The organism is Flavobacterium frigoris, assembly GCF_900111075.1.
Taxonomy (GTDB): Bacteria; Bacteroidota; Bacteroidia; order Flavobacteriales; family Flavobacteriaceae; genus Flavobacterium; species Flavobacterium frigoris.
Map to the genome: position 1 here is coordinate 1 of NZ_FOFZ01000004.1, position 115,343 is coordinate 115,343.

The 115,343-nt window shown below is 34.5% G+C and carries 106 protein-coding genes and 2 pseudogenes (1 of these 108 running past the window's edge); 76 read left to right on the forward strand and 32 right to left on the reverse strand.

What is annotated here, in order from left to right; translation table 11 throughout:
- Positions 1-80: 80 nt before the first annotated feature.
- The 5 genes and pseudogenes from BMW63_RS07125 to BMW63_RS07145 form a co-directional block, all read right to left on the reverse strand.
- On the reverse strand, positions 81-533 hold the full coding sequence (locus BMW63_RS07125; protein ID WP_139174215.1) for a hypothetical protein: 453 nt from the start codon (positions 531-533) through the stop codon (positions 81-83).
- 10 nt (positions 534-543) lie between these two features.
- Entirely contained in the window at positions 544-861 is a 318-nt protein-coding gene (locus BMW63_RS07130) for a hypothetical protein (RefSeq protein WP_074722716.1), read from the reverse strand.
- Positions 858-1,131: pseudogene (locus BMW63_RS18390) on the reverse strand (hypothetical protein); the annotation flags it as partial. The gene BMW63_RS07130 and the pseudogene BMW63_RS18390, both read right to left, overlap by 4 nt.
- A gap of 230 nt (positions 1,132-1,361) precedes the next feature.
- Positions 1,362-1,499, reverse strand: a complete 138-nt coding sequence (locus BMW63_RS18665) for a hypothetical protein (protein WP_394333761.1) — start codon at positions 1,497-1,499, stop codon at positions 1,362-1,364.
- Positions 1,500-1,610: 111 nt separating this feature from the next.
- Positions 1,611-2,081, reverse strand: coding sequence for an OsmC family protein (locus BMW63_RS07145; protein ID WP_074722720.1), 471 nt, complete (start codon positions 2,079-2,081; stop codon positions 1,611-1,613).
- 120 nt (positions 2,082-2,201) lie between these two features.
- On the opposite strand from BMW63_RS07145, the gene BMW63_RS07150 reads away from it, so the two are divergent.
- Positions 2,202-3,053 carry an EamA family transporter gene (locus tag BMW63_RS07150; RefSeq protein WP_074722722.1) on the forward strand — a complete coding sequence of 284 codons (852 nt, stop codon included), beginning with the start codon at positions 2,202-2,204 and terminating at the stop codon, positions 3,051-3,053.
- Between the two features lie 53 nt (positions 3,054-3,106).
- Here BMW63_RS07150 and BMW63_RS07155 read toward each other — a convergent pair whose 3' ends face one another.
- Complete coding sequence (locus tag BMW63_RS07155) at positions 3,107-3,874, reverse strand: XRE family transcriptional regulator (protein WP_074722724.1); 768 nt, start codon at positions 3,872-3,874, stop codon at positions 3,107-3,109.
- Between the two features lie 134 nt (positions 3,875-4,008).
- Here BMW63_RS07155 and dinB point away from each other — a divergent pair, with 134 nt between their 5' ends.
- Together dinB and BMW63_RS07165 are read left to right on the forward strand one after the other, a co-directional pair.
- Entirely contained in the window at positions 4,009-5,166 is a 1,158-nt protein-coding gene (gene dinB / locus BMW63_RS07160; RefSeq protein WP_139174216.1) for a DNA polymerase IV, read from the forward strand.
- The gene (locus tag BMW63_RS07165) at positions 5,166-8,213 is read left to right on the forward strand and encodes a DNA polymerase III subunit alpha (protein ID WP_074722728.1); all 3,048 of its coding nucleotides are present in this window, start codon (positions 5,166-5,168) and stop codon (positions 8,211-8,213) included. Before dinB ends, BMW63_RS07165 begins: the two co-directional genes overlap by 1 nt.
- Before the next feature lie 208 nt (positions 8,214-8,421).
- On the opposite strand, the gene BMW63_RS07170 is transcribed toward BMW63_RS07165, so the two are convergent.
- The 4 genes from BMW63_RS07170 to BMW63_RS07185 all read right to left on the reverse strand — a co-directional run bounded on the left by BMW63_RS07170 (position 8,422) and on the right by BMW63_RS07185 (position 12,043).
- Entirely contained in the window at positions 8,422-8,718 is a 297-nt protein-coding gene (locus BMW63_RS07170; protein ID WP_083380385.1) for a type II toxin-antitoxin system RelE/ParE family toxin, read from the reverse strand.
- The gene (locus BMW63_RS07175) at positions 8,718-8,963 is read right to left on the reverse strand and encodes a hypothetical protein (protein WP_074722732.1); all 246 of its coding nucleotides are present in this window, start codon (positions 8,961-8,963) and stop codon (positions 8,718-8,720) included. Before BMW63_RS07175 ends, BMW63_RS07170 begins: the two co-directional genes overlap by 1 nt.
- A gap of 211 nt (positions 8,964-9,174) precedes the next feature.
- Entirely contained in the window at positions 9,175-10,065 is an 891-nt protein-coding gene (locus tag BMW63_RS07180) for an NmrA family NAD(P)-binding protein (RefSeq protein ID WP_074722734.1), read from the reverse strand.
- Positions 10,066-10,357: 292 nt separating this feature from the next.
- Positions 10,358-12,043, reverse strand: a complete 1,686-nt coding sequence (locus BMW63_RS07185) for a tetratricopeptide repeat-containing sensor histidine kinase (RefSeq protein ID WP_245744912.1) — start codon at positions 12,041-12,043, stop codon at positions 10,358-10,360.
- A gap of 974 nt (positions 12,044-13,017) precedes the next feature.
- Here BMW63_RS07185 and BMW63_RS07190 point away from each other — a divergent pair.
- The 3 genes from BMW63_RS07190 (at position 13,018) to BMW63_RS07200 (ending at position 16,661) form a co-directional block, all read left to right on the forward strand.
- Complete coding sequence (locus BMW63_RS07190; RefSeq protein WP_074722738.1) at positions 13,018-13,923, forward strand: DUF6268 family outer membrane beta-barrel protein; 906 nt, start codon at positions 13,018-13,020, stop codon at positions 13,921-13,923.
- Positions 13,924-14,627: 704 nt separating this feature from the next.
- Entirely contained in the window at positions 14,628-16,247 is a 1,620-nt protein-coding gene (locus BMW63_RS07195; RefSeq protein WP_083380387.1) for a sensor histidine kinase, read from the forward strand.
- A gap of 9 nt (positions 16,248-16,256) precedes the next feature.
- Positions 16,257-16,661 (forward strand): response regulator, encoded by a 405-nt coding sequence (locus BMW63_RS07200; protein WP_074722742.1) that lies wholly within the window; start codon positions 16,257-16,259, stop codon positions 16,659-16,661.
- Between the two features lie 104 nt (positions 16,662-16,765).
- On the opposite strand, the gene BMW63_RS07205 is transcribed toward BMW63_RS07200, so the two are convergent.
- The 4 genes from BMW63_RS07205 to BMW63_RS07225 all read right to left on the reverse strand — a co-directional run bounded on the left by BMW63_RS07205 (position 16,766) and on the right by BMW63_RS07225 (position 21,714).
- The gene (locus BMW63_RS07205; RefSeq protein WP_074722744.1) at positions 16,766-17,482 is read right to left on the reverse strand and encodes a hypothetical protein; all 717 of its coding nucleotides are present in this window, start codon (positions 17,480-17,482) and stop codon (positions 16,766-16,768) included.
- Between the two features lie 217 nt (positions 17,483-17,699).
- Positions 17,700-19,583, reverse strand: a complete 1,884-nt coding sequence (locus tag BMW63_RS07210) for a M1 family metallopeptidase (protein ID WP_074722746.1) — start codon at positions 19,581-19,583, stop codon at positions 17,700-17,702.
- Positions 19,584-19,758: 175 nt separating this feature from the next.
- The gene (locus BMW63_RS07220; protein WP_074722750.1) at positions 19,759-21,339 is read right to left on the reverse strand and encodes an NADP-dependent glyceraldehyde-3-phosphate dehydrogenase; all 1,581 of its coding nucleotides are present in this window, start codon (positions 21,337-21,339) and stop codon (positions 19,759-19,761) included.
- A gap of 63 nt (positions 21,340-21,402) precedes the next feature.
- A complete protein-coding gene (locus BMW63_RS07225; protein WP_074722752.1) occupies positions 21,403-21,714 on the reverse strand; it encodes a rhodanese-like domain-containing protein in 312 nt (103 codons plus the stop codon).
- Positions 21,715-22,012: 298 nt separating this feature from the next.
- On the opposite strand from BMW63_RS07225, the gene BMW63_RS07230 reads away from it, so the two are divergent.
- From BMW63_RS07230 to BMW63_RS07240, 3 genes are all read left to right on the forward strand, one after another.
- Positions 22,013-22,639: a Crp/Fnr family transcriptional regulator gene (locus tag BMW63_RS07230; RefSeq protein ID WP_074722754.1), complete on the forward strand. Its 627-nt coding sequence runs from the start codon at positions 22,013-22,015 to the stop codon at positions 22,637-22,639.
- A 74-nt stretch (positions 22,640-22,713) separates the two neighbouring features.
- Positions 22,714-23,502, forward strand: a complete 789-nt coding sequence (locus BMW63_RS07235) for a sulfite exporter TauE/SafE family protein (protein WP_074722756.1) — start codon at positions 22,714-22,716, stop codon at positions 23,500-23,502.
- A gap of 75 nt (positions 23,503-23,577) precedes the next feature.
- Positions 23,578-24,852, forward strand: coding sequence for an NAD(P)/FAD-dependent oxidoreductase (locus BMW63_RS07240; protein WP_074722758.1), 1,275 nt, complete (start codon positions 23,578-23,580; stop codon positions 24,850-24,852).
- A gap of 77 nt (positions 24,853-24,929) precedes the next feature.
- On the opposite strand, the gene cydB is transcribed toward BMW63_RS07240, so the two are convergent.
- Both cydB and BMW63_RS07250 read right to left on the reverse strand, forming a co-directional pair.
- Entirely contained in the window at positions 24,930-26,006 is a 1,077-nt protein-coding gene (gene cydB / locus BMW63_RS07245) for a cytochrome d ubiquinol oxidase subunit II (protein ID WP_074723023.1), read from the reverse strand.
- A gap of 6 nt (positions 26,007-26,012) precedes the next feature.
- Positions 26,013-27,344: a cytochrome ubiquinol oxidase subunit I gene (locus BMW63_RS07250; RefSeq protein ID WP_074722760.1), complete on the reverse strand. Its 1,332-nt coding sequence runs from the start codon at positions 27,342-27,344 to the stop codon at positions 26,013-26,015.
- A 227-nt stretch (positions 27,345-27,571) separates the two neighbouring features.
- Between BMW63_RS07250 and BMW63_RS07255 the strand changes: the two genes are divergently transcribed.
- From BMW63_RS07255 to BMW63_RS07335, 16 genes are all read left to right on the forward strand, one after another.
- Positions 27,572-28,990, forward strand: a complete 1,419-nt coding sequence (locus tag BMW63_RS07255) for an MBL fold metallo-hydrolase (RefSeq protein ID WP_074722762.1) — start codon at positions 27,572-27,574, stop codon at positions 28,988-28,990.
- A gap of 105 nt (positions 28,991-29,095) precedes the next feature.
- Positions 29,096-29,311, forward strand: coding sequence for a YgaP family membrane protein (locus BMW63_RS07260; protein WP_074722764.1), 216 nt, complete (start codon positions 29,096-29,098; stop codon positions 29,309-29,311).
- Positions 29,312-29,319: 8 nt separating this feature from the next.
- Positions 29,320-29,619, forward strand: a complete 300-nt coding sequence (locus BMW63_RS07265; RefSeq protein ID WP_074722766.1) for a DUF202 domain-containing protein — start codon at positions 29,320-29,322, stop codon at positions 29,617-29,619.
- On the forward strand, positions 29,612-30,448 hold the full coding sequence (locus BMW63_RS07270) for a methyltransferase domain-containing protein (protein WP_074722768.1): 837 nt from the start codon (positions 29,612-29,614) through the stop codon (positions 30,446-30,448). Before BMW63_RS07265 ends, BMW63_RS07270 begins: the two co-directional genes overlap by 8 nt.
- A gap of 195 nt (positions 30,449-30,643) precedes the next feature.
- Positions 30,644-30,949: a thioredoxin gene (trxA, locus tag BMW63_RS07280; protein ID WP_074722772.1), complete on the forward strand. Its 306-nt coding sequence runs from the start codon at positions 30,644-30,646 to the stop codon at positions 30,947-30,949.
- Positions 30,946-31,140: a DUF6132 family protein gene (locus tag BMW63_RS07285; protein WP_074722774.1), complete on the forward strand. Its 195-nt coding sequence runs from the start codon at positions 30,946-30,948 to the stop codon at positions 31,138-31,140. The genes trxA and BMW63_RS07285 overlap by 4 nt, the downstream gene beginning before the upstream one ends.
- A gap of 62 nt (positions 31,141-31,202) precedes the next feature.
- Positions 31,203-31,796: a TetR/AcrR family transcriptional regulator gene (locus BMW63_RS07290; RefSeq protein WP_074722776.1), complete on the forward strand. Its 594-nt coding sequence runs from the start codon at positions 31,203-31,205 to the stop codon at positions 31,794-31,796.
- Complete coding sequence (locus BMW63_RS07295) at positions 31,793-33,049, forward strand: TolC family protein (RefSeq protein ID WP_074722778.1); 1,257 nt, start codon at positions 31,793-31,795, stop codon at positions 33,047-33,049. Before BMW63_RS07290 ends, BMW63_RS07295 begins: the two co-directional genes overlap by 4 nt.
- A gap of 42 nt (positions 33,050-33,091) precedes the next feature.
- Positions 33,092-33,967 carry an HlyD family secretion protein gene (locus tag BMW63_RS07300; protein ID WP_074722780.1) on the forward strand — a complete coding sequence of 292 codons (876 nt, stop codon included), beginning with the start codon at positions 33,092-33,094 and terminating at the stop codon, positions 33,965-33,967.
- An 86-nt stretch (positions 33,968-34,053) separates the two neighbouring features.
- The gene (locus tag BMW63_RS07305; protein WP_074722782.1) at positions 34,054-34,659 is read left to right on the forward strand and encodes a DUF2202 domain-containing protein; all 606 of its coding nucleotides are present in this window, start codon (positions 34,054-34,056) and stop codon (positions 34,657-34,659) included.
- Positions 34,660-34,670: 11 nt separating this feature from the next.
- Positions 34,671-35,171 (forward strand): c-type cytochrome, encoded by a 501-nt coding sequence (locus tag BMW63_RS07310; RefSeq protein ID WP_074722784.1) that lies wholly within the window; start codon positions 34,671-34,673, stop codon positions 35,169-35,171.
- A complete protein-coding gene (locus BMW63_RS07315) occupies positions 35,171-35,458 on the forward strand; it encodes a cupin domain-containing protein (protein WP_074722786.1) in 288 nt (95 codons plus the stop codon). Before BMW63_RS07310 ends, BMW63_RS07315 begins: the two co-directional genes overlap by 1 nt.
- Positions 35,458-36,369 carry an ABC transporter ATP-binding protein gene (locus BMW63_RS07320; protein WP_175460269.1) on the forward strand — a complete coding sequence of 304 codons (912 nt, stop codon included), beginning with the start codon at positions 35,458-35,460 and terminating at the stop codon, positions 36,367-36,369. The genes BMW63_RS07315 and BMW63_RS07320 overlap by 1 nt, the downstream gene beginning before the upstream one ends.
- Before the next feature lie 3 nt (positions 36,370-36,372).
- Positions 36,373-37,107: an ABC transporter ATP-binding protein gene (locus BMW63_RS07325; RefSeq protein ID WP_074722790.1), complete on the forward strand. Its 735-nt coding sequence runs from the start codon at positions 36,373-36,375 to the stop codon at positions 37,105-37,107.
- Between the two features lie 79 nt (positions 37,108-37,186).
- Complete coding sequence (locus BMW63_RS07330) at positions 37,187-38,293, forward strand: ABC transporter permease (RefSeq protein ID WP_074722792.1); 1,107 nt, start codon at positions 37,187-37,189, stop codon at positions 38,291-38,293.
- Between the two features lie 121 nt (positions 38,294-38,414).
- Positions 38,415-39,539, forward strand: coding sequence for an ABC transporter permease (locus BMW63_RS07335; RefSeq protein WP_074722794.1), 1,125 nt, complete (start codon positions 38,415-38,417; stop codon positions 39,537-39,539).
- Between the two features lie 28 nt (positions 39,540-39,567).
- Here the strand turns inward: BMW63_RS07335 and BMW63_RS07340 are convergent, their stop codons facing one another.
- The 5 genes from BMW63_RS07340 to BMW63_RS07360 form a co-directional block, all read right to left on the reverse strand.
- Positions 39,568-41,715, reverse strand: coding sequence for a PAS domain-containing hybrid sensor histidine kinase/response regulator (locus BMW63_RS07340; protein ID WP_074722796.1), 2,148 nt, complete (start codon positions 41,713-41,715; stop codon positions 39,568-39,570).
- Positions 41,716-41,797: 82 nt separating this feature from the next.
- A complete protein-coding gene (locus BMW63_RS07345; protein ID WP_074722798.1) occupies positions 41,798-44,572 on the reverse strand; it encodes a CheR family methyltransferase in 2,775 nt (924 codons plus the stop codon).
- 4 nt (positions 44,573-44,576) lie between these two features.
- Positions 44,577-45,137 (reverse strand): chemotaxis protein CheB, encoded by a 561-nt coding sequence (locus tag BMW63_RS18395; RefSeq protein WP_074722800.1) that lies wholly within the window; start codon positions 45,135-45,137, stop codon positions 44,577-44,579.
- 375 nt (positions 45,138-45,512) lie between these two features.
- Complete coding sequence (locus BMW63_RS07355; RefSeq protein ID WP_074722802.1) at positions 45,513-47,246, reverse strand: response regulator; 1,734 nt, start codon at positions 47,244-47,246, stop codon at positions 45,513-45,515.
- Between the two features lie 120 nt (positions 47,247-47,366).
- Positions 47,367-53,699, reverse strand: a complete 6,333-nt coding sequence (locus BMW63_RS07360; RefSeq protein ID WP_074722804.1) for a PAS domain S-box protein — start codon at positions 53,697-53,699, stop codon at positions 47,367-47,369.
- A gap of 167 nt (positions 53,700-53,866) precedes the next feature.
- Here BMW63_RS07360 and BMW63_RS07365 point away from each other — a divergent pair, with 167 nt between their 5' ends.
- The 21 genes from BMW63_RS07365 (at position 53,867) to trpA (ending at position 74,674) form a co-directional block, all read left to right on the forward strand.
- On the forward strand, positions 53,867-55,180 hold the full coding sequence (locus BMW63_RS07365; protein ID WP_074722806.1) for a TolC family protein: 1,314 nt from the start codon (positions 53,867-53,869) through the stop codon (positions 55,178-55,180).
- Between the two features lie 54 nt (positions 55,181-55,234).
- Complete coding sequence (locus tag BMW63_RS07370; RefSeq protein WP_074723024.1) at positions 55,235-56,323, forward strand: efflux RND transporter periplasmic adaptor subunit; 1,089 nt, start codon at positions 55,235-55,237, stop codon at positions 56,321-56,323.
- A gap of 214 nt (positions 56,324-56,537) precedes the next feature.
- Positions 56,538-59,783 carry an efflux RND transporter permease subunit gene (locus BMW63_RS07375; protein WP_074722808.1) on the forward strand — a complete coding sequence of 1,082 codons (3,246 nt, stop codon included), beginning with the start codon at positions 56,538-56,540 and terminating at the stop codon, positions 59,781-59,783.
- 61 nt (positions 59,784-59,844) lie between these two features.
- On the forward strand, positions 59,845-60,150 hold the full coding sequence (locus BMW63_RS07380; protein ID WP_074722810.1) for a hypothetical protein: 306 nt from the start codon (positions 59,845-59,847) through the stop codon (positions 60,148-60,150).
- Between the two features lie 14 nt (positions 60,151-60,164).
- Entirely contained in the window at positions 60,165-60,350 is a 186-nt protein-coding gene (locus BMW63_RS07385) for a YgaP family membrane protein (RefSeq protein WP_074722811.1), read from the forward strand.
- A 387-nt stretch (positions 60,351-60,737) separates the two neighbouring features.
- Complete coding sequence (locus BMW63_RS07390; protein ID WP_074722813.1) at positions 60,738-61,169, forward strand: DoxX family protein; 432 nt, start codon at positions 60,738-60,740, stop codon at positions 61,167-61,169.
- 1 nt (position 61,170) lies between these two features.
- Positions 61,171-61,629, forward strand: coding sequence for a MarR family winged helix-turn-helix transcriptional regulator (locus BMW63_RS07395; RefSeq protein ID WP_074722815.1), 459 nt, complete (start codon positions 61,171-61,173; stop codon positions 61,627-61,629).
- 23 nt (positions 61,630-61,652) lie between these two features.
- Positions 61,653-62,285, forward strand: a complete 633-nt coding sequence (locus tag BMW63_RS07400) for an NAD(P)H-dependent oxidoreductase (RefSeq protein ID WP_074722817.1) — start codon at positions 61,653-61,655, stop codon at positions 62,283-62,285.
- A gap of 251 nt (positions 62,286-62,536) precedes the next feature.
- Positions 62,537-63,076 carry a GNAT family N-acetyltransferase gene (locus BMW63_RS07405; RefSeq protein WP_074722819.1) on the forward strand — a complete coding sequence of 180 codons (540 nt, stop codon included), beginning with the start codon at positions 62,537-62,539 and terminating at the stop codon, positions 63,074-63,076.
- Between the two features lie 438 nt (positions 63,077-63,514).
- Positions 63,515-63,970 (forward strand): MarR family winged helix-turn-helix transcriptional regulator, encoded by a 456-nt coding sequence (locus BMW63_RS07410; protein WP_074722821.1) that lies wholly within the window; start codon positions 63,515-63,517, stop codon positions 63,968-63,970.
- Positions 63,971-63,980: 10 nt separating this feature from the next.
- The gene (locus BMW63_RS07415) at positions 63,981-64,613 is read left to right on the forward strand and encodes an NAD(P)H-dependent oxidoreductase (protein ID WP_074722823.1); all 633 of its coding nucleotides are present in this window, start codon (positions 63,981-63,983) and stop codon (positions 64,611-64,613) included.
- Between the two features lie 26 nt (positions 64,614-64,639).
- The gene (locus BMW63_RS07420; RefSeq protein WP_074722825.1) at positions 64,640-65,206 is read left to right on the forward strand and encodes a YceI family protein; all 567 of its coding nucleotides are present in this window, start codon (positions 64,640-64,642) and stop codon (positions 65,204-65,206) included.
- Between the two features lie 288 nt (positions 65,207-65,494).
- Positions 65,495-66,775: a hypothetical protein gene (locus BMW63_RS07425; RefSeq protein ID WP_074722827.1), complete on the forward strand. Its 1,281-nt coding sequence runs from the start codon at positions 65,495-65,497 to the stop codon at positions 66,773-66,775.
- Between the two features lie 410 nt (positions 66,776-67,185).
- A complete protein-coding gene (locus BMW63_RS07430) occupies positions 67,186-68,586 on the forward strand; it encodes an anthranilate synthase component I family protein (RefSeq protein WP_074722829.1) in 1,401 nt (466 codons plus the stop codon).
- A gap of 86 nt (positions 68,587-68,672) precedes the next feature.
- Complete coding sequence (locus BMW63_RS07435; protein WP_074722831.1) at positions 68,673-69,239, forward strand: anthranilate synthase component II; 567 nt, start codon at positions 68,673-68,675, stop codon at positions 69,237-69,239.
- Positions 69,240-69,442: 203 nt separating this feature from the next.
- Entirely contained in the window at positions 69,443-70,435 is a 993-nt protein-coding gene (gene trpD / locus BMW63_RS07440; RefSeq protein ID WP_074722833.1) for an anthranilate phosphoribosyltransferase, read from the forward strand.
- A gap of 133 nt (positions 70,436-70,568) precedes the next feature.
- A complete protein-coding gene (trpC, locus tag BMW63_RS07445; protein ID WP_074722835.1) occupies positions 70,569-71,354 on the forward strand; it encodes an indole-3-glycerol phosphate synthase TrpC in 786 nt (261 codons plus the stop codon).
- A 159-nt stretch (positions 71,355-71,513) separates the two neighbouring features.
- The gene (locus tag BMW63_RS07450) at positions 71,514-72,137 is read left to right on the forward strand and encodes a phosphoribosylanthranilate isomerase (protein WP_449403943.1); all 624 of its coding nucleotides are present in this window, start codon (positions 71,514-71,516) and stop codon (positions 72,135-72,137) included.
- Positions 72,138-72,149: 12 nt separating this feature from the next.
- Positions 72,150-73,331, forward strand: a complete 1,182-nt coding sequence (gene trpB / locus BMW63_RS07455) for a tryptophan synthase subunit beta (RefSeq protein WP_074722837.1) — start codon at positions 72,150-72,152, stop codon at positions 73,329-73,331.
- Between the two features lie 207 nt (positions 73,332-73,538).
- The gene (locus tag BMW63_RS07460; RefSeq protein WP_074722839.1) at positions 73,539-73,859 is read left to right on the forward strand and encodes a gamma-glutamylcyclotransferase family protein; all 321 of its coding nucleotides are present in this window, start codon (positions 73,539-73,541) and stop codon (positions 73,857-73,859) included.
- A 53-nt stretch (positions 73,860-73,912) separates the two neighbouring features.
- Complete coding sequence (gene trpA, locus BMW63_RS07465) at positions 73,913-74,674, forward strand: tryptophan synthase subunit alpha (RefSeq protein WP_074722841.1); 762 nt, start codon at positions 73,913-73,915, stop codon at positions 74,672-74,674.
- 374 nt (positions 74,675-75,048) lie between these two features.
- On the opposite strand, the gene BMW63_RS18110 is transcribed toward trpA, so the two are convergent.
- On the reverse strand, positions 75,049-75,207 hold the full coding sequence (locus tag BMW63_RS18110) for a hypothetical protein (protein WP_175460270.1): 159 nt from the start codon (positions 75,205-75,207) through the stop codon (positions 75,049-75,051).
- A 557-nt stretch (positions 75,208-75,764) separates the two neighbouring features.
- Here BMW63_RS18110 and BMW63_RS07470 point away from each other — a divergent pair.
- Positions 75,765-76,661 (forward strand): metalloprotease, encoded by an 897-nt coding sequence (locus tag BMW63_RS07470; RefSeq protein ID WP_074723026.1) that lies wholly within the window; start codon positions 75,765-75,767, stop codon positions 76,659-76,661.
- A gap of 154 nt (positions 76,662-76,815) precedes the next feature.
- On the opposite strand, the gene BMW63_RS07475 is transcribed toward BMW63_RS07470, so the two are convergent.
- Positions 76,816-77,367 carry a DUF4494 domain-containing protein gene (locus BMW63_RS07475; protein WP_074722842.1) on the reverse strand — a complete coding sequence of 184 codons (552 nt, stop codon included), beginning with the start codon at positions 77,365-77,367 and terminating at the stop codon, positions 76,816-76,818.
- Positions 77,368-77,543: 176 nt separating this feature from the next.
- A complete protein-coding gene (locus BMW63_RS07480) occupies positions 77,544-78,113 on the reverse strand; it encodes a C40 family peptidase (protein ID WP_083380391.1) in 570 nt (189 codons plus the stop codon).
- A 349-nt stretch (positions 78,114-78,462) separates the two neighbouring features.
- Between BMW63_RS07480 and BMW63_RS07485 the strand changes: the two genes are divergently transcribed.
- From BMW63_RS07485 to BMW63_RS07500, 4 genes are all read left to right on the forward strand, one after another.
- Entirely contained in the window at positions 78,463-79,095 is a 633-nt protein-coding gene (locus BMW63_RS07485) for a TetR/AcrR family transcriptional regulator (protein WP_074722843.1), read from the forward strand.
- On the forward strand, positions 79,085-80,410 hold the full coding sequence (locus tag BMW63_RS07490; RefSeq protein ID WP_074722844.1) for a TolC family protein: 1,326 nt from the start codon (positions 79,085-79,087) through the stop codon (positions 80,408-80,410). The genes BMW63_RS07485 and BMW63_RS07490 overlap by 11 nt, the downstream gene beginning before the upstream one ends.
- Positions 80,411-80,422: 12 nt before the next feature.
- Positions 80,423-81,502, forward strand: coding sequence for an HlyD family secretion protein (locus tag BMW63_RS07495; protein ID WP_074722845.1), 1,080 nt, complete (start codon positions 80,423-80,425; stop codon positions 81,500-81,502).
- A 143-nt stretch (positions 81,503-81,645) separates the two neighbouring features.
- The gene (locus BMW63_RS07500; protein WP_074722846.1) at positions 81,646-83,232 is read left to right on the forward strand and encodes an MDR family MFS transporter; all 1,587 of its coding nucleotides are present in this window, start codon (positions 81,646-81,648) and stop codon (positions 83,230-83,232) included.
- A 59-nt stretch (positions 83,233-83,291) separates the two neighbouring features.
- Here BMW63_RS07500 and yaaA read toward each other — a convergent pair whose 3' ends face one another.
- On the reverse strand, positions 83,292-84,050 hold the full coding sequence (gene yaaA, locus BMW63_RS07505) for a peroxide stress protein YaaA (protein WP_074722847.1): 759 nt from the start codon (positions 84,048-84,050) through the stop codon (positions 83,292-83,294).
- 180 nt (positions 84,051-84,230) lie between these two features.
- Between yaaA and BMW63_RS07510 the strand changes: the two genes are divergently transcribed.
- The 4 genes from BMW63_RS07510 to BMW63_RS07525 all read left to right on the forward strand — a co-directional run bounded on the left by BMW63_RS07510 (position 84,231) and on the right by BMW63_RS07525 (position 89,142).
- Positions 84,231-84,755: a GNAT family N-acetyltransferase gene (locus BMW63_RS07510; RefSeq protein ID WP_074722848.1), complete on the forward strand. Its 525-nt coding sequence runs from the start codon at positions 84,231-84,233 to the stop codon at positions 84,753-84,755.
- Positions 84,756-85,376: 621 nt separating this feature from the next.
- The gene (gene nhaA, locus BMW63_RS07515; protein WP_074722849.1) at positions 85,377-86,567 is read left to right on the forward strand and encodes a Na+/H+ antiporter NhaA; all 1,191 of its coding nucleotides are present in this window, start codon (positions 85,377-85,379) and stop codon (positions 86,565-86,567) included.
- Positions 86,548-87,900 (forward strand): TIGR00341 family protein, encoded by a 1,353-nt coding sequence (locus BMW63_RS07520; protein ID WP_074722850.1) that lies wholly within the window; start codon positions 86,548-86,550, stop codon positions 87,898-87,900. The genes nhaA and BMW63_RS07520 overlap by 20 nt, the downstream gene beginning before the upstream one ends.
- Positions 87,901-88,476: 576 nt before the next feature.
- Positions 88,477-89,142: a hypothetical protein gene (locus BMW63_RS07525; RefSeq protein WP_245744914.1), complete on the forward strand. Its 666-nt coding sequence runs from the start codon at positions 88,477-88,479 to the stop codon at positions 89,140-89,142.
- A gap of 45 nt (positions 89,143-89,187) precedes the next feature.
- On the opposite strand, the gene BMW63_RS07530 is transcribed toward BMW63_RS07525, so the two are convergent.
- The gene (locus tag BMW63_RS07530; protein WP_074722852.1) at positions 89,188-91,668 is read right to left on the reverse strand and encodes a zinc-dependent metalloprotease; all 2,481 of its coding nucleotides are present in this window, start codon (positions 91,666-91,668) and stop codon (positions 89,188-89,190) included.
- Between the two features lie 275 nt (positions 91,669-91,943).
- Between BMW63_RS07530 and BMW63_RS07535 the strand changes: the two are divergent.
- The 4 genes and pseudogenes from BMW63_RS07535 to BMW63_RS07550 all read left to right on the forward strand — a co-directional run.
- Positions 91,944-92,120 (forward strand): annotated as a pseudogene (locus BMW63_RS07535) (Ada metal-binding domain-containing protein); the annotation flags it as partial.
- Entirely contained in the window at positions 92,096-92,707 is a 612-nt protein-coding gene (locus tag BMW63_RS07540) for an alpha-ketoglutarate-dependent dioxygenase AlkB family protein (RefSeq protein WP_074722853.1), read from the forward strand. The pseudogene BMW63_RS07535 and the gene BMW63_RS07540, both read left to right, overlap by 25 nt.
- A 175-nt stretch (positions 92,708-92,882) precedes the next feature.
- Positions 92,883-93,143 (forward strand): hypothetical protein, encoded by a 261-nt coding sequence (locus BMW63_RS07545; protein WP_074722854.1) that lies wholly within the window; start codon positions 92,883-92,885, stop codon positions 93,141-93,143.
- Positions 93,144-93,232: 89 nt separating this feature from the next.
- A complete protein-coding gene (locus BMW63_RS07550; protein ID WP_074722855.1) occupies positions 93,233-94,111 on the forward strand; it encodes a CPBP family intramembrane glutamic endopeptidase in 879 nt (292 codons plus the stop codon).
- A 116-nt stretch (positions 94,112-94,227) separates the two neighbouring features.
- On the opposite strand, the gene BMW63_RS07555 is transcribed toward BMW63_RS07550, so the two are convergent.
- Positions 94,228-95,268 carry an RluA family pseudouridine synthase gene (locus tag BMW63_RS07555; RefSeq protein WP_074722856.1) on the reverse strand — a complete coding sequence of 347 codons (1,041 nt, stop codon included), beginning with the start codon at positions 95,266-95,268 and terminating at the stop codon, positions 94,228-94,230.
- Positions 95,258-95,875, reverse strand: a complete 618-nt coding sequence (locus tag BMW63_RS07560) for a PASTA domain-containing protein (RefSeq protein ID WP_074722857.1) — start codon at positions 95,873-95,875, stop codon at positions 95,258-95,260. The genes BMW63_RS07555 and BMW63_RS07560 overlap by 11 nt, the downstream gene beginning before the upstream one ends.
- A gap of 366 nt (positions 95,876-96,241) precedes the next feature.
- On the opposite strand from BMW63_RS07560, the gene BMW63_RS07570 reads away from it, so the two are divergent.
- From BMW63_RS07570 to BMW63_RS07580, 3 genes are all read left to right on the forward strand, one after another.
- A complete protein-coding gene (locus tag BMW63_RS07570; RefSeq protein ID WP_074722859.1) occupies positions 96,242-97,213 on the forward strand; it encodes a D-alanine--D-alanine ligase in 972 nt (323 codons plus the stop codon).
- A gap of 120 nt (positions 97,214-97,333) precedes the next feature.
- Positions 97,334-97,789 (forward strand): pantetheine-phosphate adenylyltransferase, encoded by a 456-nt coding sequence (gene coaD / locus BMW63_RS07575; protein ID WP_074722860.1) that lies wholly within the window; start codon positions 97,334-97,336, stop codon positions 97,787-97,789.
- Between the two features lie 192 nt (positions 97,790-97,981).
- The gene (locus BMW63_RS07580; protein ID WP_074722861.1) at positions 97,982-98,560 is read left to right on the forward strand and encodes a PhnA domain-containing protein; all 579 of its coding nucleotides are present in this window, start codon (positions 97,982-97,984) and stop codon (positions 98,558-98,560) included.
- Positions 98,561-98,778: 218 nt separating this feature from the next.
- Here the strand turns inward: BMW63_RS07580 and BMW63_RS07585 are convergent, their stop codons facing one another.
- A complete protein-coding gene (locus BMW63_RS07585) occupies positions 98,779-100,128 on the reverse strand; it encodes a DEAD/DEAH box helicase (protein WP_074722862.1) in 1,350 nt (449 codons plus the stop codon).
- Positions 100,129-100,265: 137 nt separating this feature from the next.
- Between BMW63_RS07585 and BMW63_RS07590 the strand changes: the two genes are divergently transcribed.
- Positions 100,266-101,993, forward strand: coding sequence for a M14 family metallopeptidase (locus tag BMW63_RS07590; RefSeq protein ID WP_074722863.1), 1,728 nt, complete (start codon positions 100,266-100,268; stop codon positions 101,991-101,993).
- 7 nt (positions 101,994-102,000) lie between these two features.
- On the opposite strand, the gene BMW63_RS07595 is transcribed toward BMW63_RS07590, so the two are convergent.
- Positions 102,001-102,603: an NUDIX hydrolase gene (locus tag BMW63_RS07595; protein ID WP_074722864.1), complete on the reverse strand. Its 603-nt coding sequence runs from the start codon at positions 102,601-102,603 to the stop codon at positions 102,001-102,003.
- Positions 102,604-102,610: 7 nt separating this feature from the next.
- Between BMW63_RS07595 and pyrE the strand changes: the two genes are divergently transcribed.
- From pyrE to BMW63_RS18405, 4 genes are all read left to right on the forward strand, one after another.
- Positions 102,611-103,261, forward strand: coding sequence for an orotate phosphoribosyltransferase (gene pyrE / locus BMW63_RS07600; RefSeq protein WP_074722865.1), 651 nt, complete (start codon positions 102,611-102,613; stop codon positions 103,259-103,261).
- 12 nt (positions 103,262-103,273) lie between these two features.
- The gene (locus BMW63_RS07605; RefSeq protein ID WP_074722866.1) at positions 103,274-103,666 is read left to right on the forward strand and encodes an orotate phosphoribosyltransferase; all 393 of its coding nucleotides are present in this window, start codon (positions 103,274-103,276) and stop codon (positions 103,664-103,666) included.
- A 295-nt stretch (positions 103,667-103,961) separates the two neighbouring features.
- Positions 103,962-104,291, forward strand: a complete 330-nt coding sequence (locus tag BMW63_RS18400; protein ID WP_245744917.1) for a hypothetical protein — start codon at positions 103,962-103,964, stop codon at positions 104,289-104,291.
- Positions 104,292-104,342: 51 nt separating this feature from the next.
- Complete coding sequence (locus BMW63_RS18405; RefSeq protein WP_245744919.1) at positions 104,343-104,516, forward strand: hypothetical protein; 174 nt, start codon at positions 104,343-104,345, stop codon at positions 104,514-104,516.
- Between the two features lie 42 nt (positions 104,517-104,558).
- On the opposite strand, the gene BMW63_RS07615 is transcribed toward BMW63_RS18405, so the two are convergent.
- A complete protein-coding gene (locus BMW63_RS07615; RefSeq protein ID WP_074722867.1) occupies positions 104,559-105,287 on the reverse strand; it encodes a biotin--[acetyl-CoA-carboxylase] ligase in 729 nt (242 codons plus the stop codon).
- A gap of 96 nt (positions 105,288-105,383) precedes the next feature.
- Between BMW63_RS07615 and rsfS the strand changes: the two genes are divergently transcribed.
- The 7 genes from rsfS to BMW63_RS07650 all read left to right on the forward strand — a co-directional run bounded on the left by rsfS (position 105,384) and on the right by BMW63_RS07650 (position 110,962).
- Positions 105,384-105,755 carry a ribosome silencing factor gene (gene rsfS, locus BMW63_RS07620; protein ID WP_074722868.1) on the forward strand — a complete coding sequence of 124 codons (372 nt, stop codon included), beginning with the start codon at positions 105,384-105,386 and terminating at the stop codon, positions 105,753-105,755.
- Positions 105,756-105,773: 18 nt separating this feature from the next.
- Positions 105,774-107,699, forward strand: a complete 1,926-nt coding sequence (gene ftsH, locus BMW63_RS07625) for an ATP-dependent zinc metalloprotease FtsH (RefSeq protein ID WP_074722869.1) — start codon at positions 105,774-105,776, stop codon at positions 107,697-107,699.
- A gap of 113 nt (positions 107,700-107,812) precedes the next feature.
- Positions 107,813-108,418 carry a lactate utilization protein B/C gene (locus BMW63_RS07630; RefSeq protein ID WP_074722870.1) on the forward strand — a complete coding sequence of 202 codons (606 nt, stop codon included), beginning with the start codon at positions 107,813-107,815 and terminating at the stop codon, positions 108,416-108,418.
- A gap of 1 nt (position 108,419) precedes the next feature.
- On the forward strand, positions 108,420-109,265 hold the full coding sequence (locus BMW63_RS07635; protein WP_074722871.1) for a phosphatidate cytidylyltransferase: 846 nt from the start codon (positions 108,420-108,422) through the stop codon (positions 109,263-109,265).
- Positions 109,255-109,908: a phosphatidylserine decarboxylase family protein gene (locus BMW63_RS07640; RefSeq protein ID WP_074722872.1), complete on the forward strand. Its 654-nt coding sequence runs from the start codon at positions 109,255-109,257 to the stop codon at positions 109,906-109,908. Before BMW63_RS07635 ends, BMW63_RS07640 begins: the two co-directional genes overlap by 11 nt.
- Positions 109,908-110,177: an acyl-CoA-binding protein gene (locus tag BMW63_RS07645; RefSeq protein ID WP_074722873.1), complete on the forward strand. Its 270-nt coding sequence runs from the start codon at positions 109,908-109,910 to the stop codon at positions 110,175-110,177. The genes BMW63_RS07640 and BMW63_RS07645 overlap by 1 nt, the downstream gene beginning before the upstream one ends.
- Positions 110,178-110,185: 8 nt before the next feature.
- Positions 110,186-110,962, forward strand: a complete 777-nt coding sequence (locus BMW63_RS07650) for a superoxide dismutase (protein ID WP_074722874.1) — start codon at positions 110,186-110,188, stop codon at positions 110,960-110,962.
- Positions 110,963-111,068: 106 nt separating this feature from the next.
- Here BMW63_RS07650 and BMW63_RS07655 read toward each other — a convergent pair whose 3' ends face one another.
- Complete coding sequence (locus BMW63_RS07655; protein WP_074722875.1) at positions 111,069-112,937, reverse strand: alpha-amylase family protein; 1,869 nt, start codon at positions 112,935-112,937, stop codon at positions 111,069-111,071.
- A 289-nt stretch (positions 112,938-113,226) separates the two neighbouring features.
- Here BMW63_RS07655 and BMW63_RS07660 point away from each other — a divergent pair, with 289 nt between their 5' ends.
- Together BMW63_RS07660 and lgt are read left to right on the forward strand one after the other, a co-directional pair.
- Positions 113,227-114,888, forward strand: coding sequence for an OstA-like protein (locus tag BMW63_RS07660; RefSeq protein WP_074722876.1), 1,662 nt, complete (start codon positions 113,227-113,229; stop codon positions 114,886-114,888).
- 52 nt (positions 114,889-114,940) lie between these two features.
- Positions 114,941-115,343, forward strand: partial view of a prolipoprotein diacylglyceryl transferase gene (gene lgt, locus BMW63_RS07665; protein WP_074722877.1) — the start only. 434 nt of this gene lie beyond the right edge of the window; only the first 403 of its 837 coding nucleotides appear in the window; it begins with the start codon at positions 114,941-114,943; its stop codon lies off the right edge, out of view.

Here is a 115,343-nt window from a genome sequence, read left to right on the forward strand (position 1 = left end):
CAAATTTATATTTTGTACTCATTTAATTAATATTGTGTTTACTTTGTGGGCACGAGCGAGACGCTCGCGCTAGCATACGCTCAAGCCAGCGGGGGGGTATAATATTGTAAAACGTGTTCTACAGTTCCCTCCAATGTCCCTAATAATTTCTTTTCTATGATACCATTAAACCAAGAATCAAACCCAATTCCTATCCATTTTCTTTTACCTTTTTTATCAAACTTATTACCAAAATTTATTAATTGTGGAGTTCCTTCACAGTAATCACTTTTTGGCGCAATTCTTAATTCTCCTCCTAATTTTTCCGTTAATAATTTTGCGAAAAAAGCCCAAAAAGAGAGTCGTAATTTATTTTGTACAATTTCATCATAAATAAAATATTTCGTTTCATAAAATTCTTGAATATCATTTATTCTATTGTCAAAATCTCTAATGTTTTCTCCCTCAAACCCATTATCATTAAGAATTGATATTAAAAAATTAATATGACTATCTATACTTTCTACGAAATCTGTAAATTCTTTTTTATTCATTTTCATATCATTAATATTTTACTATTTTAAAAAGCCCTTTATCTTTTAACTCTTTTCTTAAATTTGCATTAATAAATTTATTTATCTCATCTGTATCAACTCCATCAAAACAGTGCCATTCAATTTTAGATATTTGATTATTTGTCAGGTTTTGATTTAAAATTTCAATGTCCTTCAAAATTTGATCTTTATATTTTGACAACGTAACTGGACCTGATTTTACTTCTCTTGCTGTTTCATCTAAAACATTGTCAAAATAACGTTTCCCATCTGATGTACTAATCCCCGCTAGCGCGAGCGTCCCGCTCGTGCCCACATTATAAATCAATTCACGTCTATCTCTAAAAGTGTTTGGTCATTATTTCCATAATTTCTAGCACTGCTGTATTTCCAATCTATTGGATCAGTTACAAAACCTGATTCAACAGGATTTTGATGAATATAGTTAAGTTTTTGCTCAAAAACCTTTAGCGACCAAATCTCTATTGGATGATTATCTTGTTGCCACCCGAGCCTGAAAGTGCGAACTGGCGAAGCAAAATTGTCTATGCTTTACATTGCTATTTTTTTTACCTGCTCGTTCCATCATCCAAAGCACCCCCGATAGCGCAATTGTATTGTTAGTTCTTGGTTGAAAAGTAGGAGACTCAAATTTGAATTCGTAACTTTGAGTAAATCAAAAAAACTAATGAAAAAACCAACCAATAAATTACCGCATTTTGAACTAAGTGGTAGCTCTTATTTTCGCGTAATTCATCAATTTTTAGACTTTACTCTTTTAGCAAGCCAGCATCTAAATAAAAACTTCGGTTTTTCAAGATTTATGGCTTATGTAGAATCTCTTAAATTGTTTTTATTAGCACGAAGAAAAATTGTTTCAATATTTCTTTTCTTAGCCATTTTGTTTATTGCTACTTCCTCGTATGCTGTTTCTTCCCTAGCTGTATTCATAATTACCTCTTTCACTTTTAGTTGGACTCTTTTTCTTTCTTCATCTAAAAAATAGAACCCGAAGAGCAATTATAGGTAAATAAATTATCCGAAACCTTACAAACTCTTTATTTAACTTCTACGAAATTATCCTATTTCACAACTTGCTTCATGAATAATCGGGAAATTACAGGAATTAGCAATAAAACAAAGTTCATTTGCTTTTTTATGTAAAGTGATCGCTTCTGCTACTTTATCTTTTTGTGTTATGGTCACTTTTGGATACAAGCGAACTTCAATAAAGCGTCCGCTTCCGTTATCTAAAACTTCAAGTGTAGCCTCAGCATTATCAGTGTATGAAAGCACTTCGATTCCGTTTTGAGCACATACATATAAGTACGACATCATATGGCAGGAAACCACACTACTTAGGAGCAAATCTTCTGGATTATACAAATTTGGATCTCCTTTTAACGCTTTGGCGGCTGAAACATTCAAAATCGGCTTCCCTTCAATGGTAACGGTATGGCTTTTACTGTAAATTTTAGAAGTTGAAACCTCCTTCTCTTTGGTAGAAAACCAATTCAATTTTGCTTTAAATAAATGTTTGAAACCCATTGTTTTCTTTTTATTCCAAAAGTAATCAAAAACCGTAACAACGATTACTTTAATTAAAAAATGCCCCCCTTTTCAAATTATAAATTTTGTAGTTTTGTCTTTCTACATCTCTATAATAAAGTGAAAAACAAACTATCCAACATACCTCCAATACCAGCCGTACTTTTCGCAATAATAAGTGTTCAGTCTGGTGCAGCAATTGCAAAAACTCTTTTCCCTGCCATCGGAGCAGCTGGAACTGCCTCCCTGAGAATAGGTATTTCGGCTATCATACTCTTCGCAGTTTATAGACCAAACCTTTTCAAGATTACCCCTAAACAATGGAAAGTTGTAATTCCTTATGGTTTGTGCCTTGGAGCGATGAATTTAATTTTTTACATGGCAATAGAGCGTATTCCCATTGGACTAGCGGTAACACTAGAATTTATTGGTCCGTTACTGGTTGCTGTTTTTGGATCAAAACGTTTCATTGATTATTTGTGGGTACTTCTGGCAGCAGCAGGAATTGTTTTGATTGCTCCGTGGACAAATAACGGAATAAACGTTTTAGGTGTTTTATTTGCTTTATTGGCAGGAGCCTTTTGGGCTTTTTATATTGTTTTGGGCGGGAAAGTTTCAAAAGTAATGAAAGATGGAGAAGCAGTTGCGACCGGAATGCTCTTTGCTTCACTATTGATTGTGCCTTTTGGAATTATGGGAAACGGATTCAGTAATCTCACCCCTACATTTCTTTCTTTAGGAGTAGCGCTTGCTCTTTTGTCTAGTGCCATTCCTTTTACATTAGAAATGAAAGCACTTGGCCAACTTCCAGCTCGTACATTTAGTATTTTAATGAGTTTAGAGCCGGCGGCAGCTTCTATTTGCGCGCTGATTTTCTTGCAGGAATACCTTGCTCTTAACGAGGTGGTAGCTGTTGTTTTTGTAGTAGTCGCTTCCGTTGGATCAACACTTACTGCCAAATCGCAAACCTAATGTTAATTTTAAAATTGCCATAAGCCAAAGCGATATTACAGCGGTTCTGTTCTTTAATTAATTTTATTCCCTACTTCTCGAATTTCTCTTCGCAATTCCCTAAACATATCCTTTAAACTCTCTGAACTCAAATCATCTGGTGTAAACTCATTAGTAGCGATACTGCAGGCATACTGCCAAATTTCCAGAATCTCCGAAGCTTTAATTTCATACGGCAAATAAATCGTATTGTCAGAATGTAGCATCAATGCGTTTTTTCCGTTTTTGTTCAGTCGTTTGTACACTATTCCCTGACTTTTAGTGATCACGATATACGTTTTTCCGTCCATTACATCACCCAATCGTTCTACATATTGCCCTACGATAAACGAACCTTTCTTATGTGGCGGCATCGAATCTCCATCTACAGGAAAGGCTCGGAATTTTCCGTTTCGTAAAAACGGAAGCGAAATATGTTGTAAACTTTCTATAAATTCCGGATCGGCATAACCGCTTAGATATCCTGCCTGCGCTTTATGAGGAACAATTTCTATAATATTTTCCCCTTGCTGGTCAACGGTTATGGGTAACAATATCCTGTTGTCTCCCAGTTTTAGCAAGTCTTCAATGGGTATTTTATGTACGTCAACCGAGAGTAAAATATCAATACTGACATGAAAATAATACGATATTCTCTTCAAAATATCATACGGAGGTTCAGAGCTACCGTCTTCATATTTGACATACCTTCCTCTTGTAATCAAAAGATTTTGAGCTAGTTTTTCCTGAGAAATACCCTTTTTAATTCTTAGCTGTCTGATGTTGTCGGAAAATAAAGACATAGTGATTTTGTTATAATTTGTAACAGCAAATATACTGTATTTTGTTATAATCTGTACTAATTTTGCAGTTCAAATTTGCCGGAAAAAATTTTAGATGAAATGGATAGATGTACAATTTGAAAAACAAAATCAATATGGCAAGGTCAATAGTACACATGGATATGGACACTTTTTTTGTGTCCTGCGAAAGGTTAACCAACTCAAAACTAATTGGTTTACCGCTCATCATTGGCGGTGGAGACAGAGGTGTAGTCGCTTCTTGTTCCTATGAAGCCCGAACGTTTGGTGTTCGCGCTGCAATGCCTATAAAAATGGCGCTGCGCCTTTGTCCACAGGCAAAAGTAATGAAAGGCGATATGGAATTATACTCTAAATTATCCCATGATATTACGCAAGTCATTGAAGAGAAAGCGCCTATTGTCGAGAAAGCAAGCATCGATGAATTTTACTTGGACATTACAGGAATGGATCGGTTTCATGGTTGTTACCAATGGACTAACGAACTCTCACAATCAATTACAAAAGAAACGGGATTGCCTTTAAGCTTTGCATTATCGGTTAACAAGACGGTTTCAAAAATTGGAACCGGAGAATCAAAACCAACAGGGAAATTAGAAATTCCAGAAACTATGGTGAAGTCTTTTTTGAATCCGTTGTCCATCCAAAAAATTCCCATGGTTGGCGACGTTACCTTTCAATTACTGTCGCGCATTGGCATTCGAACCATACAAACACTTTCAGAAATGCCCGCAGAAGTGCTGCAGCAAATGATAGGTAAAAATGGTATCGATATTTGGAAAAAAGCAAACGGTATTGACAATAATCCGGTGGAGCCTTATACGGAAAGGAAATCAATTTCGACGGAACACACCTTTGGACAAGACACTATCGACATTCAAAAATTAAAATCAATACTGGTAGGCATGGTCGAAAAACTGGCTTTTCAGTTGCGTTCTGAGGAATGGCTGACCTCAACGGTCGTAATAAAAATACGCTATTCTAATTTTGATACCGAAACAAAGCAATGCCGAATCCCATACACTTCGGCTGACCATACTTTGACAAGAAGTGTCACCGAATTGTTCGACAAGTTGTATCAGCGTCGCATGCGGTTGCGGCTAATTGGTATTCGCTTTAGCGGATTAGTTCGCGGAACCTACCAAATCAATATGTTTGAAGATACCGAGGAAATGCTGTCGCTGTATCAAGCGATGGATCGAATGAAAAAACGCTACGGTTTTGATGCTGTAGCCCGTTGTGCCGGCGCCACTCTCAAAGTAAAAAATAAATAATGTACCTCAACTGCCACTCTTATCACAGCCTGCGTTATGGCACTATTCCCTTAACCGAATTAGTGCAAATGGCCGCCGCATGCGGTGTAAAAGCCATGGCGTTAACTGACGTAAACACGGTTACCGGGATTTATGATTTCATCAAAGAATGTCAGACTGTTGCTATAAAACCCATCGTTGGAATCGAATTTAGGTATAATAATAAACTGCTTTACATTGGCTTAGCCAAAAACGCAGCAGGTCTTGCCGAAATGAATCGTTTTCTGACCAAACATAATTTCGATAAAACGCCACTACCTGCTCAAGCACCCCAATTTCATAATGTAAGTATTATATATCCAATCGAGAATGCCCCTGATGTTTTTAGAGATTTTGAATTTTTGGGTATGCGTCCAGAGCAGCTTCCTATGCTATTTCATAATCAATGGAAAAGCAAGCTGGATAAAATGGTGGTTTTACAGCCGGTGACTTTCCGGACTAAGAGAGAATTTAACCTGCATAAAATCCTTCGGGCAATTGATACCAATGTCATTTTATCAAAACTTACCGAAGCTGATTATTGCCGAACATCAGAAACGATGGTTCCATTGGAAAACCTATTGGAAAAATTTAGTGATTACCCCCAAATTATTGAAAATACAGAAAGCATCATTGCCGAATGTAATTTTGAATTCGAATTCAAAACACCCAAAAACAAAACCAATTATACAGAAAGCGGGGAAAACGATATCCAACTCCTGACAAGCCTTGCCAACCAAGGATTAATAAAGAAATACGGCAACAATAATCTTCCGGCACGCGCTAGAGTAGAAAAAGAATTGAAAGTCATCCATGAGTTGAAATTTAGCGGTTATTTTTTAATCACCTGGGATATTATTCGGTACAGCAACAGCATGGGATTTATGCATATTGGTCGAGGAAGCGGTGCCAACAGTATTGTGAGTTATTGTCTCGGTATTACAGCTATTTGCCCGCTTGAACTAGACTTGTACTTTGAACGTTTTTTAAACCTGAATCGCAAAAGCCCCCCCGATTTTGATATTGACTGGAGTTGGAAAGAACGGGATATTATTCTCGAATACATTTTTAATCGGTACGGTCGAGATCATGTGGCTTTTTGTGGTACGAATGTAGAATTCAAATACCGCTCGATATTCCGCGAAGTGGGTAAAGTTTTTGGTTTACCCAAAGAAGAGTTGGACGCACTGGCTAAAAATCCAATGCAGTTACACGATAACAATTCGGTAGTTGCATTGGTACAGAAATACGGTATGCTGCTCGAAAAATACCCCAATCAACGGAGCATGCATTCCTGTGGAGTATTAATTTCAGAAGAACCTATTACAAATTATACGGTTTTAGAAATGCCGCCGAAAGGCTTTCCCATTGTGTTGTTTGACATGCACATTGCCGAAGATATTGGTTTTGAAAAGTTTGATATTCTAAGCCAGCGTGGTATTGGTCATATTGATGACACGGTAAAATTGGTAAAAAAAAACCGTGGTATCGAAGTCAATATTAGAGATACGACATTATCTAAAAACGAAGCAAAATGCAATGCATTTTTAAGTACTGGAAAAACTATTGGCTGTTTTTATATCGAAAGTCCCGCCATGCGTGGCTTATTGCGAAGACTTAAATGTGAAGATTATAAAATATTAGTCGCTGCATCCTCGATTATTCGTCCGGGTGTGGCGCAAAGCGGTATGATGAAAGAGTACATCTTTAGACACAACCACCCCGATCAATTCGAATATTTCCACGAAACATTCAAAGAACATCTGGGAGAAACTTATGGCGTAATGGTGTATCAGGAAGATGTGATCAAAATTGCGCTACACTTTGCAGGAGTCCCCGCCTCCGATGGAGATATTCTGCGTCGGGCGATGAGTGGCAAAGGACGCTCCACTGCTGCATTACAAAAAGTAAAAGACAATTTCTTTGCGTGCTGTGCTCAAAAAGGACATCCTTTAGCGCTCAGTCAGGAAATATACCGACAGATAGAATCCTTTGCGGGTTACTCTTTTTGCAAGGCACACTCGGCCTCTTATGCGGTCGAAAGTTATCAAAGTTTGTACTTGAAAGTGTATTATCCCGTAGAATTTATGGTAGCGGTTATCAACAACCAAGGCGGTTTTTACAGAACGGAAGTGTATGTGCATGAGGCAAAAATGTCCGGCGGCATCATTAATACTCCCTGTGTGAATAAAAGCGAGTATGAAGCTACCGTTTATGGCGTTGACGTTTATCTCGGTTTGATGCAACTCGAAGGACTCGAATCTAAAACAGCGCATCGCATCATTGCAGAGCGCAATACGAACGGTGAATATCAATCGCTCGAAGATTTCATCAATCGCATTCCGATTGGTATAGAGGGAATCCAGATCTTGATTTTCATTGGTGCCTTCCGTTTTACATCCAAAACAAAAAATCAATTGCTTGTCATTGCCAGATTGATTCTAGTGAATTTCAAACCGGAAAATCGGAATTTAATGTTGCTTCAAGAACCGGTTAAGGAATACATGCTTCCGGTACTGGAACGTTCTCCTTTTGAAGACGCCTTCGACGAAATAGAATTACTCAGTTTTCCGGTTTCCTGTTCCCCATTTGATTTGTTGCAAACAAAATACCGCGGTGATGTACTGGCCAAAGATTTATTGCAGTATCATAAAAGAACGGTAAAAATGCTGGCGTATCTTATTTCGAGGAAACACGTGCCTACTAAAAGAGGGACAATGTATTTTGGAACTTGGATTGATACCGAAGGAGAATTCTTTGACACAGCTCATTTTGCTGATAGTTTACAGAAATATCCTTTTCAGGGTGGAGGTTGTTATTTGTTATTGGGAACTGTGGAAGTCGATTACCACTTCCCTACTATTACCATAAGCAAAATGGCCAAAATGCCGTTCATCCCAGACCCTCGATATTCTAATTCCAAAGACAGACAGTACAAAGCGCATCAGCAAATTAAAGAAGATGTGAGCATGACCCACCGAGCGCCTTATCCGCAGGAAGTCAATCTGCCACGGTATAAGATGTCTTAGTGATTTAACAGCATACCATTTAAGGCCAACGCTAATCAAATACAATCATGTTAAGGAAATTGTTGTGAATTGGAACGGATACAAAGTCAGGAGATATTTGCCCACTTAAGTGAATTTAGGAACTCTTCAGGAAGCTGCCAAGTGATAGCGAAATTTTAGAAACTTAATTTTTAAACATAAAAAAACCGCTAATTTTGAGCGGTAAATTCTATTTCTCAGTTACTTGACTTTTAGGATCTTTTCTACAGTCAAAAATCCGTAAAATCCAAATTGTATCTTCTTCTACAGTGTAAATCAACTTGTAATGACTGACAATAATCCTCCTACATTCTAGTTCTATTTCATCTTGTTGGTATTGTTCGGTAAAAACCAACTCTCTTCCTGCCTTTAAAATAGCATCTTTAATATTTTTTGCTCCTTGTGGCGAGACTACTTTGTAGTGGTTGTGAATTATTTTTAATTGCTCTTTCGACTTATTCGTCCAAATTACTTTTAATCTACCCATTACCAGTTTTCTGATTCTTTTTCTAAATCTTCTTGAGTAGTAAACTCACCTCTTTTTATTTCGGCTATTGCTTCTTTCAATTCCTCTTTGTAAGCAATTTTTGTTAGTGGTTTTCCATCGACTGAATAAGCCACAACTTCCTCTTCCCAGTAACTTTCCATTACCGCTTTTACTACTTTCAAAAGACGTTCATCGGCTTGATTGATGTATTGTAACAGACTGTCTCTTAATTCTAAAGCTCCCATGATTACTCCTTTTTTATATATTCCAAAGATAGCTGTTTTATTTTGTATTCCTTTTTAGTCTTTTGTTATTTTATTTAATCGGAGTTCGAATAAACGAAACAACGGGATCCTAACAGTAACTCTAAAATAATTGCCACAGATTCACAGATTAAAAAATTATTTTTATCATCTGTGAATCTGTGGCCAAAAAAAACACATGAAATAAGGCAATTTAATATACTAATTCCTCTTTATGTTTTTTAATAAAATCAGCCCATCTTGTTGGCTCTTTTCCTGTGATTTCAAAAAAGTTATCGAAAGTATCACTGGCTCCAGGAATAGTTCCGTTTGCATGTTGTTTCCAATGATCATATACACAGTTCATATAAGCCATATCTGCTACAGCATCTTTCATTTTTTGTAAAAAAATCTCAGGCGAAAGTGGCTCGTATCGAAAAGGCTTCCCTAGAATTGATGTCATTAATTCTGCAATTTCATCAAAGGTTTTTGCGTCATAACTAAGTCTGTACGTTTTGCCACTATGCAATTCCGGATGAGCTAGAGCTAATGCCGCAACTTGTGCCACATCATCAACGTCGACCCAACTCAAACAGGCACCGTCAACATAGGCATTAAGGACTCCTTTGTTTGTTGCTTTTTCGCTTCCATAGCTTAATAAATTTTGCATAAAATCCTGAGGGCGTAGATGCGTAAAGGAAAAACCACCCCACTCAACATATCTTTCTACCAACTGATGCCACACCCAATGCCCTACAGTTGCATCATCAGGTCCACAAGCTCCTAAATGCACAACATGTTTAATCCCTGCTTTCTTAGCATTGTCTAATAAAACCTTACTTTGGCGTAACATGTCAACAGTATAACCCGTTACCATAAATAGACGATCTATGCCTTCAAACGCAGGCAAGTGTGTACTGTCGTCATCAAAATCAAGAATGACCGTGGCTATTCCTCTATTTGTAAATGGAACTGCTTTTTCTTTAGATCGTACTGCTGCAACTATTTCTATTTCATTATTAGATAAAAGAAATTCAATAGTTTTACCACCAACCTGTCCCGTTGCTCCAGTGATAAGTATTTTTGGGAGTTTTGTATTCTTCATTATCTATATGTTTGTTTGTCTTTTATAAATTATATCCAAAGTTACAAATTAACTATGACTATGTGCTGCAGCTTTGATACTCATCGTTATAAGATATAGGCTAAATAGTCCGAAAATTAAGTCGAAAAGGCTCTATCGGTAGTGGCAAGCTCAAACAAACATTCGAAAAGTAAAGTTAGAAAGCTACATACTAAAAAGAGCAATAAAAACCTTTTCAAAGAACGGTTGCTGATTTACCTTCACTCTATCATCAATAGAACTGGAATCAAAACTATCGCAAAAACACTTTATGCTATTTTGGAACTACAATTTTTGCTTTGAAACCTTTATTAATTTGAGAGTCAAAAGTAATTATTCCGTTGACTGCCTGAATACGGTTTTCTGCATTTTGGAGCCCATTTTTCAACACTAGTTTTTCCGAGAATCCTATTCCGTTATCTGAATAGTCAATTTTTAGATTTTTTTGATCGCAATCAAACCCAATTACCACAAAACTAGCTTGGCTGTACTTCTTCATATTGACCATGAGTTCTTGTAATACTCTTTGCAACGCTATCTTTTTTTCAGTTTGAACTTTTGACCAATCTATTGGATTTCCGTTTTTAATAATGACTTCGGCACTGTCGCTTTTATAGCTACTTAGCATTTGTTTTAAATTCTGTTCAAAACTTTCTCCTGTCTCTATAGTACTATTCTCCCTAGAGAAATTTCGTGTTCTAATATATATTTTATCAAGACTATATATAAGTGTTTCCTTTTTTACCGGATTTTGTAAATCTTGAGTTTCGGCAAAAGTCATCGCATAAAAAACATCATTGGCGAGTTCATCATGGAGTTCTTTAGAAATTCGGGTTTCGGTATTATAACTCGCTTCTAAGCGTACTTGTCTGTTTCTATTTCTATAATAATTAATCAAATACGCTATAGTTCCAAGTAAAAGCAAGAATCCAAATACTAAGAGATACTTCTGACTTTTTTGTGTTTCCAGTTGGAGTAAAGTTTCTGCTCTTAGTCCCTTGTATTTGATATTTTCTAAAGTCGTTTTTCTCGAATCATACTTAATTTTAGCAAACTGATTTTTGGCGTTGTTGCGTACTGTTTTAATACTATCGTTAAGATTTATGAACATAGTAGCATAATCATTTACTCCTTTTTCCAGATTGTAAGACATTAAGAATTCTAATGCCTCTAGTCGTTCATCAATACTTTGATGTTTTGTAGCTACTTTATAAGCCTGTAATGCAATCTCCTTCGATTTTTGATGATCTCTATTTTTATAAAAATCGGCCAAATGCAAATAGCTTTCAATACTCCCATAGGAATCATTAATTTTAGTCCTGATCGTTAAAGCCTGATTCATTAAGCTTAGTCCCTCTGGAATATGATTGTTTTTATAATAAGCAAATCCCAGATTATCAATAATCCTGGCTTTTCTATTCGGTAACGTATCTAAAATATCAGATTTTAAAATGGGCTGTAAAAGAGCAACAGCCTTTCCGTACTTTTTTTGTTCCATATAAACCGTGGCGATATTATTTAACGCTGTTGCTTTAGATACGGAATCGATTGCTGTTTTTAAAATTGTGGTAAAGTAGACAATAGCGTCATCGTAATTCATCAATTCTTCTGCTGCAATGCCAAATAAATTATTTACGGCCATTTGATATTGCAAATCATTATTTATATAAGGTAAAGCCTCCGTCAAGGTTTCTTCACTACTATAATAATCTCCATAGGTCTGCTGGATTTGAGCCATTACAATAACATTATAGGTAATATAAGGACTGCTCCCCTCAATTTCAAATAATTCTTTGGACTTATTATAATAATAGAAAGCACTATCGACTTTATTATTGCTATTAAACGAATCGCCTAGTTCAGAGTATTTTTGGGCTTGGATGCTACGTTTACTTTTATTGTTTTTAGCACTAGCAGCAACTGCTTTAGTGTCTTTTTGGCAAGATACAATCGAAAACAAAAGCAATAAAATATAAATCGGGGGACGCAGCATATAAAGTAACTTTCCCCGAAAGTAGTATTTAATTGTAGATTAATACTTATAATTATTGATTTTTTGACGGTGTGGTAAAAATTATATCATCCCTTATCCGCCTTATTCTATTTCCACAGACCGACGGTACAACGCATATCAGTAAATTAAAAAAAAGTGAGCATGACGCATCGAAACCCTTATCCACAGAAGGGAAATCCACCACGGCATAAAGTGACCAAGAGATGTTTTACGATGAAATTTTTAAAGTGAAATTTGTAATTAATTTAAATGATAAAATTTATTAATCAAATATTTCAAAACAAAATAAAGCACACTTACAACCACTGCTAAAGAAAGCAGGAAGCTAATCAGGTTTACCACAATATTAGGGATAAACTTCAATCTAGGATGCGTAAAGTAAGGTTCACGATGGAGTCTCTCGTGGATGTTTTCTTTTACTATTTTTATTTTTTTCTTGATAATATTATTTTTTTACAAGCTACGCTTACCGCAATTATTTGAAAGAACACCCTATCGATGTAGCTGGATTACTATTTACAAAATCCTTTTTAACCCTACTAAATTAAACAATTAATTTAATATACCGTAAACACGAAATAGAAAGAAGATCACATTTACATCTTCATTCCATCATTTAATCGCATTCTCTGTCCTTTCGAGCTATTGTTTTACTGGAAAATGGAACTTGAGCCACCACTCTTTCGGCAATTACAGTAATCGATCACTCCCTATTATTCTTAATTATACTATTTTTTAATTCTTTTTTGTTTTGTCCTTATGTAACTATATCAACAGGATTTAGTGGGGAATTCCCAAACTGTATCACACTGTTTATTTAAACATAACTACTTAATATTAAATATCCTAAAATAAAGCAAAAACACTAGCAGACTATAAAAATAAACTTTTCGTGTATTAAAAAAAGGTAGATTTATAAAATGGTAAATAAATTACTTCTTTTCCTATTTCTGATTTCTCCGTTACTAAGTAATTCACAACAATATGTGGATCTCTTAAATATAAGCTATTATAAATCGGGAGATACTAATTTTACAAACAGTTCTAAAAGTACTTCTATTTCTATTTTTGACTCTAAAATAACTTTGCCAATTGTTTTAAATGAAAAAACTGCCCTTATCACTGGGTTTGATTTCAATATTAAAAAACTACAATTATTTCCTAATTCTAATTTCAGTAATCTATACTATACTCGTCTTAAATTAGGTTTTGCCACAGACCACTCGGATAAATGGATCGGTACTTATGTCTTATTACCAATATTATCTTCGGATTATAAAAATATAAGTTCAGACGATATTTATCTCGGCGGTATTGCGGTATGGACTTATAAAAAGCGCAAGAACTTCAATTATAAATTTGGACTATATACTGGAAATGAAGCCTTTGGTTTTTACATTACTCCCTTAGTAGGTATTTACTACATCAGCCCTAATTCTGGTTTTGAAATTAGTGCATTAATACCGGGGCTCTTTGATGTGAATTTTGGTGTTTCCAATAAAACGAGACTCGGAATCGACTACAAAGGAAACTCTGAAACATTCAAAATTCAAAACGACAAAGCGCTAACAACTTATTTAGAAAATAATTCTTTAGAGTTTTCATCCTACCTCCAAAATAATTCGTTGGACAAAAATCTTCTTTTACGTTTAAAAATTGGGTATTCAACAAACAGTTATGATGTATACGCTGTTGACGATAAAATTAATTTATCAATTACTCCTTTTAAGTTTGGAAACAACAGAACTAAATTAAATTCTGAATTAGACTATAGTGCATTTTTAAAGGTCGAAGCTATATATCGATTCCCTATTTCTTCGAAATAGAATTGTTATTACATAAATTCTATTCGATAAAAAAACCGCCCTGTTCCTTTTAAACAAAACGACTTTGAATCTATTTTAGCGTGACTCCTAATCTAATAACTTATAATAGAACATTTCAGGAATGCCTTCTACTCCGACTTCGATCATCAATTTTCTCTGTGCTTCTGAATTGATTATTGCTTTAACCTTATCAATATCTGAGATTTAAAATATTAGTATTATCAAACCCTCAGAATATTGAGTCATTAATGGAACCATCTTACTGCTATACCTCTATCATCATACATCTTATGTAATGGATCAATGCCTTCTACATAACGAGTATCTTTTAATCTGTATTTCAAAGTTTTTTAGGCGCAACAAATTCATTTTATTAATTACGATCTACATTCAGATTCTAATAAAATACTTCGACAACTAAAAACCTATATTCTAAAATTTAATACGATAGTGTGCAATTATTTCTCCGTATTTTTACAAGCCTACAACTGTATTAATTGATTTATATATTTAATAAACGAATTTTTAGATTTTGTTTGATGTCACAATTTATTTTACTGACTACAATCTAAATTCTGAGTATACCAACATTAAACAAGTCCTAAAATTTGATAATATAAAATTTAAAAACATTCTAAGGAATAATTTTAAAGTACCTTTAACAATTAACAAGTGTTTTCTTTTCTTGTAAAATAGATGAACAAATGAATTTAATGAAATTCCATTTACTAATGAATCTACAAAATAGAAAAAAACTAGAAATTCTAAGTGTCATAATTGTGCTCATTTCCATAATTAGTTTTCTAGGCTATCTATCCAAATTCAGTTTTTATTCAATTTTACCTTATCCATGGTCCTTACCGATTCAAATAAATTCTTCAATAAACTTAGTCTTATTTTGTATTTTGTTACATTTTATAGTTAACAAAAAAAATAATCTTTTTATTAAATATTGCTCAATAGTAATAATTGTAAATGGTCTTCTAAATTTACTCTACATTATACACCTTAACTCTGGCATTCTTAATTCAATATTTGCTAATCCTATTTTAGATGGTGTATTAATTGCCAGGTACACTAATGGCCGACCTTGCGTCGCAAGCATCCTTAGCTTTACATTAATGGGGTTCTCGTTTTTGGGGATACATTCAAAAAATAAAATTTTTAATCAAATAGCACAAGCTACTTTGCATCTAGTTACACTAATTTCAATTCTTACAATCTTAGGCTTATCAGATCACATCCCAAGTTTAGATCAACTCTACTTCTTTAGTAATTTTTCGATATATGGTGCTTTTATGCTCATGTTATTATCTATAATGGCCGCAGCTGTTCAGCCCAATTTAGGTTTTGCAGCAACATTTATTGGTTCTAAAATAGGACACGAAATTAGCCGTTCTTTATTTCCGAAAATATTATTCTCGGTTTTAATCGTAGGATATTTAAAAATTTTAATCGCAAGATCAGCTTTAATAAATGAAGCTTCCGCAAATGCATTATTACAAACCTCATATATTTTAATCGCCTTATTTATAATCTACTTTACAAAAGAGAGTTTAAATAAAATTGATGATAAAAGAAAAGAAGCTGAACGTAAAATTGTCTTAGCAAACAACAGTCTTGAAAAAAGGATTATGGAACGTACAAACCATCTAACGCAACAAAATAAGCAGTTAGAGGAATTTGCATATGTAGTCTCTCATAATTTTAGAGCACCTGTTAGTAATTTACAATCTCTTATAGATATTTATAAAGAGGAAAAAGACATCAAAATTAAAGACCTATTATTAGAGAAATTTGAAATAACAATAAATAATCTTGATACGACACTAAATGATCTATTAAGCGGCATTTCCGTTAAAAATGATTTGAAAAAGAAAAAAGAAAACTTATTATTCCAAAACTGCTTTTTAAATGTAGTTGACTCTTTACAAGGAGATATTATTAAATACGGAGCTCTAATTACTAGTGATTTTTCGAAGGTGGCAGCTATAGAATATTCAGCTATATACTTAGAAAGCATAATTCAAAATCTTCTGAGCAATGCCTTGAAATATAGTTCTCCTCTACGAACTATCACAATTCATTTTCAAACCCACATCATTAACGATGGAGTAGTACTTACGGTTTCTGATAATGGAATAGGAATCGACTTAAAGGAACATGGAAACGATATCTTTGGGTTTAACAAAATTTTCCATAAACATCCTGATGCCAAAGGAGTTGGACTTTTTCTCATTAAAGCCCAAGTTGAAGGAATGGGCGGTAGTATAAGCGTAGAGAGCACAGTTGATATTGGAACAAAATTTGAAATTATATTTTAAAACTATCTTATGGACAAAAAATTAATTATTGCAGTTATTGATGACGATTCTATTTTCCAATTTATCGCTAAAAGACTGATCGAATCAATTAATTCTGAACACAAAACTATTATATTCTCAGATGGAAAAGATGCCATCGATTTTATCCATCATAACCTCGATGAAATCGACACTCTTCCTGATATTATATTTCTTGATATTAATATGCCAGTTATGAATGGTTGGCAATTCTTAAATAAATATATTGAACTCAAGTCGAAAATTGAAAAAGAAATAACGATTTATATCGTTAGTTCTTCAAAAAATCCGGATGACTTTATTAAAGCAGAAAACATACATGAAGTGACAGAATATATAGTCAAACCTATCAACCGCGAAAAATATACAAACATCCTAAATTCCTTTTGCAAATAAAACCTCCATTATTGTTTTGTCTCATTAAAAGTTAAAAAAAAATATAATAGATATTAAAAAAACGCAAGAAGGTATGTTTTTACGGTTCTATAAATATCGTGAATTTATTCTACCAACTTATAATAGAACATTTCAGGAATGCCTTCTACTCCGGCTTCGATCATCAATTTTTTCTGTGCTTCTGAATTGATCATTGCTTTAGCCTTATCAATATCTGAGATTGCAAATACTAAAGTCACCACATTAGGATCATCCAAACTTCTTGCCATCCCTCTGTCAATTAAGCCTCCTTCCATTCTTTTGATTGTTCCTTCTTCATCATACACTTTGAGCCAAGCGTCAAAATCTTTTACACGATGGGTTACCATTAGTCTGTCTTTTAGGTTTATTTTTGAGTCATCATTTCGAATTACTTCATAAAAGCCGAATTTAGGAGTACTCATTACACCCGCTTTCTTCATAGCATCCTTCAGGCTGGGCAACATGCTAAAATCTTTTGCTTTATTGACATCGTTCATTTTATCAATTACCATGATGGTATTAGGATTATCCATCCCTCTACCAATAACAAAATGCGAAATTCCATAGGTCATTCGGATTGAATCGTGCGCATCATACGCTGCCCTCCATTTATCGTAATCAGCAACATCGTGTTTAATTACAATAACCTTAAAAGGCATGAATGCTATACTGGTAGTATCAACCTCTTCCATTTTACTCATTTCCGCTACTTTTTCAGTTTTATTATTTTTACATGAAAAGAATGCAACAGTAGAAACTATTACTAAAATTGACATCAACAATTGTTTACTATTTTTCATCTTATTATTTTTAAAGTTAATTACGCTAAGTAAATATAACAATAAATACTGAAAATCAGATACTTACATTTTTTTTTGATTCAAAAAAACAAGAGTAGAATTTATATTACTTTCTCTCCCGTAGCGATTTCAGGACGGCACATATTTCCATAAAAAAAAGTCTCGTTACTGATAACGAGACTTTTCTAACCTTTTAAAAGCTATTAATTTAGAATTATTACTTAGATGTCCAAGTATTATCCTGTGGTGTAGCATCCATAAAAAGTCCGCCATCTAGTGTTACTGACTTCATCTTTTTAGTTCCTTTAAAACTAATCGTTGCTGTTTTTTGGTTGGCTTCCCAAATAGCTGGTGTTTCATGAACTGTTTCTTTAGTCCCATCTGCATAGACAATATTTACATCAAACGGAATCGCAAATCCACCTTCGTTTTTGATTAAAATTGTTTGTGTTTTACTATTCGAATTCACATTTGCAACAGCGACATCAATATAATTATTAGTAAAAAACCAGTTATTAAAGAACCAATTTAAATTTTTACCTGAACTCGTATTTACCGAATTGAAATAATCCCAAGGAATAGGATGTTTACCATTCCAGTCTTCCATATAATTGTGTAACACTTTTTTAAATAAATCATCGCCCAATAAATCTTTTAAAGCCAAATAAGAAAGTGATGCTTTACCGTATGAATTATTACCATACCCCGCACCTGAGAGTTGAGTTGACATCGAAATTATAGGCTGATCTTCTTCGGCAGATTTATCATTTATATAGCGATTTACTCTAAATTGCTTGTAAAATTTATCTGCCGCATCTTTACCATGCTCTGCAATTCCGATAAGATATTCTAATGTTGTTGCCCAACCCTCATCCATAAATGCATAGCGGCTTTCATTAATTCCCATATAAAAAGGGAAATAGGTATGAGCGATTTCGTGATCTTGTACCAACTGAGCAAAAACAGCATCTCCCATTTGAGAATCGTTTACCATCATTGGATATTCCATATCAGCAAAACCTTGAAAGGCAGTCATTTTAGAATAAGGATAAGGAATTCCAGGCCAATTATTAGAAAACCAAGCCAAAGCGTAATTATTGTTTTTTACCGAGTTAATAAAATCAGTTCCTTTTACATCATAAGCTGCTTGAGTACTCACACGACGATTGGTCTTGTTGTCTACAATGACACTTCCTGCATCCCATAAATAATGACTACTCAAACCAAAACATACATCTGAAATATCATTCGCTTCAAATTTCCAAGTATTCCAATCGTTTTGCAAAGTAACTTTACCTTCCTTCATTTCTTGCTCATTTGCAATATGAATAACGGCATCAGAGGTATAGGATTTTTTTAATCTATTTGAAAACTCAGCTTGCAAAACGGCATCAGGATTTAGTAAATCTCCTGTAGCATAAACTACATAATTTTTAGGTGCTTTTATCGAAAAACTATAATCATTGAAGTCATTATAGAATTCCTGACGATCTGTGTGCGGCAATTTATCCCAGCCATTATAATCATCATAAACGGAAACTCTAGGGTAACTGTATGCTACAAAAAATGTAGTTTCATCAATTTGTCCTTCACGGCCACTTTCTTTAGACAAAGGGTAATTCCAGTCAATATCTAAAGTAGTTTTGCTATTAGGTACCAATGCTTTTTTTAGTTTAACAGTACCAACAGTTCCCCAATTTTTAGCATTTTCATTGTAAACTTCTCCATCAATTTTAAAAGAAGTAATTATTAATCCTGCTGATAAAAAATCAGGGCTTACTTCTCCTCCTCTCGGTGAGGTGGGTTTATGAAGATTGTTTACAAAACGAATAACTATTGTTTTTAAAGTATCCTTACTATTGTTTTCATAAACGATACTTTCCGTTCCGCTCACCATTTTTGTATCTGGATCTACACTAATTTCCATGGTGTATTTTCCGTGGTTTTGCCAATACTTATCTCCCGGCTTTCCGTCTTTGGAACGACTGCCGTTTGAATAGGCTTCTTTTATATTTCGCGGAGTATAGAGTTCTTGAGCAAAACTATTTTGTGCAAAAAATGCCACCGCTAACAGTACTAATAAAATTATTTTTTTTCTCATGATTAATTTTTTGAAATAAAATGAATACTAATGTACCATTAGTATCAATAAGCCACTTATTGTAACAATAATTATCTAGAAATAAAAAAATAGAATAAAAAGCTTTAGAAATTAACTCCATAAAAAAACCGCCTAATTTTTTAAGATTAGGCGGTTTCAATTTTAATACTTTTGTTTACAAAATATAATCGGTTGTAATGAAATTAGATTGATCACTGTCCAATAAGGCTTGTAAAATTTCATTGTTATAGTCATTGTCTTTTGAAGCCACAAAAGTTCTAATAGAGAATGAACGTAATGCATCGTGGATACTCAAGGTTCCTACAGCCGAATCTTTTCGTCCTGTAAAAGGGTAAATATCCGGACCTCTCTGGCAAGAACTGTTCAGATTTACGCGACATACCAGATTTACTAAGGTATCGATAAGCGGCGCGATGGTTTTAATATCTTTTCCAAACAAACTTACTTGTTGACCGTAATTTGACTCCGCCATGTCATTTAAAGGCTCTTGTATGTCTTTAAAAGTAATAATAGGCACTACTGGTCCAAACTGTTCTTCATGATACACACGCATCTCTTTGTTGACTGGGTATAAAACCGCAGGGAAGATATAATTAGGTGTATGCTCCCCTCCTTTTTCATTAATCACTTTGGCTCCTTTATCGATAGCGTCATCAATTAATTCTTGAATATAGGCCGGTTTTTCTTTCTCCGGTAATGGAGTCAAGACAACTTCCTTATCCCATGGGTTTCCAAAAATCAGTGCATCCACTTTGGCAGCAAATCGTTTGTTGAATTCTTCAGCAATACTTTCATGAACGTATAATATCTTTAAAGCGGTGCAGCGCTGCCCGTTGAAGGACAAACTTCCAGCAATACATTCTTGAATGGCTAAATCCAAATCGGCATCCGGCAAAATTATCGCAGGGTTTTTGGCTTCCAAGCCCAAAATCAACCGCAATCTGTTTTTGTTAGGATGTTGATCTTGCAATGCAATAGCTGATGTACTGTTTCCAATCAAAGCCAAAACCGCTACTTTTCCTGATTTCATAATAGGAGCAGCCACTTCTCTACCACGACCATAAACAATATTTATAACACCCGCTGGAAAACTGTTTTTAAAAGCTTCCAATAAGGGCGAAATTAATAAAACGCCATGTTTTGCCGGTTTGAATACTACTGTGTTTCCCATAATTAAAGCGGGAATTAGCAGCGCAAATGTTTCATTTAAAGGATAATTGTAGGGTCCAAGACACAGCACAACACCAAGCGGGCCACGACGTACCATAGCATTTATCCCTTGACTTTTAGTGAAACGAGCACTATTGCGGTCTAATTTTTTGTAATCTTCAATGGTATCATAGATGTATTCGACGGTTCGATCAAATTCTTTTCTTGAATCAGTAAGTGATTTTCCTATTTCCCACATTAAATACTTTACCACCTCGTCACGAGTTGATTCCATGTGAGTAACAAAACGGCTCATACATTTGATACGATCTTTAACTCTCATAGTAGGCCATAATCCCTGACCATTATTAAACGCCACATCTGCAGCATGCACTGCCTCGAGGCCTTCTTTTTCTCCCATAAATGGAACAGAGCCTAATATTGTTGGTTCATATTTTTCTGAAGATGAAATTGTGGAAAACACGGCTGATGTTTGACCTTCCCATTTTTTCAACTCCCCATTTACTAAATAAGTATCTTGATTTAATAAAGTTTTAATCTGAAATTCTTCCGGTATTGCATTCATTTTGGTTCTTTTTGATATTATGTTTTATTAGTTATAGCAATAGACTTTAGTCTCTTTAAAGCATCATGGCGACACGATTTCTCCGTCCCAGCCTAAAATCCCTCCCGATAAATTAAAGGCGTTTTCTATTCCTAATTCATTCATTGCTTCGCAGGCTTTGGCACTTCTAGCTCCTGAACGACAATAGACATAATAGTTTTTACTCTTGTCTAAAGCTTCAATTTCAGAAACAAAAACCGGCCCCTGATGGATATCAATATTTATGGCATTAGAGATTATTCCGTCATTGTATTCATCCTCTGTACGTACATCTAGGATTACCGCGTTTGCATCTCCTTCAAGTTGAGAAGCCCAATCTTCTTGTGATAAATTCATAAAACTGTTTTTTTGTAAATTTACGATGTTTTTTGATAACAATAAACCTACGATTTTAGAATTAAATAATAAATCAGTGAAAACGTTTTCGCTACTATTTAATAATCAGTCAATTATATATTTCACTATTAATCGTCAAAAATAGTCCACTAAATCGATAGGAAAATTGCCAATTCTTCAGAGACGATACCGTTAGAAATAAGATGACGAACTACTACATCCGTTCCTTTCTCTTATTCAATAATTAACGTACTTTTACATTATTGCAATCAAAAGCTAATTCAAACCAAAACTCAAAATGCAAGATTCTCTAAAAAAAACGTTCCCTACTTTTTCCAATGAGTTGATTCAGGATATTCAAAACAACGCATCAATTCAATCCTTTAAAGCTGGAGATGTCATCATGCGAACGGGGCAGTATATCAACTATACTATGTTGATTACTAAAGGTCAGCTGAAGGTTTTTAGAGAAGGAGAAAATGGTGGCGAGTTTCTAATGTATTATTTGCAACCAGGACAAGCGTGTGCGGTTTCGATGATATGTGCCTCTAAAAGCCAAACCAGTCAGATAATGGCTAAAGCAGTTGATGATGTAGAACTGATCATGGTGCCGCTTTCTTTGATGGAAAAATGGATGATGGAACACCGCACTTGGTATGAATTTGTAATTTTCACCTATCGCATCCGATTTGAAGAATTGCTCGAAGTAGTAGATAGTATCGCATTTAGAGCAATGGACGAGCGTTTAGAATTTTATTTGAAACGACATTCTGATGCCTGTGGTTGTAAAGATTTAAAATTATCACATCAGGATATTGCGACAGAATTAAATACGTCCAGAGAAGTGATTTCACGATTGCTCAAAAAAATGGAACAACGCGAATTAGTAAAATTACATCGCAATCATATAGAACTTTTGGCCTAAAAAAAATGACCTATGTGACAATTGTTACTGTATGCAAAATAAATAGGGACGACCTTTGTAAGAAAAATTAACAGATGGAATATATTGGTTATTTAGCTTCAATTATCATCGGTCTTTCTTTGGGTCTAATAGGTGGTGGTGGATCAATACTGGCTGTACCCATTTTAGTATACCTTTTTAAAATACATCCTGAGCAAGCAACTAGTTATTCCTTATTCATAGTAGGATTCACTTCAATGATAGGTTCATTTAGCCACTATAAATTGGGTAATTTAAAAATTAAATCGGCACTGATTTTTGCAGTTCCTTCTATTTTATCTTTACTTTTTGTACGAAAAATTATTCTCCCACTACTTCCCGATATTCTCTTTTCTATTGACGATTTTGATATCACTAAGAACTTGTTGATCATGATTGTGTTTGCTTTTCTTATGATTGCCACCTCCGTTTCTATGATTCGAAAAACAAAAAAAGTCAAAGAAACAAAAGAAATTAATTTTCTGATACTTTCTATCATTGGACTATTTGTTGGATTAATAATTGGATTTTTAGGTGCTGGCGGAGGATTTTTAATTATTCCCGCATTATTGTTTTTTGCTAATTTACCAATGAAGCAAGCTGTAGGAACTTCACTATTCATCATATTTATCAACTCTTTAATTGGTTTTGGCGGTGACTTACTAGGAGGTGTCGATCTGAATTACAAATTACTGTTCATTATTTCGGCCATGGCTATTGTGGGACTGTTTATTGGAACCCAATTGTCTAAAAAAATTGATGGAGGAAAATTGAAACCCGCTTTTGGATGGTTTGTATTAGTGATGGGAATCTATATTATCGTCAAAGAACTTTTCTTTAAATAAATGTTATGTAACATAAGTCACTGAAATACAGTGACTAATATTGTACTATTGTAGTAACTCTAATACTTATCAATCATGCAAGAACATTTTCAAATATTAATTATTGGCGGCGGTAATGCAGGACTATCTGTTACTTCTCAACTACTTCGTAAAAAAAGCGACCTAAAAATAGGAATCATAGAACCCTCAGAAAAACATTATTACCAACCCGCATGGACATTAGTGGGTGCCGGTATCTATGACATCAATAAAACAAGAAGAAAAGAAAAGGATTATATTCCAAAAAATAGTACCTGGATTATTGATTCCGTTACTGAATTTGTTCCCACTGAAAACAAAGTGATCTGCCAAAGCGGAAAAGAAATCAGTTATCAATATCTAGTTGTAAGCCCAGGTATCCAATTAGACTGGGACAAAATTAAAGGCCTTAAAGAAACTCTTGGTAAAAACAATGTTAGTAGTAATTACTCCTTTGAATTTGCGCCAAAAACTTGGGAATTTATCGAGAACTTTAAAGGCGGAACTGCTATTTTTACAAATCCTTCAACACCCATAAAATGTGGTGGCGCTCCTCATAAAATAATGTATTTAGCCTGTGATTATTGGAGAAAAAAAGGCATCCTTGACAAATGTGACGTTCATTATATATCTGGAGGAGCCGGTATCTTTGGCGTACCCGAATATGCCGAAACACTTAAAGAAGTATTAAAAAAATATAAAATTAATACTCATTTTGGCGCTAACGCAACAGCAATTGACGGGGCGGCAAAAACAGTGGAATACGAGACTAAAGATACTGATGAAACAATAAAACAAAGCTTATCCACAATTGATGCTTCTTGTTACGCCATTGCTGTCACTGATGATAAAGGGGAAACAAAAAAAGTTTCAATGCAATTTGATCTTTGCCATGTAGTACCTCCGCAATCAGCACCCGATTTTATTAAAAAAAGTCCGTTGGCTGATCCCAACAGTCCTTTAGGATTTGTAGAAGTTGATAAATTCACTTTGCAGCACTCTCGCTTTCCTAATGTGTTTGCCTTAGGGGATTGCATCAACGCACCTGCCAGTAAAACTGGAGCGGCAATACGAAAACAAGCTCCTGTAGTGGTTGATAATCTTTTATCGATAATAGAAGGCAAAGCGCCTACAGAAAAATATGATGGCTACAGCGCTTGCCCTATTCCTACAGAATACGGAAAATTAATGCTGGCTGAGTTTGATTATGATAATAAACCAAAAATGACTTTTCCATTTGACCAAGCAAAACCGCGTTGGTCGATGTGGATACTAAAAACCAAGATATTGCCTTGGTTGTATTGGAATAAAATATTAAAAGGAACAGCGTAGTACCATAGTTCTCCAATAAAAAACTCCCTTGCCATACCATGGACAAGGGAGTTTTTGTATTTAGCCTTTTAGATAAATTAGTGTTCACCATAGCCTACGTTATCCATTTTTCCACTAAAGACTTTATATTGGATAATAAAATAAGTGATTACCAAAATCAAAGCGATCACAAACCAGTAAACGCCTACTGACAATCCATAGTCATCGGCAGCCACATTGTAAATAGTCAAGGAAGGATTGACACTATTCGTAGACGGTAAAACATTAGGAAAAATAGAAGCTGCAGTTGATGTAAATCCTCCTACCAAGAATAAACTTGAAAATAAAAACCCGGCGCCATCATGGGTAAATGATTTCACTTTAAATAATCCAAAAATACCGATAAAGCACAATAAAGGAAAAACCCAAAGCAGCGGATTATCTATATAATTATGAAAAGGCTCAGGCTCAATATTATGCCAAATTAACAATGAAAAAATTACCAAAGCGAGTAATACAAAATTGAGTTTAAAGACCACTTGTTTTAACTTTGGATTCAAGTCTGAATTGGTTTTATAGATGATCCAATTGGCTCCATGAATCATTAAAGCTACCACACTCACAACGCCCAAAAACAAGGTAAACCAATCGATAATCCCTAACTGATCGGCTTTAGGGCTAAATGTAGGATTCCACAAAGGCAAAAAGAAAAAATGAGCTTCCTGAGTAGAAACCCCATTGGTTACCATACCAACATTTACTCCGCGAACCACATTTCCTAAGGCAACACCAAAAAATAATGCCAATAATAAACTCGCTATTCCAAAAGCTTTGTCCCAAACAGCCTCCCACATAGGATGGTGTATTTGTCCGCGCAATTCCAATCCAATGGCTCGAAAGATGAGCAACCATAAAATCATCATTAAAGGCAAGTAAAAACCACTAAAAGACGAGGCATATAATGTAGGAAAAGCAAAGAACAAAACGCCTCCTGCGGCTATTAACCACACTTCATTAGCATCCCAAAAAGGGCCAATGGCATTGGTTATCGCTTTTTTATCTTTTTCCGTTTCGGCAAAAAATAAATGAATAATTCCTGCCCCAAAATCATAGCCATCCAAAACGACATAAACCGCTAAAATTCCCATTAAAACAACATACCAAAAGAATTCCATGATCATCTATTTTTTTACAGTTTCGGGACCATTTTTAATTATTTTTCCAACCAAAAGTAGAAACAACAAACCTAACAGCAGGTACAAACCTACAAACCCCAATAAGGTAAACAAGGTATTCCCTGAAGAAACCGTGGGCGATATGCCTTCTGATGTTCGCAGCAAGTTGTACACCAACCAAGGTTGTCTTCCTAGCTCTGAGGTGTACCATCCAGTAGTATTTGCGATATAAGGAAATGGCATCATAAAAAACAAAGCCCATAAGATCCATTTAGTTCCAAATAGCTTTTTTCTATATAATTGCAAAGCTGCCAAAGACATTAAACCAATAAAAAGTGTTCCTAAACCTACCATAATATGATACGCATAATACAATCCTGAAATATTAGTAGGATACGTATTTTCATCAAATTGATCTAATCCTTTAACGGCGGTATCCCAATTCCCATAGGTCAAAAAACTTAAAACATTGGGCACCGCAATCTTATTATCTAATTTTTTATCTTTTACGTCAGGTTGCCCTATCAAAACAATTTCGGCTCCTTTTTCTTCGGTATGAAAAATTCCTTCCATAGCCGCAAAAGTAACGGGTTGGTATTTTACCACGTTTTTCGCTAACAAATCTCCCGTAGGCACTGCTACAATTAGACTTGATATTAACCCAAAAACAATCCCCGTTTTTAGAAATAGCTTACCATAATCTTCATTGCGCTTACTCAAAATATACAGCGCTCCAATTCCAGCTACTACAAAAGAGCTAGTTACCAGTGAAGCCGCCTGATTATGCAAATAAGAAGGCCATAACCAAGGATTTGCAAACAAAGCGACAAAATTAGTAAGCACAAATTTTCCGTTAGCCAGAATCTCATACCCTACAGGGTTTTGCATCCAAGAATGGGTCGCTATAATTAAAAAACCACTTGCCCACGATCCCAAGAAAATGAGGAGTCCAGTTACAAAATGCCATTTATGTCCTATAATTTTTTCTCCAAAGAGAAACATACCTAAAAAAGAAGACTCCAAAAAGAAAGAAAACATACCCTCCATTGCTAATGTCTGTCCAATAATCCCCCCTGTTAACTCTGAAAATTTAGCCCAATTGGTTCCAAACTGAAACTCCATTGGAATTCCCGTGACCACACCCATAGCAAAATTTAAAGCAAAAATCTTCATCCAAAAATGAGTCGCTTTATTGTATTTTATATCGTCTGTTTTTAGGAATTTCCACTTAAAATAAACAATGATTAAGGACAAGCCCATCGTTAATTGTGGAAAAAGGTAATGAAAAGTAATCGTGAATGCGAACTGCATTCTATCATAAAAAAGCATTTCTTCCATACTGAAGTATTTTTTATAAAGATACCCTAAATCTAAACTGCTTACGTAATCTAATTTACATAATTGTTCTTTTTATCTCCTGATATTTATCATTATTTTTTATAAATAGCGTTAATAACTTTGTTATGAGATATTTATAGAAAAAAAAAGTAATTATGTAACATTAGTCACTGTGAAATAGAAATACAAAAATTATCTTTGTATAAGAATTTTAAAAAAATACTATCATGCAAATAGAACAAATATATACAGGATGTTTAGCACAAGGTGCTTATTATATAACTTCAAATGGTGAAGCGGCTATTATTGATCCTCTTCGCGAAGTACAACCCTATCTGGACAGATTAGAACGCGATAATGTAAAACTTAAATACATTTTTGAAACGCATTTTCACGCTGATTTTGTTTCGGGACATCTGGATTTAAGTAAAGCGACTGCAGCACCAATTGTATATGGACCAACTGCTAAGCCAACATTTGAAGCAATCATTGCTACTGACGGTCAAGAATTTATTCTTGGAGACATCAAAATAAAAGCACTACACACTCCTGGGCATACCATGGAAAGTACAACCTATTTATTGATTGATAAAAATAGTAAAGAACATGCTATTTTCTCTGGCGACACGCTGTTTATTGGTGATGTAGGAAGACCTGATTTAGCTCAAAAAGCAGCTTCTATGACGCAGGAACAACTAGCTGGAATATTGTTTCATTCCTTGAGAGATAAAATCATGACTTTGCCAGATGATGTCATTGTATATCCTGCTCACGGTGCTGGTAGCGCTTGTGGTAAAAACATGAGTAAAGAAACGGTTTCGACCATTGGTAACCAGAAAGAAACTAATTATGCTTTGAGAGCAAACATGACTGAGGACGAATTCATCAAAGAAGTCACGGATGGTTTACTACCTCCCCCAGCCTATTTTGGAATGAATGTCGCCATGAATAAGCAAGGATACGAAAGCTTTGAGACTGTTTTAAACAACGGAATGAGAGCTATTGACGTAAATGATTTTGAAGCAGTAGTCGAAGAAACTGGAGCTCTAATCTTAGACACTCGTAAAAATGGGGCTTTCGCCAAAGGATTCATTCCACAATCCATAAACATCGGAATTGAAGGTGATTTCGCTCCATGGGTAGGCGCTTTAATTGGTGATGTGAAACAACCCATCATCCTTGTTACAGAAATTGGTCAAGAAGAAGAATCGGTAACACGTTTAAGTCGTGTGGGATTTGACAACTTAATAGGTCATCTCAACGGTGGTTTTGAGGCTTGGAAAAAAGAAGCAAAAGAAATTGATACCATTAATAGAATCACAGCAGAAGAGTTTGCTAAAGAAATAAAAATAGGAGAAAGCAAAGTTGTTGATATCCGTAAAGACAGTGAATATAGCGCAGAACATGTTGAAGATGCCTTTAGCAAGCCGCTATCAAGTATAAATGACTGGATCAAAGATATCGATCCTAAAGAACCGTTTTTCTTGCATTGTGCCGGCGGATACCGTAGCATGATTGCCGCTTCGATATTGCAGGCTCGTGGTTTCAGAAATTTTAAAGAAATTGAAGGCGGATTTAATGCTATTGCTAAAACGGAATTGCCTAAAACTGATTTTGTATGTCAAAGTAAAATTTTATCAAAATAAAAATTTAGTACAACCACTTGTTAAAGTACTTGTTTTTCAGTTATTTATAACGTAAATTCATAATAACTATTTTAATTCAAGAGTTTTAATTTTAAAAAAAATATTATGAAAAGGAATTTAGGGATGACAGACAAAATCATTAGAGGAACAATAGCGGCAATTATTGCATTACTATATTTAACAAATATTATAAGCGGTACTGTAGCAATTATTTTTGGCGGTATTGCTGTTATTTTATTCATTACAAGTCTCATCAGCTTTTGCCCAATGTATTCAATATTTAGCCATAGTAGCAGTCGCGACAATAAAAGTAAAACGTAATTAAATATATGAAAGAGACAGTCAATAAAGACTTAATCTTAAGAGAGCGTCTCGCATTACAGCGAACTACTTTAGCAAATCAGACCACTGTCTTAGCTTTTATTCGCACCGCCATGTATTTTTTTGTTGCAGGTTTAAGTACTAGAAATCTATTGATGATTGAGAACAGTATCGTAATAGAAATTTCTCTTTATACGATTGCCTTTGTAATTTTATCCTTGGGACTATTGAATTTTTTTAAGCACAGAAAGATGATTACTGAAAATGAAAAACACATTGGAGATTATAAATTAGATTACTATGAATAACATATCTTGTTGTACCGTATCCTGTGATAAAGCCTTAGATCAAGACTATTGGGATGCACAGTATAAAGCAAATACTACTGGTTGGGATTTGGGTTTGGTGTCTCCGCCAATTAAAAGCTATATTGATACTTTAAAAGATAAAGACATCGCTATTTTAATTCCAGGTTGCGGGAATACCTACGAGGCAGCCTACCTTCTAGAACAAGGGTTTACTAATATTACGGTAATAGATATTGCTCCTACATTAGTAAAAATTATTGAAGAAAAATTCATTACCAATACCCGAATACAAGTCCTATTGGGTGATTTTTTCAACCATAAAGGCGAATATGATTTAATTATTGAACAAACATTTTTTTGTGCTTTACCGCCCGTAATGCGTCAAAAATATGTTTGGAAAATGCACGAGCTTTTAGCAAAAAACGGAATACTTGCTGGATTGTTATTTAATCGAAAATTTGAGGTAAGCCCTCCTTTTGGCGGAAGCCAAGAAGAATATGAATTGCTTTTTGTAAATGCATTTGACTTTATCAAATTAGAAAAAAGTAATAATTCTATTGCGCCGAGAAGTAATTCAGAATTGTTTTTCGAATTTAAAAAAAACAGTGCTGTTGAAGTGAATCTTTATGAATTTGAAGGAATTACTTGCAGCGGCTGCATGGATACTGTTACTAAAAAGTTTGCAGCGGTTAAGGAGGTACTCAATGTAAGCATGAACGGCAATTTTACGGAAGTTTTAATTGTTAGCACGATAGAAATTCCATTAGAAGAACTACAAATAATAGTTTCTTATGATGATCACTATAAAATAAAGAAAATAATACCATGAAACAATTACTATTAACAAACTGGCATCCCATGCGCTGGATTCGGCTTGCAATTGGACTGTTTTTAATACAGCAAGCGATACAATATCAACAGCTGTTATTCGGTTTCATGGCTGCATTTTTTCTATTCCAATCGATTTTTAATACCGGATGTAGTCTTAATGGATGCTCAGTACCACCTTTAAAGAAAAATAAAAATGAATAATAGTTTTGATAATCTCATAAAATCAGAGAAACCAGTATTAATCGATTTCCACGCTACTTGGTGCGGACCTTGCAAAGTACTCGGCCCCATTTTAAAAGAAGTAAAAGATAATTTAGGAGACCGAATTTCAATTATAAAAATTGATGTGGATAAAAACCAACAAATAGCATCTCAATATCAGGTGCGAGGTGTTCCCACGATGATTCTTTTTCAAGAAGGGAAACAATTGTGGAGAGAATCGGGTGTATTGGATAAAAATGCTATCATCAAAATCATATTGGAAAAAAGTAATAAATGACAAGAAAAGCCATAATTCTTACCGGAACAGGTATACTAATGGGTGCCATTGCAGGATATGCATATTACCATTTTGTAGGCTGTACCTCAGGAAGCTGTGCTATCACATCTAAACCGCTCAACTCCACTTTATATGGAAGCCTAATGGGTGGCTTACTATTTAATATGTTTGTAAAAAAAGAAAAAAAGTAACTCTGGTTGCTTTTTTTTCTACCTTTGCTAACCAAACGGTTAAACCATAAAGTTAATCCTAAATGAATACAGAAGAAAAGATATTTAATGCGGCAAGAACGGTGTTCCAAAAAAAGGGCTTTGCGGGAGCGCGTATGCAGGAAATTGCAGATGAAGCGGGAATTAACAAAGCCATGTTGCATTATTGTTTTAAAAACAAACAACTTCTTTTTGAGGCAGTATTCATGAATGCTTTCAGCCAACTAGCACCGCAGATAAATGCCATTTTTAATTCAAGCGATACTGTTTTTGAAAAAATAACAAAGTTCACCCATAATTATATTTCATTCGTAATCGACAACCCGTATCTACCGCCCTTTGTGATTCAGGAAATGAACAACAACCCTGAGTTTGTTATGAAATTTTTAAACCATGAAAACAGACCTGATCCTAGCGTACTAATTGGCCAAATTGAAAACGAAATTGAAGCAGGGATAATAAAACCTCTGAAGCCTAAACAACTTCTGATGGATATTTTTTCTTTGACTGTTTTTCCCTTTGCAGCGCAAATGTTGGTCAAAGGCCTAATACAAATTTCTGATTCGGAATTTAACGAAATGATGGAAGAACGAAAAACTAGTATTGCTACACAAATTATAAATTCGATAAAAAAATGAGACGAATAAACCTCCTATTACTACTGCTGTTACCACTATTATCTACAGGCCAGCAAACATTGTCTCTGGAAGAATGCTATGATTTTTCCAATAAAAACTATCCTATTGCCAGACAAACTAATCTGCTTCAACAAAAATCAGCCTTAGAAATTGAAGCGCTCAATAAAGCGAAACTACCTAAGATTGACTTAAATGCACAAGCAACTTATCAGTCAGATGTAACGTCTCTGCCAATTAGTTTACCAAATGTCACAGTAAACCCACCCAACAAAGATCAATATCGTGCTACCCTAGATGTCAACCAATTAATCTATAACGGCGGGCTGATTGATGCGAATGCTAAAATTAAACAAGCACAAACCAAAACGCAACAGCAACAAACTAAAGTCAATCTGTACCAACTCAAATCAAGAATTAATCAACTGTACTTCTCGACCTTTCTTCTACAAGAGCGCCAGACTATTTTGATTTCAAAACAAGAACAATTAGACGCCAAGATTAAAGAAGTGAAATCTGGAATAAAGTTTGGCGCTATCCTTCCCGCATCTGAAAAAGTGCTAGAGGCAGAAAAACTAAAAATAAGACAACAGCTCACAGAAATTAAGTTTGACAAGAAAAGAGCATTGGAAAGCCTTGGTTCATTGACATCTTCGACCATAAATAACGAGGTAACTTTAATAAAGCCTGTAATTGATTGGAAAATAAGTACGCAAAACAATCGCCCCGAACTGCAATTGTTTGATCTACAAAACGAACAAATTGAAATCTCAAAAAACACGATCTCAAAAAATAATTTACCGCGGGTAAATGCATTTGGCCAAGCGGGTTATGGAAATCCAGGATTAAATATGCTAGATAATTCCTTTCAAACATTTTACATGGTAGGCGTAAAAGCAAATTGGAATGTATTTGACTGGAATAAATCAAAAAAAGAGAAAGACGCTCTAGTCATTTCTGAGGCAATCGTGACTACCGAAAAAGAAACCTTTTTACTCAATACCGATCTTCAATTGCAGGAGATGGAAAATGAAGTAAATAAATTGCAGGAAGTAATCGTCACTGATACAGATATTATTTCCTTAAGAGAATATGTCGTAAAATCATCTGATGCGCAACTAAGAAATGGTGTAATCACTTCCTCTGACTATTTGGTCGAATTGACAAATCTATACGAAGCCAAAACGAATCAGAAATTACATGAAATTCAATTGCTTTTGGCGAAAGCCAATTACCAAGTTATAAAAGGAAATTAAAAAAATACTTCGGCTTCTTAAGCGAACAATAAATGAACTATTATGAAAAAAATAATTATCGCTCTAACGATACTAAGTCTAGCGGCTTGCAACAAAAATAACGACAAGGCAGATGGTTACGGTAACTTTGAAGCTACTGAAGTTACTATTTCGGCGGAAGCCAATGGGAAAATTGAATTCTTAAATTTAGAAGAAGGAGTGGTTCTCGAGCCTAATGCTTCAATAGGATTAATAGACACCACCCAATTGTACCTAAATAAACAGCAATTACTAGCTTCGAAAACCACCATTTTTTCGAAATCAAAAAATGTACTGTCCCAAACTAATGTTTTGCAAGAGCAACTCAAAACAACGTTGATTGAGCAAAAAAGAGTTCAAAATATGTATGCTGAAAATGCAGCTACGAAACGCCAAGTTGACGAAGTGGAAGGCAAAGTGAACGTCTTAAAAGAACAAATCAAGAGCCTAGGAACGCAAGATGCGCCAATCCTAAACGAAGCAAAATCGATTGATGTTCAAATAGAAAAAATTAACGATCAAATCCAGAAAAGTAAAATCATCAACCCGATAAAAGGAACGGTTTTAGCCAAATATGCAGAGCCAAATGAAATCACGGCTTTTGGAAAACCACTATATAAAATTGCCAATATTTCTGAGATGACGTTGCGCGTATATGTAAGCGAAACCCAATTATCTGCAATAAAAGTGGGACAAAAAGTCAACGTTAAAATTGACAGTGATGCCGAAATGAAATCGTATCCAGGAACGATTTCCTGGATTGCATCGGCTGCAGAATTTACTCCGAAAATCATTCAGACCAAAGAAGAACGGGTAAACCTGGTATATGCCGTGAAAGTAAGCGTAAAAAACGACGGACGTTTAAAAATAGGGATGCCAGCCGAAATGTGGATTAAATAAATTAAATGTTGGTTATGTAACTTAAGTCACTTCTGCCTGTTAACCAAATGGTTAAATTTACAGAACAAACTTAAAAAACAAATAGCATGAAAAAAATTTTTTTTACTACTGCAGTAGCATTTATTATGTTCAGTAGTTGTTCTAATGACAATAATACTGGGCCTTTGGCTTCGCTAACACCAAATGAAGTTATCGATTTAAAATTTTTGCGAGAAGAAGAGAAATTAGCTAGAGATGTATATATGTACTCTTTTGACAAATACCAAATTAGTATTTTTAACTCTATCGCTCAAAGCGAACAACAACACATGGATAGTGTTTTGAATTTATTGAACAAGTACGGCATTACTGACCCAGCATCAACACAAAGAGGTATTTTTCAGAATACTGAATTGCAAGCATTATATAATAGCTTAACTGCTCAATCCGCTATTTCTTCTATTGAAGCATTAAAAGTGGGAGCTACAATTGAAGATTTAGACATCAATGACATTGATGATTTTATAAATAACACCTCAAAATCAGATTTGCTGAGTGTGTATGATAATTTAAGCTGTGGTTCAAAAAATCACCTTCGTGCTTACACAAGTCAGCTTGATATAAACGGAGTAAATTATATTCCACAATACATAACAATAGACTATTACAATACGATTTTAAGTGAATCTAATAGCGGCTGCGGAAACAAATAAAAATAAAAAACATGAAATCAAGACTCTTAACAATACTAGTTTTAGCAATTGCTTTTGGCAGCTGTAACAATAAGACAACATCAAACATAGCAAAAAACGATAGCGCTTCTGAATTTAATATTCAAGATAACGAAGGATTGCAATTAATGACACAAAAATGTTATGCTTGCCATAGCGTTACCTCAAAATCGCATGATGATATTATTGCCCCTCCTATGATTGCAATTAAGAAACGATATTCCATGCAATATAGTAACAGAGAAGATTTTATAAATGCTTTAGTTGCATATGCAAGTGATCCTAAAGAAGAAAATGCATTAATGATGGGGGCAATCAATAAATTTAATGCAATGCCAAAACAGAATTTCAAAAAAGAAGATTTAACGAAAATTGCGACCTATATTTATGACAATGAAATAGAAACCCCAAAATGGTTTGACACTCATTTTAAGCAAAATCATAAAAATGGTAAAGGAATGGGAAATTTAAATAACACTGAAAAAAAAACATAATGAACCTAACAAATCTTCACACAGAAAATAAACCGGTACAAACCAATATGCTATTCTCTACGACAGAAGGCAAAGTGATCTCACTGCAAATCGCATCGGGAGAACATTTGAAGGAGCACCTGAGTAAAGTTCCGGCGCTATTAGTTTGTGTTTCAGGAAACGCAATTTATAAAGAAGGGAATGACAAGACTATTGAATTAAAATCAGGTGACTTTGTCAATATAAAAGCCAATGTAAAACATAGTCTCGATGCAATATCCGAAAGCAATCTTTTATTGATTAAATAATGAGTATTCAAGTCCAAAATATTTCCAAATCTTACAAAGACAACTTCGCCATTGCTGCTGTTTCTTTTGATGTAAAAGAAGGCGAGATATTTGGATTGATTGGTCCTGATGGTGCGGGAAAAACAACTCTTTTTAGAATATTGACCACCCTTTTACTAGCCAATGAAGGAACGGCTACAGTAGCTGGTTTTGATGTCGTTGCCGACTATAAATCCATCCGAAGGAGCATTGGCTATATGCCAGGAAAATTCTCCTTGTATCAAGATTTAACTGTCGCCGAAAATCTAAGCTTTTTTGCCACTATTTTTGGAACTACACTAGAAGAAAACTATGATGTTATCAAAGAGATATACGTCCAAATTGAACCCTTTAAAGACAGACGAGCTGGCGCACTTTCCGGCGGAATGAAGCAGAAACTCGCCTTATGCTGCGCCTTGATTCACAAACCGAAAGTTCTATTTCTGGATGAACCCACAACCGGAGTTGATCCCGTTTCGAGAAAAGAATTTTGGGACATGTTGAAGCGATTGCAACAAAGAGGGATTACGATATTGGTTTCTACACCCTACATGGACGAAGCCGCTTTATGTGACCGCATTGCCTTGATTCAAAAAGGCGCTGTTTTAAAGATTGACACACCCGAAAATATCATCTCAAAGTACGATAAAACGATTTATGATGTGCGTACCAAAAATACCCATCAATTAATTCAGGATTTAAAAGAATATCCCAGTCAATACAGTGTCTATGCTTTTGGGGAGTACATTCATTACTGTGATAAAACAGATGATTTTAATTCAATTGAACTAGAAAATTACCTAAAACAAAGAAACCATACTGAAATAGAAATTCGTGTTTCAAAAACTTCAATCGAAGATATATTCATGGATTTAACCACCCTAAATCAATAAATTTTGAGTCAGGAAAAAATCATAGAAGTAAAAAACCTCAGCAAGAAATTTGGCAGCTTCACTGCTGTTGACAACATTTCTTTTGACGTATACAAAGGGGAAATATTTGGTTTTCTCGGGGCAAATGGCGCTGGAAAAACAACGGCTATGAAAATGCTTATTGGAATATCAAGGCCTACATCTGGAGAAGTTACTGTAGCCGGTTATGACGTAAAGACTGCAGCAGAAATGGTTAAGAAAAGCATTGGCTACATGAGCCAAAGATTCTCCATGTATGATGATCTGACCATCAAGGAAAATATTACTTTTTTTGGTGGAATTTATGGTTTAAGCCGAAATAAAATAAAAGAAAAAACAGCCCAATTAGTCTCAGAATTAGGGCTCGAAGATGCAGTAGACAAACTAGTAGGTGATTTGCCTTTGGGTTGGAAACAGAAACTATCTTTTTCAGTGGCTTTATTGCACGAACCTAAAATTGTTTTTCTCGATGAACCTACTGGTGGTGTGGATCCTATTACAAGAAGGCAATTCTGGGAAATGATTTATGCCGAGGCTCATAAAGGAACTACTATTTTTGTAACGACGCATTATATGGATGAAGCCGAGTATTGCGATCGGGTTTCGATCATGGTGGAAGGACATATTGAAGCTTTGGATACACCCAAAAACTTAAAACAACAATTTAATGTTGAATCAATGAACGACGTCTTTTTAAAACTGGCTCGAAATGTTGAATAGAAGTTATAAATAAGAAAATAGAACAAAGAGAAAATACATAAAAAGCCTTTGCGAACTTTGCGGTTAAACAAAAAATAGAATGAAAAGATTTATCGGTTTTGTAACAAAAGAATTTTACCATATTTTTAGGGATAAACGCTCGATGTTCATCCTTTTTGGGATGCCTATCGCTCAAATCATGTTGTTCGGTTTTGCCATTACTAATGAGATCAACAATGTTAACATTGCCATTCTAGACAAGTCAAAAGATACCAAAACGCAAAAAATAATCAACAAAATCAGTGCTTCCAAGTATTTTTATATCGAACAGGAAATCAGTTCAGAGTACCAAATAGAATCCATATTCAAAAAAGGAAAAGTCAAAGCGGTTTTGGTTTTTGAAAATCATTTTGTAAAAAACCTGCAAACTCAAAAACAAGCCAAAGTACAAGTAATTACGGATGCGACAGATCCCAATATTGCGAATACCATTACCAATTATGTCAATGCCATTTTGCAAAATCACACACAAGAAATAAACAACACAAACCAACCCGCTTATCAAATACAGACACAAACCCAATTGTATTACAATCCCGAACTAAAGAGTGTTTTTACCTTTGTCCCTGGCGTGATGACGGTGATTTTAATGTTGGTTTCGGCGATGATGACATCCATATCCATTACCCGTGAAAAAGAACTCGGTACCATGGAAGTGCTGCTCGTCTCTCCCTTAAACCCGTTGCAGGTTATTCTGGGAAAAGTATTTCCCTATATCTTCCTTTCGATAATCAATGCCACCGTAATCGTCGTTTTAGGCGTTTTTGTTTTTGGAATGCCCATTGAGGGAAGTATCCTTTTACTCGCTTTCGAAAGTATTCTTTTCATTATCACGGCACTTTCATTGGGAATATTGATTTCAACTCTGTCTAATTCGCAACAAACTGCCATGATGATTTCCCTAATGGGATTAATGCTGCCCGTAATCATACTTTCTGGCTTCATATTTCCACTTTCCAGTATGCCACTACCATTGCAAGTAATCAGCAATATAATCCCCGCAAAATGGTTTATTATAATCATTAAGGCCATCATGTTGAAAGGAGCTTCAATCGAAATTATCTGGAAAGAAACACTGATCCTTATAGGAATGACACTGTTTTTTATAGTCCTGAGCATCAAAAAATATAAAATAAGATTAGAGTAAATTGTTAAACTGAATCCGTTTCAGTTTTAGGAGCTATTTCCTGCTTTACGCTTCAATCTTTTAACTCGTTGAAAAACGAGATAAAAGGATTTCCACTTCAATCAGGGCTAAAAAACAAAATATGAGAACAATACTATTCATCATACAAAAGGAGTTCAGACAAATCTTTAGAAATAAAGCGATGCTACCCATTATATTTGTCTTGCCTTTTATCCAGCTGCTAATTTTATCGAATGCGGCTAGTTTTGAAGTAAAAAACATCCAATTCTCTTATATCGATAACGACCATTCGGCGGCATCAAGAGAATTAATCAGTAAATTTCAATCCTCAGACTATTTTAAAATAATTGGCAATTTCGAATCAAAGAAAGAAGCCAACCTACAAATGGAAAAGGGCAAAGTAGATGTCATTCTTGAAATTCCCAATCATTTTGAACGCAATCTTCTGACCGAGAAAAAAACAACGCTATCCGTAAGCATCAATGCCATTGACGGCGCGGCTGCTGGTGTTGAAAATGTATATATTACCCAAATTATAGCTAGTTTCAATCAAAAAATACAAAGTGAGCTCTATCAATACAATGATAACTCTTTTGTACAGCCCCAAAATATTGTTACCATCCCTTCCTTCTGGTACAACAATACTTTAAATTATAAAACCCTTATGGTTCCGGGTATTTTGGTATTATTGGTAACGATGCTCACCTTATTTTTATCAGCCATGAATATTGTGCGTGAGAAAGAAATTGGGACACTAGAACAAATCAATGTTACCCCAATAAAAAAACATCAATTCATCATAGGGAAATTATTCCCGTTTTGGGTATTAGGATTAATGATCTTAACGGTGGGATTGCTTATTGCCAGGATCGTGTTCAACATTCCCATATTAGGGAATATAGGATTGATCTATCTGTTTACTTCAGTATATTTATTGGTGATACTAGGCATAGGACTATTCATTTCTAATTACACCGAAACCCAACAACAAGCCATGTTCATTGCCTGGTTTTTTACTGTAATTTTTATTCTGATGAGTGGATTGTTTACCCCTATTGAAAGTATGCCAACTTGGGCACAGCAGCTGACTCTTTTCAATCCCATTCGCTATTTTGTGGAAATTATTCGAATGGTAATGCTCAAAGGGGCTACCTTTTCTGATATTTCAAGACCGTTTTTTATAATTGCCATTTATGCTTTCATTATAAATGGATTTGCCGTTTGGAGTTATAAAAAGACGAATTAGTTTTATGTACAAAATCCTAAAACTAAATTTACTCCTTCACCCACTTGTGAAGTACGGTTTCCAAATCAGTTATACTAATTGGTTTAGAAATATAATCATTCATACCACATTCTAGACACTTTTCTTTTTCCTCAATAAAAATTCCTGCTGTCAATGCTATTATGGGTGGCGATTCAGAATGACTTAATTTCCTGATTTCCGCCGTGGTTTCAAAACCATTTTTCTTGGGCATTTGGATGTCCATTAAAATAATATCCAGCTGTTCTTTCTTATACAGCTTTATGGCTTCTTTTCCATCTGTCGCTTCAAAAATGATACAATTTGGTATTATTTTTTTTATGAGTTTTTTTGCTAAGAGCATATTAATTCTATTGTCCTCCACAATCAATATTTTTGTGTTCGCCAGATATTCTTTAACGGGTTCTTTATTCTCGTCTATCTGATGAAGGAATGGAATCTGAGTTTCTTTTTCCTTATTTGATTTCTTAAAATCTACCGTAAAATGAAAATCACTTCCTTTTGCATATTCACTCACAAGAAGTAAATTACTGTGCATTAACCCTAACAACTGATTTGAGATTGCTAAACCTAACCCTGTCCCACCAAATTTTTTTGTCGTGGAAAGGTCTTCTTGTACAAACGAATGAAATATCTTTTCCTGATTTTGCTGCTTTATCCCAATACCAGTATCCTTTACTGAAAAATGTATAGTAGAAATGGCGTCGTTATCGGAGGCAATCTTATTAACATTTAGCGCTATAGAACCTTCATTTGTAAATTTTAAGGCATTCCCTATTAAGTTTACGATAATCTGTTTTAGTCGTACCGAGTCAGCAAAGATAAATTGAGGCACGGCCTCACCAATATTTAATGTTAGATCAATGTTCTTTAAATTTGCCTGATGCTTAAAAAGCTTAATTACTTGGTTTGTAAGTGCCAAAATATCTATTTCTTCAATATTCAATTCTAATTTCCCTGATTCAATCTTAGAAAAATCCAATACGTCATTGATAATTTCCATCAATATAATAGCAGACTCATTTACTATATTAATGTATTCAGATTGATTAACATCAAGAACTGTTTTTGTTAATAAATCACTAAATCCTATTATTCCATTTAGAGGAGTACGAATTTCATGACTCATGTTAGTCAGAAAATTAGATTTTGCTTTGTTCGCTTTTTCAGCTAAATTTTTCGCCTTTGTGAGCTCTTTTTGCATTAGTTTTATCTCTGTTATATCAGTAAAACTAATTACAATTTCTGTTAAATTTCCAGTTGAGTCAAATACAGGAAATCCATTTACTAAAAGTAAGATGACCTCTTTCGAATTAGGCTTTTTAACTCCAGCAATAAAGTTTTTAAGTGATTTTTTACTCGCCAAAATTTGGTTTACTGGGTATTTATCAAGCGGTAAAGGCAAATAATTTTCGTCCAAAAATTTCCAATCAAAATCTATTGCTTGTTTTCCTTTCAACTGACCTTTACTCAAACCAAGTAATTCAGAGGCTTTAGGATTACTTATTACTATAGAAGAGTCTGGTGCATGAACAATAATACCTTCAGCTAAATTATTCAAAAGATCTCTGTATTTTTCCTTACTAGTACCTAAGGCAAACTCTGACTCCTTCAGTTCTGTAATATCAATTAATGTTATGTTGCACTGCCCAGGATCTGTTGCAATAACACCCAATAAATGGCCAAAAAAGGATTTCTTATCTTTGGTAATAAGATTGACTTCACAAGACTCTCTACCCTTACTTTTAAATATTTTTTTTAAAAAAGCATTGAATATATTTTTTGTGTCATCAGAAATAAAAAAACCAAATTGACTATTTATTACATTTGAACGATGTATCCCAAGCATATCCAGCCCAGTGAGATTAGCTTCAAGAACATTACCATCAGTAGACAACGTAAAATAACCAGACGGTGAATGATCGTACAATTGGGAATATTTTTCAATAGCCTGCTCTGCTCGCTCTTTTGCTAAAAGCAGTTCTTCATTCTGCATTTGAAGCTCAATCTGATGCACTTCTAATTCATGAATAAGTTTCAATGTCATGGCATCAGAAAGCTTTCCTTCAGATTTCAATTGATTTTTATTTTTTTGCAATTCTTCGGCCTTTAACCTAAGAAGCGCAGTAACTTTCGAATTGTTTTCAGCATTCCCCATCCCTACTAACTATTTTAAATATTATCGCATAAATGATTTAAAGCTTTATTATGGCAATTTTATAATTACTCCTTCGAAACAATTATTTCGAATTTAAGAAAGTAAAGTTACGAATAAAACATTGCATTACTTCATGATTATCAACTATATACATGTTCAATGTAAAATCAACATTAATTTTTTTTCCAGTAGCCGTTTCAATCTGGACTTTTTCATAATTAACCGGCTTCTCCTGCTTTAATTCTTTAAACATATCCTTATTCGATATTATATTTTTTAAAAAATTAATTTCCCAAATTGGTTTATTAACAAATTCTTCTTTTGAATGCCCTAATAACTGCGTCAAAAATGGATTTACATCAGTTATTTTTCCTGTCAAGGCATCGATATAAAATATTCCTTCTTTTGCTGATTCAAAAAGATGATGGTAACGCGTCTCCACTAAAGCCAATGCTTCTTCAATTTGTTTGCGTTCTGTAATATCCCGAATGATACATTGAATTACTTTTTTATTGTTCACCAAGTACGATGTACTGACAAATTCTACTTTAATCTCCTTACCTTTAGCGGTTTGAAGCGGTAAATTCTCATACCGTACGAATTTCTTTTTCTTTAACTCAGAGAACTTTTCTTTATTAGCCACGATATCTTTAAAAGGGCCTATTTCCCATATCGCCTTTTCAACAAATTGTTCATATGAATAACCTAGCATTTCAATTAAATACGGATTAACATCCATAATATTACCTGTTTCTTCATTGAGAATTAGAATTCCGTCTTTAGCCGATTCAAATAAGCGCCGGTATCTATTTTCCATAAGTAATGCTTCTTCCGCCTTTTTTGAAGCAGTGATATCCGTAAATGTGATTACAATACCATCAATGCGATCATCTAATGTTCGATAGGGCATAATTCGCACGTTATACCACCTTCCGTCCTTTGTACCGATTGTGTTCTGAATTGGTGTCAGGTTTTTAATTACACTCCTTGCATCGTTATCCATACTGGGATAATTCAAATCATTCACCAAGTCTGTAAAAGGCCTTCCTGAATCGTTAGATCGAATTTTAAATATTTTGCTTACAGCATCAGTAAACCGGCGTATGTTTAATTCTTTGTCTAGAAAAAGTGTTGCTATTTCAGTACTGTTAAGCAAATTCTTCATGTCATTATTTGCCAGTTCAAAATCACTTAACTTATTTTGAAGTTCTGCATTTACAGTCTGTAACTCTTCGTTTAGACTTTGCATTTCTTCCTTTGAAGTCGTTAATTCTTCATTTGTTGATTGCAATTCTTCGTTTGTTGATTGCAACTCTTCATTAATTGATTTCAGTTCTTCCTGCGAAGCTTGCATTTGTTCCCTTGAAGTTAACAAGTCTTCATTTGACTGCTTCAATTCAGCCTCAAGCTCTTTATGTCTGCTTGATAAATTTGACTTAGTGGTTTTTTGTTTCGATAAAAGCGGATCGACTATCTCATGCTCATCCTTGAAGACGATCATCACCATCCCCTTTAGCTGATCAGGGTTTTCAATTCGCTTAATAGTGATCGTCACATAATTGAAATCTCCACTACTATTTCTAATTTTAATATTTCGAAGGTTAATAGCTTCAGTGCTTTCTAGTGCTTTTTGGAAAGCGTTAGGCAGTTCATTTCTCAAGCCTTCTCGTGCCATTACATGAATATTCCAGTTGGCTTTACCAGCAACGGGTTCAAGATATTTTCCCGTTCTACCAGTAATATAGAGAATATCTCCTCTATCATTTACCAGCACGCTGGCTGGCGCAAATTGTTGAAGTAGGATCTGATCTGCAAGACTTTGAATATTTTCGACCACTTTAGGAGTATTAGTCATTTCTTTGGTTATTGTTTTATTACTTGAAAAAGAGCTGGGAAAACCCGTTAATTCTGATGTTAGAGCTATCTTAGTACGTTTATAAAGTTTTAATTTACCATCTAGAACTTTAAACCCTTCATTATTTCGGGCTATGGCTTCGGCGGAGCCCAATACCATGATACCTCCTGGCAGAAGACTATAGTTAAACAATTCGATTAGCTTTTTTTGTAGAGGCGGCTCCATGTATATCAACATATTACGACACATCAATATATTAAGTTTTGTAAAAGGAGGATCTTTGATTACGTTATGAGGTGCAAAAACAAGCATTTCTCGTATCGCTGAAATCACGCGGTATCCGTCTACTTCGACATTGAAGAACTTGCTAATTCGTTCAGGTGAAACATCTACAATAATATTAGTGGTAAAAAAACCTCGACGTGCCTTTTCAATGGCATCCGTATCTAAATCCGTGGCAAAAATTTGCAACGTAATATTCCTGTGTTTAACAGTACTTTCCATAACTTCCTTGAAGGCTATCGCTAGCGAATATGCCTCTTCGCCTGTGGAACAGGCAGTAATCCATGCCCGTAGTACATATCCTTCCGGTAAGTCTTTAATAAGTTCAGGCAGAATAGTGCTTGTGAGCTCGTCCCAAACAGCTGTGTCACGAAAGAAGCTGGTTACCCCTATTAATAATTCTTTAAAAAGCAACTCAATTTCTTTAGGGTTTTCCTGTAAGAAATGAACATAATCTTCTGTGCTACCCAATTGATGGACTCCTTTACGCCTTTCGATGCGGCGCATTAAAGTTGTTTTTTTATACAATAAAAAATCATGACCAGTGTGTTCTCGCAGTAAGATGATAATTTTTTGGAGACTACTTCTATTTTTGACGTTTATATCTGAATCTTTTTGAATTTCTAGTGTGTGCTGGAGAAGCGTAATTAGTTTAGCAGGTAACTCTTCTACCGGTGCCACAATATCAACTAATACTGCCTCTGTAGCATTTAGAGGCATTGAGTTAAACTTTGCGGTTGCAGGCAGGATCCTGAACTAAAACAAATCCCTGCTGTTCTTTAATTGATTTAATTCCTAAACTCCCATCCGAACCCATTCCTGAGAGAATAATTCCAACACTTTTACCTAATCTATCAAGCGCCAATGAACGAAAGAAGATATCGATTGGTAAACGCAACCATCGGGTTTGAATAGGGGCAAATAGATGCAAGGCACCGTTTAATATTGTCAAACTTTTATTTGGAGGAATTACATAGATATGATTGAGTTTTACCGTAAGTTGATCAGCTGCCTGTAGTACTTTCATGGAAGTGACCCGTTGCAATAGCTCTGGCAAAATTCCAACATGAGTAGGATCGAGATGTTGAATAACGACGAATGCCATACCAGGATTTTGCGGCATGTTTTTAAAAAAAACTTCCATTGCCTCTAGTCCTCCTGCGGAAGCTCCTATACCAATGATGGGGAAGTCACTGCGCCCGTCTTTGTCCATGGTTTTAGTTTTTGCTGTTTTAGAAATGGCTTCTTCTTCCTGCAGAATTTGTTTATTCTCTATCTTTTTCATTATGATATTGCGCTATTATAAATCAAGCATCACGCTAATTAAGCATAAATGTAATTTATTATTTTTTAAACGTAGAATATTAATATCGAAAAACAGTTGCTTATACACTTAATGTAAAGACAAAATAGCATTAAATCATTTAAATGGTATTCGAATAAAAATCAAACAATGATTTCGAGTTGATAACATAATTCAAAATCCAGTCAATAGTATAGTGATTTAAAAGTGCGTACTATCTTAGTTGCAAACTGCTTATCAACACACCCGCCTCTACATAAATAATGCGAAATATTTACAATGTAAGAATGTTTTTTAAACTTTTAAAAACTGATCTTACACTATGATTCTTCAGATTCAAAAGTCTGAAAACAAATGTTATTTAGTTAACCATTTGAGTAATACTTTTTCTAAATCTGATATAATAATAGGCTTTGGCAGATAGTCACTCATTCCTGATTCAAAACATTTCTCTTTGTCTTCAGTCATTATTCCGGCTGTTATGGCAACAATTGGAGTTTGTGCCCCATTAGACAATAACCGAATCTCTTTGGTTGCTTCATATCCATTTTTGTTGGGCATCTGAATATCCATTAATATGATATCTGGTTTTTCCTTTTTAAATTGCAGTACGGCCTCATTTCCATCTCCTGCCACAAAAACAATTGCGTTTGGCATTATTTTCTTTACCAATGTCCTTGCTAATAAAATATTTATTTTATTATCCTCTACTATTAAAACCTTCTTTTTAGAAAGCATTTTAAAAGGAATAACACGGTTACTAATGATTGAATTAATTGAACAATTAACACTTTGTTTAGCGTTCACCTTCTTGAATTGAATAGCAAAAAAGAAATTGCTTCCTTCTCCTACTTTACTCTTTAATTGCAATTTACTATCCATTAAGGCTAAAAGTTTGTTTGATATAGATAGTCCTAAACCAGTCCCGCCATATCGGCGACTTGTAGAATTGTCTTCTTGAATAAAAGACTTAAATATTTTTTTATTATTACTCTCCTTTATACCAATACCCGTATCTTTTAAAGAGAAATTAAATATACAGGAATCTTTACTTCCAGAGGGAGTTTCAGAGATATCCAAAGTAATTTTTCCTGTATCGGTAAATTTTAACGCATTGCCTATCAAGTTTACTAATATTTGTTTTAGCCGGGGCGCATCTGCTTGAATATAATGTGATACTTTGTAATCGATATTAAGGACTAAATCTATCTTCTTCCTTATCGCCTGACATTTAAACAAATCAATAACTTGTTTAGTTAGTTCATAGATATCTGTCTTTATAATTTCCAGTTCTAATTTACCAGCTTCAATTTTAGAAAAGTCTAATACATCATTCACAATATGCATTAGCAGTATGGATGATTCGTTAACTGTCGACACATATTCCAGATGATTCTTTTCTAGATTTGATTTCATTAACAAATCGGTGAAACCAATTATTCCATTTAAGGGTGTTCTAATTTCGTGACTCATATTAGCCAAGAAATCCGTTTTAGTACTGTTAGCTACTTCTGCCTCTTCTTTTGCTTTAATTAATTCAATCTCCATCAACTTTCGCTCGGTAATATCAATTACGGAGATATGACAATGCTCCGTATTTTGATCTACAATACCTGTAATGTAAACATATAAAGTTTCATGTTCGTTATTTATAATGGCGACTTCACAAGATTCTTTTTTCGAGTATTCAAACACTTTTTCCAAAAAAAGATTGAAAGTTGGTTTGGTATCATCTGAAACAAAAAAACCAAACCGACTATTTACCAATTTAAATCGGTCTTTTCCTAATAGCTCGGCGCCGGCCCGATTTAGTTCGACGATATCTCCATCCTTATTGATTGTAAAATAACCCGAAGGCAAAAAATCGTATAGTTCAGTATATTTCTGAGTGGCCGTATCGGCTTGACCCTTGGCTAATGCAAGTTCTGCATTTTGCATTTCTAGTTCAATCTGATGTACTTCTAATTCATGGACAAGTCTAATCACGTCGCTGTCAACTAAATTAAAAGCTGACTTCTCATTCCTCTGTATTGCTTCTGCCTTTTGACGAAGAGTTAGGACTTCCTGTATATTATCTTTGCCATTTTCCATAAATAAATACTTTATTTTCAATAAATTTAAATAAAAATTATCATTCTTTTATAAAAAAGACTTAATCCTTATCCATAACTAGGATAAATAATAAACTTTAATTTTTGAAAAAAAAATAGCTTATTTATTCAACCACTTAATTAATAGTTGTTTTAAATCAACTTCAATTATAGGTTTTGATAAATAATCGTCCAACCCTGCCTCCAGACATTTTTCTTTATCACCACTCATTATACCTGCTGTAATTGCAATAATTGGAGTACTTGGACCGCCTTGTAGCCGTCTAATTTCGTAAGTGGCTTCGTATCCATTTTTATTCGGCATTTGAATATCCATCAAAATAATATCCGGTTTTTCCTTCTCATATTGTGCTACAGCTTCGTTTCCGTCCCTAGCTTCATAGATAGTGCAATTAGTAATTATTCTTTTAACAAGCGTTTTTGCTAAAAGCATATTGATTCTATTATCCTCAACAATTAGAACCCTTTTATCACTAATGCTTCCCATTGCGATATCTTCAGTTATGTTAATGTATTCAGAAGTTCTTTTATTGTTACTTTTTAATTTTTTAAATTCAATTTCGAAGAAAAAATCACTTCCATCACCATACTTACTGATCAATTGTAATTTACTCCCCATTAATGCTAACAACTGATTTGAAATCGACAACCCTAATCCTGTTCCTCCAAACTTTCGACTGGTTGAGTTATCTTCTTGCACAAATGAATTAAATATTTTATCCTTATTAGCTACTTTGATTCCAACGCCTGTGTCTTTTACTGAAAATTTTAAAATTGTGTTTTTCTTATCCAATGCCGCTATCTCAGTGATGTCTAAACGTATTTCTCCAAAACTTGTGAATTTTAATGCATTACTCAATAAATTTACCAAAATTTGTTTGAGCCTAACAGAATCTGCCATTATATTTTCTGGAACATTCTCACTTAGATTTAATACTACACCAATGTTTTTCTGGTTCGCTTGATAGCTGAATAAATCAATGACCTGACGCGTTAATTTATACAGACTAATTTTTTCAATATTCAATTCTAGTTTACCGGATTCTATTTTAGAAAAATCCAAAACATCATTTACAATCTGCATTAAAGAAGTGGCAGACTCATTAATCGTCGACATATATTCTAACTGATTTTTTTCCATTTCTGATTTCATCAATAAATGGGTAAATCCTATGATACCATTCAATGGCGTTCTAATTTCATGGCTCATATTCGCTAGAAAATCAGTTTTGGCCTTGTTTGCTGCTTCAGATTGTTCTTTTGACTTCACTAATTCAATTTCCATTAATTTTCGTTTCGTAATATCAATAAAGCTAATTACAATTTCAGTGATTGCACCTTTGCTTTCTTGAAAAGCAAAACCATTAACTAATAGCCATACAATATCATTTGTTAACGGTCGATTTACTCCAACAGTCACATTATTTATTGAACTTTTAGATTTTAAAATTTGATTTATCGGGTAATCTTCAACTAGCATTTCACCCCCTTCTTCATTAATAAATTTCCACGCTGAGTCAGTAGCTATTTTTCCCTGCATTTGATCAACCGTTATTCCTAGCAATTCAATTGCTTTTTCATTACTCATGATAATCGATGTATCTGGTCTATGAACAATAATCCCAGCATCGAGATTTTGCAATAATCCACGATATCGTTCCTCACTTTTCGCCAGTGATTCATCGATAAGTTTAACCTTTGTAATATCACGAGAAAGGCAGATAAAATGGATTTCATTATCAACCGTTTCCTTCATAGGAGCTATTGATAGTTCATACCAACGCAATTCATTTTTTTTCTCCAAAGAATATTGACGCCCAGTTGAAAATCCTTTTTCAGCTGCTTCTTGGATGGCTGAGAAAGCTAAATTAGTAGCATCAGGAGGTAATATATCAGAAATTTTCTTACCGATAAATCGATTTGTTGGTTCCACAATGGAATCTTTAAGATGCGAATGATAGTTGTATATGGTACCGTCTAAACCAACTTCTAACATTAGATCTGGAATCGCTTCAATAATTGCCTCTAACTTTTTATTAGACTTTTTGAAATCTTCTTCGGCTTTTTTGCGTTCACTTATGTCTCTAACTATTGCTACAATTCGTCCGTCAGTGAGCATTTTGGCAGAAATTTCTACTGGTACCGATGTTTGATCCTTTCGCAACATATCACGCTCAATTGAAGTTCGTTCTCCATTTAACAATTCTTTTTGCATCAATGGTCTACGTATAAGCGTAACATTTGTATAAAGGTCTGTAATATTTTTTTTACACAATTCTTCTTTAGTATAACCAAGCATAGCGCACGCGCTTTTATTCACTTCGAGAAGATTTCCTGATACGTCATTAATAAAAATAGCATCTGAAGCTTGCTCAACAAGACTACCGTATTTTTCTTCACTATTAATTAATTGTTCTTTTATATTTTTTAATTCGGTAATCTCCGTCATTGATCCATTTAAACGAATTGCTTTTCCATATTCATCTCTGGATATTACCCCTCTATCGTAAAATATTCCATAACTCCCATCAAATTTTTGAAAACGGAATTCATCTGACCAAAAATTTGAAGTTCCTGCATAAGACTCCTCAAGATTTTTTATAACCCTTTCTCTATCATCCGGATGAACCTTTGATCGCCATATAAAACTGTTGTTTTTACCATTAGGCAAACTACTTCCAAAGCCTAAGAGATCCGAAAAAGCTTGATTGTTCCAACTTTCTTCCGTCAATATATCATATTCAAACACTGCATCATTAGTGGCACGTGAAATCATTTCAAATCGTTGGTTTGCTTTTTTAATTTCTTCTTCTGCCTTTTTCCGGTCTGTTAAGTCAAAGCCCATACCCAAAAGGCATCTTTTTCCTTCATATTCTATTGCTAAAGAATTGATATAATAGTGTACCTTCTTTTTTGTTTTCGTAGAGAATTCAACCTCAATACCAGGAGATTCTTTTTTAAATACATTCTTAATTCTTTTTCTAATCCTATCCTTCTCATTCTCATCATAGAAATCCACTGGCTTCATTTGACTAATTTCATGGCCGTTATACCCCGTAATAGTCTCAAAATTTGTATTCCATTTCACAAATTTTCCAGCTTCATCATAGAGATAAAATATTCCAGGTAGATTATTTATTATCGTTTCTGAAAGTAGTTTTTCTTTAAAAATTAAATCTTCAGCTATTTTACGTTTTGTAATATCGGTAATGGTTCCTATATAACCCACAATCTGATTTTCTTTATTTCGCTCTGGCGTTGCCTGTCCCATCACCCAAGCAATAGTACCATCAGGTTTTATAAACCGATATTCAGATAATGATTTTTCATTATTTATGGTAGCATTTTCCCAACCATTAAGAATAGAGCTCCTATCTTCTTCATGAACGGCGTTAAGCCATCCATTCCCCAAAGCTTCATCAAATGAAAGCCCTGAAATTTGAGTCCAACTTGGATTAACATAATTGGTATACCCAGCCGCATCCGTACGAAATATTCCCACTGGAGATACCTCCGTAAGTGTGTGGTATCTTTTTTCACTTTGAAAAATAGCCTCTTCCGCTTTTTTATTTTGAATTTCTTTTTCAAAAACTTCCAAAGCAAAAGACACATCGTCAGTGGCTTTATTTAACAATTCAATTTCTTCGTCATCAAAAAAGTTTTTATCGCTTGCATAGAAACTAAAAACACCTATTACTTTACCGCTCCTTTTAATAGGTGAGGACAGTACTGAATTGTAGCCTCGGCTAAGCGCGTCTTCGCTCCATGGCTTCATTAAACTGCAATCTTCAATATCATTACAAACAACATATTTCCCCTCTCTTATTGCTGTTCCCGCCGGACCCCTTCCTTCAGGAATATCCTTAGTCGAAATCGTTTTGATGACAGAGTGATATCCGTTATCCTCGCCCGCAATCATTACAGGTATCACTTTAGCTGTATTCTCTTCATGCAAACCAATCCATGCCATTCTAAACTTACCCACCTCAACCGCAATAGTACATGCTTCCTTAAAAAGCATTTCTTCATTAGTGGCGCGAACAATAACCTGATTAATTCTACTGATAAATGAATAAAGTCGATTGACTTTTACTAGTTTTTGTTCTTCTTGTAATCGCTCCGTTATATCCGTAACGATACCGTGACAAATTACCGTTCCTTCCGCTTCAACTACTGGCAAAGAATTTACCTCATGCCACACTAATCCTTTTGATGGATGAAAATAGCGATACCTGCCTTTAAGAGGAACCAACTTAGACTTAGTTACTTTAATTTTTTTAGTCACCATTTCTAAATCCTCGGGATGAATCAATGCAAAAATCTTTTCTGGATGATTCTCTATTTCTGCATGATTGAATCCATAAATATCCTTTAATGCCTTACTAGCATAAGGATAACTTAACGATCCATCGCTGTTTTGACGCATGGAGTAAATTAAACCAGGCGATGTAGCAGCGATTTTAGCAAATTTATCCCTTTCTTTTATTAAGGACTCGATTGCTTCTTTTGTTACTGTTATATCCTTTAAGTTAGCTATAATACCATTAACTCCACTGTCATCTATCATATTAGTAACAACTCCTTCTAACCATATGTAATTTCCGTTTTTATGCTTTACCTGAAACAATAAAGGAATTGGTTTTCCTGGACTAGTTATCGCTTTTTCTAACATCTTGTAGACATACTCTAAAAAATCTGGATGAAAATAATCTTCATCCGCAATTGCATCAAATTCTTCATTTGTATAACCAGTGACACGGGCAGATGAAGGACTTCTAAAAATAACTTTAAGTTCTTTATTTACAACAGTGATTATTCCTTGATTATTCTCTACTAAAGCTCTAAAACGTTTTTCATTTTTTTCAACAATAGCCTCAGAATATTTCTTTTCGGTAATATCTCTAAAAAAGTTTGACATACCGTCAGCTGATGGGTAAAAATGATTTTCTAACCACTGGCTGTTATTATAAAAATATTCAAAACAATAATATTCATTAGTCGCTTTAGCTTTATTAAATGCATCTCCTAAACTTGAGTTCATCGCTTCTGGAAATTCTGTCCAGATATTCTTCCCAATCATTTTCGCAGGATTACAGCCCATAATTTCACCCGCTTTTTTATTCATATAGGTATAACACCAGTTGTTATCTAGTGCCACAAAAGCATCTGTTATACGCTCAAATGTATTGGTGAGTAATTCATTTGCTCGTTTAATTTCAGTAATATCTTTAACAAAACCCATAAACCGATTTTCAGAAAGTTTTACTGAATCAACGCGAGACCATATAATTTCTCCTGACTTATGAATTATTTTAAACTCTCCTTTTGACCCTCCTACTTTTTTTACTTTATTAAAACACATCCCCAAATCTTCAAGAGATTCGTGAAATGTTATATCCATCATTGATAATGTTAAAAGCTCTTCTTCTGAATAACCAAGAATTGAAGATACAGCTTTATTTACCTCAATAAAACTACCAGTTTCATCAGCTATAAAAATTCCATCTGGAGCATTTTCAATATAATTTTTAAATTTTCGGTTACTTTCTTCTTCTACTAATTTTAGTTTTAATTCTGTTTTTTTTTGTCTTATTGCATCAAGTTCTTCTGTAATTTGTCTTTTTTCAGTAATGTCTTGCGTATTCCCTCGTAGACCAATTACATTTCCATTTTCATCAATAATTGGGTAAACAATTGCATGAACCCATTTTGTTTTATTGGTATTAATAATGGCACATTGCTCTGCCTCAAATGGTTTTTTGTCAATTTTAGATTGCTTAACTTTATTAAAAAATATATCAACATCTGATTTTGAAAATCGATTTACATATTCCTGAAATAAATCTTGATTATCCTTTTTTTCTAATTCATAAATCGAATACAATTCGTTAGACCAAATCATTTTATGATCTAAATAATTGTACTCCCAACTTCCTATTTTTGATATTTTTTGAGCGTTTTCAAGTAGTTCCTCACTTTCTAATAAATCAGCCTCTGCTTTTTTAATTTTAGTAACATCTCGTCCTATTGCATAAATAATCTCTTTTGAGGAATCTACGCTTGTTGTCCATTGTATACAAACAATTTTTCCGTTTTTTTGGACAAATCTATTTTCAAAGTGTAATGAAGAAATTCCTTGCCCCAATTGTTCTAGTTCAGCATTCGATTTATCTACATCATCAGGATAGACTAATGAAATGAAAGGGATGCTCATCAATTCTTGTTTCGTATAACCCAATATTTTTACAAAAGCAGTATTTATTTCTTTAAAAAAACCATCAGTCCCAGCTAAACAAATTAAATCTAAAGATTCATTAAAGTAGAACTCAAAATTAGTCATTAAACGCTCTTTTTCACGTAATCGATTAATTTCAAATTCTTGATCTTTTGTTATTTTGAGTAACTCATCATAAGTTAGTTTTTCTTCTTTCATACTCATTCTTAAAAATCATAAATTATTTACGCTAAATATAATAAAAATTTATTTAGATAAATTCTTAAATCATTTAATAAAACAGTAAACTTAATCGAGTGTGACATTTGTTACTGTGTACCCAATCTTGTGAATTTATCTTTGTCTAATAATTAGAAATAAAAATTATGAAGAAAATAAATTTAATAGTACTATTTGGGATAATTTTCATGTCATCAATTAGTTATAGTCAAGATACATTGGCTATTTCTAAAACTGATCTTTGGCAGAAAGTTGCCGATAAAAATTTACAAATTAAGATTGCAGATCAGGAGTTTAAATCGGCACAAGCAGATTACAGACAATCCAATTCTCTTTTCTTACCGAATATTTCTGCCTCACATACAGCGATTTCGACTACAAATCCTTTAATGGCTTTTGGGTCTAAGCTGAATCAAGAAATTTTAACGGCTTCCGATTTTGATCCTAATTTATTGAATAATCCAAATCGTACTACAAACTTTGCCACTAAAATTGAAATTCTACAACCCATCATCAACATAGATGGATTGTATGGAAGACAGGCGGCAAGAGCTAAGATGAATGCATATTCACTACAAACGGAACGTACCAAAGAATACCTGGAACTGGAAGTAAACAAATCGTTTATGGAATTGCAATTGGCCTATAAAGCTGTTGTCGTTTTAGAAAAAGCAAATGCAACTGCGGCAGAAAACTTGAAGTTAATAGGAAACTATTTCAAACAAGGGATTCTTCAAAAAACAGATTTGCTATCCGTACAAGTTCGCGTAAGTGAAATAAAAAACCAATTGCAATATGCAAAAAGTAATGTGCAAAACGCCTCTGATTACTTGGCTTTTTTGTTGAATGAAAATCTTGGAGACAAAGTATACAAGCCTGCCGAAGCTCTAGAAAACACCATTACCATACAAACGATTAACACTTCCCTTTCGGCAAACAGAAAAGATATTCAAGCGATGGATCAGTCTACTGAAGCCTATCAAAAAATGTTGCTATCGAGTAAAATGACTTTCTTACCTCGTTTAAATGCTTTTGGAAGTTATGAATTGTACGATGACACCCTTTTTGGGACTAATGCAAAAGGATATGTAGTAGGAGCTCAACTATCATGGAATGTATTTGACGGTTATAAATCAATTGGAAAAATGGAAAAAGCGAAAGCTGATTTCCAAAAAGCGGAGATAGAAACTCAACAATACAAAGCGAAAAGCCAACTGGAATTGAACAAAGCGAACCGCCAACTTAATGATGCTGAGAACAAGGTGAATCTATCTAAGTTAGATCTGGAACAATCACAAGAAGCGTATAGAATAAGAAGCAATCGTTTTACTCAAGGATTAGAAAAAACGACCGACTTATTACAATCTGAAACGCAGATGTTCAAAAAAGAACTGGACTATTTACAAGCTGTTTTTGAATACAATTACACTCAGGAATATTTACAGTTTTTAACAAAATAAAAGTCAATTTCAATGACAATTTCAAAAATCAATTTCAATTTTAAAAGTAATATAATGAAGAACTTTTTATTTAAAACGACAATAATCGCTTCCCTTTTTGTTCTACTTATTTCCTGTAACGGAGAGAAAAAAGAAGCTGTGGCGGAATCTCCTGCAATTGCAGTTAAAGTAAGTGGCGTTGCTGAAAATGACAACAGTCCATTTGTAAGTGCAAGTGGAAAAATTGAAGCAGAAAACAGCGCTGATTTAAGTACACGAATGATGGGTTATGTAACTAAAGTTTATGTACAAATAGGACAACAAGTAAAAGCAGGACAATTATTGGTAAGCATCAATAATTCTGATTTACTGGCAAAAAAAGCACAGGTTGATGCTAGTATTCTTCAAGCTACCGCCGGATATAACAATGCTAAAAAAGACTACGATCGTTTTGTCGCTTTGTTCAAACAACAAAGTGCTTCCCAAAAAGAACTAGACGATATGACGGCTCGATATGAGATGGCAAAAGCAGGATTAGAAGGGGCCAGACAAATGCGAAATGAGGTAATGGCACAATTCAATTACTCTAATATCACAGCGCCGTTTTATGGAGTGGTGACTAACACTTTTGTAAAAGAAGGTGATATGGCAAATCCTGGAATGCCTTTAATAAGTGTTGAAGGTGCTTCAAAACTGCAAGTAACAGCCATGGTTTCTGAAGGTGATATCACTTCTATCAAGAAAGGAATGCCGGTAACCGTTTTAGTAAAATCGTCTAACGAAAAACTGACTGGTAAAGTAAGTGAAGTAAGCGTTTCTGCTAAGAATACTGGAGGACAATATTTAGTCAAAATAAATTTAGACAAAACAGACAGCGCTGTTTTATCTGGAATGTTTGTCAATGTACAATTCCCAGTGGAAAACAAAAGTACTACTACTCTAAATACAATGGTTTTAGTTCCTGAAAGTGCTTTAGTAAGACAAGGACAACTTACTGGAATCTATACTGTAGGAAATGAAAACGTAGCGCTTCTAAGATGGTTGAGAACAGGAAAAACATTTGGAGATAAAGTGGAAGTATTATCCGGATTATCAGCTGATGAAAACTATATCATCTCTGCCGAAGGAAAATTATTCAACGGAGCGAAGGTTAGCATTCAATAAGCAGTGGTCAGTATTCAGTGATCAGTGATCAGTAGATAGTGGTCAGTGGTCAGTGGTCAGTCAAAAATAGTTGTTAATACCGCGTGAGGGATAGCAGTGAAAATCCTTTTTCGTCAGTTCGAGTTTCCGCTTTTTAGCGGAAGTATCGAGAACAAGAAAAAGATTGTAACGAATAGCCCGACCCTTGTGGTCACGCCCAAATAAATAAAATATTATGCAAGAAGGAATTTCAGGTAAAATTGCCAACTTTTTCATCAACTCAAAACTAACTATTTTGATGATGATTGGTTTGATGATCATTGGGGTTTATAGTTCTTTTCTTATTCCAAGAGAAGAAGAGCCACAAATTAATGTCCCGATGGCTGATGTCATGGTGGGATATCCAGGAGCGAGCCCTACCGAGGTAGAAAGCCGTGTGGCAAAACCGCTGGAGAAAATCATCTCAAATATCAAAGGGGTTGAGCACGTGCATACGATGGCCATGAATGGTCAGGCGATGCTTATCGTTCAATTTTATGTAGGTCAAGATGTGGAGCGTTCGTATGTAAAATTATACGACGAATTAGCAAAACACGAAGACATGTTCCCAAAAGGAGTGTACAAACCAATGGTAAAAACACGTTCTATTGATGATGTACCCATGCTTGGGATCACGCTTTGGAGCGATAAAATGGATGATTTTCAATTGCGCCAAATTGCCGAAGAAGTAACCTCGGAAGTAGAAAAAGTAAAAGATGTTGCCATCACCAAAGAAATTGGCGGAAGAAGCCGTGTACTAAAAGTGATTTTAGACAAAGATAAAATGGCAGAGAACGGCATCGACCCTATGGGTATTATGCAAATGATTCAAGCGAATAACAGCAGTTCTCAATCCGGGAGTTTTGTCAATACCGATGAAGAATATTTGATTACGACAGGGAAGTTCTTAACGTCAGCTGACGATGTAGAAAATCTGGTTGTAGGTGTTAATAAAAATATGCCTGTTTACTTAAAACAAGTCGCAACGGTTCAAGACGGCCCTTCTACGGCAAAAAGCTATGTATCCTTTGGCTACAGTAAATCAAACGAAAAATACAAAGACGCAAAATCAGAATATCCTGCCGTAACCCTATCTGTTGGTAAGGTAAAAGGCGCTGATGCGATGAAAATTTCGGAGAAAATCATTGACAAAGTAGAACATTTAAAAACAACTATAATACCTAATGATGTTCATGTTGAAGTAACCCGTAATTACGGTGAAACAGCATCAGATAAAGTAGGTGAATTGTTGCTGCACTTAGGTATCGCTATTTTGGCCGTTACTATTTTAGTAATGTTTGCCATGGGCTGGCGAGGTGGATTAGTGGTATTCTTCTCGGTTCCATTAACATTTGCTTTGACATTATTCAGTTACTATATGCTGGATTATACGTTGAACCGAATCACGCTTTTTGCCTTGGTTTTTGTGGTGGGAATTGTCGTTGATGATAGTATTATTATCGCAGAGAATATGCACAGGCATTTTAAGATGAAGCGATTACCATTTAAACAAGCCGCTATTTACGCGATAAATGAAGTAGGAAATCCAACGATTTTAGCGACATTTACGGTTATTGCAGCTATTTTACCCATGGCGTTTGTATCTGGAATGATGGGACCATATATGAGTCCGATGCCTATAGGCGCTTCGATTGCGATGATATTATCACTGTTTGTTGCCTTGACGGTTACGCCTTATTTAGGCTATCATTTACTGCAAGAAAAAGACGAGCAAGGACATAAAGAAGCCGAAGGTTTAGAAACTAGTTTCATTTATAAAATGTACAACAAGCTAGAGCGTCCTTTACTAGAAAGCAGCATGAAACGAAGAGTGCTTGTGGGAGTGACTGTTTTATTACTATTTGGTTCTGTTGGTATGTTTTTTACCAAGTCAGTTTTGGTGAAAATGTTGCCTTTTGATAATAAAAACGAATTTCAAGTCGTAATTGATATGCCCGAAGGAGCGACTCTGGAAAGAACAGCAGCCGTTACTAAAGAAATTGCACAGTATTTAACCACAATCCCAGAAGTTGTTGATTATCAAAACTACATTGGAACCTCGGCTCCAATCACTTTTAACGGATTAGTACGTCATTATGATTTACGTGGTGGAAGTAATATGGCTGATATTCAAGTGAATTTATTGCACAAAGAAGATCGAAAATTACAAAGTCACGACATTGCCAAAAATGTACGTCCATATATTCAAAAAATTGCCAAGAAATATGGTGCGAATGTAAAAATTATCGAAGTTCCGCCAGGACCTCCTGTATTATCGACATTGGTAGCTGAGATTTATGGTCCCAATTACAAAGACCAAATTAAAGTGGCACAACAAGTAAAAGATATTTTGCATAAAACAGAAGGTATCGTAGATATCGACTGGACTGTGGAAGATAATCAAACGGAATACAAACTGGAAGTAGACAAGGAAAAAGCAATGCTGAATGGGATTGCACCGCAACAAATAGTGGGGAATTTGACTTATCTATTGAAAGAATATCCTGTTTCTAATTTGTATGCTGAAAATTCTAATGACAATGTGGGGATTGTTCTTTCGCTTGACGACAAAGACAAAACGAGCTTGCAAGACATTCAGAACCTGAAAATAAAAGGAAGTCAGGGGAATATGATTCCGGTGAGTGATTTGGTAAAAGTAAAAACAGATACTTTACAAAAAACCATTTATAGAAAAGATCAAAAACGTGTGGTTTATGTAACCGCTGATATGGCTGGAGCATTAGAAAGTCCCGTGTATGCTATTCTGGGAATGACGGAGAAACTGGATAAAATGAAAATTCCAAAAGGATACAAAGTCAATGAATTGTACATGGAACAACCCACAGATGAAAGTGATTTTACGGTAAAATGGGATGGGGAATGGCAGATTACATTAGAAGTATTCCGTGATTTAGGAGTAGCCTTTCTAGTAGCTATCGTGATTATTTATATGTTGATTGTGGGCTGGTTCCAGAACTTCAAAACACCAATGGTGATGATGCTTGCGATTCCGCTATCCTTAATCGGAATTGTGTTTGGGCATTGGTTATTAGGCGCTTATTTTACAGCAACTTCTTTTATTGGTATGATTGCCTTGGCAGGTGTTATGGTGAGAAATTCAGTTTTACTGATTGACTTTATCGAAATAAGATTGAATGATGGCGTACCGTTAAAACAAGCGATTATTGAGGCTGGAGCAGTAAGAACCTCTCCTATTCTATTGACAACAGGTGCAGTAGTTATTGGAGCTTCTATTATTTTATTTGATCCGTTATTTCAAGGATTGGCGATTTCGTTAGTATTTGGAGCCATTGTTTCTACTATTCTAACATTGATTGTCGTGCCCATAATTTACTATGTGACGGAGAGAAAGAAATGGGAATCCTCCCCCAGCCACTCCGAAGGAGGGGAGCTAGAACCTAAAAAAGAAACTATTGTATAATTTTAATTACTCCAATTTCCTCCCCTTTGGGGAGGTCAGCTGGGGAAAATAATATAACTCTATGAAACTACTAATTATCACCGCAATTAAAGCATTTGACGCAGCAGTCAAAAAAATGCTAAAACAAGCAGAAGTACAAACTTTTAGCTACAAGGATGTAACAGGATTTAAAGATATTTCTGAAGTGTCAATGGAAGGAAATTGGTTTGGAAGCGAAATGAGCGAAAACGAATCCATATTGTATTACGCCTTTGTAGACAACGGAAATGTAGATACATTGATTGAAAAAGTGAATGAATTCAATGCGAAACAAGAAAGTTTGTCAAACATTCATGTGGCAGTATTAAATATTGAAAAACACAATTAATAAAATTATAAAATATGAAAAACAAAGTTTTTAGAATACTAGTAGGATCATTTATCTTAATCAGTCTATTATTATCCGTTTACGTTAATCAAAACTGGTTGTGGTTCACGGCTTTTATAGGAGTCAATTTAATTCAATCCGGTTTTACCAAATGGTGTTTACTGGAAACTATTTTATCCAAAATCGGACTGAAAGACTAATTCCCATTTATATAAATCTAAACCCCGATTTGCCACAAGCAGCTCGGGGTTTTTTATGCGCTTATTTTTTTGGGCGTGTCCCCACCTACACTCCGTTGCGGTGCGGTCGGGCTATACGCTATATCTTTATGGCTTGAAGAAACGCCATAAAGGATGCCGCTTCTATCCCTCACGCAAAACACAACAGCGTTTGTCATTGCGGGCAGAATTGTTATTGCGAGCGAAGCGAAGCAATCTCACTAACAAAGGCACACAAGTTGAGCAGCAGGATGGGATTGCTTCGTTCCTCGCAATGACAAGTTTACGCGTAAATAAATCGTGATTACAAAACAATTGACTACATTTGCATCGTCCACGACATAAACGCGTACGATTAAAATTAAAAAAATGAGTAAAACCATAGAAACAACATTGATACAAAATATTTTCAGAATACTATTAGCCTTTTTTATGGTCTATGCCGGATTCAGTCACCTTACTTTTAATAGAGTAGATTTTCAGGCGCAAGTACCAGACTGGTTACCGCTAAGCAAAGATTCGGTCGTAGTACTATCTGGTATAGTAGAAATGGCATTGGGTCTCGGTTTGGCTTTTTGGAAAAAGGAACGAGTTGTATTTGGTTGGGCACTCGCGTTGTTTTTTATTTTAGTGTTTCCAGGAAATATTGCGCAATACTTAGATCAAAAAGATGCTTTTGGAGCACTAAATTCAGATAAGGCACGTTTAATACGTCTGTTTTTCCAACCAGTACTTATTGCCTGGGCATTATGGTCAACTGGCGCGTTTAAAGACTGGAGAACCAGAAAAACAGAAGACTAATATGGACGATGCACAATTAAAATTAAGCAGCCAAGTTTGCTTCCCGCTCTACTCCGCTTCCCGTCTCCTCACTAAGGCCTACAAACCTTATTTAGACGAAATGGGGATAACGTATCCACAGTATTTAGTGCTACTAGTATTGTGGGAAAACGATGATCTTTCTGTAAATCAGATTACCGAGAAGCTGCTGCTGAATACCAATACACTTTCACCATTGCTAAAACGCATGGAAAAAATGGAACTCCTGCAACGCAATCGTTCTACTACAGATGAAAGAAGTGTTATTGTACAGCTTACAAAAAAAGGAAAAAACTTAAAAGACCAAGCAAAGCCCATTCCTGAAAAACTCATCAAAATATTGCTTACCGAAAATATCAAGATATCCGATGTACTGCAGCTAAAAGAGATGCTGAATGAATGGATTAAAATACTAGGAGAAGGCAACAAAAATTTAGAATAAAACAAAAAATAAAAACAAAGAATATGGAATTATTAGACAAATTAAATTGGAGATACGCTGCTAAAGCGATGAATGGTACAAAAGTATCACAAGAAAAAATTGACAACATAATTGAAGCAATATCACTTGCTCCTACATCAAGTGGTTTACAACCGTTTGAAGTAATTGTAATTACAAATCAAGAATTAAAAGAAAAAATCAGACCTATTTCTTGGAACCAATCCGTTGTTACTGATTGTTCTCATTTGTTTGTATTCGCTGCCTGGGATACTTACACCGCTGAACGCATTAACAAAATGTTTGATTTAACAAACACCATTCGTGGTTTTAAAAACGAAGGTTGGGAAAATTACCGTCAGATGCTTTTAAATCTTTATCCGCAAAAGGATGCTGAGGAAAACTTTACCCACGCCGCTAAACAAGCTTACATCGCATTATCGCAAGCTATTACTGCTGCCGCTTTTGAAGGAGTTGACAGTACACCTTTAGAAGGTTTTGATGCTGATGCATTGGATGAAATTTTAGGATTAAGAGCTAAAGGACTTAGAAGTTGCGTTATGCTTCCTGTAGGTTATAGAGACAGTGAAAATGACTGGTTAGTTAATCTTACTAAAGTGAGAAAAAGCAAAGAAGATTTAGTTACTTTAATTGATTAGTACCTAAAATTAGATAAGCTAAAGCGGTTTGAGTATACACTCCAACCGCTTTTTTTTTGTTCTATATCTTGGACCTCATAACTCCACTACCGCACAAATCCTTCAACATGGAAAACGTAGACCTAAAGCTAGCACAGCTTCCTCCTTTGTCATAAAGGAAATTTTACACTCAAATACTTATGTTCTCAATAAGCCAATTTTAACTATCTCCGTTTATTTCATATATTCGTTCTGTACAAAACGATGCCAAAATGAACTTCAAATCTTTTCCAGAAATAAAATCAGAACGTCTTTTATTAAGAAAATTGAAAGAATCTGATGATGCAGTTATCTTATACTTACGCTCTGACGAAACGATTAATCAATATATCGAAAGACCAGAAAACAGAAAAACAAAGACTATCGAGCAAGCACTCCAATTTATAAATGAAATAACCGATGACTACCACAATAATAAATCGGTAACTTGGGGCATCATTTATAAAAACGAACCTCAACTTATAGGAACAATTTGCTTGTGGAACATTTCCGAGAACAATACCCTTGCCGAAGTGGGTTATGCCCTTAATCCTGCGTTCCAAAATAAGGGAATTATGAGCGAAGCGCTAAATTGCGTTATTAATTTTGGCTTCAATGAATTAAAACTAGACAAGATCGAAGCCTTCACACATCATAAAAATGAGAGCTCTAAAAAAATATTAGAAAAAAATGGATTTACGTTTATGGAAAACCGAAAAGATCAAGACAATGATGCTAACAGTATTTATGAACTTTTAAATAGTCAGAGTTAACTAATTGCGATTTCCTCATACAATTTTAAATCACAGCTCATAAATCTAAGGTTTTGAATTTCGTCTGTATTAATTTTTAAAAAAAATTAGCTTCCAAAAAAAAATAAAGTGAGATGATAAAGTCAGTAGTTACTATCATTATCAGCTATAAATACGTCTCAATACTACTTACTCTTCTATAAATCAATGGAAACAAATCACTTTAAAAACAATTTAAAGGAAGTTCATTTTTTATAACTCCTATCAACCTCTCTAAAAAAGCAACTACACCTAGCCTTCAAAAAACCATCTAAAACACTATAAAACAAGTGTATACACCCAATAAAGCAAACTGTTTTACAATACTTACTTAAAATTTTAACAAAAAAACAACAGACACTTGTATATACAACTAAAATAAGTGTTACATTTGTACCAACAAATAAATAATGTATTGGTATGAAAATTGAAGACATCATAAAAACTACAGCGGTTTTAAATAATTCAAATCGAATTATTTTAAATGTAATGTATACCGAAAACGTCATCAATGAGAAATTCAATGAAGTTTTGAAGCCGTATGAGTTATCTGGAGAACAATACAATGTGTTACGGATACTAAGAGGGCAAAAAGGGAACCCCGCTAATATGAGTGTCATTCAGGAACGCATGATTGCAAAAACGAGTAACACCACCCGTCTGGTAGATAAATTATTATTAAAAGAATTGGTTACACGCAAAGTCTGTCCAGAAAACAGAAGAAAAATAGAGGTTTTGATTACTCAAAAAGGATTAAACGTTCTACATGAACTAGACCCTAAAGTAACGGAGCATGGTAATTATTTTTCAAAAAATTTAAATGACGAGGAATTAGAGCAATTGAATACATTACTAGAAAAATACAGAAATCAATAAAATATAAATTATGAGTACTTTCTTAGAACACCAAAATTGGAGATACGCAACAAAGAAATTTGATGCCAGCAAAATAATAAACACCGAAGATTTAGATACTTTAAAAGAAGCAATCCGTTTAAGTTCTTCTTCTTATGGATTACAACCTTACAAAATTATCATTGTTGAAAACCCCGAATTAAGAGCTAAAATCCGACCTGCTGCCTGGGGCCAATCTCAAATAGTAGAAGCTTCGCATCTTATCGTTTTTGCAAATGAAACTCAAATTGCAGAACAATCTATTGATAGTTATGTCAAAAATATAAGCACTACAAGAAACGTCCCTATTGATTCATTAAATGGATACTCAGACTTCATGAAGTCAAAAATAGTAACGCTTGATAAAGATTCAAAAAACATTTGGGCGTCAAAACAAACCTATTTAGCAATGGGTAACTTATTAAATGCAGCTGCCGAACTAAAAATTGACGTTACTCCTATGGAAGGCTTTGTTCCTGAGCAGGTAAACGAAATATTAGGCTTAGAAAAACTAGGTCTTAACGCTTCTTTAATAGCGACTTTAGGCTACAGACATGATGAAGATGCTACTCAACATTACAAAAAAGTTAGAAAATCACAAGAGGAATTATTTATTACACTATAATTATTAACACTAATCAAACTAAACACATGAAAAATTTAAAAGCGATTGCATTAGCACTAACGGTAGTATTCTCTACTTTATCAGTAGCAGCACAAACAAAAAAAGTAGATGCGGCAGCAAGCACCATTAACTGGGTTGGAAAAAAAGTAACAGGACAACATAGTGGTACTGTAAATCTAAAAGCGGGAACTTTAATCTTTAAAGGAGATAAATTAGCTGGCGGAAGTTTCACTGTTGATATGACTTCATTAACTTCTACTGATCTTTCTGGTGAGTACCAAGGAAAATTAAACGGTCACTTGAAATCAGAAGATTTCTTTGGAACTGAAAAATTCCCAACTTCTACTTTAGTATTCAAAACTATTGCAGCAAAATCTAAAACTGTATATACTGTAACTGCAGACTTGACTATCAAGGATAAAACAAGTCCAGTAACATTCGATATTACTGTAAACGGAAATACTGCTACAACAGCTTTCAACGTTGACAGAACTAAATATGATATTAAATATGGTTCAGGAAGTTTCTTTGACAACTTAGGAGACAAAGCAATTTCTAATGAATTTGAATTGGCGATTTCATTGAAAATGTAAAACAAAGCATTTAAGTATTTAATTTACCCCAACAATTATTTTGTTGGGGTATTTTTTTTTAAAGAGTAATTCCTTACATAAATTAACATTCGAAATTTATAATAACACATTCATAATACCCACAAATTCTTAGGATAACATACTACTTCTAATTTTGGAATTGTTAAAACACTAACATTAATAAAGCATTTTTTAAATAAAAAAACGCTGCGTGAGCCAAATAAAAACAATCACCAATACCATTTTCCTTCTCAATTGAGGAAATAGAAAACTTTAAAAAGTATCGTTATGAAAAGAAAATTATGTTTTACAATTGTCGGTTTTATCTGTGGTCTTATAACTTTTGCACAACAACCTAAGGGAATTACTGGTGACTCCAATTGGATGACAAACTGGACTAACTTTAAGCCGGCAACAACGGATTACAGCGAGGCCACAAATATACTAGCGGGTGTAATCGACAAAGACACTAAACTATACAAAAGAAATACCTACCAGTTAACTGGTGTGGTTTATGTAACTAATAATGCAGTTTTAACTATAGAGCCTGGAACTGTCATTAGAGGCGATGAGGAAACATGCGGTACGCTTGTCATAACAATTGGTGCCAAAATCATAGCCGAAGGCACAGAAACGGATCCAATTGTCTTTACATCTTCGAAAAATGTTGCCGCCAGAAGACCGGGAAATTGGGGAGGTATAATAATTTTAGGAGAGGCTCCAATCAATAAGATAGGAGGCATCAGTTACTTAGATTTCAATTTAGACCCAATGATGAGCCATTATGGAGGAAAGAACCAAGACGATAACTCTGGTATTTTAAAATATGTTCGAATTGAATATTCAGGTAGAAAGATAAATGCACTGAAAGAACTGAATGGTCTATCGATGGCCGGTGTGGGGAGAAAAACAAAATTTGATTTCATTCAGATTAGTTATTCTAATGATGATTCTTTTGAATGTTATGGTGGTGACGTAAATCTCAATAATCTAATCTCATACCGCGCTACTGACGATGATTTTGATTTTACGCAGGGCGCGCAATGTAATATTAACAACAGTATCGCCATTCGCCATCCTTTTTCTTCTGATATATCTGGCTCCAGATGTTTTGAAATAGATTCCTATGATAAAATTGAAAATGCTGATATGACTAAAAAATTTACCAAAATAAATGCCAATAATATCACCTTAGTCAATTTAGAAAAAAACAACCAAGGTCTAATCCGTGAATCTGTATATATCAAAGAAAACAGTTCGCTTAACTTAAATAACAGTATTGTTTCTGGCTTCAGTCCCTTTATTTTATTAGAAGGAAAAATAGGATCTGGCGCAGCCAATTTAGTCAAAGTAAACATTCATGAAGTCAAGATTAATAATTGTACAGGTTCCGTTGTAAGCGAGATCTCTTCATTGGACCCCGAAATACAAAAATGGTACAGCAACGACTCCTTTTCTTTAGAATACACTAACCTCACTATTCCAGATTTATTTACCGAAACAAGTATCAAAAACAACAATCCTGATTTCAGAATTAAAGTAAAAAGTGTATTGGTCATAAATAACTAAGAAGTATTACAAAAAAGCGGGAATTTAATTCTTATAGTACAAACCCATTCTCAATATTTCGAAAAAAGGTTCGACAAACTTCAAAATTTTCCTTAAGATTTACTTCTGAAGAAAAAGGAATAATTCAAAAATTGTTATGTCACAAGAAAATATAACAAAAAAAGACTAAGAATTTAGTTTTTTTTATTCTAATCGAATTGAATAACCAAATTACATTTATATATTTGTAACATGAACACAAATACAAACAATACTTGGTGGTGGAACAATTTACGTCAAACGTCGTGAACTAAGCTCCTATGGTATTATCCACTATAAATATAAAAGGCTTGTCATCACGACAAGCCTTTTTTTTATGTTCCTTTATTTTCAACATCACTTAAGACTTTAAACCTTAAACTTTAAACAAATTGAAACCTTTTATATTTAATACAAAATACAAACAAATACTTGCAGACACCATAACTCCTGTTAGTGTGTATTTCAAGATACGCGATAAATTTCCAAACAGTCTTTTATTAGAAAGTAGCGATTATCATGGGAGCGATAATAGTTTCTCTTACATCTGTTGCAATCCAATTGCTTCTATAAAAATAGAAAACGAAACGATTTACAAAACCTTCCCAGACGGTACTTCGGAAAAAATAGCAATCGATGCCAACACAAATATTCCTGAAGTAATCCAAGAGTTTTCAGGACAGTTCAAATCGGAGAAAAACGACTTTAAATTTATCAATAATGGTTTGTTTGGGTATATTTCCTATGATGCCGTACGCTATTTTGAGAAAGTAAAAATCGCCAAAAAAGACAATAGCATTTCAATCCCAGATGTATATTATGCAGTGTACCAAAATATCATTGCAATCAATCATTTTAAAAATGAAGCGTATATCTTCTGCCATAGTTTGGACGGAAAAAACAACATTTCTGAAATTGAACAATTATTGCAATCCCGAAATATTGCTTCTTATAAATTTTCGAAAGAAGGCGAAGGCTTTTCAAATTTGACAGACGAAGAATTCAAACACAATGTGGCTTTGGCCAAAAAGCACTGTTTCCGAGGAGATGTTTTCCAATTGGTGTTATCTCGTAGGTTTACCCAAGGTTTCAAAGGAGATGAGTTCAATGTATACAGAGCGCTACGAAGCATCAACCCTTCTCCCTATTTATTTTTCTTTGATTACGGAGATTTCAAAATATTTGGGTCTTCGCCCGAAGCGCAAATTATTGTTAAAGATCGTAAGGCAGAAATACATCCTATCGCCGGAACTTTCAAGCGCACCGGTGACGACGAAAAAGACGCCATTCTTGCTAAACAATTATCCGAAGATAAAAAAGAAAATAGTGAGCACGTCATGTTGGTCGACTTAGCTCGAAATGATTTAAGTCGCAACGGTCATAACGTAAATGTAGAGAAATACAGAGAAGTACAGTTTTTCTCGCATGTGATTCATTTGGTTTCCAAAGTAACTGGTCATTTACATGAAAAAGCAACGACTATGCAAGTAGTCGCCGACACTTTTCCAGCTGGAACATTAAGCGGAGCGCCAAAACACAGAGCAATGCAACTCATCGAAGAATATGAAAAAACAAACCGTAATTTTTATGGCGGTGCTATAGGATTTATGGATTTTGAAGGAAACTTCAATCATGCCATTATGATTCGAACATTCCTGAGCAAAAATCATCAGTTACATTCTCAAGCGGGAGCCGGAATTGTTGCCAGTTCAGATGAAGAAAGTGAAATGCAAGAAGTGTACAATAAACTCCTTGCGTTGAATAAAGCGCTGGATTTAGCAGAGACAATATAGAAAATAAGTGGTCAGTTTTTAGTGATTTAGTATCAGTTGGCAGAACCTGAAACTTTAAACTTTAAACTTTAAACAAAAAAGACAAAATGAAAAAAATATTAGTTATAGATAATTACGATAGTTTCACTTACAATCTTGTCCATTATCTGGAAGATTTAGAGTGCGAAGTGACGGTATACAGAAACGATGAATTTGAGATCGATGAGATTGCAGGATTTGATAAAATACTGCTTTCCCCTGGCCCTGGAGTTCCTGAAGAAGCCGGATTGTTGAAAGCTGTGATTCGGAAATACGGCGCTACCAAAAGCATTCTGGGCGTTTGCCTTGGGCAGCAAGCAATTGGAGAAGTCTTTGGAGGAACGTTATCAAATTTAGACAAGGTATATCATGGTGTTGCAACAATGGTAACACAATCTGTAAATGACGAACATTTATTTGATGGTTTAGAAAAAGATTTTGAAGTGGGACGCTATCATTCTTGGGTTGTCGATGCGACATTGCCTGAAATGCTAGAAGCGACTTCTTTTGATGAAAATGGTCAAGTAATGTCCTTGCGTCACAGAACATTTGATGTTCGTGGGGTACAATTTCACCCAGAAAGTGTATTGACTCCAAACGGGAAAAAGATATTGGAGAATTGGGTGAATAGTTAGATCCTCCCCCCGACCCCCTCCGAAGGAGGGGGAGCCAAAACGGATATAGATAATTGATAATTATTTACTGTCATAGTTTGCAGAAAAACAATGCAGACATAGTTCACGGAAAATATTTACAGACATAGTTTACACACAAAGTTTAATCATCCAATCACCCCCTCCTTCTGAGGGGGCTGGGGGGAGGATAACAAAATAACAAAATGAAAAATATATTAAACAGATTAATCAATCACGAAATGCTTACCTCGGCCGAAGCAAAAGAAGTCTTGGTCAATATTTCCAATGGTAGTTATAATCCAAGTCAAATCTCCGCATTTTTGACGGTCTTTATGATGCGTAGTATTAGCATTGAGGAACTTTCTGGTTTTAGAGAAGCCTTATTGGACTTGTGCATCCGCGTGGATTTATCAGATTACAACACAATCGATTTGTGTGGGACAGGTGGTGACGGAAAAGACACTTTTAATATTTCGACCCTAGCGTCTTTTATAGCTGCAGGAGCAGGAATAAAAGTTGCCAAACACGGTAACTACGGAGTTTCGTCTATTTCTGGTTCTAGTAATGTGATGGAAAAACTGGGAATCAAATTCAGTAATGATCCCGATTTCTTAGAGCGAAGCATTGACAAAGCAGGTATTTGTGTTTTACACGCCCCACTATTTCACCCTGCTATGAAAAATGTAGGCCCCATCCGAAAAGAACTGGCGGTAAAAACCTTTTTTAATATGCTAGGGCCGATGGTAAACCCATCATTCCCAAAGAATCAATTGGTAGGGGTTTTTAATTTAGAACTGGCTAGAATCTACTCTTATTTATATCAAAATACCGATGTGAATGTTACCATTCTACATTCATTAGATGGCTATGACGAAGTTTCATTGACTGGTCCTACAAAGATTATCACAAGTTCGATGGAAGGAGTCCTAAACCCAGAAGATTTTGGCGTTAGCCTCTTAGCACAAAGCGAAATCGAAGGAGGAAAAACAATCGAAGCATCAGCCCAAATGTTTACTGACATCATTTCCGGAAAAGGAACAGAAGCCCAAAACAATGTAGTTTGTGCCAATGCTGGAATGGCCATTGCAACGGTAACAAAATGTACCCCGCTCGAAGGATTTGAATTAGCTAAAGAAAGTTTGCTGTCTGGAAAAGGATTAAAAGCATTGACTACTTTACAGGAATTGAGTAGATAAAAAAAAATACAAAACCATACACGAATTTCACAAATTCCCACTAATTAATTTGTGTAAATTAACGAAATTCGTATTTGATTTTAGTTAATCATAAGTGATTTAATATTGACTAAAACTTTAAACAAATTAAACGATGAATATCCTAGATAAAATAATAGTTGATAAAAGAAGAGAAGTTATTCTCAAAAAATCAATCATTCCGGTTTCTCAATTGGAAGCTTCCGTTTTTTTTTCAAAAAAGACCATTTCATTAAGTAAAAATTTAAGAAATAGCACTTCTGGAATTATCGCAGAACACAAACGACGTTCTCCATCAAAAGCGGAGATAAATTATAGTTTCACGGTGGAAGAAGTGGCAAAAGGATATGAAGATGCAGGTGCTTGTGGAATTTCGGTATTGACGGATGGGAAATATTTTGGTGGTTCTTTAGATGATTTACTTTTGGCGAGAGCCTCAGTAAACATTCCTTTACTGCGAAAAGAATTCATTGTGGATGAATACCAAATCCTGGAAGCCAAAGCCTACGGAGCCGATTTAATTTTGCTCATAGCGGCGGTACTAACTAGAGAAGAAATCAAATCCTTATCTCAATTTGCAAAGAGTTTGGGACTAGAAGTATTATTGGAAGTACACAATCAAGAAGAGTTGGAGAAATCAATTATGCCAACATTGGATATGATTGGTGTCAACAATAGAAACTTGAAAACTTTTGAAGTAAGTCTAGATTTCAGCAAACAATTAGCGGCACAAATACCAGACGAATTTGTAAAAATTTCCGAAAGTGGTATTTCATCTGTTGAAGCGATAAACGAATTAAAACCCTTTGGCTACAAAGGTTTTCTAATAGGTGAAAACTTCATGAAAACAGAAAATGCTGGAAAATCGGCGAAGGAATTCATAAAGCAACTAGCCCCTTAACCCCCGAAGGGGAACTCCCTTTTTGTGGAAAAAAAAGTCAAGAGAAAGTCAAGCAAAGCTTTAAAAACTTCGCGAGAAGTTATTAAAGCTAAATAAATGATCATGAAAAATTTAGACAAACATAACATAATGTCTCCCTTTCTTTCGGGGAGGCCTGGGGTGGGAATAAAAATCTGCGGCATGAAATACCCCGATAACATACTCGAAGTGGGATCACTCCTACCCGATTATATGGGTTTTATCTTTTGGGAAAAATCGGCTCGCTATTTTGACGGCATCATTCCTACTCTGCCAAAATCCATAAAAAAAGTTGGCGTTTTTGTCAATGAGATAATGGACAATATTTCTGAAAAAGTCAAAAAACATGATTTACAGGCTGTTCAGTTGCATGGAAAAGAATCAGTCGATTTTTGCGAAACATTACGCAACCAATTGCCAAACAACATCGAAATCATCAAGGTGTTTTCTATCCAAGATGAATTTGACTTTAACGTTTTGGAACCGTTCGAAGCGGTCTGCGATTATTTCCTTTTTGATACTAAAGGGAAATTACCTGGAGGAAACGGAACGACTTTCAATTGGAAAGTATTAGAAAATTATCCTTCGACCAAACCCTTTTTCCTTAGTGGCGGAATAGGACTCGAAGAATTAGAAGCAGTTAAACAAATATTAAAAATGAATCTACCCGTTTATGCTATTGATGTAAACAGTAAATTTGAAACAGCGCCGGGATTAAAAAACATAAACCTTGTACGGACAATTTGCGAATTGCACCTACAATAAAAAGAAAAAAAAATGAGCTACCACGTAAACGAAAAAGGCTATTACGGTGAATTTGGAGGAGCCTACATTCCTGAAATGTTATATCCAAATGTTGAAGAATTACGCCAACAATATTTAAAAATCACTGCAGAACCAAGCTTTCAAGCAGAGTTTGATGCACTTTTAAAAGATTATGTAGGACGTCCTACTCCTCTATATTTTGCAGAACGCTTATCTGAAGAATACAATACAAAAGTATACCTTAAAAGAGAAGATTTATGTCACACTGGAGCACATAAAATCAACAATACCATTGGCCAAATTTTACTTGCCAAACGTTTGGGTAAAACCCGTATTATTGCCGAAACTGGTGCAGGCCAACATGGTGTTGCGACAGCAACTGTCTGTGCTTTAATGGGATTGCAGTGCATCGTCTATATGGGCGAAGTTGACATCAAGCGCCAGGCGCCAAATGTAGCGCGTATGAAGATGCTAGGTGCCGAAGTACGTCCCGCACTTTCAGGTTCTAGAACCTTAAAAGACGCGACAAACGAAGCTATCCGCGACTGGATCAACAATCCAGTAGACACCTATTATATCATTGGTTCTGTGGTAGGACCGCATCCATATCCTGATATGGTAGCTCGTTTTCAAAGTGTCATCTCTCAAGAGATAAAAACACAATTACTGGAAAAAGAAGGAACAGAAAAACCTGATTATGTCATTGCCTGCGTTGGTGGCGGAAGCAATGCTGCCGGTACATATTACCATTTTATCGATGATGAAGACGTAAAGATCATCGCTGTCGAAGCGGCAGGTCTAGGAGTAGATTCTGGAGAAAGTGCAGCTACCTCCGTATTAGGAAAAGTAGGTGTGATTCATGGTAGCAAGACCTTATTGATGCAATCTACAGATGGCCAAATTACCGAACCGTATTCCATTTCGGCAGGATTGGATTACCCGGGCGTTGGTCCTATGCACGCTAATCTTTATGCAACGGGAAGAGCGCAGTTTATCTCGATTACTGATGAACAAGCGATGCAATGGGGATTAAAACTTTCTAAAATGGAAGGACTTATTCCGGCGATTGAAAGTGCTCATGCTTTTGCTGTTCTCGACGAAATGAAATTCAAACCAGAGGATATTGTGGTGATTAATCTGTCCGGACGTGGCGACAAAGATTTAAATACGTATATTGACTACTTTAAATTGTAAAAAGGGTTGATCCTGAATCATTTTCAGGGCGTTCCCGCGTACCCTGAAAAAAGTTTCAGGGCAAGCGGGCGGGCTGTTTGCTATATTCCCGATTAACAAAAACTACGGCGATCGCCTTGTTTTTGTTAATCGGGAGATGCCGCTTCCATCCCTAACGCAATCCACACAAGAAGATCAGATTTAAAAATAAATTATAAATAGAAAAAAATGGAAAATTTATTTGCCTACGGTTCTTTAAGAGAAGAAGATGTACAAAAAACTATTTTTGGACGAATCCTAAAAGGGATTCCAGAAAAATTATCGGGATATGCAGTAAAACAAATTGAAATTGAAGAAGAATTTGGAATAGAAACCTATCCGATTATCACTCCCACCGACGATAATAAAGATGCAATTCATGGAATAGTGTATGAACTAACCTTAGACGAACTTCAACTTTCTGATACATACGAAGGAAACTCTTATACCCGCATCCAAGTCCCATTAGAATCAAAACAATTAGTCTGGGCTTATAGCGCCAAAGTATAAACCAATCAAAAACAGACTGCAAAACAGATTCCCAATCTGATAAAATAGTAAAAATGAACAGAATAAATCAAAAATTACAAGCAGACAAAAAGATACTCTCCATCTACTTCTCTGCTGGATATCCTAACTTAAATGATACCGTACAAATCATTCAGGATTTGGAAAAAAGTGGCGTAGACATGATCGAAATCGGATTACCGTTTTCTGATCCATTGGCTGATGGTCCAACCATACAAGCCAGCTCCACTCAGGCCTTACATAACGGAATGACCACCCAAGTTTTGTTTGACCAACTAAAAGACATTCGGAAATCAGTTTCTATTCCTTTAATAATCATGGGATATTTCAACCCAATGTTACAATATGGCGTGGAAAATTTCTGCAAGAAATGTGCTGAAATCGGTATTGATGGCCTAATCATTCCTGACCTTCCAGTTGATGTCTATGCCGATGAGTACAAAGCTACTTTTGAGAAATACGACCTAATTAATGTACTCTTAATTACACCGCAAACTTCTGACGAACGCATTGGATTTATCGATAGTGTCTCAAATGGATTTATCTATATGGTAAGCTCCGCAAGTGTAACGGGATCACAATCTGGTTTTGGAAGTACACAAGAAGCGTATTTCAAACGCATCGCTGACATGAACTTACGCAACCCTCAAGTCATCGGTTTTGGAATAAACAACAAAGAAACCTTTAATCAGGCTACACAATTTGCCAAAGGTGCCATCATTGGAAGCGCATTTATCCAGTACCTAACGGAAAACGGAACAGGGAAAATTGAAGATTTTGTAAAAGCAATTCGATAAACTTCTTTTTTAGATAAAGGCTAGACGTCGTTTAATCTCGTTTTAAAACGAGATTAAACGACGCTTTTTTTATTGTGCAGTGTATAAAAAAATACGACTATTTGTAAGTATCTATTTCTATATTAGCAATTATATAAAAAATGCTATTATCACAGAAAGCCATGAGTTACCATCCACTCCGCAAAACTGAATTAATAATAAAAAAGAACATAGCACTAATATCTATTTTTATGAGTTTCGTTTTAATATTAACAAATATTATTACGGTCGAAAAATTTGACACTGGATTTTGATTAAGAATCATATCAAGTTCTTTGTGATTTTTAGCAATGTTTCTAACTCTTCAAAAAAAAAGAATTAAATATTAAACAAAATCACTCAATCGCTAAAAACACGACAAAACGGAATGGAACGCAGACAATGGTAGTAGTACTTGGCGTTTTTGGAATAGTCACTTCATTTGTAGTTGACAATCCTATAATAGGTGACCCTTTATTTATTTTGTGTGCTCTTGGTATCGGTTTTATCTTCAAATGGATTCCTTTTAGAAAACGAAATTTGAATAAATAATCTTAATAATGCAATGGTATCACACAATTACTATAGGATTTTTCAATATCAACTTTAACTTTCTAGAAACTCATTTTTGGACTATCGATACAAGTTTTTGTTACTCTAAAACTTAGAAAAATTACTGCAATAATAAAAATTCTCAATTAATTCTTTTTTTGATTTCAAAACCATCTTTTTGAAATTAATTTATCAACAAACTACAAAAAAACCCGATTAAAGGAATGATAAATTTATTTTAACAAGTAAAATATTTCTTTTTAATTAAAAAAAGGGGGTTTTTTATTTAAAAATAAGGGTAAGAAGTACTTTTTATTTATTTATTTATTAACTCTTTTATTTTGTAAATAAATTCTGCTTAACCCGTATTGTCCCTAGACTTTCAGTAATTATTAAAAAAATAAAATACATCTATGTTATAGGCAATACACAAAACAATTCTCTTAAATTTTAAGATTTTCATAACAAAATGATAATTTTCACTATGTTTACAACATTAATTAACCCCAAATTATTCATAATGAAAAAAAATAAATTTAGCAGAATTAACACCATTTTCTGCACAGCGGTATCTTTATCGCTTTTAGTAGCATGTTCAAATAATGAAGAAGTTGAAGCCCCACTATCTGCGACAGCTTTAGAAAAAGTTGATCTACAACCCGACCTATTAAATGCACAATGTAGTTATGTTGATGGTAACTGGAGTTCAACAGCCTACTTGAACACTACAATGATCAACACTACACAAACTAATTTTATTTATGCACAAAACACAAAAATCGCCAATGTTTTTGGCCAAAGTGCAGTGACCCTTAAAATGGTACACGATAACAGCAACCCCAACTCTACTTACAATGCGATTTCGTATTCTAATCCTAAGAAAATTTATTTTGGGGAGGCAATATACATCGCTGCACTTAACAAAGGCCAAATTGTTCCAGCAATGATTTTGGCTCATGAATTTGGTCATCAATTGCAATACACCTACAATTTGCCATCGAAACCAGAAAATACAGCAAGACCTAATGAATTAGAAGCGGATGGTTTTGCAGGGTATTACATGAAAAGACCTACAGGATACAATGCAAGTTGGACAGCTGCTGGGCCTGGTTTTGAATTTGCTTATGCTATTGGTGATTACAACACAACGAGCGCTGGTCATCATGGCACGCCTCCACAAAGACGTTCTGCAGCACGTTTAGGATGGTATTTAGGAGATTATGCTTTATCCGCTAGTGATTTTGATTATAATTTTTTCTATTATTATGATGGTGTATTATCAGGAACATATCGTACAACTACTCCTGAACGAATCGATCCGAAAATTGATGCTTTCATCAAATCTAAAATGAGTGAGTTACAAAAAATTAGATCTGGTGAAATTTCTGCTGAAGAATTTACAAAACTTAAAGACTAAAATAACACCACCAGTAATTTTAAAAAAGAGGACTTTGGCGTCCTCTTTTTTATATACTAAATTGTCCCATCCTGAATCAGATTTATAATTTGTGACTCGAGACTAAAGGTATAATGCACTCCATAATTTGGGGTAATTATTTTAATTATAATAACTAGGAAGCCGTTTCTTCTTCGACAGCAAATTCCATAGTATCTTCTGCTTCTACTACAACTTCAGGTCTAGCAGCCTTTAGTGCGTTAAACTTTTCTATTTTTTCCAAATCTTCTTCTTCTCCTGAGAAATACGGGAAAACATCCATAATAGGAGATTCTGAAACAGCTGGAATATTATATTCACCCATGGTGCTTTGCATGATTCCCATTGTATTATCAAAAGCTTCTTTTACATCATTAGCCTGTACTAAAAAATACATATTAGTTTTGCGTTCTTTACCACTTTCTTCATCATAAGCTAATAAAGAAATTTTTGATTTAAACCAGCGATCACAATTTTCAAAAGGATGAATCTCAGCATAATTAGCCACTTTTATATTCGTGATTTTAAACTCTTCACTGATATAAGCTGACATTTCTTCATTAATTCTACTTTCGGCTTCGGTATACGATAAAGCATCTACCAAATAAGGTTCTGTCGTAATCTTTTGACCTCCAGTTTCATCTGTTTTTCTATATTTAACTTTGCATTCGTACCAAGTTGTGCTCATCTATTTATTTTTTAGGATGTCAAAGATAGATTTTAAAGGAAAAAAAATCGGTTATTATTGAAATAGATATTCACAATTTTGAATATATGTTACTGTTCGTTTTTTTCTACTTTTGCATTTTTTACTTTACCTCAACAAAATTCATAATACCCATTGCACAATTACTGTCTCCGAATCTATAAGACTCGTATTGCTTTGACAAATCTTCTTGTATATCCTCGCTGTTTTAGACTTGAAATAATCACTTTCATATCCCGACCTGAAGTTGCGTGAATAAAATCACTTTCCATTCCTTTTGGATTAGAAACGATACCCAAATGCCCAATAACATTTCTGGTCGGACTTAAAAACAACAAAACATCTCCCTTTTTCACGCTTTCAATGGCGATTTCTTTCCCAAAATTATCAAATTGTGAAGAGCTTCTTGGAACCTGAATTTTAAAATGCTGAAAAACAAAGTATACAAATCCTGAACAGTCAAACCCATCCCTGCTGCACCCAGCTTCAACATAAGGAGTACCCACTAAATCCATACCAAAACTAACAATACTGTCCCGCAAGGGAACATTAATTTCACTTCCATTTATTGGTGCGTCCTTGACGAGCATTTCCTTCTTTTCTGGCAACCTCTTACCTACTATCCCCTTATCTGCCCTCAATGATCTGTAGGCGAAACTGATCAAAACAATCAGTACTAAACTAATGGTTGTCAATGACTTTAGGCGATTTATATTATTAGATGTCATAAAAACAAAATTAGAAAAAGTATAAATTTATAAATGGCTGTAGATGTAGCGCGCCTTGCATAATTCAATAAGTAAATGTTACCTAAGACACTCTAACCTACTTTACAAATCTAACTAAATTTAGAAAAAATGAACAGAAATTCTCAAAAAAAGCACCTAACGCCCATTTTCAGTCCCTACGAAAAACAGTAAGTTATAAAGTCTAAAACGATCTCAATAGGAATATTCTTTTTTAATTCTATTCTCCGTTTAACTTCTATAGCACTTACTTGTTAAATAAATGTTAAAATTAAATTAAACAAGTGTTTAATTTAAACACTTGTTTAATTTTGAAACATATTTAAAATCAATGGCATTCAAAACAGATTTTAACGACAAACAAATTCAAATCCTACAAGTAGCAGAAATCTTATTTGCTGAGAAAGGTTTTGACGGAACTTCCATTCGAAATATAGCAAAAGAAGCCAAGATTAATATCGCTATGGTTTCTTATTATTTTGGTTCAAAGGAACGTTTACTGGAATCCCTAATATTTTATAGAACTAAAGATTTAAAGATACAGATTGAAAATTTGTTGGTTGAAAATCTAGATCCTATTGCAAAAATTAATAAACTGATTGAAATTTACATCAATAAGATCAATTGCAATAAGGGAATTTTTAGAATCCTTCACTTTGAAGTAGCGACCAAAAAAAAGGAATTAAATATAAAATCCTTTTATGAGTTGCGAAAAAGCAATTTAAAATCTCTAGAAGCTATCATTAATGAAGGCCAGGATAAAGGTGTTTTTAGAAAAGACATTTCGATTCCGCTAATCACTCCCACGATTCTAGGTACTTTTTTTCATTTTCATATGAATAAAGAGTATTTCATGAATTTATTACAGCTAAACACTGAAGATTTGTACAATAATTATATAAATGTCAACCTGACAAAACACATTCAACAAACCATAAAAGCACTTCTGATATATGAAAGTTAGTCAACTCATGCTCTTTGGGATATTCTTCATCGGAATTTCATCAATAGAAGCGCAAGAAAAAACGAGTTTAACACTCGATGAAGCCATTCATTTGGCTTGGGCCAAAAGCAATGAAGTTTCATTGGCAAACACAAAAGTCACAACTAAAAAATTAGAACTACAGTCAGTTAAAAACAGCCGCTATCCTGATTTGAAAATTTCAGGACAATACCAACGATTAACGAAAGCATCCATTGATTTCAAAATAAATAAAAGTAGTGATTCTGGGCCGCTTCCTGTTGCAGATCAATTAATGATAGGACAAGTAAGCGCTAGTCTTCCCATATTTTCTGGTTTTAAAATTCAAAACAACATTAAAGCTTACGATAACATGTATCAGGCTGAAACAGCCGCTGCAATGCAAACGAAAGAAGAAGTGGCGATGATGGTCGTTAACTACTATGCCAGTTTGTATAAAGCACAAAAAACGGTTCAACTTTTAAAAGAAAATCAAAAAAGTGCTCAACAACGGGTTACTGATTTTCTTGAATTGGAAAAAAACGGTATTATTCCAAGAAATGATCTGTTAAAATCACAACTTCAAGTTTCAAAAGTACAGCTGTCTTTAGACCAAGCTATCAGTGAATTAAATACAGTGAATTTTGAGCTTGTCAGTCTGTTAAAAATGGATTCAAAAACAAAATTAGAAATAAAAGAAAGTGATTTTGCCGACTTCAAAATGACTAACATTCCGACTAATGACGAGCTAGCATTGGGAAACCGTAAAGATTTAGAATCCATTCGATTACAAGAAAAAGCTAGTTTAGCTAATGTTCAAATGGCTAAAAGCGGTTATTACCCTTCTATTTCAATCATTAGTGGTTATACTGCATTAGATTTAAAAAATGTTCTCACAGTGCAAAACGCCATGAACATTGGTGTTGGCGTATCCTATGATTTAAGCGGTATTCTAAAAAATGGTACCAATGTTAAAATAGCAGAAAGCAAAGCACTTGAAGTACAAAATTCAGAAATGATGCTTACTGACTATATCAAAATACAAGTACAAAAAGCCATTGAAGATTATGATTTAGCTTTAAAACAAGATCTAGTTTACAATCAGGCGGTGGAACAAGCATCAGAAAATTACAGAATAATCAGAGATAAATATGATAACGGTTTATCTGACACCAACGATCTTCTTGAGGCTGATGTAGAGCAACTGGGTTCTAATATCAATAAAACACTAGCAAGGGCTAATGTTATCCAAAAATACTATGAATTGCTTTCTGTAAGCGGGCAATTAAACCAAACTTTCAATCTTTCAAAAATATAATCGACACTTAAAATGACTAAGAAAAAGACCAATACCAAGTTTATCATTATAATTACTTCATTAGTATTATTAGGTGTTATTTATGGAACCTATAAGTATATTCATTCCCTTTCTCACGAAGGAACTGATGATGCACAAATTGAGAAAAACATGAACCCAATTATCCCAAGAGTATCGGGATACGTAAGCAAGGTGTTTATAAAAGACAACGATTTCGTAAAAAAAGGAGATACTTTATTTACAATTGACAAGAAAGATTACCAATTAAAAATAGACGAAGCAACAGCAAATCTGGCTGCAGCCGAAGGAAATTTAGAAATTACAAAAGCAGACATCGGTAGTATTCTGGCTAGTATTTCTGTGTCGGAAGCTAATGTGAAGTCAGCCGGCGGAAACATTGAAAGTGCTAAAATAAAATTAGATCGCGTAAGTAGTGATTACAACCGATATAACAATTTATATAAAAGCCACACGATCACAAAACAACAATACGAACAGGCTTTAGCGGCTAAATTAGAGGCTGAGAATCAAGTACGTATTTTGCAACAGCAAGAAAAAGCAAGTGCTTTTCAAAAATCAGTTGTTGTGGCAAAATCAAAAGCAACTGACAAACAAACGGATGTGGCTGATGCCAATATCAAAAGAGCTAAAGCATTACTTGCCTCTGCAGTTTTGAATTTAAGTTATACCGCTATCACTGCAGCAATTGACGGACAGGTTTCTAAAATAGATATTCAACCAGGACAGTTAGTTCAACCAGGACAATCTCTTTTTTATATTATCAACAACAATGAAGCATGGGTTGTAGCTAATTTTAAAGAAACGCAATTGAATAAAATGGTGATTGGGCAAAAAGTGACTATCAAAGTAGATGCCTATCCTGATTATGCTTTTAATGGAACGGTTACTTCTTTTTCTCCTGCAACTGGAGCGCGTTTTTCTATTTTACCTCCAGATAATGCAACTGGTAATTTTGTAAAAACGATTCAACGTTTACCCGTAAAAATTAGCATTGATGCAAACAACGATATTGAAAAAATAAAATTATTACGTCCGGGAATGAATGTGGATGTAGACGTACATATAAAATAATACCGCTTATGTTTTTAATATAGTCCCATAATTCCGATAATCATCGGGAGGACTATTTTTAAACTATGTCGAAAAACCGGCATAAGTTATCGGCAATATACTGGAACATCATTAGCTTAAATAATAAATAGAGACCGCATAAAATGGTAATAGGACAAGGAGACGACGATTTAGTCGAATACGGCTTTAGACGGGTTATCATTACAATAACGGCAGTACTATGTGCTTTGCTGGAAATTGTAGATACCACTATTGTCAATGTGGCGCTAACAAACATGAGAGGAAGCCTTGGCGCAACATTAACTGATGTTGCTTGGGTTATTACTGCCTATGCAATTGCAAATGTGATTGTAATCCCAATGACCAGTTGGCTTTCACAACAATTTGGACGAAGAAATTACTTTGCTGTTTCGATAATTATTTTTACCGTCGCTTCTTTTTTATGTGGTAACGCTACTAATATATGGGAATTAGTGGCCTTCCGATTTATTCAAGGTCTTGGAGGTGGTGCCTTATTGGTAACGGCACAAACGATTATTACAGAGAGCTATCCTATTGCAAAAAGAGGAATGGCGCAAGCTATCTATGGAATGGGTGTAATTGTAGGTCCTACGTTGGGCCCTCCTTTAGGTGGGTATCTTGTAGATCATTTTTCATGGCCTTACATTTTTTACATCAATATTCCACTGGGTATTATCGCGACTCTTTTGACTTTAAGTTTTGTTAAAAGCCCAAAATACGGAGAAAAATTGAAGTCGAATCAAGTCGATTGGATAGGAATCATTCTTTTGGCATCCTTTATTGGTTCATTACAATTCGTACTGGAACATGGGCAACAAGATGACTGGTTTAACAACAAATTGATTATTTTATTAAGTGTAGTTTCATTATTTGGCTTAATCCTCTTCATCTGGAGGGAATTAACCTATAAATATCCAATCGTAAATTTAAGTGTTCTGAAGGACGGGAATTTGAGAATTGGTACGCTTATGGCTTTCATTCTTGGTTTTGGATTGTATGGTTCCACATTAATAATTCCAATATACACACAATCCATTTTAGGATGGACTGCCACTGATGCTGGTTTATTATTGATTCCCGGTTCTATAACTACTGCTTTTATGATGCCAATTATTGGTAAATTGATTCAAAAAGGAGTTCCTCAAGGGTATATGATTGGTGTTGGGTTCTTAGTTTTCTTTTTATTTACCTTAATGATGCACAATAGCATGACACCCGATACTGGCGAAGAACATATGTATTGGGCTTTAATTTTAAGAGGAGTTGGTTTAGGATTACTTTTCGTGCCTATTACTACTTTATCGCTATCTACTTTATCAGGTAAAAACATTGGTGAAGGAGCTGCGTTTACAGGTATGATGAGACAATTGGGAGGTTCATTTGGTATTGCCATCATAACTACTTTTATCACACGATTCAGTCAGGAACATCGCGTCAATCTGATAGCACACTTAGATAGCAGTAAATTTGAAGTACAACAACGATTACAACTTTTGCAAAAAGGATTTATGTCAAAAGGATTCACTGCCAATGAATCTATGAAAAAAGCCTATCAGGCAATTGATTATTCGGTATTAAAGCAAAGTACTGTATTATCGTATATGGATATTTTTATGTATCTGGGTATTATGTTCCTCTGTTGTATTCCAATTATATTCTTCATCAAAAGAGGAAAAAACAAAATCAATCCGGCCGATGCCATGCATTAATATTCATAAAAAAACTCCGATCTAAGTGGGAGTTTTTTTATGAATTATTTTGAAAAGGACTATCGGGTAAATACTAAATGATCGCCTTTTGAAATTGTAGCATCAAATTGATAGCCATCATAATTGAAGCCTTTTAAATCTTCTATTGTTTTTGCTTCGGTATCTATAATATAACGTACCATCATTCCTCTGGCTTTCTTTGCAAAAAAACTGATTATCTTCAGTTTCCCATCTTTATAATCCTTAAAGTCAGGAGTGATTACCGGAACTTTCAAAGCTTTAGTATCTACCGCCGAAAAATATTCATTACTTGCTAGGTTGACAAACAACTCCCCTTTCTCTAATTCTTTGTTTAGCGATTTTGTTACTTTAGTTTTCCAAAATTCATATAAGTTTTTATCGTCTCCAATAGACAGTTTTGTACCCATTTCTAATCGGTATGCCTGAATTAAATCTAATGGTTTCAGCACTCCATACAAACCCGAAAGTATTCGTAAACTATCTTGTAAATTTTCTATTTTTTCTATTGGAATCGAATACCCATCTAAACCAGTATAAACATCTCCATCAAAAGCATAGATAGCGGGGCGGGCATTTTCAGGCGTAAAAGGCGTTTTCCAATCTTTATTCCGTTGCCAGTTCAAGTCCGCTAATTTAGCTGAAATATCCATTAATTCAGAAAGGTCTTTTGGGGATTGCTGCTTCAATACTTTTTGAATTTCCCTTGATTCTTTCAAGAAAGCAGGTTCGGTATATTGTGAAGTAGGTAATTCCTTTTCGAAGTTTAAAGATTTGGCTGGTGATATGACAATTTTCATAATTAATCCTGTTGGAGGTTCTTTTTAATACAAACTCAAAAGTACAAATTGAAAAACAATAAACACACATATACAAATCGATTTGTTTAATGATGAAATAGAAAATAAAAATTGCAGCAAATTTTAAATATGTTATTTTTGATTCTGAATTTTATAACACAAACCCACTATTTTTTTATCATGAGCAAAATTGAAATTAGAATAGCAGCACTATCCGATTTAGAATCGCTACAATTAATCGGCAAGCAAACCTTCACCGAAACTTTTGCCGCAGTAAATACCGCTAAAAACCTTTCTAATTATATCGCGCAAAGTTTTAATGCACAACAAGTAACCAAGGAACTTACTAATCCGGATTCTTCCTTTTACCTAGCCATTTTTGACGCTAAAATTATTGGTTATTTAAAAATAAATTTTGGTAGCGCACAAACTGAGTTAATGAATGAGCACGCGATGGAAATTCATCGCATTTATGTTTTACAGGAATACCACGGTGAAAAAGTGGGACAGTTATTTATTGATCAAGTACTGGAAATCGCACACCAAAGGCAAGTTGAATATATTTGGTTGGGTGTTTGGGAAGAAAATTACAGAGCGCTTGGATTTTATGCTAAAAATGGATTTGTCGAATTTGACAAACATGTTTTTACCTTAGGCGACGACATACAAACCGACCTATTATTAAAGCTTCAAATAAAAAAATAAATCATCGCAAATACTATTCCTTCCATCGAACCAAAAAAATCGACCTCAATTCTTAATGCTGCAGTTATTGTGGCCGCACTTGGGTATTTTGTCCATAGTTGAGATTTGTTGTTATTAAATATCGTTCTCTTAGATAAGATGGTCTTAAAGTATTAGGAAATACAATTTAGAATAACGTAGAATATTAAATGTAGGAATGATCGTGGGTGCTGTAGCAGCAATTATGACTGTCGTAGTACTTTGGAAATTGAAAGAAACCTTTCGTGCATATTTAGATTACATCAAAAATAGTACTGTATCCAAAAACTAACCTCTATTATTGCTACTATTTATAGCAAATCCTCTTTTAGTTGTAAAGTGTTTAAACAACAACTGTCGTGTAATTTGAAGAAATCTACTAACAAAATAGCATGAAAACCGTTTTTTATTGTTGTCAAATTATCAAAAAAAACAAAACTTAAATTCCTGTTTTAGGATAGTTAATACGGTAAGGTCTGATAATATTATCAATTTCTAGGAGGAGATTCGTAACTATTTAGCTATTTTTGTAATTCTAAGAATTAGTCCTTTAAATTAGTAACAAAAACGGAAATCCTTCCGGTTTTAGGGTAAAAAGAATCCATGAAGACAAAAATGAAAAAAACAATAAAGCGCATTTACAATTCAGATTTATTTAATGAGTTTTTTGAAAGCGAAAAATCAACTGGGCTTATACTTATAGCGTGCACCATATTTTCTTTGTTTATGGCAAATTCAATCTTTGGTTCACAATACCTGCATACCTGGCATATGAAACTGGGAGGCGAAAGTCTGGAATATTGGATTAATGATGGTTTAATGACCATCTTCTTTTTATTAATTGGTTTAGAATTAGAAAGAGAAATCTATGAAGGTGAATTGTCAAACATAAAAGATGCTCTACTACCCATATTTGCAGCCTTGGGAGGAATGCTTGTTCCTGCAGGACTATATTTACTGCTCAACTACGGGACTGTTGCACATTCTGGCGCAGGTATTCCTATGGCAACTGACATCGCTTTTGCATTGGGAATTCTATCTTTATTAGGCAATCGGGTACCATTGTCTTTAAAAATATTCTTAACCGCATTAGCAGTTATAGATGACTTAGGAGCTATTCTGGTTATTGCAATTTTTTACACAAAAACTATTCTTTGGGCTAACTTAATATATGCTTTAGCTACAATGTTAGTGTTGTTTGTACTTAACCGTATGAAAGTTAGAAATTTAGTTCCTTACCTTATTGGTGGTGTCATTATGTGGTGGTTTATGCTTCATTCAGGAATTCACGCTACTGTTACAGGAGTATTATTAGCTTTTGTTATTCCGTTTGGAAATGGAGATAAAGCATCTACCTCATCCATTTTACAGCGTTTCCTACATAAACCGGTTGGTTTTTTAATACTTCCGCTCTTTGCGTTAGCCAACACAGCAATCGTTATCAGTTCAAACATAGGAGAAACTATCGCTCAGCATTACAGTATTGGAATCGCTTTAGGATTAATAGTAGGAAAACCATTGGGAATCTATCTCTTTTCACTTACTGCCGTTTCTTTGGGAATTTGTAAACTTCCCTCTGATTTGAATTGGAAAACAATTATTGGCGTCGGATTTTTGGGAGGTATTGGGTTTACAATGTCCATTTTCATCACGTTACTTGCATTCGATGACCAAACTATAATTAGCAATGCTAAATTTATCATTCTTCTTTCTTCTTTAATAGCAGGATTAATAGGGTTTATCTTTTTGAAAAACACTTTAAAAGAAGGCATTGATGAAAACAATAGTAAATAGTCTTTTTGCTTATATCAACCTAAGCAAGGGGGAAGAAGAAAAGAACAAAGTATTGGATTTCGTAAAGTCCAACATTTCCTTTAGAGGATCTAATTTATGGATTCTAGCATGTGCTATTGTTGTGGCATCTATAGGGTTAAATGTGAATTCTACGGCGGTGATAATAGGTGCGATGCTAATATCACCGCTAATGGGTCCCATTATAGGAGCTGGTTTTGGGCTAGGTGTTTATGATTTCAATTTACTGAAAAAATCCTTAAAAAATCTGCTAATTGCCACGCTTGTTGGTTTATTTGTTTCTACACTTTATTTTTACATTAGCCCATTCAAAGAAGCGCAACCCGAATTATTGTCTAGAACTTCCCCGAATATCTATGATATCCTTATTGCTTTTTTTGGGGGTTTAGTTGGTGCAATTGCCATAACAAGAGTAGAAAAAGGCAATCCAATACCCGGTGTAGCCATCGCAACGGCCCTTATGCCACCTCTATGTACTGCAGGATACGGCCTAGCATTAGGGAGTTTTAAATTCTTTTTTGGCGCCATGTATTTGTATTCTATCAACTGCGTTTTCATTTGCATTTCTACTTTTTTCATCGTAAAATATTTAAAGTACCCTACCAAAAAGCAACTAGATGATAAGGCGCAAAAACAAGTGAAGTATATTATTACAGGCTTAATCACAGTATTAATCCTACCTAGTATCTATTTTGCCTACCAATTAATTGAAGAAAAGAAATACCAGCACCAAATTGATCTTTTTACAGAAAATGAGTTTTCAAATAAAGGAATTGCCATTTTATATAAGAAAACCAAATTCAATCAAAACCCCAAAAAACTAGAACTCGGTTTTCTTTCCAAAAGATATAGCGCTGCTGAAATTAAAAAACTAAATCAAAGACTTAAAGCGTATGATATTAATAACACTACCCTATCTGTAATACAGGATACAACAGACCTTAAAAGCGATATTCTAAACGAAATTAATTTTAATAAATCACAATTAAGCCAAAAAGACGTTTCAATTTTAAGTCTAAAAAAACAAATCGTCGCAAATAAGTATGATAATAAAGCCTTATTAGCTGAAATAAAAATTTTGTTTCCTGAGGTAGATAATATTTCGATATCCAATCATACTTTTAATGAAGGTACCGATAGTATCAAAACAATACCTGTCTTGATCTATAAAAGTAAAGAAGACCTTACAGAAAACTCAGTACAAAAATTAGTTCTCTGGCTGCAGCAACGATTAATCAAGAAAGATATTGAAGTGTACAAGCAACCCACTATCGCTGCTAAAAAAACAGAGGAAAAAGAATCCACAAAAAAATAGCGTTTTTATAGGACTATAATATAGCTTTATTTAGATTCTAAAATCAAAATGATTCGTTGAACAGAATCTCCATAATGGTATTTAGTTTTTGTATTTACAGCATTGATTAACTCCAATTATTTAGGAATAAGACTATTCAATTACTATTCAATTATTATTCATGTATTTAAATTAAAAAAAAATTCCCAATCTTAAAGCGGTAAGATTGGGATTTTTTTGTGTGGTGATAGATATACTCTCCCTAATCCCCTATTATGCTAATCCCCTAAAATATTTTGAATTAATCGTATATATCTGATTTTCAACGATTAATTAATTCTTTTAGCATTTTAATTCTTTATATTTAGATTCTGTAATCGTCGAATAAAATGAATTATGAGCAAACCCTTACTTTGGTATTTTAGGAGACATTCTCTTTTGTACAAAATAAAATTCAGAATGGTCTCTAGGAAATCATCGGTAAGTCGTATTGAAAATTTTTGCTACAACGCTATAAATCCAAAATGTGACATTCCTCCTCTTTATTTTCAACTGAACAAAATGATTTTGACGAAACCAAAGGCAGACCTGAGCGATATGGAAAAAGCAAAAAAAATAGCGAAGTGGCTTAGAAATCATATCAAAGGGGGAGCAGGACTTGGAAAATCCTCTAACAGCGCACTACGAAAAATGATAAGAGGTGAAGGGGGAATTTGCAGCGATCTTTCGCAGGTTTATAATAATTTTTGTGTCATCAACGATATAAAAGTAAAAGAGTGGGGCTTAAAAATTATGACAGCTAACCGAACAATCCTCGGTGGTCATTCCTTTAACGAAGTATACTCTAGAGAATTTCAGAAGTGGGTTCTAATTGATGTTTCCAAATCAATATTTTTTTACCATACCAACTCTAAAATACCTTTATCTGTTTTTGAACTAATTAAATTAAAGAAAGAAAACAAAGAAATCCATTATTTTAAATTCAATAAAAAAACTATTGTTGACAAACAGTACATAGAAGACCTCTATCTTATACCTAACTCATTTCCTTTTCTGATCACTAATTATTGTACTAAAACCTATGATTATTTTTTAGACAAACTCAGTTTTTTGCCAGAATCATTAATTCACGGTCTCGTTTACCTCACAGGTAAAAGTTATATTTTTGAATTTCCAAAAAAAAAGGAATGTAAAATAAAACATCCAATAGATAAACCTGTACTTACAAAGATTCATAAAAGACGTCCAGTCGAAGCGATATAAAAAAGTCCGCTCAGTAGCGGACTTTTTAATGCTTAGTACTTTTATTTATTTAGGGTCTAAAATTAAAGCAATCCGTTGAATACAATCGGCATAATGGTATTTAGTCTCTGTATTCACGGCATTACTTTTTGCTATTCCTAGTATTGATTTCAAAGTCGTTAACTCGCCTCTAACTAAAGCTCTTACATCAGATTGTGCCACATTGTAATACTCTCCAGAACGGCTAGGTTTAATTTCTTCCTTCATAAGATATTCCATTCTTTCAATGTAGGCACGTTGCAAGTTTCTACGATAGATAGAAACTGCAGTTGGAGTATTGGCTTCTTTCCAGATTCCTTTTCTCATGTCACTTAGCAAGTCCAAAGCAGTATAGTTAGCACTACCTAAAATTTCTGCATCCATTAATCGGCCAATACGATCAAAACTCAACACATTATTCAAATGTCTTGCCTGTAAATTTCTAAAACGTTCTGTATAACCAGAGTAATCTGTATTTTTTAAAGTCTTCACATTTACCAGCCAGGTAGGAGAGGCAAAAGCATTCGTTTGCAACCACTGCATGGCTTCTTGCTGTAGCAGTTTTGGAGCGACTGTGTAGATAACTCCTTGTTGATTGGGCTTTTTAATATCCTCATGCACACCACCCACATTGGTCACAACATGGCCGACATACCTACTCCACACATCTAACATTTCTTTATACAACTCCTCTAAATCTTCATAATTATTAGTCACATCACTCGTCCATTCTGATAAATGTGCCGCAACATATTCTAAGTTTTTAAGTCCATAGCTACTCGCTTTCATAGAATTATTCCCTATGTCTTCCGTTTGTGAACTTGGGTCAAAACTACTACTTTGCTTACCAAACTTATACATGGGATCTCCCGCTTTTTCCATAATCCATTTGTCTAAAGTAGGTACTTCTGCTTCGGGAGAAACGGAGTTTGGAATTACTCTATATCCCCAATTCACTGCATAATGATCGTACGGCCCCATCTGGCGAATAAAACGCACTCCTTTATCTCCGGGTTGGGCTATATAATTAAAACGAGCATAATCCATTAAACTCGCTGCTATTCCATTTTTTTGTGTGAAATCGGCATTTCTATAACTCTCCGTATCGTAGGCACAACTTGCTCCCATATTGTGTGGAAAACCTAAAGCATGTCCCACTTCATGAGCAATAACAAAACGCATCATCTCCCCCATTTCCTCATCACTTGTATTTAGTGTTCGTGCAGATGGATTTGCAGCACCTGTTTCTAATAAATAGCGATTACGGTACGAACGCAAGTGATTGTGGTACCAGATAACATCGCTTTCGATAATTTCTCCAGTTCGGGGATCAGAAACACTAGGACCAACTGCGTTACGGGTCGTACTAGCTACATAACGTATTACAGAATAACGCATATCCTCCGGGCTAAAATCAGGATCTTCTTCCTTTGTTGGAGGATCTTTGGCAATAATAGCATTTTTAAAACCTGCTGTTTCAAATGGTTTTTGCCATTCTTCAATCCCTTGCTTAATGTATTTACGCAGTTTTTCCGGTGTGGCAGGATCAATATAATACACGATGGGTTTAATGGGCTCTACCAGCTCCCCTTTGGCGTAAGCCACAGGATCTTTAGGCTCTAATCTCCATCTGCGGATGTATGTTTTACTATCTGATTTTAACTCCTCGCTGCCATAATCATATTGACTCATCGTAAACCAACCCACCCTTGGATCGGCCAGTCGCGGTTGCATCATTATTTCAGGAAGCAAAATCATCGATTGGTTCATTTGAATACTAATCGTTTCCGTATCTTCAAGGACGGGAGGTTTACTCGCATTATAAGTAAAGTCCTGAATCACCTCAATATTCATCGGAAAACTTTTCATCGCCGTGATAAAACTGCGAGAATCATCCATACCCTTTACCTTATAAGTCTCTCTCATACTAGATGATAATCCGCTTATGGCCTTGACATCACTTCCATAAAACTTGGTTACATCAATTACTGTATTGGCTGAATCTTTACTGAAAGCAACAATATCAAAAGCATACAAAGTAGGCTCGTAATTATTGTTTTTTACAGAAATACTAATAGGCAAGCTATCATTGGCCACCGCACTATAAGACTTTAGTTTGATTAAAATTTTATCTTGAAAACGTTGCCAAACGACTAACTGCTCATTTGTCTCTGAACCCGCATTGACATAACCACCACCTAAATTAGAAGGCAGTTTTGAGAGTCTGCTCACTAAAAGCATGTCCTTGTCTAACAATTTATTAGGAATTTCAAAATAATATTTTTTATCTACTTTATGTACCCAAAATAAACCATCATCAGAGATAGCGTCTTTGGTAATTACCTTATCATAGTCTTTAATGGTAACTTCAGGTTTTTTTTCTGGAGTAGCAACTACTTCTGTTTTTTTATTCTTTTTCTTATCTATATGCCACTGTTTTTGGGCTAATACTACACTAGGCGCAAGTACAAAAGCTGCCAGAGTGCTCAAAATGAATAATTTCTTCATTTAATGGTTGTTTAATGATTAATCTGTATCAAAAATAATTTTAAGCCTCGCCTTAATCGACTTTATAAGTATATTTAACTTATAATTAACAATGACAAAAGAACTTGGGCGTGTCCCTACGGGTCGGGTCTTCCGCTACAATCTCTCTTGTCTTATCTCGTTTTAAAAACGAGATAAGACAAGAGAGGATTTCCACTACAACCCCTCACGCAAAACAAAAGCAATGATGACGCACAAATAAAAGAGGGGGAACTAAAACCCAAAACAAAGCAACAGGAAATAGTAAACTCAAAATTTACGGAACCCTGCACTGCAAATCAGGGAAGCGAATGAAAAAAGAAAATCGGGTATTTTTTAACTCTGAGACGGATGCAATTCAAAACAATTTCCGACCTTGTGGTCATTGCATGAAAACAGCATACAAACAATGGATTTATTCAGCACCGAATTAGACGAAAACCAAAACTTGCTTCCCAAAGACGGAACCGTACTCTATTATGGCCCTATTATGCCGGTGAAAGAAGCCAACTTTTATCTGCAAAATTTACTAGAAACCATTGCCTGGAAAAACGACCAAGCCATTATCTTTGGCAAACTTATAATTACCAAAAGAAAAGTGGCGTGGTACGGCGACACAAATTTTAACTATACCTATTCCAATAACACCAAGCAAGCTTTAATCTGGACTCCGGTGTTACTTAAGTTAAAAACACTCGTGGAAGAAAAAACGGGCGAAACCTACAATTCCTGCCTACTCAATTTATACCACAATGGCAACGAAGGCATGGGCTGGCACAGTGATGCCGAGAAAGACTTAAAGAAAAACGGTGCGATTGCCTCCATCAGCTTTGGTGCAGAACGTAAATTCACCTTCAAACACAAAGATAGCAAAGAAACCGTATCCCAAATATTAGCACACGGAAGCTTACTATTAATGAAAAATGAGACCCAGACGCACTGGTTGCATCGCTTACCACCCACTACACGAGTTTCTACACCACGAGTAAATCTTACTTTTAGAACGATTGAAATACTGTAAGCTGCTTTCTATTACAAGAAAAAACACAAAATATCACTATAAGTGGGTATTGTAAAGTTCTATTTTAATTTGTGTCTTTACCACGAGATATAAATACCCAAAATTGATACCGCTTTAAAATTAAAATAAGGCTTCAGTTAGACCAAAAAAAATTAAACCTAAAAACAAATTAACTATGAAAAGTGAATGGATTGCAACCTATGAAGGTTCTGAAATAAAAGTAACAAATGGCTGGTTTACTGGCGAAAAATTATTTGTAAACAATGAATTGCAGGACGAGCAGTTAAATTTCATTACTCCAAGCCAAATGACTGGTACCTTAACCACTAAAGATGGAAAACAACTCAATATTAAAGCCAATATCTCGGGATTTGCCACCACAAGTTGCAGACTATTTATTGACAACAAAAAAATAGAATTACAACAAACCAAATAAAATTATTAGCGCTATAAAACAATTGCTACATATAAAAGCAATTCTGTTTTAGATTTTCAATCTTATTCTTTTTCAAATCATAATAAAAAATGAAGATTCCTTCTTTTGACAATCACCGTGGTTTATACAATTCATTAAATATAATTTTGCCTTACCTTATTATTGCAGCGGTATTTCAGTTAATCTCTTTCTATTTTTCAGGTTATGATTATTTAAATTCTACTATAAGTCCGAACACCTCCCTGCAAACATTCATTACAGCCCTAGCCACCTTACTGGCAACTTTTGTAACAGTATTGCTTTTTAAGAAAAAATTAGGCCGAGAGTTTTTTATCAACATCGGTTTTCAAAATATAGCCGTAAAGAAAAACCTGCTCCTAGGAATAGTATTAGGGTTTATCATTATGTTAACAGGGTTTTTATCGTTACTTTTCGCAAATGAAATAAGTATTCAATCCATTAATTTTGACCTCACGGAACTTTTACTAAATATTGGCATATTTATTTTCGTTGCCATTGGTGAAGAAGTACTATTTAGAGGATATATTTTAAATAACCTCATGAAATCCTATACTAAATATGTAGCCTTGATTGTTTCCTCACTCTTTTTTAGTTTGTTACACCTTGGTAATGATTTTATATCGGTACTAAATCTATTTGATCTTTTTATTGCGGGAATTCTTTTGGGGATTACCTACATAAATACCAAGAGATTATGGTTTCCTATAGCCTTGCATTTTAGCTGGAATTTTTTTCAAGGAACTATTTTCGGCTTTAACGTAAGTGGCAATGACGATTATTCCTTAATAAATATCAGCTACCCAAGCCCTACCCTTTGGAATGGCGGAGGTTTTGGTTTTGAAGGTTCTCTTCTATCCCTACTATTTCAAATAATAGCTATCTACCTAATTTTAGAATATTACAAAAAGAAAAATATCAAATCAAACCAGGTCAGTATTTCAACATAAAAATAAAAGAAAGCTACCTTATGATGTAAAACCATAAAAAATCCCTCTCGATTACAATCAAGAGGGATTTTCATTTATGTCAATATCGCAGACTATTTTATAGTTTAGTGAGATTCTTACTCCCCTTCTTCGGATAAATTAGTTTTAGAATATCCTCTCCATTTCTCAATACAGTCCTGGAAATCTTGAGGTAGTTCTGTATCAAAACGCATCATCTCACCCGTTGTAGGATGAACAAATCCTAGCGTTTTTGCATGCAAAGCCTGTCTTGGTAATATTTTAAAACAATTGTCAATAAACTGTTTGTATTTAGTAAACGTCGTTCCTTTCAAAATCAAATGACCGCCATAACGCTCGTCATTAAACAAAGTATGACCTATGTGCTTTAAATGAACACGAATTTGATGCGTTCTTCCCGTTTCAAGCTGGCATGAAATCAAAGTAACATAACCAAAACGTTCCAGAACCTTGTAATGCGTAACCGCTGGTTTCCCTATTTCAGGATCGGCAAAAACAGCCATTTGCATGCGGTCTTTTACGTGACGTGCCACATTTCCTTCAATAGTCCCTTCATCAGCAACTACATTTCCCCATACAAGAGCTACATACTCCCTTTCAGATGTTTTAGCTTCAAATTGTTTGGCCAAATGTGACATCGCAGCTTCTGTTTTGGCAATCACCAATAATCCCGATGTGTCTTTGTCAATTCGGTGCACTAGTCCCGGTCTTTCGCTGCTATTCATTGGTAAATTATCAAAATGATAGGCCAACGCATGCACTAAAGTTCCAGTATAATTTCCGTGTCCCGGATGAACCACCATTCCTGGCTTTTTGTTAATCAACAACAAGGTGTCGTCTTCATAAACAATATCCAATGGGATATTCTCCGGCACAATATGATTTTCATAAGGTGGATGCGTCAACATCACACGCACTACATCAAAAGCTTTTACTTTGTAATTTGACTTTACTGTAGTATCGTTTACAAAAATATTCCCTTCCGTAGCTGCAATTTGAATTTTGTTACGGGTTGCATTTTGAATCAAACTCATCAAGTATTTGTCTATTCGCAAAGGTGCTTGCCCTTTAGGAACTTCAAATTTAAAGTGTTCGTATAATTCTTCTTCTAAGTCAACTGACTCTACATTATTGTTCATTTGGCATTTCTTGTGTTGGATTAGCAATACTATCCGTTCTTATATCTTCTTCATAACTCGCTTTCCCATCACCTAAAACCAAATCGATTTTAGAAGACTTCAAGACTTTGTCCCCCGGTTTTATGTTTCTTCCTTGGAAACGCATTTCCAACACCATGTCTTTTCCAAGGTTTGGCACATAGGTAATTGTTCCTTCCTCTAGTCCCAATGCTTTTAAAGTCGGAATTGCTTCGCGATATGTTTTATTGATTAAATCCGGAATTTTTACTGATGAAAATCCAGAACTATTAATTTTAATATAGACTTTTCTTCCTATTTTTACTTTTTCACCCGGCAAAGGATCTTGCTGTACCACAGAAAACTTAGGATAATCACTCATATAATTGACACTATCCAGCAATACATAATCAAGATCTAACGCGTCCAGTTTCTCCTCGACTTGCTCCTCCGTTAATTTACTCAAATTAGGAACTGTAATTTCATTTCCGTGATCCGTCGTAAAAGTCAACCAGTGCATAAACAGATATCCCAATACAGCAATTATCAAAACGGCTAGAAATACTTGAACAAGAAACACACGGCTAGTAAGATATTTACGTAAACTCATAAATTTATTTTTATAATACGGCAAAGATATACCTTATTCGTTTCAAAAAAAATGATAATTTTGTTTAATACTATTTAACGTCTGACTTTAGAGAAAGCAAAAAAACATTTCTACTTTTGAACCATTACTAAATTGAGAGTATCAAACCTCATTTTTATAAATGTGGTACTGGTTCAACGAAAAGTGTACCTTGATAAGTCAGACCTTAATTAGGAGCTATTTCCTGCTATCCGCTATATCTTTTCCTATTCTCGTTAAAAAACGAAAACAGGAAAAGGATGCCGCTACTATCAGGGCTAGTTCAATTCGTTTTCAAAACATAAATTTGAGTTTAAATATTATACTCAAAACCTTAAACAAAAAAGAATGAAAAACATTGCCATTATCATGGGCGGCTATTCCAGCGAATATAAAATATCATTAATTAGCGGGAATCTCGTACGCCAATACCTAGATAAAACAAAGTACAACGGATTTTGCATCCACATATTCAAAGAAAAATGGGTTTATGTAGACGATAGTGAAACCGAATTTCACATCGACAAAAATGATTTTTCGGTCACTGTTAACGGTACTAAAATTAATTTCGATTGTGTTTTCAACGCAATACACGGAACTCCAGGTGAAGACGGACTCATGCAAGCCTATCTTGAATTGTTACAAATTCCTCAAACCTCGTGTGATTATTACCAAGCAGCACTTACCTTCAATAAAAGAGATACGCTATCAGTGTTAAAACCCTACGGTATAAAAAGCGCAGTTTCTTATTACTTAAATAAAGGAGACAAAATCTATACGGACGAAATTGTAAAAAAAGTGGGATTACCTTGTTTCGTAAAACCCAATAAAGCAGGTTCTAGTTTTGGAATCTCAAAAGTAAAAACCGAAGCCGAGTTGCCTATCGCAATAGAAGTTGCCTATCAGGAAGACAATGAAATCATCATAGAAAGCTTTCTTGACGGTACTGAAGTTTCGGTGGGAGTTATCAACTATAAAGGAATTATAACCGTTTTGCCCATCACAGAAATTGTTTCTGAGAATGATTTCTTCGACTATGAAGCTAAATATCTTGGTAAATCACAGGAAATTACTCCAGCGAGAATTTCTGATGAAATGACGGAAAAAGTCGGTACTATTGCAAAACGTGCATACGAATTACTAAAAATGAAAGGATTCTCGAGAAGCGAGTTTATCATTGTAAACGACGAACCCTTTATGCTAGAAATGAATACTGTTCCTGGAATGACCAATGAAAGTTTACTACCGCAACAAGCCTTGGCTGCAGGAATTTCATTGGAAGATTTATTTGCAAATGCGATAGAATTGGCTTTGCGCTAAGCTATCAATAAGGGACAATGTCCGCACAAATTCTAACACAAACTTGTCATTTCGACGAAGGAGAAAACCCACACAAAGAGATTTCTCCTTCGTCGAAATGACAAAATAGAAAAAAGTAAAATGAGAAAAGCCATATTTCCTGGATCCTTTGATCCTATAACATTAGGACACGAAGACATTATAAAAAGAGGAGTTTCACTTTTTGACGAAATAGTGATTGCAATTGGGGTCAATGCCGAAAAAAAGTATATGTTTTCCCTAGAAGAGCGAAAGCGTTTTATCGAGGAAACATTCAAAAACGAACCAAAAGTTACGGTGATTACTTATGAAGGTTTGACAATTGATTTATGCCATAGAATCAAAGCTGATTTCATTCTGCGTGGTTTGCGTAACCCTGCCGATTTTGAATTCGAAAAAGCCATCGCACACACAAACAGACATCTGTCAAAAATAGAAACGGTATTTCTCCTGACCGCAGCACGTACTTCATACATCAGTTCAAGTATTGTAAGAGACGTAATTCGTAATGGCGGTGAATACCAAATGCTGGTACCACAGGCGGTGAGAGTTAAATAGTGCTTAACTTGTGGTAAGCAGCTAAACCTATGTTTTCTAGACAAAATGGAATTCCTTTTTCACATCTATGAACATATGTGTTTTAAAAAAATAATTCCTACTTTTTGAATATTAAAACAAATACTAATAATCATAAACTTGCAGAAAGTACTTAATAACCGTATTTTCGCCAAATCATAACAAATTTCAATAATGAGTATAGAAAGAGAATTAAGCAAAAGAGGTGGATCGAAATGTGAACTTTGTGCAGCAACTGAAAACCTAAAAGTATACGAAGTACTACCTACTAGAAAAGGTGGATTGGACGAAAGTATCATGGCTTGCGGTACCTGTATTGAACAAATCGAAACTCCGGGTAATGAAGATCTAAACCATTGGAGATGTCTTAACGACAGTATGTGGAGCGAGCATACTGCAGTACAAGTGGTGTCGTGGAGAATGTTGAGCCGTTTGCGTTCTGCAGGTTGGCCTCAAGAATTAATCGACCAAATGTATTTAGACGAAGATACTTTAGCCTGGGCTCAATCGACTGGCGAAGGCGAAGAAGATGAAAATAAAGTCATTCACAGAGACAGCAACGGAGTTATTCTAGAAGTTGGTGATTCAGTAGTTTTGATTAAGGATTTAAAAGTTAAAGGTTCAAGTATGGTTGCAAAACAGGGAACTGCAGTGCGTAATATCAGACTAGATCATGAAAATGCTGAATACATTGAAGGTAAAGTAGACGGACAAACGATCGTAATTATTACACAATACGTGAAGAAAATATAGTAATCAGTTTTTAGTGGTCACTAAAAATAGTGATTAGTCACATATTTAAAACAAAAAAAACGTTAACAGTACATTTTCTGTTAACGTTTTTTTTATACTTTTTCGATCAATTAAAGTGAGTGTTTTCACTTCAACGCATTCAATATCTGAATACTAAAAAACTGAACACCGAACACTTTCTTAAAACTGAATACTGCTAACTGAGACTGAACACTGCGCTAAGACTCCTCTTCTTTCTTAATCACTTTTCTAGCTACTTCAATTTTGAACTTCTTGCCTTTCATTTTTTCATCTTGAATGTTATGAAGCAAGTCTTTTACTTTATTAAATTTTACTGCCGCAAAAGAAATAAAATCTTTTACTTCAATTAATCCTAAATCCCCTTTTTCCAGCTTTCCTTTCTGAGAAAAGAAACCCACAATATCGATTTTATTTAGTTTGTTTTTCTTTCCACCACTGATATAGATCGTTTGATAATGAGGAGGTTTTGGCAATGAAACCGTCTCTTCCAAGTTAAAAACTTCCATTCCGTAGTTGATATAATCTGCTTTTTTCTCACTCTCATGAGCAATAACATAGGCTGTTCCCGTAGCAAGCATACGCGCCGTTCTACCGTTTCTATGCGTAAACTCATCCTCTTTTGAAGGTAAATGATAATGGATAACATGATTCATTTCTGGAATATCCAGACCACGAGCTGCTAAATCAGTAGTGATTAAATAACTCACACTTCCATTTCTAAATTGAATTAAAGCGCGTTCTCTCTCATCTTGATCCATTCCGCCATGATAATAAGTAGAATAGATGCCTTTTTCGTTTAAAGTGTCGCTGATACGCTCTGCAGCATCTCTATGATTACAAAAAACAATAGCCGATTCTGATTTTAATGAACAAATCAAATTAAACAGACTTCCTATCTTATCTCTTTCCTTAGAAACAACCAATTTTGTAGAAAGATTAGTTTCTTGCTCGTTTTCTGGTATAAAGTCTAAAATTGTCGGATTAACTACTCGTGTATATTTTGGAATCTCGATATCTGAAGTAGCCGAAACTAAAACGCGTTTGTTCAGTTTGGTTAATTTACCAATGATAAATGACATTTGCTCATGGAAACCCAATTGCAATGATTTGTCAAATTCATCTAAAATTAAGGTTTGTATTTTATCAGTTCTAAAAGTACCTCTATCAATATGATCTGCAATACGTCCCGGAGTTCCTATTAAAACAGCTGGAGGATTACTTAAATTCTTGATTTCTGTGTCGATAGAGTGGCCACCATAGCAAACATTTACTTTATACTCAGTCCCCATTTTTTTCCAAACTTGCTCAATTTGCAATCCTAATTCTCTTGAAGGAACTAGAATTAAACATTGAACCGAAATAATTTCGGGTTGTAACATTTCTAATATAGGTAATAAAAAAGCTAGGGTTTTCCCTGAACCTGTAGGTGAAAGCAACAAAACATTGTTATCATTTAAGATTGTTTCTTGTGCTGCTTCCTGCATTTCATTTAGGCTTTCGATGCCTAAATTCAAAAGTATATTGTTGGAATGGTGTCTCTGATTCATTTTGCAAAAGTAATTAAAAAAAGTGGTCAGTCGTCAGTTTTTAGTATTCAGACATCATTTTCATTTTTATGAATTCTATCTTTTAAATTACGCTTAAAAAAATATTACTTTTGGCTTACACTATAAAAAAACTAGATATGAGATTCTACGCTGTTGCATTCTTACTGTTTTCTTTGTCAAATTTTGCTCAAAAAGATGCTAAATACAGTACTTTTTTCGAAAAAGGAAACGGAAATCAATCGGCAACCTATAAAGAAACTATCGATTATTATACACTACTAGCAACTGATTTCCCCACCATAAAATTGATTGAAATGGGCACAACAGACAGTGGTGAACCCTTACATCTCGTAATTTTTAATCCTGAAAAGTCTTTTAATCTTAACGAAATCCAAAAGAACAAAGCAATTCTACTGATAAATAACGGCATTCATGCTGGAGAACCTGATGGAATTGATGCAACGATGCAATTATTCCGTGATTTGGCTTTAGGAAAAATTAAAATTCCAAAGAATACGATTGTATCCACTATTCCAGTTTATAATATCGGAGGCGCCTTAAATAGAAATTCGACCACAAGAGCGAATCAGGACGGACCAGAAATCTATGGTTTTAGAGGCAATGGTCGAAATTATGATTTGAATCGGGATTTCATTAAATCAGACACTAGAAATACTAAAAGTTTTGCAGAACTCTTTCACAAACTAAACCCCGATGTTTTTATAGACAACCATGTAAGCAATGGCGCCGACTATCAATACAAACTGACCTACATCATGACACAACAGAACCAGTTAGGAACTGTTTTAGGCAACTATTTGGATAAAGAAATGATGCCATTAATAGTCTATGATCTACAGAAAAAAAACGTTCCTACTACTCCATATGTCAATGCGTTCAGCGAAACACCAGACAATGGTTTTATGCAGTTTTTTGACAGCCCCAGATATTCCACGGGCTACACTTCGTTATTTAATACAATCGGATTTGTGGTAGAAACTCACATGCTAAAAAAATATGATGATAGAGTAAAAGCAACCTACGATTATATGCGCTCCACAATTGACTTTATGGATACTAATTACCATAAAATCAAACAAATGCGCTTGAAAAACGAAGAACAGTATACGCCTAAAAAATCCTACGCTATCAAATGGGAAATTGACACTACAAAAGTCTCAAAATTTTCATTTTTAGGTTTCGAAGCCGGACATAAAAAAAGTGAAGTTACTAATGGAAATCGATTGTTCTATGATAGAAGCAAACCGTTCAAGAAAGACATCCGCTATCTAAAAGAATATAAATCTGTAAAAGAAATAACCATTCCTAGCGCCTATATAATCCCGAAAGCGTTTTGGAATATCATTGATTTATTAAAAAGCAATAACATTGCGTTTCACCAGTTAAAAAAGGACAGTCTAATCGAAGTAGAAAGTTATAAAATTGCCGATTATAAAACTTCGGGTGCCGCTTACGAAGGGCATTACATCCATAGAGACACTAAATTAGTCGCTAAAAAGGAAACTAAAGCTTTCGCCAAAGGAGATTATCTAGTCTCAACACAACAAAAAGGGGTGAAATATTTGTTAGAAACGCTAGAACCAGAAGGAATAGATTCTTTTTTCAATTGGAATTTCTTCGATACCATGTTACAACAAAAAGAAGGATACTCTGACTATGTTTTTGAGGATACTGCAGCTCAAATCTTGAAAGACAATCCAAAACTGAAAGCGGAATTGGAACAGAAAAAAAACGATGATCTCATCTTTGCTAAAAGCCCCGAAGCTCAATTAGACTGGGTTTACAAAAACTCAGTCTATTATGAAAAAGCCCATTTACAGTACCCAATCTATCGTGTCTTATAAGAAAGCACTATTTAACAAGCGCTTCTTCTTCAAATAATAATTTGATGTTTTCGTATGAATTTTTTAAAGCCATTGGAATTTCCTCTGGCTTCAACCAGGCTACTTTTTCAATACCTTCATCTAATTGACCTTGTGGTACGCCATCAAAATCAGATTGCATTTCAAACCAGTGGGTAATTTTAAGCTTGTATTTCCCGTTGCGTTTGAAAATATGATACGTTTTTTGGAGTTTTTTTGTAACCCGCAATTGATTTACTCCTGTCTCTTCTTCGACTTCACGCATCGCGGTATCTTCAATTTCCTCTCCTTTTTCGATTCCACCCTTCGGTAAATCCCACTTTCCATTCCTAAAAATGAATAAAACCTCCCCATTTCTATTATAGACAAAGCCTCCTCCCGCTTTACAAACTGGAATTTTAGCTTTCAAAGTCTTCATAATTTCCTTCTCATCGGGATGATAGAGATAGGCTTTTTGAATTTTATTTTGAAATATTTTTATGATAAGTTGCTCAATGTCTATACTTTCCAGTAAGAACAATTGAAAATCTGTTTCTTTTGAAATTTTATTTGTCAAAAAAAGTGGTTTGTCGTTAACAAAAACTTTATACATTTGTATTATGATTTTTAATAAAGATACTGCCGAAAAAACAGCCGAATTGCTTTTACAAATAAATGCAATTAAATTGAATCCAGGAAATCCTTTTACATGGGCTTCTGGATGGAAATCACCTATTTATTGTGATAATCGCCTAATCCTCTCATTTCCAGCAATAAGAAATTATGTTAGAGATGAATTTTCTAAACACATTGAAAAACAATTTGGAAAACCAGATGTTATTGCCGGTGTTGCTACTGGAGCAATAGGAATTGGAATACTTGTTGCCGAGAGCATGGGACTTCCGTTCGTATATGTTCGACCAGAAGCTAAAAAACACGGGCGTCAAAACCAAGTGGAAGGTTTCTTACAAAAAGGACAGAATGTAGTTGTTGTAGAAGATTTGATTAGCACAGGCAATAGCAGCTTGAATGCCGTGGAAGCCTTGCGTGCAGCTGGTGCAAATATCAAAGGGATGGCAGCCATCTTTACCTACGGTTTTGATGTAGCTGAACAAAACTTCAAAGATGCTAACCTTGATTTATACACTTTGAGTAATTATCAAAATTTGTTGAATCTCGCTGTTGCCAAAAGTTATATCACTGAAAAAGAAGAAAAAACCTTGAGAGAATGGAGTGTCACTCCATCTACTTGGGATGTCGAAAATAAATAAAATTAACACAATATGAACTTAGAAAGTCCAAAAGTTACTGTTCAAAAATCAGCTCAAGAATTATTTGATTTATTGACTGATGTAAAAAGCTTTGAAAAATTAATGCCAGATAACATAGCTAAATTTGAGGTAATCGGAGAAGATGCTTTTATTTTTGGATTAAAAGGGATGCCGGAAATCAAATTAAAGATGAAAGAAAAAGTAGCCCCAAGTAAAGTGGTACTTGGTGCTGCAAGCGATAAATTACCTTTTACTTTAATAGCAAATATTGATACTGTTTCAGATAGTTCTAGTGCTGTTAAGCTTGATTTCGAAGGCGATTTTAACCCGATGATGGCGATGATGATAAAAGGCCCTATTGGTAAATTCATCGAAGCTTTAGCCACAAACATGACTAAACTATAGTTTCACATTTAATACAATTTAAAAGTCCGATTAGAAATTCTAAACGGGCTTTTTTTATTTTATCTCTAAACTAAAACGTTAAACAACAAATCATAATTGAAAAAATACAGTTCAGTAATAAACTTTATAAAAAAGTAAATCATTATCCGAAGTTTGAGCCATTAAACTAAAAAATATCAAAATGGAGCAAGCGATTACGATTTTAATTTACATCCATGCATTCTTTGGCTGAGTTGGCTTAATTGCAGGAATTGGAACTATTATTGTCCCAAAAGGAAAGTCATTACACAAAAAAATGGGCAAACTATTCTCGATTGGAATGATAAAAAGCTCGATTATCTCACTACCTATTTGCTGCATGCCAAAACATCAAAATATATTTCTGTTCTTGATTGGATTGTTTTCCATCTATCTTGTTCTCTCTGGAAATAGAGCTTTGACATTTAAACGTAAAATGAAAGGCAATTTAATAGATCAATTAATTTCAGGAATTATGCTATTATTTTCAGTTGTAATGGTTGCTTTAGGAATATATTTCCAATTGAACAGTCTAGAAAATGGAATACTATTTACATTCTTTGGCGGATTTGGGCTTTTTATGACCATCAAAGATTTTGCTTTTTAAGCAAGCATTTCAGCGACCAATAAAAACTGGCTATCAAAACATATCGGAAAAATGATAGGAGCTTTGATCGCTTCAATAACAGCTTTTATTTTAGCTGGACTAGGATATGAAAATTTAATCGCTTGGATAACACCTAGTATTTCAGGAACAATCTACATCATTTATTGGAATAAAAAACAGAACCCAAAGTTCCTAAAAACAATCAAAATTCAGATAAAAAAATAATCTGATTCTTAAATAAAAAGTAACAATTGATTCCTTTGCTATTCAATACAGCATTTGGATTTCTTTAATTCCAAATTGTGAAACCGAATCGTCTTCTAGTAAAACCTGCAATTTTCCCATCGGTGAAACGCCCTGAATAATTCCCATAAAATTTTTATCAAACTTATTTTTGAAAGGCATAGGAACACCTTTTTTAAAAAGTCTCTCGGTGTACTGTAACCATAAATACTGCGGCTCGCGCTGTACTAAATCCACATTTTGTTTTATTTTTTCGATAATATTAAAAAGCACCTGCTCTTTATCAAATTGCGTTTTACAAATTACAGCTAATGAAGATGCTTTAGGTAAATTTTCAAAATTTGTTTGATTAATATTTAGTCCTAAACCCACGACAGAAGATACGGTTCCGTCACTTTTAAGGCTGTTTTCAATCAGAATACCACCAATTTTAAAATTATATGACATAATGTCGTTTGGCCATTTAATACTTAATTCAGGAATATTAAAGCTTTCTAAAGCGGTAACAACGGCTAATGCAATGGCGATATTGAGGTTGTAAATCTGGTTTACGTTTAACAGCGGATCCTTAATAAAAACACTCAATATTAGATTCTTACCCTCCTCAGAGTCCCATACAGACCCCATCTGTCCTTTCCCTTTAGTTTGTTTTTCAGCAATTACCACGGTGAAGTTATCTAGTTCCTGCTTATTTGATAATCCCTTAAGAAATTCATTTGTTGAATCTATGGCATCGAGTTTGATTAGTTTCATTTTGTAATTATTTATGCAACAGAATTTAATATTATGTTAAGAGCCAAAAATAATCACAAAAAATGGTAACTTTACAAACTTATATAAAAATAATTCATGGCAAAAAAGACTATAAATAATGATGACCTTCTGGCAAACATTATTAAGGGAATCGAAGAAGTAAAAGGAAATGACATAGATATTCTCGACCTAAGAGATATTGACACCGCAGTTTGCGACTATTTTGTTGTATGCAACGGAAACTCAAACACACAGGTTAACGCAATTGTTAACTCCATTCAAAAAACTGTTTCAAAAGAATTAAAAGATAAACCATGGCACGTCGAAGGATCTGACAACGCAGAATGGGTACTTATGGATTATGTTAATATAGTAGTTCATGTTTTCCAAAAACAAATACGTGAATATTACAATATCGAAAGTTTGTGGGGAGACGCAAAAATAACTACAATAGAAAACAAATACTAAAGATAGAAAAACAGAAGAATGGCTAAAGATAATAATCCAACTCCTAATAAATTTAAAGTAAGCCCTTGGCTAGTTTATACAGCCATCCTACTTATTTTCCTATTTATTAGTTTCGTAACTGGTAGCTCAAGTTTGCAAGAACCAGCACAATTAACATCCTCTAAATTTAATGCACTTTTAGATAAAGGCGAAATTGAAAAAGTAATCGTTTATAATAAAGCGGACGCCGAAGTTTTCCTAACTGCTAGCGCACTAAAATTAAGTGAACACAAAAAAGTAGCAAAGGATATATTTGACAGTCCTAACAAAGGACCGCACTATACTTTTGTAATTGGTAATGATGAAATATTACAAACAAAGTTAGAAAAGGCAGTTAGCGAAGGTAAATTAAAAGATTTTAATTTCTTATCAAAAAGCAATTGGTCTGATATCTTCATCAGTTTACTTCCAATCATTATTATCATTGGTGTTTGGATTTTTATAATGAGAAAAATGTCAGGCGGCGGCGGTGGCGGCGGTGGACAAATTTTCAATATTGGAAAATCAAAAGCAAAACTTTTTGACGAAAAAACAGATGTAAAAACCACATTTAAAGATGTTGCAGGACTCGAAGGAGCAAAAGAAGAGATACAAGAAATTGTAGAATTCTTGAAAAATCCTGAGAAGTACACTAATCTTGGTGGTAAAATTCCAAAAGGAGCTTTACTTGTGGGGCCTCCTGGAACAGGAAAAACTTTATTAGCAAAAGCAGTTGCAGGAGAAGCACAAGTACCGTTTTTCTCTCTTTCAGGTTCTGATTTTGTTGAAATGTTTGTAGGTGTAGGAGCATCACGTGTACGTGACCTATTCAAACAAGCGAAAGAAAAATCTCCAGCGATCATTTTTATTGATGAGATTGATGCTGTAGGTAGAGCAAGAGGAAAAAGCAATATGTCAGGTGGAAATGACGAAAGAGAAAATACTTTAAATCAATTACTTACTGAGATGGACGGTTTTGGTACCAACTCAAATGTAATTGTATTAGCAGCAACAAACAGAGCAGATGTTCTCGATAAAGCATTGATGCGTGCCGGTCGTTTTGACAGACAAATCTTTGTAGACTTACCAGACATTCGGGAGCGTGCTGAAATATTCAAAGTACATCTTGCACCACTAAAAAAAGTGGAAGGTCTTGATACTGAATTTTTAGCTAAACAAACACCTGGTTTCTCAGGAGCTGATATCGCTAATGTTTGTAATGAAGCGGCTTTAATTGCTGCTAGATACAACAAAACTGCTGTTGATAAACAAGATTTCTTAGATGCTGTTGATAGGATTGTTGGTGGTTTAGAAAAGAAAAACAAAATTGTAACTCCTGGCGAAAAGAAAGCAATTGCTATCCATGAAGCAGGACACGCAACCGTAAGTTGGATGTTAGAACATGCAGCACCACTGATCAAAGTAACTATTGTTCCTAGAGGGCAAAGTCTTGGAGCAGCGTGGTATTTACCTGAGGAGCGTTTAATTGTTCGTGCAGACCAAATGCTTGACGAAATGTGTGCTACAATGGGAGGAAGAGCAGCTGAAAAAGTTACTTTTGGTAGAATTTCAACAGGTGCTTTAAGCGATTTAGAAAAAGTAACCAAACAAGCTCGTGCTATGGTAACTGTTTACGGATTGAATGATAAAATAGGGAATGTAACCTATTATGATTCAACAGGACAAAGCGAATATAATTTTGCTAAGCCTTATTCTGAAGAAACGGCAAAAATCATTGATACTGAAATTTCATTACTTATTGAAGGACAGTACCAAAGAGCCATTGATATCTTAGAAGAGAATAAAGACAAGCTGAATCAGCTAGCCGATATACTAATTGAAAAAGAAGTAATCTTTAAAGATGATTTAGAAGCTATTTTCGGAAAAAGAACCTTTGATAAAAATCTTGAAGAAAAAGTATCTTAAATAAGATACTAATTTAATTATTTTTAAAATCTTAATTCAAAATCCCCTTTTGAATTAAGATTTTTTTATCTTTGGACGGTATCAACTTAATATATAAAGCACCTTAACAAAATATGAGTCTTTTCAGAAAAATCTTTGGTTCTAGTATTTCAGCTTCAGATGAGGAAAAAGAGCAAGGAAACAGTAGTTTTCTTCCGGACAAAATCAACATGCCGATAGACGAACAATTTATCTATAATTTCAAAAAAAACGGAGGTAAATTTCTATATTGTGAAAATTTAGAGGACGTTAAAGAACAATTCGAAAATATTCTTCAAGAAAATGATTGGTACGAAAGTAACGTGCTATGTTTTGAACCGAAACTTTTTACTTTACTCCAAGAAAACAAACTCAGTTATGAAAAGGGTGTTGAAAATAAATTCCTTTTATCTAATTGCGAAAGTCTAATAGCCGAAGAAGGTTCTATATTGTTTTGTTCAAAACAAATAAAACAGCACAAACCGAATGAATTGCCTATTAATATTGTTATTGTAGCAAAAACATCGCAAATTGTTGCAATAAAAAGTGATGGACTAACTGCTATAAAAAAGAAGTACGATAGAGATATACCAACGAATATTACCGCTATAAAATATTTTGAAAAAGCAAAAGAAGAAGACTTTACCCAATATGGTAGTGCCGCTAAAAATCTTTATTTGCTGCTTTTAGAAGATCTTTAAAATGAATGAAACCCTCAAGAGATCTATTTCAGGAGCTGTTTATGTTGTTTTATTAATTGCCTCCATCCTAAATTCACCAGAAAGTTTCTTTATTCTGTTTGGAGTATTTCTCCTCATTGCTACTGTAGAATTTTGCAATTTAGTTAAAATTCATAAAATTATTCCTTTTATAATTGCCGCTACAACTTATATCCTTTTTTATAAAATAACAATTGCAACAAGCGGTACACTTTATCAGTTAAAATTTAACAAAACATTTGACTTGATTGTGCTCTCTTTCACATTGCTAGTTTTTCTAAAATGCATTCATTTTCTTTTTGATACTAAAATATTCCAAATTGATTCTTTTTCAAAATACATTTACTTAGTAGGTTACATCATATTCCCCTTTGTTATCATGACAAAAATTCCATTTGGAATTAATGGATACAACCCCAAAATCCTTATCAGTATCTTTATATTAATATGGACAAATGATAGTTTTGCCTATATAGTAGGAAAGTCTATTGGAAAAACAAAATTGTTCGAACGCATATCCCCTAAGAAAACGATTGAAGGATTTATGGGAGGAGTTGTGTTTTGCGTTATCGCCAGTTATTTAATATCAAAATATTACATTCAGATCGCTGAAGGAAAAATATTCATTTGGATTATCATTGCCTTAATAGTAGGCGTCTTTGGAACCATCGGTGATTTAATTCAATCTAAATTTAAACGGGTTGCTGGGGTAAAAGACAGCGGAAAAATAATGCCGGGCCATGGTGGCGTGCTAGATCGACTAGATAGTGTTATATTTGTAGCACCAATTGTATTTTTATTTTATCAAATTTTAAACTATGTTTCATAAAGAAGGAACCAAGACTATTTTACTGGGTATAATTTTTACAGCAACTGTATTATTACTATCTGACAATTTTATTGACACCATTTGGCTTAGAAAGCTAATTCAAATTGGCGCTTTCTTGATATTAGTCATCATCTTACAATTTTTCAGAAACCCGAAAAGGTCTGTTATACTAAATGAAAACCAATTACTAGCTCCAGTTGATGGAAAAGTAGTTGTAATAGAAGAAGTTTATGAAGGAGAATATTTTAAGGACAAGCGTTTGCAAGTCTCTATATTCATGTCACCTATTAACGTACATGTAACTCGTTATCCAATGAGTGGAATTGTAAAATTTAGCAAATACCATCCTGGGAAATTTCTTGTTGCATGGCATCCAAAAGCGAGTGAGGAAAACGAACGAACTACCATTGTAGTTGAAAACAATACATTTGGTGCTGTTTTATACCGTCAAATTGCTGGAGCCTTAGCGCGTAGAATCGTGAATTATGCTGAGGAAGGTATGCAGGTTGTCCAAGGGACTGATGCTGGCTTCATTAAATTTGGTTCCAGAGTCGATTTGTTTTTACCTATTGGAACTCCAATCAATGTTGTGCTTAATCAAAAAGCAGTTGGAGGAAAAACTATTATTGCAACAAAAGAATAATGATTAAAAAAGAATTAGATACTAGATTTCAAGCAGCAGTTACTATCGCTTCTGGAATGACTCAGGCATCTTTACCACAGGATGTACAGCTACGTCTCTATGCCTGCTACAAACAGGCCACTTTTGGCACTTTAGAACCAAGGCAAACATCAACGTATCATTTGAGGGATGCTTTTAAAACTAATGCTTGGATGCAAATCAGCCATTTATCGGCTGATGAAGCAAAAGAGCAGTACATTGAAATAATCAATTCCCTTTCGGAAAAATAATACTATCAATGAAAAAAATATCTCTTTTAATATATTCCTTTCTTCTAATTAGCTTTTTAGTTTCTTGTAACAACAAAAAACTAACGGAAGTAGTTGAAGTACCATTGCCTACTGCGCAGGAAAAAGTAACTATTGGGTTTCCTGAAGATGTAAAAGCAAATAGCGGTTCATTTCAATTGGAAAAACTGCCTTATGGTTATGATGCTCTGGCACCCACAATATCGCCTTTGACGCTAGAGATGCATTATTCAAAACATTATTTAACCTATACCAATAATCTTAATAATGCCATTGCTGGGACTGAATATCAAAATCAACCTATCGAAAACATCTTAGCAAAGTTAGACCTAAACAATGCTGATTTAAGAAACAATGCTGGAGGATATTACAACCATACCCTGTATTGGAAATCAATGGCTCCAAATACAGGAGGAGCACCTAAAGATACATTGGCAAGCATAATATCACGAGATTTTGGCTCGTATGAAAATTTTGTTACGGCTTTTAAAACTGAGGCAACTAATCAATTTGGTTCTGCTTGGGTTTGGTTGGTCATTGACAAATCTGGAAAGCTAAAAATAACAAGCACTCAAAATCAAGACAATCCCCTAATGAAAAACGCTCTTGTTCCTGGAACTCCAATATTAGCTTTGGATTTATGGGAGCATGCTTACTACCTGGGATATCAATACCGAAGAAGAAATTATATTGACTCTTTTTTCAATGTGATTAACTGGGCTAAGGTTGGAGAAAATTACGAGGCCGCTCTAAGGCGAAAATACTAAAAATCAATACTAAGCAAAAAAAATGCTGATGAGCTACCAAAGTAGTAGGCATCAGCATTTTTAGTTTAACCCTTTAATTCTGTAGAACTAATCTATTAAAAAGACCTTATAGTTGGTAAATAAAGGACTCTGAAGGTGCAATTGTAATCTTCGCTTTTCCTTCTCCATTGACTACATGCAGCAGGATTGTGCTATTATTATAAATCTGGTCTGTAATAGTGTAATCACCATCCATTAAATTCCATATTGCTATAACATCTGAAGGAATTTTAAGTTCGAAATTACTGGTGGTAGTCCAAGAAAAATTAGTGACCACAATTAGTTTTTGAGTATCAGACCAACGCGTGAATGCATAAATACCTGGATCAAAACCCATTGTTGATTGCCTGTTCAAGGTTTGAATTTCTTGAAATTCGCCCATTAATGCAGAACTGCTAACAGAAAAATTAAGTAATCGTTTATAAAAATCTCTAAGCGACTTTTCCTTATCTGTAAGTTGTCCTCCGTCAAACTTGCCATTATTCATCCAACGCTGATGACTTGGCACTCCGACATAATCAAAAATTGAAGTTCTGGAATGTGTCCCGAAACCCCCATTTTCATTACCAGCCTCGCCCACTTCCTGCCCAAAATAAATCATGGTAGGCGCTGAACTAATTGTTGTAGAAACAACCATCAAAGGCTTTCCTTTTTCTGGAGTACCTGCAAATTCTGGACTAGCCAAACGTTGCTCGTCATGATTATCCAAAAAGTGCAACATATGATGTTCAATATCTTTCATTCCGCGCTGAATGTCTGAAAGTTCGTCAGGCAACGCCTTTCCTTGAATCACTTCTTTTAATTTATCGTAGGTCTCTACCTTGTCATACAGATAATCCATTTTTCCTAAGCGAATGTAATTTCGGTATTCTCTAGGATTGTATACTTCTGCCAATAAAAAAGCATCTGCATTTTGCATCTTAATTGCTGAATTCATATAACTCCAAAACTCATAAGGAACCATTTCGGCCATATCATATCGAAATCCATCTACGCCCTTTGCCATCCAAAACAATGCGATATCTTTGAATTTTTTCCAGGAATCAGGTACCTCTTTGCCGTTCCAAAAGTCAAAATGTTCTGCCACTGATTTTGTATCATAGCCTGCAGGAAGCTCCGGAAAATCTTTAGTGCCGTCTGGACGGATACCGTAATTTACCTTTACCGTTTCATACCAGTCGTTCTTATCCGGTTTTGCCATGCTAGAGCCATTCCCAGTCCACTTAGCAGGAACTTCAGTGAATTTACCATCGCTCATTGGGTTTACTTCTCCATTTAATGGCGCAGCCGTATCCGGCACTTCAAAATGGGAGTTTGGGATATAATAGAAGTTATTATCCCTCTTATAGACTACAGATACATCGTCATCTGCCCCAAAGTCTCTAATGCCTTCAGGATTGTTTTTTCCTTCATATTTTCGTGCAATATGATTGGGTACAATATCAATTATCAACTTCAACCCTGCCTTATGAGTTCTCGCTATAAGTGCTTCAAATTCTTCTAAACGATGTGCCGGACTAACGGCTAAATCAGGATTTACATTGTAATAATCTTTTACGGCATAAGGAGAACCTGCTCTCCCTTTTACAACATCTGGGTCATCATTTGAGATGCCAATTGCCGTATAATCCCTAACTAAAGCATGGTGTGGCACTCCGGTGTACCAAATATAACTAACTCCCAAATCCTTGATTTCATCGAGCGCTTCATCCGTGAAATCATTAAACTTCCCTACTCCATTTTCTTCAATGGTTCCCCAAGGTTTGTTATTTCTATTTTTATTTCCGAACAAACGAGTAAAAACCTGATAGACAACTATTTTTTTTTCTCTGGTGGTATTTTCTTTTTCTGTATTCATTGGTAAAGCTGCAGTCTTACAAGCTACGGTGACAAGAATTAAAATTATCGACGCAATAAGTATTGTTTTTTTTATCATTTATGATTAGTTTTACTGCCTGTGCGATTTCATTTTTACAAAAATAAAGACTTAGACATTTAGTTTTTAAATTTAATCTATTTTTTTAAAATTTCCAGTTTATCTCTATTAATCCGGGCGAATAAAGCATATAAAACAAGTACTACAACGAGAGAGTTTATCTATTTGTTCATAACTTAACAAACGAATTAAAATACCTCTGGTCCCTAATGATTTTGAATTTATAAATAAATGCTAATATAGATTAGGATTGTTTCCTTTTTCTTAAATTTGAAAAAAAATAAATCCATTGAAGAAGTACCTATTTTTCATCTGTTGTTGTTTAGCAATACTAAGTTCAAAATCAGTTTTGGCACAAGCACCAAAAAAAATTATTGTTGAACATTCTGATTTTGCAGATGTAAATCAAGCAGAAATGCCCGATGCCTTTTTACTTACTGGAAACGTGCGCGTTAATCACGATGGTATTGTCCTAACGTGCAATAAAGCCTATTATTTTCAAAAAGAAAATTACATTAAAGCTTTTGGAAATGTGCAATTAGTACAGGGAGATACTTTATTTCTCAATAGTAAATATGCGGAGTACAGTGGAAATGCAAAAAAAGCTTTTGCAACCGGCGAGGCTTTCATGAGTTCTCCAGATGCTACTTTAGCAACGGACACGATAAACTTTGATCGAAATTCCCAGGAAGTATATTACAATACAAAAGGAACAATTATCAATAAAGACAACACATTAGTAAGTAAATCCGGGAAATATTATGTGAATCAAAAAAAATTCCAGTTCTTAACGGCTGTTACCATCACTAATCCTACCTATGTAATTAAATCCAATCATGTGGATTATTTTACAAATTCAGGGCACTCCTATCTTTTTGGGCCATCCACTATTACTAGTAAGAAAAATTATATTTATACCGAAAAAGGGTTTTATGATACCAAAAGAAATCTGGGCCATTTCCTTAGAAAGTCTTATATAAAATATGAAGACCGACTCATTGAAGGAGATAGTTTGTATTATGATCGAAATAAAGAATTCGCTTCGGCAACCCGTAATGTAAAAATCACAGATTCTATCAATCGCGGAATTGTAAAGGGACATTATGCCGAAATATATAAAAAACAAGATTCTATGTTTGTCACTAAAAGAGCGGTAGCTGTGAATTTTGTCGAAAATGACTCCGTTTATATTCACGGTAAGAAATTAATGGTGACTGGTAAAGAGGGCGACCAAATTATTCGAGCCTATACTAATGTGCGTTTTTTTAAAACAGACATGAGCGGAAAATGCGACTCGATACATTCAAGTTCAAAAACAGCTTTAACAAAACTGATAGGAAACCCAGTACTATGGAATGGAGACAACCAGATTACAGGCGATGTGATGCATCTTATAGGAAACAATGCTACTCAAGAGCTCGATTCGCTCAAAGTACTCAATAACACCTTTCTAGTCTCTAAAGACACCTTGGGAACTGGATACAATCAGGTAAAAGGGCAAAATCTCTACGGAAAGTTTATAGAAGGCAAACTACATGATGTCGATATCGTAAAAAATGCAGAGGTAATCTACTATATGCGTAATGAAGCACAAGAACTCATTGGTATCAATAAAAATGTGAGTAGCAAAATCAATCTTATTTTAGAAGATAATGCTGTCGAAACGATTACTTTTTTCAAGCAAATTGACGGAGAAATCTATCCCGAAAAAGAGCTACCAGAAAACGCAAGAAAACTGAAGGGGCTTGTGTGGCGGGGTGATGAAAGGATTAAATCAAAGGAAGATATATTTTCGGATGAAGATAATGAACTCAACAATAAAATGATAAAAGAAGGTGAAAAGGAGGATGCAAAAGAAAATGTTCCGATGAAAATCCGAAAGGAAACTTTGAACTATGATAAAAAGAAAAGTTCCCAAGCTCCCAAAGGAGAAAAGAAAGACAAGAAGTAGTTTTCAGAATAAGAATTGATAATCAAAGCGCTACTATAAATAGATTATAAATATGACTGATAAAATTATTTACTGGAATACTGACTCTACAATTTTCTGGATAACAGATAGTTTTCCCCTAAAGTATTATGGAATATTGTTTGCCATCGGGATTTTACTTGCCTATAGTATCGTTAAAAAAATATTTATTAAAGAAAAGGTTTCAGTAGAAATATTAGATAGCCTTTTGGTATATATTATTTTCGGAACAATTCTGGGAGCAAGATTAGGACATTGTTTATTTTATGAACCCAGTTATTTTTTTCATCATCCAATGGAAATCCTTTTACCCATAAAAAAAATTGCAGGGGTATATAAATTTATTGGCTTCCAAGGTTTAGCAAGTCACGGTGGAATTATTGGAGTGTTGATCTCAATTTTATTATTTTACAGAAAAAACAACATAAATCTATTTT

Coding starts and splice junctions, on each gene's coding strand:
- BMW63_RS07125 (WP_139174215.1), bottom strand. CDS start 533: ATGAATAAAAAAGAATTTACAGATTTCGTAGAAAGTATAGATAGTCAT.
- BMW63_RS07145 (WP_074722720.1), bottom strand. CDS start 2,081: ATGGGTTTCAAACATTTATTTAAAGCAAAATTGAATTGGTTTTCTACC.
- BMW63_RS07155 (WP_074722724.1), bottom strand. CDS start 3,874: ATGTCTTTATTTTCCGACAACATCAGACAGCTAAGAATTAAAAAGGGT.
- dinB (WP_139174216.1), top strand. CDS start 4,009: ATGGCAAGGTCAATAGTACACATGGATATGGACACTTTTTTTGTGTCC.
- BMW63_RS07165 (WP_074722728.1), top strand. CDS start 5,166: ATGTACCTCAACTGCCACTCTTATCACAGCCTGCGTTATGGCACTATT.
- BMW63_RS07170 (WP_083380385.1), bottom strand. CDS start 8,718: ATGGGTAGATTAAAAGTAATTTGGACGAATAAGTCGAAAGAGCAATTA.
- BMW63_RS07175 (WP_074722732.1), bottom strand. CDS start 8,963: ATGGGAGCTTTAGAATTAAGAGACAGTCTGTTACAATACATCAATCAA.
- BMW63_RS07180 (WP_074722734.1), bottom strand. CDS start 10,065: ATGAAGAATACAAAACTCCCAAAAATACTTATCACTGGAGCAACGGGA.
- BMW63_RS07190 (WP_074722738.1), top strand. CDS start 13,018: ATGGTAAATAAATTACTTCTTTTCCTATTTCTGATTTCTCCGTTACTA.
- BMW63_RS07195 (WP_083380387.1), top strand. CDS start 14,628: ATGAATTTAATGAAATTCCATTTACTAATGAATCTACAAAATAGAAAA.
- BMW63_RS07200 (WP_074722742.1), top strand. CDS start 16,257: ATGGACAAAAAATTAATTATTGCAGTTATTGATGACGATTCTATTTTC.
- BMW63_RS07205 (WP_074722744.1), bottom strand. CDS start 17,482: ATGAAAAATAGTAAACAATTGTTGATGTCAATTTTAGTAATAGTTTCT.
- BMW63_RS07210 (WP_074722746.1), bottom strand. CDS start 19,583: ATGAGAAAAAAAATAATTTTATTAGTACTGTTAGCGGTGGCATTTTTT.
- BMW63_RS07220 (WP_074722750.1), bottom strand. CDS start 21,339: ATGAATGCAATACCGGAAGAATTTCAGATTAAAACTTTATTAAATCAA.
- BMW63_RS07225 (WP_074722752.1), bottom strand. CDS start 21,714: ATGAATTTATCACAAGAAGATTGGGCTTCTCAACTTGAAGGAGATGCA.
- BMW63_RS07230 (WP_074722754.1), top strand. CDS start 22,013: ATGCAAGATTCTCTAAAAAAAACGTTCCCTACTTTTTCCAATGAGTTG.
- BMW63_RS07235 (WP_074722756.1), top strand. CDS start 22,714: ATGGAATATATTGGTTATTTAGCTTCAATTATCATCGGTCTTTCTTTG.
- BMW63_RS07240 (WP_074722758.1), top strand. CDS start 23,578: ATGCAAGAACATTTTCAAATATTAATTATTGGCGGCGGTAATGCAGGA.
- cydB (WP_074723023.1), bottom strand. CDS start 26,006: ATGGAATTCTTTTGGTATGTTGTTTTAATGGGAATTTTAGCGGTTTAT.
- BMW63_RS07250 (WP_074722760.1), bottom strand. CDS start 27,344: ATGGAAGAAATGCTTTTTTATGATAGAATGCAGTTCGCATTCACGATT.
- BMW63_RS07255 (WP_074722762.1), top strand. CDS start 27,572: ATGCAAATAGAACAAATATATACAGGATGTTTAGCACAAGGTGCTTAT.
- BMW63_RS07260 (WP_074722764.1), top strand. CDS start 29,096: ATGAAAAGGAATTTAGGGATGACAGACAAAATCATTAGAGGAACAATA.
- BMW63_RS07265 (WP_074722766.1), top strand. CDS start 29,320: ATGAAAGAGACAGTCAATAAAGACTTAATCTTAAGAGAGCGTCTCGCA.
- BMW63_RS07270 (WP_074722768.1), top strand. CDS start 29,612: ATGAATAACATATCTTGTTGTACCGTATCCTGTGATAAAGCCTTAGAT.
- trxA (WP_074722772.1), top strand. CDS start 30,644: ATGAATAATAGTTTTGATAATCTCATAAAATCAGAGAAACCAGTATTA.
- BMW63_RS07285 (WP_074722774.1), top strand. CDS start 30,946: ATGACAAGAAAAGCCATAATTCTTACCGGAACAGGTATACTAATGGGT.
- BMW63_RS07290 (WP_074722776.1), top strand. CDS start 31,203: ATGAATACAGAAGAAAAGATATTTAATGCGGCAAGAACGGTGTTCCAA.
- BMW63_RS07295 (WP_074722778.1), top strand. CDS start 31,793: ATGAGACGAATAAACCTCCTATTACTACTGCTGTTACCACTATTATCT.
- BMW63_RS07300 (WP_074722780.1), top strand. CDS start 33,092: ATGAAAAAAATAATTATCGCTCTAACGATACTAAGTCTAGCGGCTTGC.
- BMW63_RS07305 (WP_074722782.1), top strand. CDS start 34,054: ATGAAAAAAATTTTTTTTACTACTGCAGTAGCATTTATTATGTTCAGT.
- BMW63_RS07310 (WP_074722784.1), top strand. CDS start 34,671: ATGAAATCAAGACTCTTAACAATACTAGTTTTAGCAATTGCTTTTGGC.
- BMW63_RS07315 (WP_074722786.1), top strand. CDS start 35,171: ATGAACCTAACAAATCTTCACACAGAAAATAAACCGGTACAAACCAAT.
- BMW63_RS07320 (WP_175460269.1), top strand. CDS start 35,458: ATGAGTATTCAAGTCCAAAATATTTCCAAATCTTACAAAGACAACTTC.
- BMW63_RS07330 (WP_074722792.1), top strand. CDS start 37,187: ATGAAAAGATTTATCGGTTTTGTAACAAAAGAATTTTACCATATTTTT.
- BMW63_RS07335 (WP_074722794.1), top strand. CDS start 38,415: ATGAGAACAATACTATTCATCATACAAAAGGAGTTCAGACAAATCTTT.
- BMW63_RS07340 (WP_074722796.1), bottom strand. CDS start 41,715: ATGGGGAATGCTGAAAACAATTCGAAAGTTACTGCGCTTCTTAGGTTA.
- BMW63_RS07345 (WP_074722798.1), bottom strand. CDS start 44,572: ATGCCTCTAAATGCTACAGAGGCAGTATTAGTTGATATTGTGGCACCG.
- BMW63_RS18395 (WP_074722800.1), bottom strand. CDS start 45,137: ATGAAAAAGATAGAGAATAAACAAATTCTGCAGGAAGAAGAAGCCATT.
- BMW63_RS07355 (WP_074722802.1), bottom strand. CDS start 47,246: ATGGAAAATGGCAAAGATAATATACAGGAAGTCCTAACTCTTCGTCAA.
- BMW63_RS07360 (WP_074722804.1), bottom strand. CDS start 53,699: ATGAAAGAAGAAAAACTAACTTATGATGAGTTACTCAAAATAACAAAA.
- BMW63_RS07365 (WP_074722806.1), top strand. CDS start 53,867: ATGAAGAAAATAAATTTAATAGTACTATTTGGGATAATTTTCATGTCA.
- BMW63_RS07370 (WP_074723024.1), top strand. CDS start 55,235: ATGAAGAACTTTTTATTTAAAACGACAATAATCGCTTCCCTTTTTGTT.
- BMW63_RS07375 (WP_074722808.1), top strand. CDS start 56,538: ATGCAAGAAGGAATTTCAGGTAAAATTGCCAACTTTTTCATCAACTCA.
- BMW63_RS07380 (WP_074722810.1), top strand. CDS start 59,845: ATGAAACTACTAATTATCACCGCAATTAAAGCATTTGACGCAGCAGTC.
- BMW63_RS07385 (WP_074722811.1), top strand. CDS start 60,165: ATGAAAAACAAAGTTTTTAGAATACTAGTAGGATCATTTATCTTAATC.
- BMW63_RS07390 (WP_074722813.1), top strand. CDS start 60,738: ATGAGTAAAACCATAGAAACAACATTGATACAAAATATTTTCAGAATA.
- BMW63_RS07395 (WP_074722815.1), top strand. CDS start 61,171: ATGGACGATGCACAATTAAAATTAAGCAGCCAAGTTTGCTTCCCGCTC.
- BMW63_RS07400 (WP_074722817.1), top strand. CDS start 61,653: ATGGAATTATTAGACAAATTAAATTGGAGATACGCTGCTAAAGCGATG.
- BMW63_RS07405 (WP_074722819.1), top strand. CDS start 62,537: ATGAACTTCAAATCTTTTCCAGAAATAAAATCAGAACGTCTTTTATTA.
- BMW63_RS07410 (WP_074722821.1), top strand. CDS start 63,515: ATGAAAATTGAAGACATCATAAAAACTACAGCGGTTTTAAATAATTCA.
- BMW63_RS07415 (WP_074722823.1), top strand. CDS start 63,981: ATGAGTACTTTCTTAGAACACCAAAATTGGAGATACGCAACAAAGAAA.
- BMW63_RS07420 (WP_074722825.1), top strand. CDS start 64,640: ATGAAAAATTTAAAAGCGATTGCATTAGCACTAACGGTAGTATTCTCT.
- BMW63_RS07425 (WP_074722827.1), top strand. CDS start 65,495: ATGAAAAGAAAATTATGTTTTACAATTGTCGGTTTTATCTGTGGTCTT.
- BMW63_RS07435 (WP_074722831.1), top strand. CDS start 68,673: ATGAAAAAAATATTAGTTATAGATAATTACGATAGTTTCACTTACAAT.
- trpD (WP_074722833.1), top strand. CDS start 69,443: ATGAAAAATATATTAAACAGATTAATCAATCACGAAATGCTTACCTCG.
- trpC (WP_074722835.1), top strand. CDS start 70,569: ATGAATATCCTAGATAAAATAATAGTTGATAAAAGAAGAGAAGTTATT.
- trpB (WP_074722837.1), top strand. CDS start 72,150: ATGAGCTACCACGTAAACGAAAAAGGCTATTACGGTGAATTTGGAGGA.
- BMW63_RS07460 (WP_074722839.1), top strand. CDS start 73,539: ATGGAAAATTTATTTGCCTACGGTTCTTTAAGAGAAGAAGATGTACAA.
- trpA (WP_074722841.1), top strand. CDS start 73,913: ATGAACAGAATAAATCAAAAATTACAAGCAGACAAAAAGATACTCTCC.
- BMW63_RS07470 (WP_074723026.1), top strand. CDS start 75,765: ATGAAAAAAAATAAATTTAGCAGAATTAACACCATTTTCTGCACAGCG.
- BMW63_RS07475 (WP_074722842.1), bottom strand. CDS start 77,367: ATGAGCACAACTTGGTACGAATGCAAAGTTAAATATAGAAAAACAGAT.
- BMW63_RS07480 (WP_083380391.1), bottom strand. CDS start 78,113: ATGACATCTAATAATATAAATCGCCTAAAGTCATTGACAACCATTAGT.
- BMW63_RS07485 (WP_074722843.1), top strand. CDS start 78,463: ATGGCATTCAAAACAGATTTTAACGACAAACAAATTCAAATCCTACAA.
- BMW63_RS07490 (WP_074722844.1), top strand. CDS start 79,085: ATGAAAGTTAGTCAACTCATGCTCTTTGGGATATTCTTCATCGGAATT.
- BMW63_RS07495 (WP_074722845.1), top strand. CDS start 80,423: ATGACTAAGAAAAAGACCAATACCAAGTTTATCATTATAATTACTTCA.
- BMW63_RS07500 (WP_074722846.1), top strand. CDS start 81,646: ATGGTAATAGGACAAGGAGACGACGATTTAGTCGAATACGGCTTTAGA.
- yaaA (WP_074722847.1), bottom strand. CDS start 84,050: ATGAAAATTGTCATATCACCAGCCAAATCTTTAAACTTCGAAAAGGAA.
- BMW63_RS07510 (WP_074722848.1), top strand. CDS start 84,231: ATGAGCAAAATTGAAATTAGAATAGCAGCACTATCCGATTTAGAATCG.
- nhaA (WP_074722849.1), top strand. CDS start 85,377: ATGAAGACAAAAATGAAAAAAACAATAAAGCGCATTTACAATTCAGAT.
- BMW63_RS07520 (WP_074722850.1), top strand. CDS start 86,548: ATGAAAACAATAGTAAATAGTCTTTTTGCTTATATCAACCTAAGCAAG.
- BMW63_RS07525 (WP_245744914.1), top strand. CDS start 88,477: ATGGAAAAAGCAAAAAAAATAGCGAAGTGGCTTAGAAATCATATCAAA.
- BMW63_RS07530 (WP_074722852.1), bottom strand. CDS start 91,668: ATGAAGAAATTATTCATTTTGAGCACTCTGGCAGCTTTTGTACTTGCG.
- BMW63_RS07540 (WP_074722853.1), top strand. CDS start 92,096: ATGGATTTATTCAGCACCGAATTAGACGAAAACCAAAACTTGCTTCCC.
- BMW63_RS07545 (WP_074722854.1), top strand. CDS start 92,883: ATGAAAAGTGAATGGATTGCAACCTATGAAGGTTCTGAAATAAAAGTA.
- BMW63_RS07550 (WP_074722855.1), top strand. CDS start 93,233: ATGAAGATTCCTTCTTTTGACAATCACCGTGGTTTATACAATTCATTA.
- BMW63_RS07555 (WP_074722856.1), bottom strand. CDS start 95,268: ATGAACAATAATGTAGAGTCAGTTGACTTAGAAGAAGAATTATACGAA.
- BMW63_RS07560 (WP_074722857.1), bottom strand. CDS start 95,875: ATGAGTTTACGTAAATATCTTACTAGCCGTGTGTTTCTTGTTCAAGTA.
- BMW63_RS07570 (WP_074722859.1), top strand. CDS start 96,242: ATGAAAAACATTGCCATTATCATGGGCGGCTATTCCAGCGAATATAAA.
- coaD (WP_074722860.1), top strand. CDS start 97,334: ATGAGAAAAGCCATATTTCCTGGATCCTTTGATCCTATAACATTAGGA.
- BMW63_RS07580 (WP_074722861.1), top strand. CDS start 97,982: ATGAGTATAGAAAGAGAATTAAGCAAAAGAGGTGGATCGAAATGTGAA.
- BMW63_RS07585 (WP_074722862.1), bottom strand. CDS start 100,128: ATGAATCAGAGACACCATTCCAACAATATACTTTTGAATTTAGGCATC.
- BMW63_RS07590 (WP_074722863.1), top strand. CDS start 100,266: ATGAGATTCTACGCTGTTGCATTCTTACTGTTTTCTTTGTCAAATTTT.
- BMW63_RS07595 (WP_074722864.1), bottom strand. CDS start 102,603: ATGTATAAAGTTTTTGTTAACGACAAACCACTTTTTTTGACAAATAAA.
- pyrE (WP_074722865.1), top strand. CDS start 102,611: ATGATTTTTAATAAAGATACTGCCGAAAAAACAGCCGAATTGCTTTTA.
- BMW63_RS07605 (WP_074722866.1), top strand. CDS start 103,274: ATGAACTTAGAAAGTCCAAAAGTTACTGTTCAAAAATCAGCTCAAGAA.
- BMW63_RS18400 (WP_245744917.1), top strand. CDS start 103,962: ATGGGCAAACTATTCTCGATTGGAATGATAAAAAGCTCGATTATCTCA.
- BMW63_RS18405 (WP_245744919.1), top strand. CDS start 104,343: ATGATAGGAGCTTTGATCGCTTCAATAACAGCTTTTATTTTAGCTGGA.
- BMW63_RS07615 (WP_074722867.1), bottom strand. CDS start 105,287: ATGAAACTAATCAAACTCGATGCCATAGATTCAACAAATGAATTTCTT.
- rsfS (WP_074722868.1), top strand. CDS start 105,384: ATGGCAAAAAAGACTATAAATAATGATGACCTTCTGGCAAACATTATT.
- ftsH (WP_074722869.1), top strand. CDS start 105,774: ATGGCTAAAGATAATAATCCAACTCCTAATAAATTTAAAGTAAGCCCT.
- BMW63_RS07630 (WP_074722870.1), top strand. CDS start 107,813: ATGAGTCTTTTCAGAAAAATCTTTGGTTCTAGTATTTCAGCTTCAGAT.
- BMW63_RS07635 (WP_074722871.1), top strand. CDS start 108,420: ATGAATGAAACCCTCAAGAGATCTATTTCAGGAGCTGTTTATGTTGTT.
- BMW63_RS07640 (WP_074722872.1), top strand. CDS start 109,255: ATGTTTCATAAAGAAGGAACCAAGACTATTTTACTGGGTATAATTTTT.
- BMW63_RS07645 (WP_074722873.1), top strand. CDS start 109,908: ATGATTAAAAAAGAATTAGATACTAGATTTCAAGCAGCAGTTACTATC.
- BMW63_RS07650 (WP_074722874.1), top strand. CDS start 110,186: ATGAAAAAAATATCTCTTTTAATATATTCCTTTCTTCTAATTAGCTTT.
- BMW63_RS07655 (WP_074722875.1), bottom strand. CDS start 112,937: ATGATAAAAAAAACAATACTTATTGCGTCGATAATTTTAATTCTTGTC.